General features: G+C 64.7%; 99 protein-coding genes, 2 tRNA genes, 3 pseudogenes and 1 riboswitch (1 of these 105 running past the window's edge). Of the genes and pseudogenes, 60 read left to right on the top strand and 44 right to left on the bottom strand.

Features of this window, described 5'->3' with window-relative positions; translation table 11 throughout:
* From ABE960_RS04730 to ABE960_RS04710, 5 genes and pseudogenes are all read left to right on the top strand, one after another.
* Positions 1-1,137 carry the 3' portion of a tripartite tricarboxylate transporter permease gene (locus ABE960_RS04730; protein WP_349761087.1) on the top strand. It extends 402 nt beyond the left edge of the window, so the window shows 1,137 of its 1,539 coding nt (coding positions 403-1,539); its start codon lies off the left edge, out of view; its stop codon occupies positions 1,135-1,137.
* A complete protein-coding gene (locus tag ABE960_RS04725; RefSeq protein ID WP_349761086.1) occupies positions 1,134-1,589 on the top strand; it encodes a tripartite tricarboxylate transporter TctB family protein in 456 nt (151 codons plus the stop codon). The genes ABE960_RS04730 and ABE960_RS04725 overlap by 4 nt, the downstream gene beginning before the upstream one ends.
* A gap of 9 nt (positions 1,590-1,598) precedes the next feature.
* On the top strand, positions 1,599-2,765 hold the full coding sequence (locus tag ABE960_RS04720) for a mandelate racemase/muconate lactonizing enzyme family protein (RefSeq protein ID WP_349761085.1): 1,167 nt from the start codon (positions 1,599-1,601) through the stop codon (positions 2,763-2,765).
* A gap of 81 nt (positions 2,766-2,846) precedes the next feature.
* A complete protein-coding gene (locus tag ABE960_RS04715) occupies positions 2,847-3,206 on the top strand; it encodes a DUF1428 domain-containing protein (protein ID WP_349761084.1) in 360 nt (119 codons plus the stop codon).
* A 139-nt stretch (positions 3,207-3,345) separates the two neighbouring features.
* Positions 3,346-3,666, top strand: a pseudogene (locus tag ABE960_RS04710) (transposase); the annotation flags it as partial.
* A gap of 218 nt (positions 3,667-3,884) precedes the next feature.
* Here ABE960_RS04710 and ABE960_RS04705 read toward each other — a convergent pair.
* Positions 3,885-4,814 carry a homocysteine S-methyltransferase family protein gene (locus ABE960_RS04705; RefSeq protein WP_349761083.1) on the bottom strand — a complete coding sequence of 310 codons (930 nt, stop codon included), beginning with the start codon at positions 4,812-4,814 and terminating at the stop codon, positions 3,885-3,887.
* 162 nt (positions 4,815-4,976) lie between these two features.
* A complete protein-coding gene (locus tag ABE960_RS04700) occupies positions 4,977-5,555 on the bottom strand; it encodes a putative antibiotic biosynthesis monooxygenase (RefSeq protein ID WP_349761082.1) in 579 nt (192 codons plus the stop codon).
* Positions 5,556-6,134: 579 nt separating this feature from the next.
* On the opposite strand from ABE960_RS04700, the gene ABE960_RS04695 reads away from it, so the two are divergent.
* From ABE960_RS04695 to ABE960_RS04645, 12 genes and pseudogenes are all read left to right on the top strand, one after another.
* Positions 6,135-7,160 (top strand): TRAP transporter substrate-binding protein, encoded by a 1,026-nt coding sequence (locus ABE960_RS04695; RefSeq protein WP_349761081.1) that lies wholly within the window; start codon positions 6,135-6,137, stop codon positions 7,158-7,160.
* Positions 7,161-7,399: 239 nt separating this feature from the next.
* Positions 7,400-7,948, top strand: coding sequence for a TRAP transporter small permease subunit (locus ABE960_RS04690; RefSeq protein WP_349761080.1), 549 nt, complete (start codon positions 7,400-7,402; stop codon positions 7,946-7,948).
* Complete coding sequence (locus ABE960_RS04685) at positions 7,938-9,260, top strand: TRAP transporter large permease (RefSeq protein ID WP_349761079.1); 1,323 nt, start codon at positions 7,938-7,940, stop codon at positions 9,258-9,260. Before ABE960_RS04690 ends, ABE960_RS04685 begins: the two co-directional genes overlap by 11 nt.
* Before the next feature lie 9 nt (positions 9,261-9,269).
* Positions 9,270-9,695, top strand: coding sequence for a universal stress protein (locus ABE960_RS04680; RefSeq protein WP_349761078.1), 426 nt, complete (start codon positions 9,270-9,272; stop codon positions 9,693-9,695).
* Positions 9,696-9,952: 257 nt separating this feature from the next.
* Complete coding sequence (gene mntR / locus ABE960_RS04675) at positions 9,953-10,399, top strand: manganese-binding transcriptional regulator MntR (RefSeq protein ID WP_349761077.1); 447 nt, start codon at positions 9,953-9,955, stop codon at positions 10,397-10,399.
* Positions 10,400-10,597: 198 nt separating this feature from the next.
* Complete coding sequence (locus tag ABE960_RS04670; RefSeq protein ID WP_349761076.1) at positions 10,598-11,572, top strand: metal ABC transporter solute-binding protein, Zn/Mn family; 975 nt, start codon at positions 10,598-10,600, stop codon at positions 11,570-11,572.
* Between the two features lie 69 nt (positions 11,573-11,641).
* Positions 11,642-12,442, top strand: a complete 801-nt coding sequence (locus ABE960_RS04665; protein WP_349761075.1) for a metal ABC transporter ATP-binding protein — start codon at positions 11,642-11,644, stop codon at positions 12,440-12,442.
* Positions 12,439-13,584, top strand: a complete 1,146-nt coding sequence (locus tag ABE960_RS04660; RefSeq protein WP_349761074.1) for a metal ABC transporter permease — start codon at positions 12,439-12,441, stop codon at positions 13,582-13,584. Before ABE960_RS04665 ends, ABE960_RS04660 begins: the two co-directional genes overlap by 4 nt.
* The gene (locus ABE960_RS04655; RefSeq protein WP_349761073.1) at positions 13,584-14,723 is read left to right on the top strand and encodes a metal ABC transporter permease; all 1,140 of its coding nucleotides are present in this window, start codon (positions 13,584-13,586) and stop codon (positions 14,721-14,723) included. Before ABE960_RS04660 ends, ABE960_RS04655 begins: the two co-directional genes overlap by 1 nt.
* Before the next feature lie 260 nt (positions 14,724-14,983).
* On the top strand, positions 14,984-16,108 hold the full coding sequence (locus ABE960_RS04650) for a sensor domain-containing protein (RefSeq protein ID WP_349761072.1): 1,125 nt from the start codon (positions 14,984-14,986) through the stop codon (positions 16,106-16,108).
* A gap of 75 nt (positions 16,109-16,183) precedes the next feature.
* Positions 16,184-16,399, top strand: a pseudogene (locus tag ABE960_RS14845) (EAL domain-containing protein); the annotation flags it as partial.
* Positions 16,390-16,920, top strand: a complete 531-nt coding sequence (locus ABE960_RS04645; protein ID WP_432765336.1) for an EAL domain-containing protein — start codon at positions 16,390-16,392, stop codon at positions 16,918-16,920. The pseudogene ABE960_RS14845 and the gene ABE960_RS04645, both read left to right, overlap by 10 nt.
* Before the next feature lie 19 nt (positions 16,921-16,939).
* On the opposite strand, the gene ABE960_RS04640 is transcribed toward ABE960_RS04645, so the two are convergent.
* Both ABE960_RS04640 and ABE960_RS04635 read right to left on the bottom strand, forming a co-directional pair.
* Positions 16,940-20,254: an AAA family ATPase gene (locus tag ABE960_RS04640; protein ID WP_349761071.1), complete on the bottom strand. Its 3,315-nt coding sequence runs from the start codon at positions 20,252-20,254 to the stop codon at positions 16,940-16,942.
* Positions 20,251-21,519: an exonuclease SbcCD subunit D gene (locus ABE960_RS04635; protein WP_349761070.1), complete on the bottom strand. Its 1,269-nt coding sequence runs from the start codon at positions 21,517-21,519 to the stop codon at positions 20,251-20,253. Before ABE960_RS04635 ends, ABE960_RS04640 begins: the two co-directional genes overlap by 4 nt.
* Positions 21,520-21,594: 75 nt before the next feature.
* Here ABE960_RS04635 and ABE960_RS04630 point away from each other — a divergent pair, with 75 nt between their 5' ends.
* Positions 21,595-21,729 (top strand): hypothetical protein, encoded by a 135-nt coding sequence (locus ABE960_RS04630; RefSeq protein ID WP_349761069.1) that lies wholly within the window; start codon positions 21,595-21,597, stop codon positions 21,727-21,729.
* Positions 21,726-22,277 (top strand): DUF1415 domain-containing protein, encoded by a 552-nt coding sequence (locus tag ABE960_RS04625; RefSeq protein WP_349761068.1) that lies wholly within the window; start codon positions 21,726-21,728, stop codon positions 22,275-22,277. Before ABE960_RS04630 ends, ABE960_RS04625 begins: the two co-directional genes overlap by 4 nt.
* Positions 22,278-22,305: 28 nt before the next feature.
* Here the strand turns inward: ABE960_RS04625 and ABE960_RS04620 are convergent, their stop codons facing one another.
* A complete protein-coding gene (locus ABE960_RS04620; protein ID WP_349761067.1) occupies positions 22,306-23,205 on the bottom strand; it encodes an aldo/keto reductase in 900 nt (299 codons plus the stop codon).
* A 153-nt stretch (positions 23,206-23,358) separates the two neighbouring features.
* Here ABE960_RS04620 and ABE960_RS04615 point away from each other — a divergent pair, with 153 nt between their 5' ends.
* Positions 23,359-23,790 (top strand): OsmC family protein, encoded by a 432-nt coding sequence (locus ABE960_RS04615; protein WP_349761066.1) that lies wholly within the window; start codon positions 23,359-23,361, stop codon positions 23,788-23,790.
* A 485-nt stretch (positions 23,791-24,275) separates the two neighbouring features.
* A complete protein-coding gene (amt, locus tag ABE960_RS04610; RefSeq protein ID WP_349761065.1) occupies positions 24,276-27,626 on the top strand; it encodes an ammonium transporter in 3,351 nt (1,116 codons plus the stop codon).
* On the opposite strand, the gene ABE960_RS04605 is transcribed toward amt, so the two are convergent.
* Together ABE960_RS04605 and ABE960_RS04600 are read right to left on the bottom strand one after the other, a co-directional pair.
* The gene (locus tag ABE960_RS04605) at positions 27,623-28,309 is read right to left on the bottom strand and encodes a gamma-glutamyl-gamma-aminobutyrate hydrolase family protein (protein WP_349761064.1); all 687 of its coding nucleotides are present in this window, start codon (positions 28,307-28,309) and stop codon (positions 27,623-27,625) included. The two genes, amt and ABE960_RS04605, sit on opposite strands and share 4 nt — an antisense overlap.
* On the bottom strand, positions 28,306-29,301 hold the full coding sequence (locus ABE960_RS04600; protein ID WP_349761063.1) for an amidoligase family protein: 996 nt from the start codon (positions 29,299-29,301) through the stop codon (positions 28,306-28,308). The genes ABE960_RS04605 and ABE960_RS04600 overlap by 4 nt, the downstream gene beginning before the upstream one ends.
* 117 nt (positions 29,302-29,418) lie before the next feature.
* On the opposite strand from ABE960_RS04600, the gene ABE960_RS04595 reads away from it, so the two are divergent.
* Positions 29,419-31,722, top strand: a complete 2,304-nt coding sequence (locus tag ABE960_RS04595) for a mechanosensitive ion channel family protein (protein ID WP_349761062.1) — start codon at positions 29,419-29,421, stop codon at positions 31,720-31,722.
* A gap of 6 nt (positions 31,723-31,728) precedes the next feature.
* Complete coding sequence (locus tag ABE960_RS04590; protein ID WP_349761061.1) at positions 31,729-33,195, top strand: hypothetical protein; 1,467 nt, start codon at positions 31,729-31,731, stop codon at positions 33,193-33,195.
* 53 nt (positions 33,196-33,248) lie between these two features.
* Here the strand turns inward: ABE960_RS04590 and cdd are convergent, their stop codons facing one another.
* The 6 genes from cdd to ABE960_RS04560 all read right to left on the bottom strand — a co-directional run bounded on the left by cdd (position 33,249) and on the right by ABE960_RS04560 (position 39,206).
* A complete protein-coding gene (cdd, locus tag ABE960_RS04585) occupies positions 33,249-33,701 on the bottom strand; it encodes a cytidine deaminase (protein ID WP_349761060.1) in 453 nt (150 codons plus the stop codon).
* The gene (gene deoD / locus ABE960_RS04580) at positions 33,698-34,432 is read right to left on the bottom strand and encodes a purine-nucleoside phosphorylase (RefSeq protein WP_349761059.1); all 735 of its coding nucleotides are present in this window, start codon (positions 34,430-34,432) and stop codon (positions 33,698-33,700) included. Before deoD ends, cdd begins: the two co-directional genes overlap by 4 nt.
* Complete coding sequence (locus ABE960_RS04575) at positions 34,432-35,736, bottom strand: phosphopentomutase (RefSeq protein WP_349761058.1); 1,305 nt, start codon at positions 35,734-35,736, stop codon at positions 34,432-34,434. Before ABE960_RS04575 ends, deoD begins: the two co-directional genes overlap by 1 nt.
* Complete coding sequence (deoA, locus tag ABE960_RS04570; protein ID WP_349761057.1) at positions 35,733-37,088, bottom strand: thymidine phosphorylase; 1,356 nt, start codon at positions 37,086-37,088, stop codon at positions 35,733-35,735. The genes ABE960_RS04575 and deoA overlap by 4 nt, the downstream gene beginning before the upstream one ends.
* Positions 37,088-37,864, bottom strand: coding sequence for a deoxyribose-phosphate aldolase (gene deoC, locus ABE960_RS04565; RefSeq protein WP_349761056.1), 777 nt, complete (start codon positions 37,862-37,864; stop codon positions 37,088-37,090). Before deoC ends, deoA begins: the two co-directional genes overlap by 1 nt.
* A 70-nt stretch (positions 37,865-37,934) precedes the next feature.
* Complete coding sequence (locus ABE960_RS04560; RefSeq protein ID WP_349761055.1) at positions 37,935-39,206, bottom strand: NupC/NupG family nucleoside CNT transporter; 1,272 nt, start codon at positions 39,204-39,206, stop codon at positions 37,935-37,937.
* Positions 39,207-39,387: 181 nt separating this feature from the next.
* On the opposite strand from ABE960_RS04560, the gene ABE960_RS04555 reads away from it, so the two are divergent.
* Both ABE960_RS04555 and ABE960_RS04550 read left to right on the top strand, forming a co-directional pair.
* The gene (locus tag ABE960_RS04555; RefSeq protein ID WP_349761054.1) at positions 39,388-40,164 is read left to right on the top strand and encodes a DeoR/GlpR family DNA-binding transcription regulator; all 777 of its coding nucleotides are present in this window, start codon (positions 39,388-39,390) and stop codon (positions 40,162-40,164) included.
* 118 nt (positions 40,165-40,282) lie between these two features.
* Complete coding sequence (locus ABE960_RS04550) at positions 40,283-40,966, top strand: CBS domain-containing protein (RefSeq protein ID WP_349761053.1); 684 nt, start codon at positions 40,283-40,285, stop codon at positions 40,964-40,966.
* A 99-nt stretch (positions 40,967-41,065) separates the two neighbouring features.
* On the opposite strand, the gene ABE960_RS04545 is transcribed toward ABE960_RS04550, so the two are convergent.
* The 5 genes from ABE960_RS04545 to ABE960_RS04525 all read right to left on the bottom strand — a co-directional run bounded on the left by ABE960_RS04545 (position 41,066) and on the right by ABE960_RS04525 (position 46,528).
* Positions 41,066-42,199 (bottom strand): aminotransferase class V-fold PLP-dependent enzyme, encoded by a 1,134-nt coding sequence (locus tag ABE960_RS04545; protein ID WP_349761052.1) that lies wholly within the window; start codon positions 42,197-42,199, stop codon positions 41,066-41,068.
* Positions 42,200-42,346: 147 nt separating this feature from the next.
* The gene (locus ABE960_RS04540; protein ID WP_349761051.1) at positions 42,347-42,721 is read right to left on the bottom strand and encodes a Lin0512 family protein; all 375 of its coding nucleotides are present in this window, start codon (positions 42,719-42,721) and stop codon (positions 42,347-42,349) included.
* Positions 42,714-43,067, bottom strand: coding sequence for a Lin0512 family protein (locus ABE960_RS04535; RefSeq protein WP_349761050.1), 354 nt, complete (start codon positions 43,065-43,067; stop codon positions 42,714-42,716). The genes ABE960_RS04540 and ABE960_RS04535 overlap by 8 nt, the downstream gene beginning before the upstream one ends.
* Before the next feature lie 94 nt (positions 43,068-43,161).
* The gene (pta, locus tag ABE960_RS04530; RefSeq protein ID WP_349761049.1) at positions 43,162-45,339 is read right to left on the bottom strand and encodes a phosphate acetyltransferase; all 2,178 of its coding nucleotides are present in this window, start codon (positions 45,337-45,339) and stop codon (positions 43,162-43,164) included.
* Complete coding sequence (locus ABE960_RS04525) at positions 45,326-46,528, bottom strand: acetate/propionate family kinase (RefSeq protein ID WP_349761048.1); 1,203 nt, start codon at positions 46,526-46,528, stop codon at positions 45,326-45,328. The genes pta and ABE960_RS04525 overlap by 14 nt, the downstream gene beginning before the upstream one ends.
* 270 nt (positions 46,529-46,798) lie before the next feature.
* On the opposite strand from ABE960_RS04525, the gene ABE960_RS04520 reads away from it, so the two are divergent.
* Positions 46,799-47,302 carry an outer membrane beta-barrel protein gene (locus ABE960_RS04520; protein ID WP_349761047.1) on the top strand — a complete coding sequence of 168 codons (504 nt, stop codon included), beginning with the start codon at positions 46,799-46,801 and terminating at the stop codon, positions 47,300-47,302.
* Positions 47,303-47,406: 104 nt separating this feature from the next.
* Here the strand turns inward: ABE960_RS04520 and tenA are convergent, their stop codons facing one another.
* From tenA to ABE960_RS04495, 5 genes are all read right to left on the bottom strand, one after another.
* Entirely contained in the window at positions 47,407-48,075 is a 669-nt protein-coding gene (gene tenA / locus ABE960_RS04515; protein ID WP_349761046.1) for a thiaminase II, read from the bottom strand.
* A gap of 69 nt (positions 48,076-48,144) precedes the next feature.
* Positions 48,145-48,267, bottom strand: a riboswitch (TPP riboswitch).
* Between the two features lie 150 nt (positions 48,268-48,417).
* On the bottom strand, positions 48,418-51,807 hold the full coding sequence (locus ABE960_RS04510) for a hypothetical protein (RefSeq protein WP_349761045.1): 3,390 nt from the start codon (positions 51,805-51,807) through the stop codon (positions 48,418-48,420).
* Positions 51,808-51,868: 61 nt separating this feature from the next.
* Positions 51,869-52,798, bottom strand: a complete 930-nt coding sequence (locus ABE960_RS04505) for a lysophospholipid acyltransferase family protein (protein WP_349761044.1) — start codon at positions 52,796-52,798, stop codon at positions 51,869-51,871.
* A 3-nt stretch (positions 52,799-52,801) separates the two neighbouring features.
* Positions 52,802-53,185 (bottom strand): DUF4870 family protein, encoded by a 384-nt coding sequence (locus ABE960_RS04500; protein ID WP_349761043.1) that lies wholly within the window; start codon positions 53,183-53,185, stop codon positions 52,802-52,804.
* Positions 53,186-53,285: 100 nt separating this feature from the next.
* A complete protein-coding gene (locus ABE960_RS04495) occupies positions 53,286-53,678 on the bottom strand; it encodes a VOC family protein (protein WP_349761042.1) in 393 nt (130 codons plus the stop codon).
* Between the two features lie 72 nt (positions 53,679-53,750).
* Between ABE960_RS04495 and ABE960_RS04490 the strand changes: the two genes are divergently transcribed.
* From ABE960_RS04490 to ABE960_RS04465, 6 genes are all read left to right on the top strand, one after another.
* A complete protein-coding gene (locus tag ABE960_RS04490; RefSeq protein WP_349761041.1) occupies positions 53,751-54,389 on the top strand; it encodes a class I SAM-dependent methyltransferase in 639 nt (212 codons plus the stop codon).
* A gap of 226 nt (positions 54,390-54,615) precedes the next feature.
* The gene (locus ABE960_RS04485) at positions 54,616-56,028 is read left to right on the top strand and encodes an MFS transporter (RefSeq protein ID WP_349761040.1); all 1,413 of its coding nucleotides are present in this window, start codon (positions 54,616-54,618) and stop codon (positions 56,026-56,028) included.
* A gap of 143 nt (positions 56,029-56,171) precedes the next feature.
* Positions 56,172-57,989, top strand: a complete 1,818-nt coding sequence (locus tag ABE960_RS04480) for an acyl-CoA dehydrogenase (protein WP_349761039.1) — start codon at positions 56,172-56,174, stop codon at positions 57,987-57,989.
* Between the two features lie 75 nt (positions 57,990-58,064).
* Complete coding sequence (locus tag ABE960_RS04475; protein ID WP_349761038.1) at positions 58,065-59,696, top strand: acyl-CoA synthetase; 1,632 nt, start codon at positions 58,065-58,067, stop codon at positions 59,694-59,696.
* A gap of 88 nt (positions 59,697-59,784) precedes the next feature.
* Positions 59,785-60,633, top strand: a complete 849-nt coding sequence (locus tag ABE960_RS04470) for a 3-hydroxybutyryl-CoA dehydrogenase (protein ID WP_349761037.1) — start codon at positions 59,785-59,787, stop codon at positions 60,631-60,633.
* Between the two features lie 135 nt (positions 60,634-60,768).
* Positions 60,769-61,542: an enoyl-CoA hydratase-related protein gene (locus ABE960_RS04465; protein WP_349761036.1), complete on the top strand. Its 774-nt coding sequence runs from the start codon at positions 60,769-60,771 to the stop codon at positions 61,540-61,542.
* 125 nt (positions 61,543-61,667) lie between these two features.
* On the opposite strand, the pseudogene ABE960_RS04460 reads toward ABE960_RS04465, so the two are convergent.
* Positions 61,668-61,805 (bottom strand): annotated as a pseudogene (locus tag ABE960_RS04460) (DMT family transporter); the annotation flags it as partial.
* A gap of 358 nt (positions 61,806-62,163) precedes the next feature.
* Between ABE960_RS04460 and ABE960_RS04455 the strand changes: the two are divergent.
* The 7 genes from ABE960_RS04455 to ABE960_RS04425 all read left to right on the top strand — a co-directional run bounded on the left by ABE960_RS04455 (position 62,164) and on the right by ABE960_RS04425 (position 66,847).
* Positions 62,164-62,499, top strand: coding sequence for a hypothetical protein (locus tag ABE960_RS04455; protein WP_349761035.1), 336 nt, complete (start codon positions 62,164-62,166; stop codon positions 62,497-62,499).
* Positions 62,466-63,092 (top strand): GGDEF domain-containing protein, encoded by a 627-nt coding sequence (locus ABE960_RS04450; protein WP_349761034.1) that lies wholly within the window; start codon positions 62,466-62,468, stop codon positions 63,090-63,092. Before ABE960_RS04455 ends, ABE960_RS04450 begins: the two co-directional genes overlap by 34 nt.
* A 127-nt stretch (positions 63,093-63,219) precedes the next feature.
* Positions 63,220-63,657: a DUF3465 domain-containing protein gene (locus ABE960_RS04445; RefSeq protein WP_349761033.1), complete on the top strand. Its 438-nt coding sequence runs from the start codon at positions 63,220-63,222 to the stop codon at positions 63,655-63,657.
* A gap of 127 nt (positions 63,658-63,784) precedes the next feature.
* Entirely contained in the window at positions 63,785-64,123 is a 339-nt protein-coding gene (locus tag ABE960_RS04440; protein WP_349761032.1) for a hypothetical protein, read from the top strand.
* A gap of 9 nt (positions 64,124-64,132) precedes the next feature.
* A complete protein-coding gene (locus ABE960_RS04435) occupies positions 64,133-64,978 on the top strand; it encodes an MOSC domain-containing protein (protein ID WP_349761031.1) in 846 nt (281 codons plus the stop codon).
* A 227-nt stretch (positions 64,979-65,205) separates the two neighbouring features.
* A complete protein-coding gene (locus tag ABE960_RS04430) occupies positions 65,206-66,009 on the top strand; it encodes a methyltransferase domain-containing protein (RefSeq protein WP_349761030.1) in 804 nt (267 codons plus the stop codon).
* Positions 66,010-66,073: 64 nt separating this feature from the next.
* Positions 66,074-66,847 carry an ADP-ribosylglycohydrolase family protein gene (locus tag ABE960_RS04425; protein WP_349761029.1) on the top strand — a complete coding sequence of 258 codons (774 nt, stop codon included), beginning with the start codon at positions 66,074-66,076 and terminating at the stop codon, positions 66,845-66,847.
* 275 nt (positions 66,848-67,122) lie between these two features.
* On the opposite strand, the gene ABE960_RS04420 is transcribed toward ABE960_RS04425, so the two are convergent.
* Entirely contained in the window at positions 67,123-67,329 is a 207-nt protein-coding gene (locus tag ABE960_RS04420; RefSeq protein WP_432765335.1) for a transposase, read from the bottom strand.
* 482 nt (positions 67,330-67,811) lie between these two features.
* Here ABE960_RS04420 and ABE960_RS04415 point away from each other — a divergent pair, with 482 nt between their 5' ends.
* Positions 67,812-68,291, top strand: coding sequence for an MgtC/SapB family protein (locus ABE960_RS04415; protein WP_349761028.1), 480 nt, complete (start codon positions 67,812-67,814; stop codon positions 68,289-68,291).
* A gap of 342 nt (positions 68,292-68,633) precedes the next feature.
* Here the strand turns inward: ABE960_RS04415 and ABE960_RS04410 are convergent, their stop codons facing one another.
* On the bottom strand, positions 68,634-68,972 hold the full coding sequence (locus ABE960_RS04410) for a hypothetical protein (RefSeq protein ID WP_349761027.1): 339 nt from the start codon (positions 68,970-68,972) through the stop codon (positions 68,634-68,636).
* Positions 68,973-69,156: 184 nt separating this feature from the next.
* Positions 69,157-69,606 (bottom strand): YHS domain-containing (seleno)protein, encoded by a 450-nt coding sequence (locus ABE960_RS04405; RefSeq protein WP_349761026.1) that lies wholly within the window; start codon positions 69,604-69,606, stop codon positions 69,157-69,159.
* A gap of 194 nt (positions 69,607-69,800) precedes the next feature.
* Here ABE960_RS04405 and ABE960_RS04400 point away from each other — a divergent pair, with 194 nt between their 5' ends.
* The gene (locus ABE960_RS04400; protein ID WP_349761025.1) at positions 69,801-70,241 is read left to right on the top strand and encodes a YtoQ family protein; all 441 of its coding nucleotides are present in this window, start codon (positions 69,801-69,803) and stop codon (positions 70,239-70,241) included.
* 118 nt (positions 70,242-70,359) lie between these two features.
* Positions 70,360-71,334, top strand: a complete 975-nt coding sequence (locus ABE960_RS04395; protein WP_349761024.1) for an alpha/beta hydrolase — start codon at positions 70,360-70,362, stop codon at positions 71,332-71,334.
* Positions 71,335-71,419: 85 nt separating this feature from the next.
* Here ABE960_RS04395 and ABE960_RS04390 read toward each other — a convergent pair whose 3' ends face one another.
* The 5 genes from ABE960_RS04390 to ABE960_RS04370 all read right to left on the bottom strand — a co-directional run bounded on the left by ABE960_RS04390 (position 71,420) and on the right by ABE960_RS04370 (position 75,920).
* Entirely contained in the window at positions 71,420-72,235 is an 816-nt protein-coding gene (locus ABE960_RS04390; RefSeq protein ID WP_349761023.1) for a M15 family metallopeptidase, read from the bottom strand.
* Between the two features lie 158 nt (positions 72,236-72,393).
* Positions 72,394-73,032: a response regulator transcription factor gene (locus tag ABE960_RS04385; RefSeq protein ID WP_349761022.1), complete on the bottom strand. Its 639-nt coding sequence runs from the start codon at positions 73,030-73,032 to the stop codon at positions 72,394-72,396.
* A gap of 31 nt (positions 73,033-73,063) precedes the next feature.
* A complete protein-coding gene (locus ABE960_RS04380; RefSeq protein ID WP_349761021.1) occupies positions 73,064-74,638 on the bottom strand; it encodes a PAS domain-containing sensor histidine kinase in 1,575 nt (524 codons plus the stop codon).
* Positions 74,638-75,303 carry a 2OG-Fe(II) oxygenase gene (locus tag ABE960_RS04375; RefSeq protein ID WP_349761020.1) on the bottom strand — a complete coding sequence of 222 codons (666 nt, stop codon included), beginning with the start codon at positions 75,301-75,303 and terminating at the stop codon, positions 74,638-74,640. Before ABE960_RS04375 ends, ABE960_RS04380 begins: the two co-directional genes overlap by 1 nt.
* Positions 75,300-75,920, bottom strand: coding sequence for a CoA pyrophosphatase (locus ABE960_RS04370; protein WP_349761019.1), 621 nt, complete (start codon positions 75,918-75,920; stop codon positions 75,300-75,302). The genes ABE960_RS04375 and ABE960_RS04370 overlap by 4 nt, the downstream gene beginning before the upstream one ends.
* Positions 75,921-76,023: 103 nt before the next feature.
* On the opposite strand from ABE960_RS04370, the gene ABE960_RS04365 reads away from it, so the two are divergent.
* Positions 76,024-76,581: an NUDIX hydrolase gene (locus ABE960_RS04365; RefSeq protein WP_349761018.1), complete on the top strand. Its 558-nt coding sequence runs from the start codon at positions 76,024-76,026 to the stop codon at positions 76,579-76,581.
* Between the two features lie 23 nt (positions 76,582-76,604).
* Here the strand turns inward: ABE960_RS04365 and ABE960_RS04360 are convergent, their stop codons facing one another.
* Positions 76,605-77,360: an SDR family NAD(P)-dependent oxidoreductase gene (locus tag ABE960_RS04360; protein WP_349761017.1), complete on the bottom strand. Its 756-nt coding sequence runs from the start codon at positions 77,358-77,360 to the stop codon at positions 76,605-76,607.
* Positions 77,361-77,471: 111 nt separating this feature from the next.
* Positions 77,472-77,783, bottom strand: coding sequence for a YqfO family protein (locus ABE960_RS04355; RefSeq protein WP_349761016.1), 312 nt, complete (start codon positions 77,781-77,783; stop codon positions 77,472-77,474).
* A 253-nt stretch (positions 77,784-78,036) separates the two neighbouring features.
* On the opposite strand from ABE960_RS04355, the gene ABE960_RS04350 reads away from it, so the two are divergent.
* Both ABE960_RS04350 and ABE960_RS04345 read left to right on the top strand, forming a co-directional pair.
* A complete protein-coding gene (locus ABE960_RS04350; RefSeq protein WP_432765334.1) occupies positions 78,037-78,546 on the top strand; it encodes a fasciclin domain-containing protein in 510 nt (169 codons plus the stop codon).
* Positions 78,547-78,747: 201 nt separating this feature from the next.
* Positions 78,748-79,590, top strand: a complete 843-nt coding sequence (locus ABE960_RS04345; protein ID WP_349761015.1) for a fructosamine kinase family protein — start codon at positions 78,748-78,750, stop codon at positions 79,588-79,590.
* A 15-nt stretch (positions 79,591-79,605) separates the two neighbouring features.
* Here ABE960_RS04345 and cynS read toward each other — a convergent pair whose 3' ends face one another.
* Genes cynS through ABE960_RS04325 form a run of 4 tightly spaced genes read right to left on the bottom strand, consistent with a single transcriptional unit; the run spans position 79,606 to position 83,253 of the window.
* Positions 79,606-80,046 (bottom strand): cyanase, encoded by a 441-nt coding sequence (gene cynS, locus ABE960_RS04340; protein ID WP_349761014.1) that lies wholly within the window; start codon positions 80,044-80,046, stop codon positions 79,606-79,608.
* Positions 80,039-80,977 carry a nitrate ABC transporter ATP-binding protein gene (locus tag ABE960_RS04335; RefSeq protein ID WP_349761013.1) on the bottom strand — a complete coding sequence of 313 codons (939 nt, stop codon included), beginning with the start codon at positions 80,975-80,977 and terminating at the stop codon, positions 80,039-80,041. The genes cynS and ABE960_RS04335 overlap by 8 nt, the downstream gene beginning before the upstream one ends.
* Positions 80,978-80,981: 4 nt before the next feature.
* Positions 80,982-81,839 (bottom strand): nitrate ABC transporter permease, encoded by an 858-nt coding sequence (gene ntrB, locus ABE960_RS04330; RefSeq protein ID WP_349761012.1) that lies wholly within the window; start codon positions 81,837-81,839, stop codon positions 80,982-80,984.
* Position 81,840: 1 nt separating this feature from the next.
* Positions 81,841-83,253, bottom strand: coding sequence for a CmpA/NrtA family ABC transporter substrate-binding protein (locus tag ABE960_RS04325; RefSeq protein WP_349761011.1), 1,413 nt, complete (start codon positions 83,251-83,253; stop codon positions 81,841-81,843).
* Positions 83,254-83,538: 285 nt separating this feature from the next.
* Between ABE960_RS04325 and ABE960_RS04320 the strand changes: the two genes are divergently transcribed.
* Positions 83,539-85,443, top strand: a complete 1,905-nt coding sequence (locus ABE960_RS04320) for a sigma 54-interacting transcriptional regulator (RefSeq protein ID WP_349761010.1) — start codon at positions 83,539-83,541, stop codon at positions 85,441-85,443.
* A 782-nt stretch (positions 85,444-86,225) separates the two neighbouring features.
* Here the strand turns inward: ABE960_RS04320 and ABE960_RS04315 are convergent.
* On the bottom strand, positions 86,226-87,158 hold the full coding sequence (locus tag ABE960_RS04315) for an alpha/beta fold hydrolase (protein ID WP_349761009.1): 933 nt from the start codon (positions 87,156-87,158) through the stop codon (positions 86,226-86,228).
* Between the two features lie 206 nt (positions 87,159-87,364).
* Between ABE960_RS04315 and ABE960_RS04310 the strand changes: the two genes are divergently transcribed.
* The 7 genes from ABE960_RS04310 to ABE960_RS04280 all read left to right on the top strand — a co-directional run bounded on the left by ABE960_RS04310 (position 87,365) and on the right by ABE960_RS04280 (position 103,122).
* Complete coding sequence (locus ABE960_RS04310) at positions 87,365-88,804, top strand: TolC family outer membrane protein (protein ID WP_349761008.1); 1,440 nt, start codon at positions 87,365-87,367, stop codon at positions 88,802-88,804.
* A gap of 70 nt (positions 88,805-88,874) precedes the next feature.
* On the top strand, positions 88,875-89,975 hold the full coding sequence (locus ABE960_RS04305) for an efflux RND transporter periplasmic adaptor subunit (protein ID WP_349761007.1): 1,101 nt from the start codon (positions 88,875-88,877) through the stop codon (positions 89,973-89,975).
* On the top strand, positions 89,975-93,007 hold the full coding sequence (locus tag ABE960_RS04300) for an efflux RND transporter permease subunit (protein ID WP_349761006.1): 3,033 nt from the start codon (positions 89,975-89,977) through the stop codon (positions 93,005-93,007). Before ABE960_RS04305 ends, ABE960_RS04300 begins: the two co-directional genes overlap by 1 nt.
* 453 nt (positions 93,008-93,460) lie before the next feature.
* Positions 93,461-95,260 carry a type I secretion system permease/ATPase gene (locus ABE960_RS04295; protein ID WP_349761005.1) on the top strand — a complete coding sequence of 600 codons (1,800 nt, stop codon included), beginning with the start codon at positions 93,461-93,463 and terminating at the stop codon, positions 95,258-95,260.
* Positions 95,244-96,614 carry an HlyD family type I secretion periplasmic adaptor subunit gene (locus ABE960_RS04290; RefSeq protein WP_349761004.1) on the top strand — a complete coding sequence of 457 codons (1,371 nt, stop codon included), beginning with the start codon at positions 95,244-95,246 and terminating at the stop codon, positions 96,612-96,614. The genes ABE960_RS04295 and ABE960_RS04290 overlap by 17 nt, the downstream gene beginning before the upstream one ends.
* 61 nt (positions 96,615-96,675) lie before the next feature.
* Positions 96,676-97,344: a helix-turn-helix transcriptional regulator gene (locus tag ABE960_RS04285; RefSeq protein ID WP_349761003.1), complete on the top strand. Its 669-nt coding sequence runs from the start codon at positions 96,676-96,678 to the stop codon at positions 97,342-97,344.
* Positions 97,345-98,088: 744 nt separating this feature from the next.
* The gene (locus ABE960_RS04280) at positions 98,089-103,122 is read left to right on the top strand and encodes a DUF5801 repeats-in-toxin domain-containing protein (RefSeq protein WP_349761002.1); all 5,034 of its coding nucleotides are present in this window, start codon (positions 98,089-98,091) and stop codon (positions 103,120-103,122) included.
* A gap of 51 nt (positions 103,123-103,173) precedes the next feature.
* Here ABE960_RS04280 and ABE960_RS04275 read toward each other — a convergent pair whose 3' ends face one another.
* Positions 103,174-103,794, bottom strand: a complete 621-nt coding sequence (locus tag ABE960_RS04275) for a TetR family transcriptional regulator (RefSeq protein ID WP_349761001.1) — start codon at positions 103,792-103,794, stop codon at positions 103,174-103,176.
* A gap of 148 nt (positions 103,795-103,942) precedes the next feature.
* On the opposite strand from ABE960_RS04275, the gene ABE960_RS04270 reads away from it, so the two are divergent.
* A complete protein-coding gene (locus ABE960_RS04270) occupies positions 103,943-104,974 on the top strand; it encodes a succinylglutamate desuccinylase/aspartoacylase family protein (RefSeq protein ID WP_349761000.1) in 1,032 nt (343 codons plus the stop codon).
* 117 nt (positions 104,975-105,091) lie between these two features.
* On the opposite strand, the gene dusA is transcribed toward ABE960_RS04270, so the two are convergent.
* Positions 105,092-106,087: a tRNA dihydrouridine(20/20a) synthase DusA gene (dusA, locus tag ABE960_RS04265; RefSeq protein WP_349761387.1), complete on the bottom strand. Its 996-nt coding sequence runs from the start codon at positions 106,085-106,087 to the stop codon at positions 105,092-105,094.
* A 183-nt stretch (positions 106,088-106,270) separates the two neighbouring features.
* Here dusA and ABE960_RS04260 point away from each other — a divergent pair, with 183 nt between their 5' ends.
* Positions 106,271-106,933: an SOS response-associated peptidase gene (locus tag ABE960_RS04260; protein WP_349760999.1), complete on the top strand. Its 663-nt coding sequence runs from the start codon at positions 106,271-106,273 to the stop codon at positions 106,931-106,933.
* 91 nt (positions 106,934-107,024) lie between these two features.
* Here ABE960_RS04260 and ABE960_RS04255 read toward each other — a convergent pair whose 3' ends face one another.
* Positions 107,025-107,228 (bottom strand): cold-shock protein, encoded by a 204-nt coding sequence (locus ABE960_RS04255; RefSeq protein ID WP_071945093.1) that lies wholly within the window; start codon positions 107,226-107,228, stop codon positions 107,025-107,027.
* 379 nt (positions 107,229-107,607) lie between these two features.
* Here ABE960_RS04255 and ABE960_RS04250 point away from each other — a divergent pair, with 379 nt between their 5' ends.
* Entirely contained in the window at positions 107,608-107,931 is a 324-nt protein-coding gene (locus tag ABE960_RS04250) for a TraR/DksA family transcriptional regulator (RefSeq protein ID WP_349760998.1), read from the top strand.
* A gap of 91 nt (positions 107,932-108,022) precedes the next feature.
* Positions 108,023-108,607 carry a hypothetical protein gene (locus ABE960_RS04245; RefSeq protein ID WP_349760997.1) on the top strand — a complete coding sequence of 195 codons (585 nt, stop codon included), beginning with the start codon at positions 108,023-108,025 and terminating at the stop codon, positions 108,605-108,607.
* A 4-nt stretch (positions 108,608-108,611) separates the two neighbouring features.
* Here the strand turns inward: ABE960_RS04245 and ABE960_RS04240 are convergent, their stop codons facing one another.
* Together ABE960_RS04240 and ABE960_RS04235 are read right to left on the bottom strand one after the other, a co-directional pair.
* A complete protein-coding gene (locus ABE960_RS04240; RefSeq protein WP_349760996.1) occupies positions 108,612-109,199 on the bottom strand; it encodes a helix-turn-helix domain-containing protein in 588 nt (195 codons plus the stop codon).
* A 134-nt stretch (positions 109,200-109,333) separates the two neighbouring features.
* Entirely contained in the window at positions 109,334-110,074 is a 741-nt protein-coding gene (locus ABE960_RS04235) for an SDR family NAD(P)-dependent oxidoreductase (protein ID WP_349760995.1), read from the bottom strand.
* Between the two features lie 159 nt (positions 110,075-110,233).
* Here ABE960_RS04235 and gltX point away from each other — a divergent pair, with 159 nt between their 5' ends.
* The 3 genes from gltX (at position 110,234) to ABE960_RS04220 (ending at position 111,948) form a co-directional block, all read left to right on the top strand.
* Positions 110,234-111,715 (top strand): glutamate--tRNA ligase, encoded by a 1,482-nt coding sequence (gltX, locus tag ABE960_RS04230; RefSeq protein WP_349760994.1) that lies wholly within the window; start codon positions 110,234-110,236, stop codon positions 111,713-111,715.
* 57 nt (positions 111,716-111,772) lie between these two features.
* A tRNA-Ala gene (locus ABE960_RS04225) sits at positions 111,773-111,848 on the top strand.
* A gap of 24 nt (positions 111,849-111,872) precedes the next feature.
* Positions 111,873-111,948, top strand: a tRNA-Glu gene (locus ABE960_RS04220).
* Positions 111,949-112,398: the final 450 nt, after the last annotated feature.

The raw sequence follows: 112,398 nt of genomic DNA, 5'->3' as shown, positions 1-112,398 counted from the left end.
TGGGCCGTGGCCTTCGGCCCCTCGGAGATGTTCTGGGTCGCGATGCTCGGCCTGACACTGGTGGCGAGCCTGTCCAGTGGCTCTTTGCTCAAGGGCATGATCGGGGGCTGTATCGGCATGCTGCTGAGCACCATCGGGGTATCCCCGGTGGGTGGGGAAACGCGATTCACCTTCGGTTTTCCCGCCATGCAGGGGGGGATCGAACTGATCGTGGCCCTGATCGGGCTGTTCGTGATTCCCGAACTGCTGAGCATGGCCGCCGAGGGGCGCAGCAATATCACCGAAAGCGGGGAGTTCGGCAAGTCCAAGGTCGGCATCCGCCAGGTCGCGCGCCATATCCTGGGCAAACCCGTCAATCTCATCCGTTCCTGCCTGATCGGCCAGATCATTGCCATCATCCCGGGGGCAGGGGGCAACGTGACCAGTCTGGTGGCCTACAACGAGGCGAGGCGGTTCTCGAAGGATCCCAAGAGTTTCGGCAAGGGCAATATCGATGGCGTGGTGGCCTCCGAGTCGAGCAACAACGTCATGGTCGCTGGCAGCATGATCCCGCTGCTGACCCTGGGCATTCCCGGTGCGCCGCCGGATGCCATCATTCTCGGCGTGCTGCTGATGCATGGCCTGCGGCCGGGGCTCGATCTCTTCACCGAGTCCGGCGTACTGACCAATGGCTTCATCCTCTCCATGGGCATGGCGGCCCTGATGCTGCTTCCCGTAGGGCTTCTCGGCGCTCGTCTCATCCACAAGGTGGTGATCAAGACCCCTTACCACTTCATGGTACCGGCCATCGCCATGGTGACCATCCTTGGCACCTTTGCCCTGCGTAACAGCCTGCTGGACGTCGGCATCATGATGATGATGGGCATCGTGGGATATTTCCTGCGCCTCATCGGCATCCATGCGGCGCCCATCGTCCTCGGGCTGATCCTCGGGGGAATCGCCGAACAGGGCTATGTGCAGACGATGCTGGCGGCCGTGGTCGATCCGATTCCCTGGCTGCGCCTGGTCAGCAACCCTCTGTCGAAGGTACTGGCCGCGCTGGTGCTTCTGGGGGCCGCCACGGCGATGTTACCGGCCTGGCTGGAGCGCAGTGGTCGGCTCGACAAGGGCTCGCCGAGTCAGGGAGATGACTCATGATCCTGCGTGTGAATACCGACATGGCGGCGGGGGGCTTCGGCCTTAGCTTCGCGGCCCTGCTGTGGCTGGGGGGGACGGATATCGGCCGACTCAGCATCCTCTTTCCCCGAGCCATTCTGGTGATTCTGGTCGCCTTCTCTCTCTTGCTGTTCGTCAAGGGATTCTTCAGGCCGGGGCAGCGTTCCATCGAGATATCGGGCAGCCCGTGGCGGCTGCTGGTCCTTATCCTTCTCCTGCTGGCCTGGTGGTTCGCCATCGGCAAGGTGGGATTCGTGGTGTCGAGCTTCCTGACCATGCTCTTCATCACCTGGTTCCTGGCCAGGGTCGAAGGGCCAGTCTCCTTGAAGCGCCTGCTGCTGTGGACCCCGATCATCGCCGTCATGGTGGGCGGCTTCTACTCCATCTTCACCCAAGTCCTCAATGTCCGCCTGCCCTCAGGCCTGCTGTTCTAGGAAACCATGATGAGAATCACTGACATTCGAGAAGCGCGCGTTTCCATCGCCTCCGACATCGCCAACGCCTACATCTCCTTCTCGAAGATGGATGTCTCGGTGCTGGCCATCTATACCGATGCCAGGATCGATGGTCGCCAGGTGGTGGGCTACGGCTTCAATTCCAATGGCCGCTATGCCCAGAGCGGCCTGCTGCGCGAGCGCTTCCTGCCGCGCCTCAGGGAGGCCGACGCCGCCGACCTGCTCGACGATAGCGGGGCTAACCTCGACCCCTTCAAGGTCTGGTCGGTGCTGATGGCCAACGAGAAGCCCGGTGGCCACGGCGAGCGCAGCGTGGCGGTGGGCATCATCGACATGGCGATCTGGGACATCGTCGCGAAGGTGGAGAACAAGCCCCTGGCGCAACTGCTGGCCGAACGCCACGGCGACGGCAAGCCGGATGCTCGGGTCCCGGTCTATGCGGCGGGCGGCTACTACTACCCGGGCAAGCAGATCAGCGCCTTGCAGGAGGAAATGCGCGAGTACCTCGGCATGGGTTACACCTGCACCAAGATGAAGATCGGCGGAGTGCCTCTGGCCGAGGATCTCGAGCGCGTCGAGGCCGCCATCGACATCGTGGGGGACGCGGGGCGCCTGGCGGTGGATGCCAATGGCCGATTCGACCTGCGCACAGCGCTGGCCTTCGCCGATGGCCTGGCTCCCTATGGCGTGCGCTGGTACGAAGAGGCGGGCGACCCACTGGACTTTGCCCTTCAGCAGCAACTGAGCGAGCACTATTCACCACCCATGGCCACCGGCGAGAACCTCTTCTCCCATCAGGACGCGCGCAATCTGCTGCGCCATGGCGGCATGCGGCCCGACCGCGACATCCTGCAGATGGACCCGGTGCTCGGCTACGGCCTGGTGGAGTACCTGCGCATGCTCGAGGTGTTGAACCAGCATGGCTGGTCACCGCGTCAATGCATTCCCCATGGTGGTCACCAGTTTGCCCTCAACATCGCCGCCGGACTCAAGCTGGGGGGCAACGAGTCCTATCCCCATGTCTTCGCCCCCTTTGGTGGCTTCGCCGATTCCACGCCGGTGGAGGAGGGCCTGGTCGCGCTTCCCGATATGCCGGGAATTGGCTTCGAGGACAAGCGCGAGCTGATGGCGGTATTCAAGCAGCATCTTCACTGAGAGACCTGACCTGCGTCAGTGGCGAACCCCGGCTGCGTGACTCACGCTTGAGTCAGGTATCGAATTCGGGAGTAGCCCGTCATGAACTATATCGACGTCTTCGTTCTGCCGGTTCCCCTGGACCGGCTGGACGAATATCTGTGTTTGACTCGCCACGCCGGCGAGATCTGGAAGGAATACGGCGCCCTGGAGTATGTAGAGTGCGTGGGGGATGACATCAGGCCGGGAGAGCAGACCTCCTTTCCCATTAGCGTCAAGCTCGAACCGGGTGAGACGGTCGTCTTCGCCTGGATACGCTATGCCTCGCGCAAGGACCGCGACCGTATCCTGGCCCAGGTGCTGGAGGATTCTCGTTTCGTTGACATGATGGATCATGCTGACCTGCCCTTCGACGGCAAGCGGCTGTTCTGGAGCGGATTCATGGAACGAGTTCGGCTTTAGGCGCGAGGTCCTATTTGTTACAGCACTTGCGCAGCATATTGAAGATAATGCCTGGTAAGTCGCTCAAGTACGTTCCTGAAGTGGTCCAATTGGAGCGAACACCCCGCTAAGCCTCATGATGGAGGCAATGGAGGTGTTCATGATCAAGAAGACTCGACGTCGGTTTTTCGATGAATTCAAAGCGGATGCAGTGAGCCTGGCGATCGATCAGGGGTGTTCCGTATCCGAGGCTGCTCGGCGCCTGTAAGTGGAATGTAGCGTTTTGGACCGCTGGTGCCACAAGCACCGTCAACAGGGGCTCCGGCACCCCGCGCCGGCAAACGAACGATCGCGACGTCGAGATCAAGAAGCTTCGCGAAGAAGTTCGTAAGCTTTAGACTGAAAAGGATATTCTAAAAAAGGCGGCCTTCTTCGCCAAAGAGTCGAGCTGAGATACCAGTTCATCGAGTCGGATAAGGCCAGCCAGATCGGCCGCGCCAGGTCCAGGTTCGAGTCACGAGAAACGGTGGGAAAGCCCACCAGACGTTCGAGTAGCTTGGCGGCGGTCATGGCGTGCTCCTCTCGGGGTCAGTAAGACCATCACGGCTGCCGAACGGGTCGCAGCCGGCGACGGAGGCGCGACCGCGAGGCGCCATCGTTCATGCAGAGAGGAAGCGCGGCGGCCAGATCACGTGATCTTCACGTATCTTCAGGCTCCAATGAGGACACCAGGCGGTATCCCCTTGCGGTCAACCGCTTGGCCAGGGCGGCAATATGCGCCGGGCTGACCTCGCAGCAGCCGCCCACGATGGTCGCGCCCCTCTCGACCCACCCACAGGCGTGCTCGGCATAGCCGTCGGGATCCAGATCCGTGCGCGACGCCAGCGCATCCACCGTGCCGCCGGGCAGGAGGGGGGCTACGGACGCGAAGGCGTTGGCGTATCCGCCTAACGGCACACCGAGGCCTGCAAGCTCATCAATGGCGGTGGTTATCGCCTCAGGTACCGCACAGTTGACCAGCACCGCGTCGGCCCCGGCCGCTACCACCGCTCTGGCCGCCTCGGCCAGCGGCTCGCCTGAACGTAGACGCGTGCCGTCGTGGTCAGCCACCGTGAAGGCGACCCATACCGGGAGGTTGCTCTCCACGGCCGCGAGGGTGGCGGCACGTGCCTCGCGGATCAGGGACATGGTCTCGCAGAGGAACAGATCGACGCCCTCGGCCTGGACCTGCACCAGACGGCGATAGTCGCGCAGGCAGGTGGCGTCTTCCGGCACGACCTCATGGTGGTAGCTCGCGACCAAGGGGGGCAGGCAGCCCGCAATGCGCACCGCCTTGCCGCTCTCCTCGCGCGCCTGGCGAGCGGCGTTCAACGCGGCGGCATGGAGCGCCTCGAACATTCCGGGGTCGCCATCGCGCTCGAGGCGCTGGGGTGTCGCGCTGTAGTTGTTGGTGGTGATGACCCGGGCGCCGGCGTCGATGAAGTCGCGGTGGACGGCGGCGACGAGATTCGGTTCGTCCAGCATGATCTGAGCGGACCACAGTGGGGTGACAGGGCGACTGCTGCGCCTCCTGAGTTCCTGTCCCATTCCCCCGTCCAGTAGCACCACCTGGTGTTCGTCAGCGCTCATCGGGTCACCATCCTTCGTTGAAATGCCTGTTGCCTCGCCAGTCGTGGTTCGGGATGACGACCCTAGTCGTTAATGATGGCCTGCTCAAGGAAACGTTGCCACCAGAGGGAGGACAAGCGGATGCGCTGCTGAGGAATGCACACCTGGGGCACTGAGGAGACGTCATGCATCTCGCTGGTGCAGGCACCGGCCCAGATGCGCCAGCGGGGACACCTGACCACGCAACCACGGCCCCAGCAGGCGCATGGAGAGCGGGATGAACAGGAACACCATCACCGGGGTGAGCATCAGGGTGCTGATCAGTACTCGGGGCAGCAGGGGCAGCGGGGCGAGGGCAACGCCGAACAGCGCCTGAAACATCAGCGATACCGGGAAGAAGGCCAGCCAGATGGCGATCGCCTGTTTCCAGCGCGGCGGCGTCTGGCCGGTGGCGTCCTGAAACCAGCCTTCAAGCCCGGTAGCGCGGTGCTCCTGGGGCGCCTCGAAGAGCCCTTCGCCTCGGGCCAGCCAGGCCCGGCGTGAGGCGGAGTGTTCCCAGACGGCCAGGGTATCGGCGTCGCGGAAGCGGAAGATGATCTGATACTCGTCCTCGCCGGGAGGCGGGGCGAGCACGCCTGAGCCCAGGTAGCCGGCAAAATCGCTGGCCAGCTCGCGGCCCTCTTCCAGCCAGGTGGTGAAGTCGCGGTAACGACCGCGGGACACGCGGCGCGCCACCATCAGGGTGACGGGATCGGATGACATCGTGCATCTCCTCATTCACTCGGTGCCCGGGTAGGGCGCCGATATCACTTGGGCCGGGTAGGCCCTGGTGAATCTATAGGCAATAAGCATACCATCTGATGCCAAAATGGAGGTGTATAGCCTGACAATGCCCGAAGAAACAGTGTTTCAGCCCATTCGAGGAGTGGGGTAATGTTCTGTCGATAATGTTCTGTCGATTTAGGACCGGGTACATGGGCACCACCGACACTGAGACAGCCTTGGAGGCGGGCTTGATGGTAGAGGGATCTTGCAAGATATCAGGCGATTGCTGGTCCACTTCGTCATGCATCATGAATGCACTAAGACACGAGATTGGCACACCCTATGCATGAATCGACCCGGGTATTCCGAAACCCGGCAGGCTGAATTCTTGACGAATATTGGCTTGCTCAGGTTCAGCGACAGATAGCATTTCACTGACCGCTAAGATCACTTCGTTTTCACGACATTGTGCAGTCAATCAGAGCTTTCATGGTGATTCCTTATGGCAAGTGAGGTCTTTTATCCCTAAGGTTGATGGCTTGCGCGCATAAAAAGGCACCTGTGAGGAGAAAATCGATGTTGAATAATTTCAGTAAATTTAAGAATAGGTTGTCCACATCAGCGCTAGGACTGGGACTGGCGCTTAGCGTCGTAGCCTCTGATGTGGCGGCGGCTGAGTACAATTGGCGTTTCAGCAACCTTTACAGCCGGGGCACCGCTTTTGGCGAGCTTTACGAAAATCTGGGCGAGAACATCGAGCAGCTCTCTGATGGCCGGATCAAGGTACAGGTCCTGTATTCGGGCGAAGGGGTCGGCACCACCGGCCTGCTGGGCGCAGTAAAATCTGGTCTGATCACCATGGGCGCCCCATTCCAGTCGATGCACGCTGGTGAGCTGCCGGCCGGGGTCGTCGAAATCGGCCTGCCCGGCGGTACCGCTGATACCGACGAGCTTAATAGTCTCTTCCACGAAAAGGGCTGGGGCGAGGTTCTGGAGGAGGCCTACGGCTCCCAGGGCATGGTATGGCTCGAGCCTTACATCCAGCCGCCGGTGTACATCCTGACCAAGAATCCGATCGAATCGGTGGAAGATTTCGAGGGCCTGAAGATCCGCGCTCCCGGTGCCTACGGCAAGTTCCTGCGTAACCTGGGCGCCTCCCCGGTGTCAATGGCCTGGAGCGAGATCTACACCAGCCTGGCCACCGGCGTCATCGACGGTTCCATCGGCAGCAACATGATCGATCACCGCGACGGTAACCATGTTGAAGTCGCCAAGTACATGTATCCCCTGCCCCTGGCCGGCGCTCAGGTACTGCCGATCGTCGTGAATCGCAGCGACTGGAACAAGCTGCCCGATGACCTCAAGGCAGCCGTGCGCAAGGCCACCGAGATCCATGCCGAGGAGCAGCTGACCAAGTCCAAGCAGTGGGAAAGCGAGGCTCTGGAAGATATGAAAGCCAATGGACTGGAGTGGAGCCCGGAGCCAAGCGACGCGGACAAGCAGGCCTGGGCTGATGCCGGCGCTACTCTGCGCGAAGAGTACGCAGAACAGGGCAAATACAGCAAGCAGCTGATCGAAATCCTGAATTCCACCGATTACTGATCATTCAAAAGGCACTTTGCCTGTTGAATTATCGCTCTTGAAAGCGGGCGGAGTTTTGCAAAATCCGCCTGCTGTCAAGAGTTAGTATCGGGCCTTCTGCCGATGGAGATGCATAGATGCATCACTTTATTTAGCCGGTAGCTATTGCCAGCTTGATAGACCTGAGGAAATGAAAAGGCCAGGAGGAGGCGGAAAGTACACAGTGCTTTCCGCCTTTTACATGATTCAGGAGATCCCTTATGTTCCATACCTTTCTTAGGGGGCTATGCCACAGCATTGATTTCATTGTCATGCTGACCGGCAAGGCAGCGTCCTACCTAATGCCGGTATTGGCCGGCATCGTCGCCTTTGAAGTGTTCTCTCGCTATGTGCTCGGAAGCCCCACCATTTGGGCCTATGACCTGTCTCTGTTTTTGTTCGGCTACATCACTGCGCTTGGCGGCGCTTATGCCCAGCAGAAACGAGCACACATCAACGTAGATATTCTCTATCTGAAGGTCTCGCCCAAGGCCAAGAGCGTCTTTAACATCATCGGCTTCGCCCTGGGCATCTTCTTCCTGATCATTATCGTGAAGGTAAGCACGGGCAAGTTATTGGAAGCCCTGGAATTCGATTATCGTCGCGAAAGCGAGTGGGCGCCGCCCATGTATCACTTCTGGGTAATGATGATCGTCGCCTGTTCGCTCTTTATTTCTCAACTTGTGCGCGACACATTGAACGATATTTATTATCTGTTGACGGGAATTCCGCTGCTGAAACAAAAAGAGGGGACCCATCATGGGCATTGAATTGCTGACCGGGGTGCTGCTGCTGTGCATCCTGACCTTCTTCGCCCTGGGAGCCCCTGTAGGCCTCGCGCTGGGCGGAATCGCCATGGGCATTGGCTACATGACCTGGGGAGATGGCATCTTCAACGTCATCCCAACGACACTGGAATCGACCTTTTTCAGTTTTATCCTGTTAGCTATCCCTCTCTATATTTACATGGGCCAATTGCTGACAAAGTCCGGGATCGGCGATGCCATGTTTAACGCCAGCCAGCTTTTGATCGGCCGGGTGCGTGGTTCGCTGGCCATCAGCGTTATCGGGGTTTGCTCGATGATCGGTGCCATGGTCGGCATCATCGGTGCCGGTATCATGACCTCCGGCAGTATCGCGCTTCGCCCGATGCTGGATCGAGGCTACAACAGGCGCCTCGCGCTGGGTGTCATCATGGCGGGCGGAGGCCTGGGCATCCTGATTCCCCCCAGCATCCCCATGATCATGTTTGCCGCCGCAACCCAGAACTCGGTCGGGCGCATGTTTCTGGGCGCGATGATGCCGGCTCTGCTGACGATCGTGCTACTGATCACTTACGTGGTAATCAGCTGTTGGCTCAATCCGAACCGAGCTCCACTGGACAAGGAAAATACCGACGAGCCGCCTCGCACGCCGAAGCAGAAATTCGTCATCCTGCGTGATGGCCTGTCCGCTCTGCTGCTGATCTTCGTCGTGCTGGGCAGCATTATTACTGGCATTGCCACCCCGACCGAGTCAGGCGCCATCGGCGTGGTGGGTGCCATCGTGCTGGCGATCATGTTCAAGCGTTTCAGGCCGGCCATGTTCCAGTCCGCCGGATTCCAGACCGCCACCCTGGTCAGCGTGGCCATGTGGATCATCTTCGGCGCCTCGGTTTTCAGCAACTTCCATCTGCTGATGGGGGTTCAGAGTATGGTGGCCGATCTCGCCAACGGTCTGAACCTACCGCCGATCATGATCATCATCCTGTTTCAGCTGATCATGCTGCTGTTGGGATTCATCATTGACGAGTTCATCATCGTATTGATGTGTGCCCCACTGTTTACTCCGATCGCAGTTTCCTTGGGCTATGACCCTATCTGGTTCGGGGTGCTGATGATTCTCAACATATTGATCGCTGTGCAGACACCGCCATATGGCTTCGCTCTGTTCTACCTGAAAGGGATCGCTCCACCTGACGTGGGAATGGGGGAGATTTACCGCTCAGTCACGCCATTTATCGCAGTGAATCTGGTCGTGCTTATCCTTTGCATGATCTTTCCAGAGATCGTGCTTTGGCTGCCCAACAAAGTGATGAGCTGAGGTGATTCCATGTTCAATCAAATCCTGATACCTGTCGACCTCACCCACAAAGAGCATCTCGAGCGGCTTCGGCAAGCCGCGCAGCTGCTGATCGATGGCGTAGGCAGTGTCACCCTGCTTTACGTGGATCCGATCATGGTTCACAGGGACGCTTTAATGATGGAGCTAGAGGAAAGCCAATTCGACGAACACAGGCAAGAGGCGCAGGCTCAACTGCAGAGCCTTTCCGAGTCGCTTCAGCTGGAAAACGTCACCATGAACGTTGTCACCCGCGAGGGCGTCGCCCACGATCAGATACTCGAATACGCCTCGGAGATAAGTGCCGACGCCATTCTGATGATGGCCAGCCAGCCAGGGGTCTCCAGCTACTTTATCGGCTCAACAGCCGAGCGCGTGGTCCGACACGCCGATTGCTCAGTGTTTGTTATCCGCTAGCATGAAGAGATGAGCACTGCTTGATGTGTCAGGAGGCGCCCTGTTCGCCCTCGCAGTGCTGATCACCTACGGCCCGCCTTCCCGACCATGGTTAGGCGGGCTTTCTTTTAACATGGTGGAGGTGAATACCCCCCGGGAGGACGAGCCTGCGCAGCGGCAGGGCGCCGCCAAAATTGCAATCCTGGTGCCGCAATGCATGATGGGGCCAAGCCCCTCCCTTATCCTTCCAGCTTTCTATCCATTCAGGTCAGGATCCGATGACATCAGCGCTTCAGCACCGCCATGGGCGACTCATCGAGCCGGATAGCCACGTGCAGGGCTTTCGCAAGGCGCGCGATGCGCGGCGCACCGAGCTGGCGGAAGACTACGTCGAGCTGATTTCGGACCTGATCGCCGATAGCGGCGAGGCCAGGCAGATCGATATCGCACGTCGCCTCGGCGTCGCCCAGCCCACCGTGGCCAAGATGCTCAAGCGCCTGGCGGAGGAGGGTCTGATCATCAAGCGGCCCTACCGGGGAATCTTCATGACCGAGGCGGGGGAACGCCTCGCCGCCGAGAGCCGGCGGCGACACCACCTCGTCGAGGCCTGCCTGCGCAAGCTGGGGGTCAGCGCCGAGACCGCTCGCCTCGATGCCGAGGGCATTGAGCATCACGTCAGTGGCGAGACCCTGGCCGCCCTCGAGCGTTTTCTCGACGACGGCTGAGCCCCTGCCGAGAGATCACACCTCGTGCGGCGAAAGGCGATCGCTAAGCGCCGATCCGCTCCGCTCGACGCCCGACAGGACGCCATCACGCTGAAGCCACCGAGAGCGGGGTGGGATCGAGAGGAGAAGTGTGCTCTCCTGTCGTATAGCAAAGGCTATATTGATGAGCATCGTGGTCACGTTTATGGGGAAGTGCATATGAAACGCTGGAAGGTAACGCTGGGTATGCTGGTGCCGCTGGCGCTGGGCGGTCAGACGATGGCGGCAGAGCCGCCGCTGACCACCGTGACCACCATCGGCATGATCGCCGACGTGGCCGCCCAGGTGGGCGGCGAGTGCGCCGACGTCTCGGCCATCATGGGGCCCGGGGTCGATCCCCACCTCTACCAGGCCAGCGCCCGGGACGTGGCGACCCTGCAGCAGGCCGAGCAGATCTTCTACTCTGGCTATTCCCTGGAGGGCCAGCTCGGCGAGGTGCTGGCGCGCTTCTCCGACATCACGCCAACGGTGGCGGTGGCGCCGTCCTCCATCGACACGGCAAGCCTGATCACCGTGCAGGACGTCTACGGCATCGACCCGCACCTGTGGATGGACGTCTCGCTGTGGGCCCGGATCATTCCCACCCTCGCCGACGCCTTCATTGCGGCGCGCCCCGAGTGCGAGGCCGCCATCCGCGCCAACGCCGATGCTTATGACACCCAGCTCGAGGCCCTGCACGGCTGGATCGAGGCGAGCATCGCGACGATCCCCGAGGCGCAGCGCATCCTGGTCACCGCCCACGACGCCTTCAACTACTACGGCCGCGCCTACGGCATCGAGGTGGCGGGCATTCAGGGCATCAGCACCGAGACCGAGACCGGGGTGGCGGATATCCGCCGCATGACCCAGGTGGTGATCGAACGTGAGGTTCCCGCCGTGTTCATCGAGAGCACCATCAATCCGCGCACCGTCCAGGCGGTGATCGATGCCGCCCGCGACCAGGGTCATGCCGTGGAGATCGGCGGCCAGCTCTACTCCGATGCCATGGGCGAGGCGGGCACCGCCGGCGGCACCTACATCGGCATGCTTCATGCCAATACCCGGCACATCGTCGAGGCCCTCGGCGGCGAGCCAGCCCCGCTGCCCGCGCCCCTCGAGACATGGGTCGAGCGCTGGGAGATCCCCACCAGCTGACCGCCAGCTGCCGACGAGCCCCCTCGTCCTGACCGCCACCCTAGAGCCGCCATCCCGCGGGAGAGCCCCATGTCGACGACGCTACACGAACCGGATCTGGCCCTGCACGTCGAGGACCTCACCGTCAGCTACCATAGCAAGCCGGTGCTGTGGGACATCGACTTCGACGTACCGCCCGGGGTGATGGCCGCCATCATCGGCCCCAACGGCGCCGGCAAGAGCACCCTGATCAAGAGCGTGCTGGGGCTGGTGCCCGCGGTGGCGGGGCACGTCACCCTGCACGGCCGTCCCTACAAGGCGCAGCGCCGCCGGGTCGGCTACGTGCCGCAGCGCTCCAGCGTCGACTGGGATTTCCCCACCACTGCGCTGGACGTTGTCACCATGGGGCTCTACGGCCGGCTGGGCTGGCTGCGTCGGCCCGGACGCCGCGAGCGCGACGAGGCGATGGCGGCGCTGGAGCTGGTCGGCATGGCCGACTTCGCAAGGCGCCAGATCAGCCAGCTCTCCGGCGGCCAGCAGCAGCGGGTGTTCCTGGCCCGAGCGCTTGTGCAGAAGGCCGACGTCTACTTCCTCGACGAGCCCATGGCCGGGGTCGACGCCACCACCGAGCGCGCCATCGTCGACATCCTTCGCCGCCTGCGCGACGAGGGCAAGACGGTGATCGTGGTGCACCACGACCTGCAGACGGTGCGCAGCTACTTCGACTGGCTGCTGATCCTCAACGTGCGTGTCATCGCCCAGGGGCCGGTCGCCGAGGTCTACACCGCCGATCACCTGCGCCAGGCCTACGGCGGCCAGATTGCGCTGCTCGACCAGGATACCTTCCTCTCCGAGGAGGCGGCCGCAGAGGCCGCGGTGCGGGCCGGATGAGCGTCGTCGAGCTGCTCTCCGACTACACCATCCAGAACGTCGTCGCCGGGGCGGCCCTGCTGGGGCTCGTCAGCGGGGTGCTGGGCAGTTTCGCGGTGCTGCGCCAGCAAAGCCTGCTCGGCGACACCATGTCCCATGCGGCACTGCCCGGGGTCTGCCTGGGCTTCATCATCGCCGGCACCCGGGATATCGGCAGCATCCTGCTCGGGGCGCTGGCCACCGGCGCGCTGGCCGCCCTGGTGATGCTGCTGCTGACGCGCATGAGCCGTCTAAAGACCGACGCGGGCCTCGGCATCACCCTGAGCGTCTTCTTCGCCATGGGGGTGGTGCTGCTGACCCATATTCAGGGCATGAACAACGCCTCCCAGGGCGGGCTCGACGCCTTCCTGTTCGGCCAGGCGGCGGCGACCCTGCGCTCCGACCTGTGGATCATGGGCGGCATCACCGCCGTGGCGCTGGCGCTGGTGGCGGCGCTATGGAAGGAGTTCAAGCTGGTCTCCTTCGACCCAGAGTTCGCCACCTCCCTGGGCATGCCGGTGGCCTGGCTCGAGGTGCTGCTCACGGTGATGGTGGCGCTGGCCGTGGTGGTCGGGCTGCAGATGGTCGGTGTGGTGCTGATGGCGGCGATGATCATCGCCCCGGCGGTGGCCGCCCGCCAGTGGAGCCGCCGCCTCGAGGACATGGTGCTGCTGGCCGCGCTGATCGGCGTGGTCAGCGGCATCTTCGGCGCGCTGCTCAGTGCGCTCTCCCGCGGGCTCGCCACCGGGCCGCTGATCATCCTCAGCGTATCCAGCGTGGTGCTGGTGTCGATGACCCTGGCGCCGGAGCGCGGCTTCCTGTGGGAGGCGTTCCGGCGCATGCGCGCGCGGCATCGGCTGCGCCACCAGCAGGTGCTGACCACCCTCTACCGGCTCGCCGCGCATCACGCCGACCCGATCTATCGCACCGAGCAGGGCATGCTCGATACCTATCACGGCCTGCGCACCCGTGCGGTGCTGCGCCAGTTGGAGCGCCGCGGCCTGGCCGAATGGCGCGACACGCCCCCTGACGAGCCGGGGCCGCCCCGGCGCTGGGTGCTGACCCCGGCGGGCATCACTGAAGCCGAGCGGGTACTTGAATCCCTCGGCCGGGAGAATGCCTGATGCTCACCGCCCTGCTCGACAACGTGGCCCTGCAGATCATGCTGGTGGGCGCCCTGGTAGGCATCGCCTCCACGCTGGTGGGCACCTTCCTGGTGCTGCGCGGCACCAGCATGCTCTCCGACGCCATCGGCCACTCCATCGTCTTCGGCATCGTCATCGTCTGGCTGATCACCCACCAGCAGAGCGGTCCCGTACAGATCCTCGGCGCCGCCCTGGCGGGCGTGCTCACGGTGTTTCTCACCGAACTGCTGGTCAGTACCCGGCGCGTCAAGAAGGACGCCGCCATCGGCCTGGTATTCCCGGTGCTGTTTTCGATCGGCGTGCTGCTGCTCAACCTCTATGCCCGGGACGTGCACATCGACACCCACACCGTGCTGCTCGGCGAGATCGGCTTCGTGTGGCTCGACACCGTGACCCTCGGTGGCTACCGGGTGCCGCGCTCGCTGCTCTCCATGGGCGCCATGACGCTGCTCAACGGCGCCTTCGTGGTGCTGTTCTACAAGGAGCTCAAGCTGGCCACCTTCGACGAGGCCTTGGCACGGGCACTGGGGCTGGCGCCGGGCTTGCTCTTCTACGGCCTGCTGCTGCTGACCAGCGGCACCGCCGTGGCGGCCTTCGACGCGGTGGGCGCGGTGCTCTTCGTCGCCTTCGTGATCGTGCCGGCCTCGACGGCCTTCCTGCTGACCGACCGGCTGTGGCTGATGTTCCTCTACGGCATCGCGGTCTCCATTGCCTCGAGCGTCAGCGGCTATGCCGTGGCGGTGGCCTGGAACGTCTCGATCGGCGGCATGATGGCGGTGATGACCGGTGTCTTCCTGATGCTGGCCTTCCTCGCCGGGCCGCGCTACGGCCTGGTCGCCCAGCTGCTGCGCCGCCGCGGCCAACGCCGTCACAACGAGATCCGCACCCTCGCCGTGCACCTCTACAACCATGAAGGCGGACCTGAGCAGGGCGAGGAGAACGTCATCCGCGCACTGGGTGAGCACCTGCGCTGGGACGCCGCCAAGGCCGCCCAGGTGGTGCAACGCAGCAGCGACCAGCGGTTGGTCGTTCGCGAGGGGGAAGCCCTGCGCCTCACCTCGCAAGGGCGCGAGATGGCTCGGGAAATCTTCGACCCCAGCGGCCGCCGCTCCTCCTGAAGCCCCTTCGCCCTTGCAGGAGCGCTGCGTGCAGCGCGAAGCCAGATGAAGCCTGCCCTTGTGGGAGCGCTGCTGGCAGCGCGGCGGCCGCATGCGGGCTAGGGTGGTAGCTGTCGTCTATGTTGAAAGGCGCCGTGCGAAGCCAGTGATTCGGCTGCAGCCAGTGACTCAGGGTTTCCCCCCATGCCTCGTTAGCCTATGCTAAAGGCACTGGTTAGATACGCGTTCTGGCCTGAATTCGCTCCGTAACGGAAAAAACGATGAGCTGGAACATGACGAACTCTAATCAGGGCGTCGGTGGTGTGGCCCGTGATGCAGCCTACAACGCGCTGATCCTTCGCACCTCAATGGCATTCATCAACCTGCCGCTGGACCAGATGGATAGTGCCATCCACCAGGCACTGGCCGACATAGGGTCCTTCTTTGATGTGGACCGGGTCTATATATTTGCCTACGACTTTTCGCGACATCAGGCAACTAACACCTACGAGTGGTGCGCCCCCGGCATTTCTGCCCACATAGACCAGTTGCAGGCGGTTGACCTACATGAAATCTCGTCTTTCTGGGAGCCGCATGCTCAGGGCGAATCCGTACTGATAGCGGATGTGCCGGCACTGGAATCGGGCCCGCTAAAAGATATTCTATCCCCACAGAATATTAAAAGCCTCTTGAGCATTCCCCTCATGGATGGTGAAACCTGCGTTGGTTTCGTTGGATTTGATGCGGTAAAGAAACAGATTCAATACGGTGAATATGAAATACAAATGCTAAAGTTGTTCGCCGTGTTGCTGGTTAACATGCAGCTGAGAAGAAATACTGCCGATGCACTGCAGAAAAAATCAAAGGAATTGGCGAGCATTAATCATGAGCTTGAGAGGCTTGCTCATTTTGACACCATAACCCAGTTACCCAACCGCAATCTGTTGGCAGATCGTCTGCAGCTGAGTATGCAGCAAGCCGAGCGACGCCAGCTGATGATTGCTATTGTCTATGTGGATCTGGATGGCTTCAAGGCCATTAATGATCAATATGGCCACGACATAGGGGATCAGTTGCTTGCCGAGATAGCTGACCAGATGCAAAAAGACTTGCGCGAGGGTGACACTCTGGCGCGCCTGGGTGGAGACGAGTTTGTGGCAGTGTTGGTCGACCTGCCTGACAAGGTCTCCGTTGGCCCCATTATTTCCCGATTGTTGATCGCCGCCAGCAGCATTGTAGACATCAATAAGCTTCAGTTGCAGGTGTCTGCCAGTGCCGGCTTGACGTTTTATCCCCAGGCGCAGCCTATTAATGCCGACCAGTTGCTGCGCCAGGCTGACCAGGCCATGTACCAGGCGAAAATGGCCGGGCGGAATCAATATAGTCTGTTTGACTCCGCGCGGTAAAACGTCGTGAAAGAAAGAACAGACCTGATCAACGAAGTGCGCAACGCGTTAAATAACGATTAATTTCGGCTTTACTATCAGTCCAAGATCAGCATGAGAACGGGCGAGGTGATTGGCGCCGAAGCGCTGGTTCGTTGGCAGCATCCGCAAAACGGCCTATTGTTGCCGGTAACCTTTCTGCCTTCTCTGCAGGATGACCCGCTATCGATTGACGTGGATGACTGGGTTTTGACACAAGCCGTCAAGCCGTCAAGCAGGCTGAGCAATGGCAGCAGGCGGGGGTGTCATTGACAATAGGCGTCAATCTCACTGCCATGCAGATCCAGCAACCGAATTTCATTGAAAAGCTTCGCTCTCGACTGGGTCAGTTGCCCGCCGGCAGTATTGAACTGGATATCATTGAAAGCAGCGCCTTGGATGATATCCAGCATGTGTCCGACATCATTACCATCTGCAAGGCGCTCGTCGTCAGGGTGGCACTAGATGATGTCGGCACGGGATATTCGTCTCTCATCCATCTTCTCCGACTACCTGCGCAAGTGCTCAAGATCGATCGTAGTTTTGTGAGCGACATGCTGGTAAGTGTTGATGACCTTGCCATGTTGAGGGCGATTATCGCTTTGGAAGGTGCCTTTCGATGCGAAGTGGTTGCAGAGGGTGTCGAGACTCAGGCACAGGGCGAGTGTCTCCTGGACCTTGGATGTGACCTGGCGCAAGGCTTTGGAATTGCTCGGCCCATGCCAGCCGAGTCGATTCCTCAATGGGTCAACTCCTGGCAACCACCTCAGAGTTGGTTGGGCAGAAAACGCTAGCATGAGCATTTCTCCGGCGTTACTGGCTCACCAGCCTCGCTCGGCTGGTGCCGTTGCCCAGCGGCTCCACCTGGATCTGCACCGGGATGCGCTCGTGCATCTCCTGCACGTGGGAGATCACCCCCACCCGGCGGCCCAGCGCCTGCAGGCCGTCCAGTGCCTCCATGGCCAGCGCCAGGGACTGCGGGTCGAGGCTGCCGAAGCCCTCGTCGATGAACAGTGACTCGATGGTGAGCTCGCCGGACGCCATGGAGGCGAGCCCCAAGGCGAGGGCCAGGGAGACCAGGAATGTCTCGCCGCCGGAGAGGGAGTGCACCGAGCGGCGCTCGTCCCCCATGTCGTTATCCACCACCAGCAGTCCCAGCTCGCTGCCGCCGCGCACCAGTCGGTAGCGGCGGCTGAGGCCGGTGAGGTGGGCGTTGGCGTGCTCCAGCAACTGCTCCAGATTGTAGGCCTGGGCGATGCGCCGGAAGGCCTTGCCATCGGCGGAGCCGATCAGCTCACTGATCTGGCCCCAGCGGCGGAACTCGGTCTGGGCGGCATCCAGCTCTGCCTGTCCGGTCTTGCGGCGCTCGCGCCTGCGGTCGTCATCGCTCAGGGCGAAGGCGGCGCTGTCGCGGGCTCTCTGGGCCTCGTCCAGGCGGGGGGTCAGCTCGGCCCGGGCATCAACCAGGGTCTCCCCACGCCGGCGCAGCTCGTCGGCCACGGCATCACCCAGCAACGCCTCGTCGCTCTTCCCCTCGCCCGTCACGTCGGAGATTCCCTGGTCGCGGCGGTGGCGCAGCAGGGCGTCGCGCCGTTCGACCAGGGTGGCGGCGCCGCGCTGGCGAGCCTGGTCTGCTGACTCGATCCGTTGCTCCTCTTTTCGGGCGTTGTCCTCAGGCTGCTCCAGTAGCCGCGTCAGGATGGCATCACTCAGCTCGGGGTGCGCCCGGCGCCATTCGGCCAGCTCGCCGGCCAGGGTCTTCTGCTCCTTGTTCCGCTGTTCGAGCCGGGCGGCCTCATGCTCCGCTTTCTGGGCGAGCCTCTGGTGCTCTCGCTGGGCATCGTGGAGCCGCGCCAGGGCGCTGTCTCGCGCCTGGCGGGCGCTCTCCTGGCGCGTGTCGAGCTGCTGCTGCCAGGCGTCCGGTGAGGCGTACTCGCCGAGCAGGGCGGCCACCCGGCGGGCGAGCTCTTCTCGGTTGTCTCGCAGGGGCGGAAGGCGTTCGTCGAGGTCGCGGATCTCCCGGGTGATCTCGTCGTGGCGTGCCTCGAGGCGAGCCAGCGACACGCGGCCTTCCTGCAACGCCTGCTCCAGCGGGGCCAGCTCGGCCTCGGCCCGGGCCAGTTCATCCAGGCGTTGCCGCTGTTCCCGACGCGCCGTGTCGCTGGAGGTTCGCTGGGTCTGAAGCCAGCTTTCCTTTTCCGGGGCAGTAATGGCGGCGAGCTCTTCCTGCAGGGGGTGCACCTCCAGGGCCTCGCGGGCGTTATCCCGTTGCCGCTCGGCCTCTTCCAGGTCCTGCCGGTGACGGGTGAGGGCAGCCTCCACGGCGCGATACTCGCCCAGCAGTTCATCGCGCTGCTGCAGGGCCGCGTCACGACCCTGCTGGGCCTCGCCGAGCTGGTGCCTTTCTTCCTCCTCCTGGGCGGCGAGCTGGGCGGCCTCGGGAGTGGTGGGGGGCTGCTGGCGCCAGGGGTGGTCGAGGCCGCCGCATACCGGGCAGGGCTCGCCTTCCCGGAGGGCCTCACGCAGCCGCTCCACGCTCTCGCTGCGCACGGCGCGGCTGCGCTCGATCAGCGCGGAGACGCTATCGAGGTGGGCCTGGGCCCTGTCCAGGCGCTGGCGTGCGGTCTGCCCCTCGGCAAGCAGCCTATCCCGGCCGGCCTGGTCGTCGGTGACCTGGCGGGCCAGTCGGTGCCGGGCCTGTTCGGCGCGGCCGAGTTCCTGCCAGTGGCTTGCCAGCTCGTTCAGGGCCAGGTGGCGATGGGCAGCCTGGTCGTGGTCTCGCTGGGCGGCCTGGCGAGCGTCCTCGAGGCGTGAGTGAGCGCCAACCAACCGCTCGAGGGTCGACTTCCAGTCGTCGCGTTGCCTTTCTCGGGCTTGTTGGGCCTCACTGGCCTCGTGTCGCTCGCGGGCGAGGGCGTCGGTCTGGGTCTGCTGCCGGGTGCGGGTGGCCTTCAGGTCGACGAGCTGCTTCTCCAGGGTGGCGAGGCGCTGGGTCTCGTCGCGGGCCTCGCGCAGGGCGGGCTCGGCCTGTCGGCGTGCATCACCGGTGGCGCTCAGCGCCTGCTCGGCCTGGTCCCTGGCGGTATCGGCCGCCTGCTGCTCGGCGCTGGCGGCCTCCCGTGCCTTCATGGTCTCGGCGTGGGTCTCCTCCAGGGTCGCTATCTCGCCGGGCAGTTCGGCCTGGCGGGTGAGGGCGTGGCGCCGCGGGGTAATCAGCCGGCGCCACTCACGGTCCGTCCTCAGGTGACCGAGCGCTTGCCACTCATCCTCGGCCGCCTGTTGCTGCGTCAGGCCCTGGCGATAGGCGGCGTTCAGGCGGGCATCGTCATCGTGCCAGCGCTGCTGGGCGTTGAGCGACTCTGCCTGGGCCTGCAGGTGAGTGAGTGCTTGCTGGGTGGCCTCGGCGTCCCGTTCCAGCTCGAGGCGGGCCTCGGGTTCGGCGGGCAGGTCGTCGGAGAGCTTCGCCTCCAGGGCGTCCACGACCTTCTTCGCCTCGCTGGCGCGGCGGTAAGCGGCCATGGATATCCAGGAGTACTCGGCGGTGCCGGTGAGGCGCTCGAGCAGGTCGCTTCGTTCGTTGTCGTCGGCCTGGAGGAAGGCGGAAAACTCGCTCTGGGCCAGCAGCACGGCGCGGGTGAACTGGTCGAAGGTGAGTCCGAGGCGTTCCGGCAGCAGGCGGTCGAACTCGCGCTTCTGGGTGGTGAGCAGGCGGTCGTCGTCGAGGTCACGAAGCGACTGTTCGGCCTTCTGCAGCTTGCCACCGACCTTCTCCCTGGCGCGGCGCACCGACCAGCGGGCGCGGTAGCGCCGCCCGTCACGGCCCAGGAAGTCCACCTCGGCGAAGCCGGCGGCGGTGCCGCGGCGCAGCAGGGTGCGCGGGTCATTGGTGGTCAGTGACGAGTCCGCGGTGTCGTCGATCTGGCTGTCGCGGTTGGGCGCCTGACGCAGCCGCGGGGTGCTGCCGTAGAGTGCCAGGCACAGGGCATCGAGCAGGGTGCTCTTGCCGGCCCCGGTGGGGCCGGTGATGGCGAAGAGCCCGGCATCGCGCAGCGGTGCCTCGGTGAAGTCGAGCTCGAGCGGACCGGGCAGGGAGGCGAGGTTCTCCAGGCGTAGGGCGAGGATCTTCATGGGTGGGCTTCCCCGGCATGGGTATCCTCGTCATCCAGCACGTCCTGGCGCAGCCGGTCGAAGTCGGCGAGCACATCGTCGCCCGGTGGCTGGCCCCAGCGGCCCTCCCAGGTGCGCTCGAAGAGCTTGCGCGGCCCCAGGGTCTCCAGGTCGACCCGCGCCGCGGCCTCCTCGTCCTCGACCCGAGGCAGGCGCCGTTCCAGTCGCAGCAGGCGCAACGCCTTGCCGGCCAGCGCCGCCTCCACCCGGGCGCGCAGGTCGGGAACCGGGGCGTCGAGTTCGACGCGCACCTCCAGCCAGGGCCAGCGTTCCCGAGGTAGGGCGGGATCGTCGTCCAGCGCCTCGAGCCTGGCCAGCACCTCATCGAGGGGAGCGGGGCCGGTGCGCTGCATGGCCACGGGGCGAGGCACGGGGATGGCCTCCGTATTCGCCAGCGTTTCGCCATCGATCGCGACCTCCACCACCTGGTGGGCGTAGTCGACCTCGCTGAAGTCCAGCGGCAGGGGGCTGCCGCTGTAGCGGATGCGCGCCTCGCCGACCTGCTGGGCGCGATGAAGGTGGCCGAGCGCCACGTAGGCGATCTCCGGCGGGAAGAGGGCGGCGGAGATCGATTCCTCGCCGCCGATCACGATGGGCCGCTCGCTGGCCTCGGAAACGGCCGCGCCATGCAGGTGGGCGTGACTCATGGCCACCAGAGCCTGGCCGGGCTCGCGTCGGCGGCGAGCCGCGGCGACCAGCTGCTCATGGACGCGGCTGATGCCGGTGACATAGTCGTTGGCCTCCTCATCATCCTCGATGGCGATGGCGTTTCCGGTGACCTCGGCGGGGCGCAGGAAGGGCAGCGCCAGGCACCAGGCGCGGGTCTCGCCATCCTGGTCGGTGAGCGGCACCAGCAGGCGCTCGGCGTCGAGTTCGCCGTCGTCCAGCCAGCGGACTCGGCCCAGGGCGTGGGTGCGCAGCCGGCGCATCAACGGCGCCGGCAGTTCGATGCGGTTGCCGCTGTCGTGGTTGCCGGCGATCAGCACGATATCGAGGCTGGGTAGCCGCTCGTGGGCAGAGACGATGAAGTCATAGAGCAGCGTCTGGGCCTGCAGCGAGGGATTGACCACGTCGAAGAGGTCGCCGGCCACCAGCAGGGCGTCGGCCTGGCGCTCCACCAGAATGTCGAGCAGCCAGGCGAGGAAGGCGCGGTGCTCGGCGTGGCGCTCCTGGCCATGAAAGCTCTGGCCCAGGTGCCAGTCGGCGGTATGGATCAGTGTCAGCATTAGGTCCCCGGTGGTCCGTCACTCGGCAAAAACCCTAGTCTAACCCGAGCGACGCCGACGAATCAGGGAGCCTCGATGCCCATTTCCCCCCTGCACGACTGGGACCTCGCCCCGATGGATGCCATCTCCCTGCAGAAGCGCCTGGCCGGGCGGGTGAGCTATACTGCCGCTCCTTTCTTTCGCTACGTTCCCTGCCCGAGGCGTCCATGACTGTATCCCCCGATCCCCTCGCCGCCGCCCGTGCCTGGGTGGAGACCTTCGTGGTCGCCCGCGACGTCTGTCCCTTTGCCGGCCGTGAGGTGTCCCGCGGCAGCGTCCGCTACGTGGCGGTGTCGGCCAGCGACCGCGAGGCGGCATTGCTTTCGCTGTTCGACGAGTGTCGCCATCTGGAGGCGACGCCCGAGGTGGAGACCACCCTGCTGGTGCTCACCGAGGGGCTCGAGGCGTTCGATGACTACCTGGATCTGCTTGAGATCGCCGAGGCACTGCTGGCGGATCAGGGCTACGAGGGTACCTTCCAGCTGGCGAGCTTCCATCCAGACTACGTCTTCGCGGACGCCGAGCCGGAGGATCCCGCCAATTTCACCAACCGTTCGCCCTGGCCGATGTGGCATCTGCTGCGAGAAGCGGGGCTGGAGCGGGCCTTGTCCCACCACCCGGACCCTGAGGGCATCCCCGCGCGCAACATCGACGCGATGCGCGAGCTGGGTCACGCCACCCTGGCCCATGAACTCGCCGAACTAAAGGGCTCCGCCTAGACGAAGGGCTCCTGGACAAGGGCTCCGCCTAGACGATATCCAGGTGCGGCTTGCGGCTAGGTGCCGGGAAGGCGGCGTCGAGCCGGGCGAGGCTCTCTTCATCCAGCTGGACCTCAAGGGCGGCGGCGTTCTGCTCAACGTGCTCGAGGCCGGTGGCCTTGGGGATGGCGATCACGTCACGAGTGGCGACTCCGTCCCGGCCCTTCACGGGTCGGATCGCCCAGGCCAGCATCAGCTGGGGGGGCGTGATGCTCAGGTCCGCGGCGATCTGCTGCACCTCGGGGTGGCCGAGCAGGTCGTGGCGCAGGCCGCCGGCCTGGGCCAGGGGGCAGTAGGCCATGGTGGGGATGCCATGCTCGCGCTGCCAGGGCAGCAGCGAATGCTCGATGCCCCGCGAGCCCAGGTGATAGAGCACCTGGTTGACCGCGCAGGCAGAGCCCCCGGGCAGGGCATGCAGCGTAGCCATCTCGTCCACATCGAAGTTGGAGACCCCGAAGCGGCGGATCTTGCCCGCTTCGCGCAGCCGCTCGAAGGCCTCCAGGGTCTCTTCCTGAGGGATGCTACCGGGCCAGTGCAGGAGGTAGAGATCAAGGTGGTCGGTGCGAAGGCGTTTGAGGCTCGCCTCGCAGGCGGCGATGGCGCTTTTTCGCCCGGCGTTCCAGGGGTAGATCTTGGAGACGAGGAAGGCGCGGTCGCGTCGACCCACCAGTGCCTCGCCCACCACCTCCTCGGCGCCGCCGTCGCCGTACATCTCCGCGGTATCGATCAGCGACAGGCCGAGGTCCAGGCCATGCTGCAGGGCGCGCACTTCATCACCACGCGGCGCCAGCCCCTCACCCATGTACCAGGTTCCCTGGCCGATGGAGGGCAGGTCCTGGGCGGCTTCCCGGTCATTTGCGGGAAGTCGCACGGTGGCTGGCGTCGGCATGGCATATCTCTCGTTCTGTTTTCTAGAAATAATTTTCATTCATTCTGTTCGCTGTCCTTCTTAGATGCAATCCACCTTGTGCCACAAGGGCAACCGCTCCATGGTGTATGGTGTGGATATTATAGTTCACCCAGACAACGATAAGGAGTTGACATGAGCATCAAGAAATCCGGTAGCGCCGTCTGGCAGGGCGGTCTCAAGGACGGAAAGGGAACGGTGTCCACCCAGAGCGGCGTGGTCCAGGATGCTCCCTACAGCTTTGCCAAGCGCTTCGAGGACGAAGTGGGTTCCAATCCCGAGGAACTGATCGGTGCCGCCCACGCCAGCTGCTACTCCATGGCCCTGTCGATGATCCTTGGTGAGGCGGGCCTGACGGCCGACCGCATCGCCACCGAGGCGAAGGTTGCCCTGGAACAGGTCGACGGCGGGTTCGCCATCACCTCGATCCACCTCGATACCGTGGCGACGATCCCGGGTGCCGATGATGCGGCCTTCCAGGATGCCGCCAACAAGGCCAAGGAGGGTTGCCCCGTCTCCAAGCTGTTCAACGCCGAGATCAGCCTTTCGGCGAAGCTGGAAGGTTGATGCCCGCTGCACGGGATCAGGTGCAGAACGCCAGGCACAGAAAGCCAAGTGAAACAACCAGTGATAGCCAGCGGAGCTAGCGACGAATGAGCAGTCGCTGGACCCTGGTCGCAAGACGGCCATCCCGGTTCACCGGGATGGCCGTCGTCCTTTGGGCGTTGAAGATCATCACCTGCTCGGGGAGGGAGTCCTGTTACAGACAGGTTTCCATAATGGTATAGTCCCCTGGCATGCGCGCAGTTGGCACGGTTTTTGCTTGATATAAGCATGCGAGAAATCCGTCATTGGCGCCGCAGCGCGGCCAAGGCGGATAACAGATGCTCGAGTTTGCCCCTGCACACGCGTTTCTCATCCTGACAAGGCACCGGCGCACTATTTCGGTGTTTCAATGCTCGCCGCTCTTGTCGTTTTCTGGCGGAGTGGCTAGCCCTTTGGCCGAATTCTGGCTATGAAAGTGCATCACCGAGCATGGGGAGTGCATGCATATGGATGTATCGCTACTGGATATGCTGTGGGTGCTCTGGGGGGCGCTGCTGGTCTTTATCATGCAGGCAGGCTTCCTGTGTCTCGAGTCGGGTGTCACTCGCGGCAAGAACGCCATCAACGTGGCGATGAAGAACCTTGCCGATTTTACCGTGACCGTGGCCGCCTTCTGGCTGCTTGGCTTCGGCCTGATGTTTGGCGACAGCATCGCCGGGCTGGTCGGCGGTTCGCAGTTCCTGCCGCGGCTGGCGGTCGGGGAAGATGCCTGGCTTGCCTGTTTCTTCCTGTTCCAGGCGATGTTCTGCGCCACCGCCACCACCATCGTCTCCGGTGCGGTGGCAGAGCGCATGCCGTTTCTTACCTACTTGCTGATCACGTTATTGGTCGGCGTACTCGTTTACCCAGTGTTCGGCCATTGGGCCTGGGCCAGCGCGTTTGGCGAGAACCCCGGCTGGCTCGAAGCGCGTGGCTTTGTTGACTTCGCCGGTTCGACGGTGGTTCACAGCCTGGGCGGTTGGGTGGCGCTGTTCGCCGTGTTGCGGATCGGGCCGCGCCAGGGGCGCTTCGTCTATGGCCAGCCGTTCAAGCCGGTCCCTGCCAACAATCTACCGCTGGCGATGCTCGGTGTTTTGCTGCTGTTTCTCGGTTGGTTCGGCTTCAATGGCGGTAGCACCCTGACGCTAGACTCGCGGGTTCCCGGTGTTCTGGTGAATACCTTGATGGGCGGAGTGGGCGGTGTGCTGTCGGGCATGCTGGCAGGGTGGCGGTTGCGCGGCTATGCCGAGGTGGCCTACGTCATGAACGGTGCCATCGCCGGTTTGGTGTCGATCACCGCTGGCGCTGATGCGCTGACAGCCGGGCAGTCGCTGTTGATCGGTTCCGTCGGCGGTGTATTGATGGTCATCAGCAGCGAGTTACTGCTGCGCTGGCGTATCGACGACGCCGTGGGGGCAATTCCTGCCCATCTGGTGGCTGGAATCTGGGGCACTCTGGCGGTCGGCCTGCTGGGCGATCTCGAGTTGCTGGGTACCGGCCTGTCACGCTGGCAGCAGGTCGAGGCGCAGCTCCTGGGAATCGCCGCCTGCGCTCTGTGGGGCGGCGGCATGGCCTGGCTGCTGCTGACGCTGACCGGACGGCTGATGGCGTTGCGGGTATCGCTCGAGGCGGAAGAAATGGGGCTTAACGTCGCCGAGCACGGTGCTCGCAACGAGCTCTTCGAGCTGCTGGGAGCGATGCGCCGACATGAACGCAACGGCAACGTGCAAGGTCGCGTCGCCGCCGACCCGTTCACCGACGTGGGCGAGATTGCGGCCAGCTACAATCGCGTCTTGGAGGCGCTGGAAAAAGCGATGGCGCGAACCCAGGTACTGGTGCACAACCTGCGTGACGGGCTGGTGACATGGCGCGCCGACGGTACCCTGACCAGCCTGAATCTTGGTGCGGAGAAGCTATTCGGGGTCAGTTCCGATGACATCGTTGGCCAACCGCTCGAACAGCTGATTGATGGTAAGCCGCCGAAACCTGGCGAGTGGCGTGAGCTCAGCGTCAACGACCCCGTGCGGGGAGCTCGTTACCTGGAGTTGCAGTTCAGCGAGGGGGCGGCAGACTCGGAATCCGAGTTCGCGGCACTGGTGCGCGACGTCACCGAGCGTCGGAGCTTCCAGGAGGAGCTGCATCGTGAGCGCGACCTTGCCCAGGTCACGCTGGCCTCGATAGGTGATGGGGTGATTACCACCGACGAAGGGGGGCTGATCACCTTCATCAATCACGAAGCCCAGCGCCTGACCGGCTGGGACCACCAGGAGGCCCTCGGCCAGCCGATCGGCAAGGTGTACCAATTGGTCGACGAGCTGACCGGCGAGGCGGTCGCCAACCCGGCGCGCAGTGTTCTCAGCGGCAGCAAGGCTGTCGCCGCATCGGTCTCGCACATGCTGCTGGTGCGAAATGGCGATCCCTGCCCGGTGCAGGACTCTGCGGCCCCCATCCGCGCCCGCAATGGCTACATCATCGGTGCCGTACTGGTCTCCCACGACGTCTCGGTGACCCGCGATCTATCGCGCGAACTCAATCATCAAGCCAATCACGATGCGCTCACCGGGATGGCCAACCGACGCTGTTTCGAGTCGGCGTTGAGTGAACTGGTCGAACGCGAAGACGGCCAGCACGTACTTTGCTATCTCGATCTTGATCAGTTCAAGGTGGTCAATGATACCTGCGGACATATGGCCGGCGACGAATTGCTGCGTCAGGTCGGCACACTGCTGCGCGGGCATCTGCGAACGTCGGATATGGTCGCCCGGCTGGGTGGCGACGAGTTTGGCATCGTCTACTACGATTGCCCGCTGGAAAAGGCTCAGGCGCTTGCCGAAAGCCTGCGCGAGGCGATCGATGACTTCCGCTTCGCCTGGGAGGGCAGGACCTTCTCGATCGGTGTGAGCATCGGCCTGGTCGGCATCTCGGACGCATTTACACTTAGCGATGTGCTGAGTGCCGCCGATGCCGCGTGCTATGCGGCCAAGGAGGCGGGGCGCAATCGTATTCATGTCTATCAGGCGGACGACAGCTTGCTGATGGAGCGTCATGGCGAGCTGCAATGGGTGCCGCGGCTGCAGGCGGCGCTTGACGAGGATCGGCTGCGCTTGTTCGCCCAGTCGATCGTCGCTGTTGGCCGCCCGGGCGAGTTGTGTCATCACGAGATACTGGTGCGCATTCAGGAAGGCGATCGGCTGATCACTCCTGGCACCTTCATGCCTGCTGCCGAGCGCTACAATCTGATGCCGCGGATTGATCGTTGGGTGGTCAGCAATGTGCTGGCGTGGTTGTCCGACAGCCACCACAGCCATGAAGACCGTGGTTTCTGGGCCGTCAATCTGTCCGGGGCGTCGCTGTCCGATGAGCGCTTCTGCGAGGAATTGGTCGAGCGAGTCGCCACGGCGGCGCTACCGGCGGGTACGCTGTGCTTCGAGATCACCGAGAGTACGGCTATCGCCCAACTTTCGCGGGCCACCGAGCTTATCAAACGGCTGAAGGGGCTGGGCTGCAAGTTTGCGCTCGACGACTTCGGCGCGGGGCTGTCGTCGTTCGGCTATCTCAAGCAGTTGCCGGTGGATTTTCTCAAGATCGATGGGTGCTTCATACGCGACATCGACAGCGATCCCATCGACCGGGTGATGGTCGAGTCGATCAATACCGTTGGCCACACCCTGGGCCTGGAGACCATCGCCGAATTCGTCGAGAGCGAGGCGATCATGAGCCAACTCGAGCGGTTGGGGGTGGATTACGCCCAGGGTTACCTATTCGACCGACCCTTCCCTCTTGAGGCGCTGGGCGAGGTGAAGTTGATGCCCCGCTAGGGCGATGAGGTGCCTTGGCGGGCGGCATCCACCAGGGCACGAATCAGGCGCTGCTGGGGGCGGTTGAAGATCAACCACTCGGGGTGCCACTGCACGCCGATCAGGAAGTCGTGATCGCGGGACTCGATTCCCTGCACCAGGCCGTCGCGATCCCGGGCGACGATCTCGATGCCTTTCCCCGTCTTCTGAACGGCCTGGTGATGCAGGCTGTTGATGCGACACCAGGTGACCTTGAGGATGCTATAGAGCTGGCTGTCGGCGACGATGTCCACGGTCTTGCGTGGCAACACGGTGCGTCGGCGCTTGAGCCCTTCATGGGTGGTGTAGATGTCCGGATCCAGGGTGCCGCCCTGGTAGATGTTGATCAGCTGGGCCCCCCGGCATATCCCCAGCACCGGCTTGCCCAGCGGGATGAAATACTCCAGCAGTTCCAGTTCCAGTTCGTCGCGCTGGGGATCCACGCGCACGTCCAGGCGTACCTCGTCGTCGTAGAGGTGGGCCTGGATGTCGTCGCCGCCACCGATGATCAGGCCATCCAGATGCTCGGGGAAGGCGCGCGAGGGCGACAGTCGACGAGGCCGGCCGCCATGGCGCCAGACGGCGAACCAGTCGAACCACCAGGCGATCCGGCTCTTGGCATCGGACGTGGTGATGCCGATCAGCGGGCGTGGCTTGCGGCTCATCGGTCAGACACCCAGCGGCGCAGGCGGCTCAGCAGCCGGCGAGGTGCCGAGGGCCGGTGGCGGGCGAGGTACTGGGCGCTGCGTTCGGCCAGGGTCTCCGGGGTGGAGGCCAGTCGCTCGACCTCGAGCCAGCGATTCCACTCCGTCACGGCACCCCAGCCAGGCTCGGAGAGCTGGGCATTGGGCAGTCGGTAATGGAAGGTCGGCCGAGCCTTGACCAGGCGGTTATGGAAGAGCTCATGGGGAAAGTCGGGCTTGAGGTGGGCGAACAGCGGCAGCATGTCCAGCTCGCGATTGCGTGTCGGATTGTCTTCCAGATAGTCGCCGATCAGGGTCTCCAGGTCCGGGGCATAGCCCGGGTCCAGCACCTTGATGGCATAGGCCCTGGGGAAGGGGTTGGCGTGGGGCAGCACCTCCCGGGTGATGTCCACATGGATCTGCTCGCGCAGCCAGGCGGCATTCAGCAGGTAGGCGCGCAGATAGGCCAGCAGGCTCTCGACCTCAAGGCTCGGGGCCTCGGGGTTGAGATGCAGGCCGAAGCCATAGAGCAGGCTGGCGTCGGTGCCTTTGGCCCCGTGGCGGCGCAGGGCCTCGAAGAGGGCATCGAGTTCCTCCAGTTCGTCCCAGGGCACCGGGGGGCAGACGATCTCGGTGGGCACCAGGCCCGTCACCATGTCGCCGATCAGCTCTCGGGTCCGGGCGTGGAAGTCCTGACGCATGCGCTCCCACTCGCTGTCGATGGCGGCCTCAGCATCCACCATATCCTTGTCGGGATGGGCGTACTGGGTGTCCAGCTCGATGCCGAAGTCTCCCCAGCGGGCCCCGGTGACCTTGAGGCGGTGGGGGCTCAGTACCACGAGCTGGCCGCCGAACAGCTCCTGCACCAGTTCGGCTGTCTTGCGGGGAGGCAGGCCGGCGAACTCGATCTCGACCCCGATATGGCGCGTCTCGCCCTTGGCATTACGGGGTTCGGGTGGCGGTTGCGGCGTCATGACGGCATCCTGTAGGGCATGTTGTCGGCAGCCTAACATACTGCCTCGAGAATCACGGATGCGGCCCGCGCCGCATTGATGCACTAGGGAGAGGTAATGTTGCCTGTGGCGAACCGGATGTTCGTTGTCTTTCGTGGCCTGCTGGTCTGGCTGCTGCTGTCGGTGCTGCTGCTCCCGGCGGTGTCGTCGGCCCAGACCGTGCTGCCACTGGCCGGCCTGACCCCCAGTGGCGAGAAGTCGGTGCCTCACGACCCCGAGGCCTTCCAGGCATCGCTGGACGAGGTGATCTCCACCCTCGAGAATGCCGAGCAGCGCCAGGCGCTGCTCGAGACCCTTCGCCAGCTTCAGCAGGTCCATGATCCGGCCGCCGAGGAGGCCGGGTTCACCCGTCCACAGGGGCTGCTCGGTGCCCTGGCGGAGACCATCGCACAGATCGGTGAGCAGGCCGATTCCGGCCAGTCACCGTTGGACGAGTGGCAGCGCCAGCTGCAGCAGGGCTGGAGCGATCTGGTCGACCTGGTGGTCCGGACCGGCAATGCCGAGATGCTGCAATTCGTCATCGAATTCGCCGTGCTGCTGGCGATCTGGGCGGGATTGCTGGTGATCCTGATTGCCCTGGGGCGGCAGTTGGCCAAGCGTCGAGGATGGCCGCTGGACCTGCCTCGTGAGCCCTGGGGCTGGCTGCTTATGGTGCACTTCCTGCGCCGGATGCTGCCCTGGGCCCTGGCCTTCCTGCTGGTGCTGGGCATCGCCCAGCTGGTGCCTTTGAGCAGCGGGCGTACTGCCACCCTGGTGATCGCCTATGTGGCACTGTGCGGTCGCACCTTGGCGGTGGTCGTGGAGACGGTGATCTCTTTCTTCACCAGCGGCCACCGCTTCACGGCCGTGCAGATCCTGCAGCAGCAGGGCCTTCGCACCCTGTTCATCATCGGGGCCCTGATCGCGCTGGGTGATGCCTTCAACTCCGCGCGGCTCTCGGGCATCATCGGCACCGATCTGGCGAGCCTCATGTCGATGCTGTCCAACATGCTGGCGGCGATGATCAGCGGGCGCTTCATCATCCGTTTCAAGCGTCCCATCAAGCACCTGATCCGCAATCGCCCCTATGCCCTGCGCCGTGTGAAAGGCAGCACCTCCGAGGTGGTCCGGTTGGTCGGCGGGCTGTGGCACGTGCCGGCCATGCTGCTGGTGGGCGGCTCCCTGCTGGCCATCTTCGTCACCGTCGGCGATGTGGGCACGGCGCTGGCCCGCTCGATCATCTCGGCGTCGCTGCTGGTGCTGACCCTGGTCATAACCGGCCTGATCCGCCGCCACGGGCAGCGCCGCGACAAGCTCGGCCGGATGAGCGACTATCGCCGCCGCCTGGAACGCTTCGGTTACGCCCTGTCCCATGTGCTCGCCTGGATCGCCTTCGCCGAACTCTCGTTGCAGGTATGGGGCGCCTCCCTGATCGGCATCGGCCAGCATGGGGTGGCCAGCGTTCGCATCGGGCAGGCTCTGCTGGCCATCGGCTTCACCGTGCTGCTGGCCTGGCTGATCTGGATCTTCGCCGATACCGCCATCCAGCACGCGCTGACCAGCCCGGCCCGTGCCCGGGGGCGGCGCGTCAACCTGGCCCGGGCCCAGACGATCACGCCGATGATCCGCAACATCATCTTCGCCACCATCGTGATCATCGCCACCATCGTCGGTCTGGCGAACATCGGGGTGAACGTCACGCCGCTGCTGGCCGGTGCCGGGGTGATCGGCCTGGCCATCGGTTTCGGCGCCCAGACCCTGGTGCAGGACCTGATCACCGGCATCTTCATCCTCATCGAGGATTCCCTGGCGGTGGACGACTTCGTCAAGATCAACGGCCACATAGGCACCGTCGAGGGGCTGACCCTGCGCACCGTGCGGCTGCGCGACCTGGACGCCATCGTGCACATCATCACCTTCAGCCGCATCGAGTCCATCCACAACATGTCTCGCCAGTTCGGTATCGCGCTGATGAGGATCCGCATCCCCTTCGACATGAAGATCGATGACGCGACCACGCTGATCCAGGAGACGGCTCTGGAGCTGCGCCAGGATGCAATGATGCGACATCACATCTGGTCACCGCTGGAGATGCAGGGCATCGACAGCTTCGAGGACGGCTGTGCCATCCTGCGGATGCGCTTTCGCACCGCTCCGGAGATGCAGTGGGATGTGGCACGCGCCTTCAACCTGCTGCTCAAGCAGCGCATGGAAGTCCAGTCCATGGACCTCGGCATGCCTCGGCTCAGTGTCTTCATGGAGGGGCAGGGCGGCGGTCGCCTGGACGGCACCGGCGAGGGAGCCGAGGACCGCGATGCCAGCGGTCGCCGACCCGGCGAGGCGGGAGCCGCCGACCCGGGTGGGGACACCAGCGCCCGGGGCGCCGCCCCGGACCCCGGGTAGCCGCCCGTGGCGACCCATCAGGTCACGGTCGAACGCCGGGACAGCCTGCATCTCAAGGTCTCCCGCGTGCTGCGCGAAGAGAGCTCCCACCGGCTGGATGTCTATCTGTTCGTGCCGTCCGAGATCGGCCTCAATGCCCACGTGCTGTCGGAGGATGCGTTCTATCACGGCGCCATCCATGTCAAGCGCACCTATTACAGCGACCGCCACCGCCTGCCACTGGTGATGAGCCGCCTGGCGGGCAAGCGGCTCGATACCGACCAGTACCGCCTGGGGCTGAGCCTCTATGCCTACCAGTACGTTGTGGCCCTGGAGCGCTCAACTCAGGCGCTGCTCGATCAGGCGCGGCTGGCGCGCAAGGCCGAGAAACGGGGCACTGAAAAGGTCGAGAAACCGGAGCAGGCCCCCGGGGCGGGCAAGCCGGAGGACGCGAAGGAGGAGACCGGCCGGCTGCGCGACCAGCTCGAGGAGACTCTCGACCTGGCTCGAGGCATCCTGCGCCGCCTGCGCCGTCAGGAGCCGACCGACGAGAGCCTGCACCGCTATTACGCCAATATCGACAACTACCTGTCCTGGTTCACTGAGCAGCAGCTGCTGGCGCTGATCGCCCATCTGCCGCGGGGCAACGACTACCGGCAGATCCGCACGCGACTGCTGGGGGTCTGCCATGACGAGGACGAGCACCGCCGGGCTCGACATTACAACTCCGAGCGGGTAACCCGGGATCCCACTCGGATGTCCAACAAGATGCGCCTGCTGCGTCGGCTGATCGAATATCCCGTGACCCTCAAGCAGCGCAACCAGGAGCTGGGCGGAGGTGAGGAGAAGGCGGTCAAGGGACTGGCCACGGCGGTGGTGATGGTCTTCGTCACGCTGGGGCTGCTGGAGGCCCGCGCGGTGCTGGGGGACATCACTGCGCTCTTCGTGCTGAGCCTGGCGGTGCTCTATGCGCTGCGCGAGGTATTCAAGGACGATCTGCGCATCACCCTGTGGCGCTGGCTGCGGCGGGGGCGCCCGAAGTGGCGTCGCCAGTACCTGGATGCCCACAGCAATGCCGTGTTGGGGCGACAGCTGGAGTGGTTCGACTACCAGCGTTATTCCGGCCTCGACGAGGATATCCGCCGGGTACGCAAGCGCAACATGGCCCAGCGCGAGGAGATAGTGCTGCACTATCGGTCGAGTTCGCGGATGTCGCCGACCCGCTTCCTCAGTGGCTATGACCGCACCCGCGAGACGCTGACCCTGAATCTGTCCCCGCTGGCGCGATTGATGGACAAGGGGGACCATCATGTCTATCGGCTCGAGGAAAAGGGGCAGGTGGTGCGCGAGCCGGTGGAGAAGCGTCACCTGATCAATCTGGTGATCCGCGAGGTGGAGGGAGACGGGACGCCGTTGCTGCAGCGTTGGAAGATCGTCATGAGCCGCTCGAAGATCGTCGATGTGGAGCTGGTGCACGAGGAGGAGACCGACTGAGACGGGCCTGCCGCTCGGCTCAGTCGAGAGGTGGGCGGGCTGATTCTTACGGGCTAAGTCTTGCGGGTCCGGTCGTTGAGGTCCAGGTTCTCGGGACCGAAGGAATCCGGCAGCAGTGCCTCCATGTCGTAGTCGCGCAGCAGTTGGCCATGGGCGTCGACCACGCGGATGCGCGTCGTGGCGGTGGCGAACTCGCGGATGCGCTGGCGGCAGTCGCCGCAGGGCGTGCAGAGGTGCTCGCCCGGGCCGATCACGTAGACCTCGCGCAGTTCCCGCTCGCCGGCGCTGGCCATGGCGGCGATGGCCGAGGCCTCGGCGCAGAGCCCCTTGTAATGGGCCACCTCGACGTTGGCGCCGCTGTAGCGGGTGCCGCTCTCGCTGATCACCATCGCGCCGACCGGATGATGCGAGTAGGGGGCATAGGCGTTGTCGCGGGCTGCGATCAACTCCGCCACGATGACCTTGTCGAGGGCCGGGTCGGGGGTGTGGTCGTTGGTCTGTGTCATCGACTCATCTCCCGGCTCTCGTCATCCCGCAGCACGCTGTCCAGGGCGATCACCATCATCTCGTCGAAGGTGCTCTGTCGGTCGCTGCTGGAGAGGGAATCCCCCTTCAGGATGTGGTCCGACACCGTGCAGATGGTGGCGGCCCGGGCGCCGAACTCCGCGGCCACCCCATAGAGACCGGCGGCTTCCATCTCCACGCCGACGATGCCGTAACGCTTGAGCAGCTCGGCCGTCTCTTGGCGCGGATCGTAGAAGAGGTCAGCCGAGAAGAGGTTGCCTACCTTCACCGGCACGCCCAGAGCCGCGGCGGCGTCCACCGCATGGCGGGTCAGCTCGAAATCGGCGGTGGCAGCGAAGTCCATGCCGGCGAACCGCGTCCGGTTGACGCCGGAGTCGGTGCAGGCGCCCAGGCCGATCACCACGTCACGCACCCCCACGTCGTCGCGCACCGCACCGCATGAGCCAACGCGGATCAGCCGCTCGACACCATACTCGGTGATCAGCTCCTTGGCATAGATGGACACCGACGGAATGCCCATGCCGTGGCCCATCACCGAGATCGGCCGGCCACGGTAGCGGCCGGTGTAGCCGGACATGCTGCGCACCGTGTTCACCTGGCGGACCTCGTCGAGGAAGGTCTCGGCGATGTAGGTGGCGCGCAGCGGGTCGCCGGGCATCAGCACGGTATCGGCGAAGTCGCCGTGCTCGGCGTTGATATGGGGCGTTGCCATCAGTGGTCTCCTGTCTCGGCGGGGCGTAGGAAGCTCATGCCGTCGTCCATGGGTGGCAGGCCGAGGTGGACCGCCAGGCTCTGGCCGATATCGGCGAAGGTAGTTCGCGCACCCAGCGAGCCGGCGGAGAGCCTGCCTCCCAGGGCCAGCACCGGGATCTGCTCGCGGGTGTGGTCGGTGCCGGCCCAGGTGGGGTCGCAGCCGTGGTCGGCGGTGAGGATCAGCAGGTCGTCGTCGCGAAGTCTGGCGAGCACTTCCGGCAGGCGGGCGTCGAAGTGTTCCAGCGCGGCCGCATAGCCCGGCACGTCCCGTCGGTGGCCATGGACCATGTCGAAGTCGACGAAGTTGGTCATGATCAGGCGGCGACCGCCGGCATCCATCATGGCCGACAGCGTGGCGTCCATCAGGGCGTCATGGCCGCTCGCCTTGACCGTGCGCGAGATGCCGCAGTGGGCATAGATGTCGGCGATCTTGCCGATGGCCACCACCGTGCCGCCGTCGTCATGCAGCCGTTGCAGCACCGTGGGGGCTGGCGGCTCGACGCTGTAGTCGCGGCGATTGGCGGTGCGGGCGAAGGTCGTCGCGTTCTTTCCGGCCCCTTTCTCACCAACCCCTTTCTCACCAACCCCTTTCTCACCAACAAAGGGACGTGCGATCACCCGACCGATGTTGTAGGGCTCGAGCAGCCGCCTGGCGATCTCGCAGACTTGGTAGAGACGCTCCAGGCCGAAGGTCTCCTCGTGGGCGGCGATCTGGAACACCGAATCCGCCGAGGTGTAGACGATGGGCTTGCCGCTCTCGACATGCGCCTCGCCGAGCCGCGCGATGATCTCGGTGCCCGAAGCGTGGCAGTTGCCGATCACGCCGGGCAGCCCGGCCTCCTGCACCAGGGCGTCGAGGAGTGCGTCGGGGAAGCTCTGCTCCCGTTCCGGGAAATAGCCCCAGTCGAAGCGCACCGGCACGCCGGCGATCTCCCAGTGGCCGGACGGGGTGTCCTTGCCGGAGGAGAGCTCCCGGGCATGGCCGTAGGCGCCGACCACCTCGGCCGGCACCTCGACGCCCTCGGCCCAGTCGCCGGTGCTCTCGCGGTGGGCATGGAAGAGCCCGAGTCGGGCCAGGTTCGGCAGCGCCAGCGGGCCCCGACGGCCCGGGCCGTCAGGGCCCGCTGGCATGTCGGCCTCCCCGCGGGCGCAGGCGGCGGCGATGTGACCCAGGGTATCGGCCCCGGCATCGCCGAAGCGCTCGGCGTCCGGGGTCGCCCCGATGCCGAAGGAGTCGAGGACCAGCACGATGGCGCGGCTCATGGGACCTCCCGACGGATCACGTCGTGAATCAGTGGTGAGAATGCGGCGGGCTCGTCGCCCACCCGAATGGCCGCGCGCAGTCGGCGCTCGGCCCGGTCGGCGTCGGCCTCGCTCGCGGCATGCACGAGCGCCAGGGGGCGCTCACCGTCGACGGTCTCGTCAAGCGATGCGATCCGCGATAGCCCGACGGCGGGGTCGATAGCCGTGCCCGGGGAACGGCGCCCTCCGCCGAGGGCCACCACGGCCAGGCCCAGCTCGCGTGTGTCCATGGCCTGCACCCGCCCGGGGCGTTCGGCATGCACGGCGCGCACGACCGAAGCCTCCGGCAGGTGGTCGGCGGGGCGCTCGAGCAGGTCGGCCGGGCCGCCAAGCCCCGCCACCATGCGGGAGAAGCGCTCGGCGGCCGCCCCCGAGGCCAGCGTCTCGTCGAGGCGTGCGAGGGCGGCATCGCGAGTCCCGGCAAGCCTGCCGGCCACCAGCAGCTCGGCGGCCAGGCCCCGGGTCACCTCGAGCAGCCGACCGTGGCCCTTCTCGCCGGTCAGCAGGTGGATCGCCTCGTGCACCTCGAGGGCATTGCCGGCGCAGGGGGCCAGGGGCTGGCTCATGTCGGTGACCATGGCCGTGGTCGGGGTGCCGGCGCGGCTCGCCACCTCGGCGATCGTTTCCGCCAGTTCCCGGGACGCCTCTGCCGTGGGCATGAAGGCGCCATTGCCGGTCTTGACGTCCATCACCAGGGCATCGAGACCGCAGGCGAGCTTCTTGCCCAGTATCGAGCTGACGATCAGCGGCAGCGACTCCACCGTGGCGGTGACATCTCGCACCGCATAGAGGCGACGGTCGGCCGGGGCCAGGTCCGCGGTCTGGCCGATGATCGCCACGCCTACCTCACGGACCAGGCGGCGAAAGGTGGCGGTATCTGGGCTCACCGAATAGCCGGGGATCGCCTCCAGCTTGTCCAGGGTGCCGCCGGTGTGGCCGAGGCCCCGCCCGGAGACCATCGGGACATGGCCGCCGCAGGCGGCGACCCAGGGCCCTAGCACCAGCGAGACCAGGTCGCCGACGCCGCCGGTGGAATGCTTGTCGAGCACCGGCCCCGGGAGGTCGAGGCCTGACCAGTCGAGCACCTCGCCGGAGTCGCGTATGGCTTCTGTCAGCGCCACGGTCTCGTCGGCGTCCATCCCCTTGAGGAACACGGCCATGGCGAGCGCCCCCACCTGGGCATCGGACAGGCTGCCGTCACTGATGCCGGCGACCAGCTCATTGATCGCCTCGCGGCCGAGCGCTCGCCCGTCGCGCTTCGCCCGGATCAGCTCCTGGGGTAGCGACGGAGAGGGGAGGGCAGGCTCACGCATCAGTAGCCTCCGGTCTTCCCGGCGCCGCCGATGTCGACCTGAAGGGTCTCGAGCAGGTTGTCGAGCAGCCCCGAGGCGCCGAAACGGAAGTGGGCCGGGGTGACCCATGTCACGCCCATCAGGCGTTCGGCGAGTTGCAGGTAGGCCAGGGCGTCCTCGACGGTGCGCACGCCCCCCGCCGCCTTGAAGCCGGCGTCGCGGCCGCTGGCACGGATCACGGTCAACATGATCTCGGCGGCTTCCAGGGTCGCATTGACCGCCACCTTGCCGGTGGAGGTCTTGAGGAAGTCGGCGCCGCCCTCGAGGGCCAGTTCGCTGGCCCGGCGAATCAGCGCCGGGTCCTTCAGCTCGCCGGTTTCCAGGATGACCTTTAGCACGGCGTCTCCGGCGGCCTGGTGGCAGGCGGCGACCAGTTCGCGACCGGTCTCCTCGTCGCCGGCCAGCAGGGCGCGCCATGGGAAGACCACGTCAACCTCGTCGGCGCCTGCGGCCGCGGCGCTGCGGGTCGCCCGGGCGGCGGCCATGATGTCGTCACCGCCCTGTGGGAAGTTGGTGACCGTTGCTACCTTGACGATGCCCTCGAGGCCATGGGCCTTCAAGGCGCGTCGTGCGGTGACCACGAAGTCCGGGTAGACGCAGACGGCCGCCGGTGTACCGGCGGGTGTCTTCGCCCGCTGGCAGAGGGCCTCTGTGGTGGCGTCGGTGTCGTCGTCGTTGAGGCTGGTGAGGTCCATCAGCGCCAGGGCCTGGCGTGCGGCCTGTTGCAGTTCGGTCATGGGGTGGACTCCGGTGAAAGCGTGTGGCGAGGCGGCCGACCTCCCGCCGAGCGGGAGGTCGGCGTCGGCGTCATGACGAGGCCAGGGCCAGGAAGAAGCCGGCGAGAGAGGCCGACATCAGGTTCGAGAGCGTGCCGGCCAGTACCGCCTTGAGGCCGAAGCGCGCGATCTCGTGGCGGCGGCTGGGTGCGATGCTGCCCAGACCCCCGAGCAGGATGGCGATGGAGGAGAGGTTGGCGAAACCGCACAGGGCAAAGGAGAGGATCGCCATGGTGTGCGGTGTCATCATCTGTCCGGTGGAGGCCACCAGCTGTTCGCCATCGAGGTACGGTGCCAGGTTGATGTAGGCCACGAACTCGTTGACCACCAGCTTCTGGCCGATGAAGGAGCCGGCGAGTGTCGCCTCCTCCCAGGGTACGCCGAGCAGGAAGGCCAGTGGCGAGAAGAGCCAGCCGAGGATCATTTCCAGGCTCAGCGACTCCATGCCGAACCACCCGCCGATGCCGCCGAGCATGCCGTTGATCAGGGCGATCAGGCCGATGAAGGCGAGCAGCATGGCGCCCACGTTGGCGGCGAGCTTGAGGCCCGAGGTGGCCCCGGCGGCGGCGGCATCCAGCACGTTGCTCGGGTGGTCTTCCGCCTCATCGAGGCGCTCTTCCGCTTCCGCGACGCTGTCCTCGGGTTCCTGGGTCTCGGGCATGATCAGCTTGGCGAACAGCAGCCCGCCGGGTGCCGCCATGAAGGAGGCCGCCACCAGATATTCCATGGGGATGCCCAGCGCGGCGTAGCCGGCAAGCACGGAGCCTGCCACCGAGGCCAGGCCGCCGCACATCACCGCGAAGAGCTGTGACGGGGTCATGTGGGCGATGAAGGGCCTCACCACCAGCGGCGCCTCGGTCTGTCCGACGAAGATGTTGGCGGTGGCCGATAGCGACTCGGTGCGCGAGGTGCCCAGTGCCTTCTGGAGGGCCCCGCCGAGCAGGCGGATCACCCACTGCATGATGCCCAGGTAGTAGAGCACGGCGATCAGCGAGGAGAAGAAGATGATGACCGGCAGTACCTTGATGGCAAACACGAAGCCGACGGCCTCCGCGTCGGCCAGGCCGCCGAACAGGAAGTCGATGCCGTCGTTGGCATACAGGACCACCTGGCTGACGCCGTCGGAGATGGTCTGCAGCACCGTCTGGCCGACGGGTACATAGAGCACGAAGGCGCCGATACCGGCCTGGATGGCGAAGGCACCCAGCACGGTGCGGAGTCGAATGGCGCGGCGGTCATGGGAGAACAGGAGGGCGATGGCGATCAGCGTCACCATGCCGACCAGGCTCATGAAGAGGGTCATGGTTACCTACCTGATGGGGCTGGCCTGGGGGTGCAGGCATCCGGGTGAATGTGAAGCGTGAATGTGAAGCGAAGGCGCGAAGTGAAAACTATCACATTCAGTGTTATTTTTTTAACATTTATCGGTCATCGTGCGCCGTAACCGAGGCGCTGGAATCGATCCGTCAGGAGAGTCGCAGGACATGAATGAACGCAGTGCCCTACGCCTGGCCCGACTGAGTGACGCCCTGTCCCGCGGCGGGAGCCTGCGCCTGCATGATGCCGCGGAGCTGTGTGGTGTCTCGGCGATGACCATCCGCCGGGACCTGGCCGGTTCCGAGAGCGGGCTGCAACTGATGGGGGGCCACCTGGTGCGCGGCGACGACCCCCGCTACGCACCGGTCTACGACCTGGCCGCCCAGCAGGATCGCCATGCCGAGGCCAAGCGCCGGCTATGCGAGGTGGCGGCCGCCCGCATCGAGCCCGGTGACACCCTGTTCATCGACTGTGGCACGACCCTCATGCCGCTCGCCGTCGGTCTCCCGCATCACCAGTCCCTCACCGTGGTGACCTATGCCCTCAATGTGGCCGATGCGGTGAGCGTCATCCCGGGGGTGCGCCTGATCCTGCTGGGCGGGGTCTATCATGGCTCGTCGCGTTCCTTCGCCGACGAGGAGGTGGGCGTGGCCGTCCGGCGCCTGGGCATCAACAAGGCCTTCCTCTCCGCCGCGGGTGTGCACGAACGCAAGGGCCTGACCTGCTTCCACTTTCACGAGGTGGCCCCCAAGCAGGCGGCCATCGCCACCGCGGCCCGGCGCCTGCTGGTGGTGGATGAGAGCAAGCTGGGCGCCATCCGCCCGGTGCGTTTCGCCGGGCTCGATGAGATCGACGAGATCATCACCAACGGAGGGGGTGGCGGAGAGGGCGTTGACACCGGGATGCCGGGAGCAGTGGAAGACCGACACGATGCTGGCCGCTGAAGCCCTTATGACGTCTGAAACCTGTCCGGTATCAAGGCAGGGCGCGGAATGGGTTGCTAACTTGAAAGGCGAAGGACAGCGAACAACGCGACTGCCTATCGTCTGGAGAACACGTCTCATGCAAGCCGCAGATGTCATGACCCCCAATGTGATAACCGTTACCCCTGACAGTGACGTCAGCGAGATCGCCAGCCTGCTGCTGGAACACGGCATCAGCGCCGTACCCGTGGTCGATCCCGATGGCAAGGTCCTCGGCATCGTCAGCGAGGGAGACCTGATGGCCCGGATCGAGGACGATTCCGGCCAGCGCAAGTCCTGGTGGCTGAAGCTCTTCAGCGGTGGCGGCAACCCTGTTGACTATGTGAAGACCCACGGCCGCAAGGCTAGCGAGATCATGACCGGGAACCCCCTCACCATCGGCGAGGACGAGCCCCTTCATCGCATCGCCTCGCTGCTGGAGAAGCGCCGCATCAAGCGGGTGCCGGTGGTGCGCGACGGCAGACTGGTGGGCATCGTCAGCCGCTCCAACCTGCTGCGCGGCTTCTCGGTGAGCCGTCTTGAGGCCGGTGGCGGCGATGACCGGGAGATCCGCGATGCCATTCTCAAGGAGGTGGACGAGAACACCGGTGTGATGGCCGATCGTCTCAACGTCATCGTGGCCGATGGCAAGGTGCAGCTCTGGGGCCTGGTGGAAAACAAGGAGCAGAAACAGGCCGCGCAGGTCGCCGCGGAGAACGTCGCCGGCGTCAAGGAGATCGAGAATAACCTGGGCTTCCTGCCCCGGGGCGTAACCGGGATCTGAGCTTCTCGAACCGGTGGCGTCGATCTCGAGTGCAACGAACGACAGCGGGGCGGCCGAATGGCCGCCCCGCTGTCATTTGGCTCCTGGCGCCATGGCCGGTTATTCGGCGCTTTCCACCTGAGGCAGGGCCGACTCCAGGCTCTCCAGGGTGCGCTCCGGGTGATGGAGCTTGTCGAGGCCGAACAGGCCGATACGGAAGGAGCGGAAGGTCTCGCCCTCGTCGCACATCAGCGGCACGCCGGCGGCCACCTGGACACCGGCCTCGAGGAACTTGCCGACGATGCCCTCGTCCTCGGTGTAGCAGACCACCACGCCCGGCGCCTCGAAGCCCGGCGCCGCGACACTCTTGTAGCCGTGCTTGGCGAGCATTTCGCGTACCCGGCGACCCACCTCGCGCTGCTCTTCACATACCTTGTCGAAGCCGTATTCAGCGGTCTCTCGCATCACGTCGCGCAGCTGGCGCAGGCCCTCGGTGGGCAGGGTGGCGTGATAGGCGTGCCCCCCGGCCTCGTAGGCCTCCATGATGGACAGCCACTTCTTCAGGTCGCAGGCGAAACTGCTGCTGGTGGTTTCCTCGATGATCTCCCGGGCCTGGCGAGAGAGCATGACCATGCCGCAGCAGGGGCTGGCACTCCAGCCCTTCTGCGGGGCGCTGACCAGCACGTCGACGCCGATGTCCTGCATGTCGATCCACAGGGTGCCGGAAGCGATGCAGTCGACCACGAAGAGCCCACCCTCCTCGTGAATGGCATCGGCGACCTTCTGCAGGTAGTCGTCCGGCAGCAGCATGCCCGAGGAGGTCTCGACGTGGGGCGCGAAGACGATATCCGGCTGCTGCTGGTGGATCGCCTCGACCACTTCCTCGATGGGGGGTGGGGCGAAGGGGGAGGTCGGATCGTCCTCGTTCAGCCGGCGGGCCTTGAGCACGTTGACGTCGGATGGGATCTTGCCCATCTCGAGTATCTGGCTCCAGCGGTAGCTGAACCAGCCGTTGCGGATCACCAGGCAGCGACGGTCCTTGGCGAACTGGCGTGCCACGGCCTCCATGCCGAAGGTACCGCTGCCGGGGACGATCACCGTCGAATGGGCGCGGTAGACCTCCTTCAGCGTGGCGGATACGTCTCGCATCACGCCCTGGAAGCTCTTGGACATGTGGTTCAGTGCGCGATCGGTGTAGACCACCGAGTACTCGAGCATTCCATCGGGGTCGACATCGGGTAGCAGTCCGGCCATTGCGGTCTCCCTGTTGTGGTGCGGGCCATTGCGTATGGACCAGAGCATATTCGCAATCCGGCGCTCAGGCCAGCCGATAGGGGCCTGGTGGCGTGCGTCGGCGGCCTGAGCAGGAGGCCTACGATCCTGTGGCGGGAGTTGGGCGTTTCAGACGGCAGGCTCGCTCAACCGCCAGGCTCCGTCCTCGATGGGCAGGAAGGCGCTGATGGCCGCCGAAGCCACGACGTGGGTAGTGTCGTTGTCCGGGTCATGCACGTTCAGCCCGCCGTGCACCACCTTGACCTCCGGTCGTCCGCGGGGCAGCTCAGCCGCCACCGCCTCGGCGTCGACTCGATCCGGATCCTGTACGCCGATGGTGACCTGCACGCGCATTTCCCGATTGTCATAGCCCAGCGACTTGAACATCACGATGGATGAGTGGTGCAGGGCATCCTGCACGGCGCGGCAGGCGGCCTTCGTGTAGTCCTCGCCGTAGAGGTCGTTGCCAGTCCCCATTTCCAGGATGATGCGTCGTTCAGTCATGGTGTCGTTCCATGTCGAAGGAGACGATGACTGCGGCATTGGCAATCACGGTGGTGCCGCTTCCGTCGGGTTGGGTGACGTCCAGCCCGCCCTTGACCAGCCTGACCGAGGGCTGGCCGTACGGGAAGATACCCAGCAGGGCCGCCGGGTCGACGGCGGCGGGATCCTGAACCCCGATCTCGGCGTCGATCAGCATGGCCTCCTTGGGAAAACCGAAGGCATCGGCGACATTGAGCGAGTGGTGCCACAGGGCATCGCGGATCGCCCTTGCCGCGGCCTCGGTATAGTCACGGCTGCGGATCGACGTGCCCATGCCGAACTGGGTCACCATGCGGGTCTTGTCCATGTGCATCTCCTCTGTGTCGGCGCGTGGCGTTGTATCGCCCCCTGATGTCGAGCCTCGACTGGAGCCATTGAGGTGGGTCAGCAGGGAGGAGACCTCAGGAATCCCGGCCGGCCTGGATGGCGGTCAGGGCGATGGTGTAGACGATGTCGTCGACCAGCGCTCCCCGCGAGAGGTCGTTCACCGGTTTGTTGAGACCCTGCAGCATGGGCCCGACGCTGACCACCCCGGCACTGCGCTGGACCGCCTTGTAGGTGGTGTTGCCGGTGTTGAGGTCGGGAAACACGAAGACCGTGGCGCGCCCCGCCACCGGCGAGTCGGGTGCCTTCTGGCGGCCCACGCTCTCGATGGCCGCGGCGTCATACTGCAGCGGTCCGTCGATGCACAGAGAAGGCTCGCGCTCCCGGGCGATGCGCGTGGCCTTGCGCACCTTCTCCACGTCGGCCCCGCTGCCGGATTCCCCGGTGGAGTAGCTGATCATCGCCACTCGGGGTTCGATGCCGAAGGCCGCGGCGGAGCGGGCGCTCTGTATGGCGATCTCGGCCAAGGCCTCGGCGTCTGGATCGGGAATCACCGCGCAGTCGCCGTAGACCACCACCTGATCGGGCAGCAGCATGAAGAAGATCGACGACACCTGCCGGTAGCCGGGAGCCGTCCTGATCAGCTGGAAGGCAGGACGTATGGTGTTGGAGGTGGTGTGGATCGCCCCCGACACCAGGCCGTCCACCGCGCCCTCGGCCAGCATCATCGTGCCCAGCACCACCGTGTCCTGGAGCTGGTCCGCGGCGGTCAGGGCATTGAGCTTGCCGGGACGACGCTTGACCATCGGCTTGACGTAGGAGAGGCGGAGCTCGGCCGGATCGAGAATCTCGAGATCCTCGGGCAATTCGAGGCCGCGCTGCCGGGCCACCGCCTCGACCTCCTCGCGCCTGGCCAACAGCACGCAGCGGGCGATGCCCCGCTGCTGGCAGATCACCGCGGCTTCCACGGTGCGCGGCTCGCTGCCCTCGGGCAGCACGATGCGCTTGCTCTCCTGCTGGGCCAGCCTGACCAGCCGGTGGCGGAAGGCGGCCGGCGAGAGCCGGCTCGGGTAGCCGAGGCTGAGGTTCTCCTTGAGCCATTGCAGGTCGAGGTGGCCGGCCACGAAGCGGGTCACCTGCTCGGCCCGCTCCGGGTCGTCGATGGGAATGTCGTTGGCCATGCGGTCCAGCTGCTGGGCCGTGGCGAAGCTGTCGGAGTCCACGGCCAGTATCGGCAGGCCGCTCGCCAGCGCCGGACGACAGAACTCGATCATCGCGTCGTCGGGAAGTTCTCCGTGTGTCAGCAGCACGCCCGCCAGCGGCACCCCGTTCATGGTTGCAAGCGACGCGGCGAGCAGGATGTCAGCCCGATCCCCGGAGGTGACCAGCAGGCGGCCGGGGCGGAACATGTGCAGGGCATGGGAGGCGCTGCGGGCGCACAGGCTGGTGCCCATCACCCGACGACTGTCGGCCTCACCCCGGTGAAGGATGCGTGCCTCCAGGGCCCTGGCGACATCCAGTACCCGCGGCGCGGAGAGGAGTGTATGCCAGGGCACGGCACCGATCAGGTGGAAACGATCGCCGTCCAGCGCCGGAAGGAAACGGCGCAGGCTCGTGGTCCACTCTTCCATGCGCTGGGCGGTGAGCATCGGCGCCGCCAGCGACGTGGAGCCCTCAGCGTCTGGCAGGGGGCGCAGGCGCATCAGGATGCAGCCGAGCGTTCGCGGGGAATCGACGCCCTCGAATGCCTGGGCGTGAATGTCGAGCCGCTCTGCCAGGTCGCGGGGATCGCTCAGGTCGCCATCGGCCACGAGGATGGTGCGCGCATTCAGCGCATGGGCCAGCTCTACGTTGAGCCGGGTCGCGTAGCTGCTGTGTTGGCTGGGTGCCAGTCCCTCTATCACCACCAGCTCGGGGGCGTCGCCCGCCTCGGGCATGACGACCCGGGCATGGCGGTCAACGGCTTCCTCCATCAGATCGTCGACGCGATCCTCGCGCAGCAGGTGCTCGAGCCGTGCCTGGGGCAGCGGCTCGGGAGGTGAAAGGTTCAGGGTACTGGTGGCCAGGGCGCAGGAGTGATCGGGGCCGTTGCCATTGAGCTCGTCCTGACGGAAAGGCTTGAGGAAGCCGGCCTTCAGCCCGATGGTGTCCAGGGCGCGGATCAGCCCCAGGCAGGCGGAGGTCAGGCCAACGCCACTGTCGGTGGGCACCAGCAGCACGTTGCGGGGATCGGGACGGCGGTCACTCGGGGGCATGGGTAGCCTCTTGTTCCAGCAGCTGGCGGGTTTCCTCGGCGATGCGCCCCTCCTCGTCGGTGGGGATGACCCACAGCTCGGGAATCCGGCCGCCCACGTCGAGATCGATGCGGCCCTCGCGGCCGCCCACGGTTCGGGCGTTGGCGATGGCGTCCAGCCTAAGGCCGAAGTGTGGCAGCAGCTTGACCACCCTGGCGCGCACGTCGCTGTCATTCTCGCCGATGCCGCCGGTAAAGACGATGCCATCCAGGCGGGGCAGGGCACAGGAGAGTCCCGCCAGCGATTTGGCCAGGCGATAGCAGAACACCTCGATGGCCAGCAGCGCACCCGCGTGGTGCTCGGCGGCTGCCTGGTGCAGGCGGCGCATGTCATTGGAGAGCCCGGAGAGACCCAGCAGGCCACTCTCCTTGTTGAGCAGGGTGTCGATGCGCTCGATCGACCAGCCCAACTGGCGCGCCAGGTGGGCGTGCAGGCCGGGGTCGACGTCGCCGCTGCGGGTACCCATCACCAGCCCCTCCAGGGGGGTCAGTCCCATGCTGGTGTCGACGCTCTCCCCGTGCCAGACCGCACAGGTTGAGCAGCCGTTGCCCAGGTGCGCGATGAGCCAGCCACCATGGCTTCGGTCACTCAGGCCATCGACCCGTGCGCTCACGAAGGCGTGGCTGCTGCCATGGAAGCCGTAGCGGCGGATGCCGTGACGGCGATAGAGCGGTTCCGGCAGGGCGTAGCGGTAGGCGTGAGGGGGCAGGGTCTGGTGGAAGGCGGTATCGAAGACCGCCACCTGGGGCAGGTCGGGGAACAATGCGAGGGTGGCCGCCAGGCCCGACAGGTTGGCCGGGTTGTGAAGCGGCGCCAGGGCCACGGTGGCCTCGATGGCTCGCTTCACGGCGGCGTCGATGCGAGTGGCCCGGGTGAATCGCTCACCGCCGTGGACGATGCGATGCCCCACCGCCACGGGCTGCTGCCCCTCGAGAGTCTCGAGGATGGTCGCCATGGCCTCGGCGTGCTCGGCGCCGTGGAGTGGTCGCGAGAACCCGCGTCCCTCGCTGTCGATCCCCGTGAGGCGGGCATCCACGCTGCCCAGGCGCTCGGCTAGGCCGGCCAGGCGGGGCTGGTCGGGCGAGGCGGGCACCAGGGCATACTTGATCGACGAGGAGCCGCAGTTGATTACCAGTACCGGGTCGTTCATGGGCATCCCGTCGGATTGGCGTGCTCGGGGCGAGCGGTCACGTCGCACAGGACAGACAATGCGACGCCTGAGCATGTCGAATCTAGCATGTTGCGGTGCAGGGTTCAGGGATTCGGTGCCCCAGGGGCCTGCGGCGCGGACGCGCCTGCCTTGTAGTGAGCGGCCAGTCGCTGCCATTGATTCGAGCGACAGAATATCTTGCGCCCTGATCAATGCTGTACCAGAATGATCGTGTGTATGGAAACACTGTTTTTTAACTGGAGGTGTGTCATGAAGACCATCACGATCTCTGCCGTATCCGCCGCCCTGCTTCTGGCTGGCGCCACCGCCCATGCTCAGGGCAGCCCGATGAACTACCAGCCGAGTCCCTACCTCGGCGCCGATGCCATGTTCTGGGAGCTCGACCCGGATGTCGGTGGCAGCGTCGACAGCACCGGCCTGCGCCTGCGGGGTGGCGTGGCGTTCAACGACTACTTCGCCCTGGAAGGCCATCTCGGTACCGGTGGATCCGACGAGGGCGTCGAGTTGGACTACCTGGCCGGCGCCTATGCCAAGGGCATCCTGCCCATCGTGCCGACCTTCCGGCTCTACGGCCTGGTCGGCTTCACCGAGGTGGATTTCGATCTCTCTGACGAGAGCGACTTCTCCTACGGGGGCGGTGCCGAGTTCGACGTGGCCCCCAACCTCGCCGTGAGTGCCGACTACATGCGCTACCTGGACGAGTCGAACTACACCTTCGATGCCGCCAGTCTCGGGATGACGTTCCGCTTCTGATCCCTGTGACGGGCATCATGCGAATCGCCCCCGCCGCTAGCTGACTAGCGGCGGGGGCGATCTTCGTTGTGTGGTCGTGGCCCGGGACGACAACGGGGGCTTGCTCAGAGGCTCCGGTCCAGCCCCATCTGCCAGAAGTCGATCTCGAGCCGGGTGGCGTCGCGGAACACCACGCAGAGTTCGGCAAAGCGGCGTGGCGTCACGTCCGCCAGACGCGCATCCAGCCAGGCGCGCTCGTCGGCCATGGCCTGCTGGAAGTCTACGCTCTCGTACATGGCTATCCAGGCGTCATGGGGGTTGGCCTTGCCGCGAACGGTAGCGGCCTGGGCATCGAGCCAGCCCGCGATCTCGCCGTAGCCGATCAGGCAGGGGGCGAGGGCCACGTGCAGATCCAGCAGGTCGCCGCGATGGCCGGTGTCCAGCACGTAGCGCGTATAGGCGAGCGTCGCGCGTGCCTCGGGCAGGCGGGCCAGTTCCTCCTCCGATATGCCCCACTCGCGGCAGTAGTCCACGTGCAGACCGAGCTCGACGTCGAGGATAGTCTTGAGGCCCGCGAAGGCGTGGCGGAGCTCGTCGAGATCACGGCTCTTGTAGGCGGCCAGGGCATAGGCCCGGGCGAAGTGGATCAGGAAGAGGTAGTCCTGCTGCAGGTAGTGGCGAAAGGCGCCCTCCTCGAGGGTGGCGTCGCCCAGTCGACGGACGAACTCATGCTCGATGTAGGCGCGCCAGTCGTCCTGGCAGGCCGCGGTGAGGTCGTCGAATCGGTAGCCCATCTTGCCTCCGGTCAGGGGGGCGATCCGGCAGCAGGGCGGGAGAGGGTGGCCAGGGAGGGGACAACGAAGCACTGGTCACCGCTTGATTCCTACGCCGGTACCAGCCGGATCAGGTTCCACGGGACCAGCGCTGCGTTCGTCTGCGAACCTGCGCCATCTCAGCCGGATTCACCGGCACCCCGTCAAGCGATGCGGCCAGTCTAGCAGGCTGGCCGTCCCTTGCCAGCCCGCCCGCGGCCGGCTACTGCCGGATGGCTTCCAGCTCGAGGATCCGCTTCACGTCGTCGCCGACCAGGCCGTTGTCGACCCCGTGGGTCATCCCGTCCCTTGGTTGGTGGCGCGTCATTCCGGCTCGGTGTCCAGCATTTCGACCCACTCCATCCGGTCGGGAAGTGTCAGCTCGCTGGCGGGGCGACCGCTCTCATACCATTCGCGGACGTTGCGCAGCTGCCATCGACGGCGATCGCCGTCAAGCTCGATGCCCAGCCGCAAGGGTCCGTAGCGGGCGAGGGCGCGGCCCGCCAGGTGGGGGTCGCGCAGGGCGACGTTGGCCAGCAGCTCCAGGCGACTGCCGCCCTGCACCGCCAGGTCCTCCAGGCGGAGGGTGTCGTCGTCGAACATCACGCGCACCTTGCCGCGCACCTCGCCGAGCGTCAGCCTTTCACGCAGCCAGCTCCGTTCCCGGGACGAGTCGACAAACAGGTTGACCAGCAGGCCGCTGTCGCGCATGGCCAGGTCGAGCCGGGCGTCGAGCGCCAGCGGTGCCACCCAACGCATGTGCCCCTCGGGGACCTCGAGGCGCGCCCACCAGCCTCGGGTCAGGCCGCCGCTGGCGTTCTCCAGGCGCACGTCGCTCATGCGAAGTTCCGAGCCGGAGACGTCGAAGCGCAGCGTGTCCAGGTCGCCATCGGAAAGGCGAGTCTCCAGCGCCAGGCTGCCCTCCAGAATCTGCTCGTCGAAGGCGAGGCGGGCGTCGGCGGCGTTCAGCTCAAGGCTGCCCTCGGCCATTAGTCCCTCGAGCCTCAGATGGGTGGCCATCGTCGCCTGGCCCGACAGGAAGGCGATGCCCGCATCCTTCGGGAGGTAGTCATTGAAGGCGACGAGGTCTGGTATCGCCACATCGGGCATGTCGATGCGCGTGCTGAGTGCCTCCAGGCCCCCGCTCGGGTTCAGCCGCTGCGCCACGCTGCGGATCTCCAGCAGGCGGCCGTCGATCAGCGTGTCGCTTCCCTCCTGGCGGCGCAGGCCGAAGCGCGGCAGGGAGAGCTTCAACTGCGCGCCGGGGTCGGTGGCCTCCAGCACCAGCGAGCCGTCGCCGAAGGCCTCGTAGTGCAGGAAGCGAACGGCGAGCCTGTCGGAGTCCACGCGAAGCTGGCTGTCGGGCATCACCTCGCCGTTCGCGAGATCGAGGTCGAGGGTCAGGCGTCCGCCACCCTGGACGGCCAGGCCATGCTCGTCGGGCAGAAAGGCATTGAGGAAGCCGAGACGGTCGAGCTGGCCATCCAACTGCAGGGTGCCGGCCATAGGGCGGCGTGGCGCCTCCCGGCCGGGCCAGTCGAAGCCGCCCTCGAGCCTCGCCCTGGGTAGCACCAGCAGGGTGTGAAGCGGCTCCCCGCGACTCGACGAGGCGGTCAGTTCCAGCCGGCTGCCGGACAGGTCGACCCGCTGGCGGTCGGGAACGATCTCGCCCAGCTCCAGGGTCACGTCCAGTTCGCCCAGGAAGTCTTCTTCCAGCAGGCGACCCCGTATCTCGTCGCCTGCCAGGGTGATGCGCCCTCGGCCTCGGTCGTCCTCCAGCATGATGCGCCCGCTGCTGTCGGCCCATCCGGCCTCCAGCCGCAGCGGCACCGCCTCCGGCAGGTAGGCGTTGAGCACCGCCACATCGGGAATGCGCGCGCCATGCCACTCCACCGTCATTGAGCGGGAACCCGGGAGCTTCGGTCGTGCACTCGCCGTACCGGTGAGGGAAAGCTGCTCGGCCTGGAGGAGTTCACGGCCATCCGCGAGGCGAGTGAGGGCCACCTCGTCGAAGATCAGCTCGACGTCGGCCTGCGGGTCTGGGCCATCGGGCCGCAGGGCGAGGTGCGCCCGACCATCGCCGCGGGCATGGACACCGAGGAAGCGCGCCTCGAGCTCCTCGGAGCGTACCTCCACCTGGCTGCCCGCCAGCGGCTGCCCATCCCGGATGTGCAAGGTCCCGGCGAGCCGGCCGCCGCCTTCCAGGGCCAGTCCGACATCGCCGAATCGTTCGGCCAGCAGGGGGGCGAGCAAAGGGGCGAGCATGCCGAGATGGGCAACCCTGCCGCGCAGTTCCACATCCGCTGACCAGGGGATGGCGCCGTCGAGCGGGGGCGTGTCACCGCGTGTTCGCCAGGCCAGCGGCGACTGGAACCGTGCCGTGGGCAGTTGCAGCTGGGTAGTGAGCGGCTGCGCCTCGCCCGGGGCGGCGGCGTCGAGGTCGAGTCGCGTGCCGGAGATGTCCACCATGCCGTGTTCGACGTCGAGCTCGGCAATCGGCAGGTGCAGGCCGAGGCGTCCTCGCAGCGGCTGCTCGCCGAGGCGAAGGGCCAGTGCCTCGCCGGACAGGTCGAATCCCCCGCTCAGGCGCTCGCCATCGTAGTTAAGCTCGCCCTGCAGCCGTGCCACACCGCCCTCCAGGGTCAATGGCAGCTCGGCAGGGAGATAGTGGTCGAGAGCGGCAATGTCGCCCACCTCGGTGTTCCGCCATTGCAGCCGGGCCCGAACATCACGCGCCTCGTGACGCTGGTCGGAGGGCGCTTCCAGGCGCAGGGCGGGTGCGGTGAGGTCGAGCTGAAAGCCGTCGCCGCGCAGCAGGGGCGCAGACGCGGGGGAAGCGGCGACATCGGCCATCTCGATGTCGTCAAGCTCGACGGCGAGGCGGGCGCGATCTGCCATCTCGGCCTCCACCGAGCCGGCTCCATCGATATGGTAGCTCGCCCCCCCCTCCAGCCAGTGGCTCTCGTCGAGGCGCACGCTCAACTGCGGGGAGTCGAGGCGCAGGCGGCTGCCCGGCTGTACCTCGCCGGCCTCGATCACGACCTCGCCTTTCAGGTCGCCGCGGCCACCGACTTCCAGCCAGCCGAGCGAGGCGAGGTAGGGGTTGAAGACGGTGTAGGCATCGCTGCGTCCGGCCAGGGCGACGGTGCCGGAGACGAAGCGTCCCGCCTCGTTGCCGGCGGTTTCGGCCAGTGCCAGCGGGGCGAGGGCCAGGTTGGCCTCCAGGGTGACGCCCTCCACCAGCCGCATGTCGTCCTTCAGCACGGCGCCGTTGTCCAGCGTCAGCTTCACTTCCTTCGCGGCGAGCATGCCGGCGCCCCAGTCGAAGCCTGCCAGGTGAAGGCTGCCGCTACCCTGCAGGCGGTACGCATCCAGGCTGGCGTGGCGGATGCCCTCGGCATCGAGTCGTCGAAGTCGGAACTCACCGCCGAGCAGCGGGGCCAGGGAGAAGTCCAGTGTGGCGGTCTCTGCCTTCAGCGCATAGCGGTGCTCGGCGGCCGTGCCGGCAAGGCTGAGCCTGGTCACCCGCATGTGTCCGGGAAAGGCCGTCCAGGCCCGCTCCCATTCCAGCGTGACGTGCGGGGCGCGGTCGAGCTGGTGGCGTCCCCAGTCGCTGTTGAGCAGGGTGTTGGCGGTGACGAGGTAGAGAGGATAGAGGGCCGCCAGGAAGAGGGCGAGCCAGGCCAGCGTCCTGAGCGGCGTGGAGCGAATCATGGAAGGCGCTTGCGTGCTGGGGGCATGGGGCCACCTTCAAGTCGAACGGCAACGGCCACGTTCAATAGAGCCGGAAGCGCCGGTGCTCTGGGTGCGCCTCGGCCTCCTGGGGGGTCTTGCGGTAGCGCTTGTACTCCCACTGGTACTGGGCCGGGTCCAGGGCAATGGCGGACTCCACGCTGGCGTTGACGCCGGTGGCCGAGGTGACCTCGTCGGCGGCATAGACCCGCTCGTCGGCGGCCAGGAAGTGGAGGGCGAAGCCCTTGCCGGGCAGTCGCAGGGCCACGCCGGTGACGACCCGCGCCTCGGTGCGGGCCACCAGCTTGGGGAGCAGGGTGGCGGTGTAGGCGAGCCGGCTGAAGAAGGGTGCGAAGACGCCGCTGCCCCAGTCCGGTTCCTGGTCGGGGAGGATGCCCACGGCTTCGGAGCGCTTCAGCGCCTTGAGCAGGGCGGCCACGCCGCGGGGGTTGGTCGGCACCAGCTGCGCGCCGCGTCGCTCCCGGCCCTGGCGGATGATCGGGTCCAGTGGGGCAAGCTTGGGGGGTTCGTACATCGCGGTGAAGGGAAAGTGGCCGGAGAGCCAGAAGTTCAGCACCTCCCAGTTGCCGAAGTGCGGGGCCAGCACGATGACGCCACGACCCTCGGCCCTGGCCCCGTCGAGCAGTTCGCGGCCGTGTACCTCGACGATCGATCCTTCGACCCGCTCGGGGTCGCCCATCCAGGCGAAGCCCAGTTCCAGCATGGTGGCGGTGGAGTGGGTCAGGCTCTGCCGGGCCAGTTGGCGACGATCGGCGTCGCCTCGCGTGGGGTAGACCTCGGCCAGGTTGGTACGGGTGACGAAGCGTTCCCGTCGACTGAAGCGCTCCACCAGCGGGCCGACCAGGCGTGCCAGCCGCCACAGGGTCGCCAGGCGACGACCCGAGAGGCATCGCCACAGGGTGGCGATGGCGCGGGCCTGGAGGGCAAGGAAGCGGGACTCACCGTCGGACATGGATCACACCCACCAGGTGTCCACGTTGTCCGGCGCGCGTTTCTCGTTCAGCGCCTTGAGCCCCTTCACACAGCGGATCACCAGCCAGACCACGGCGGCCAGCCAGGTCAGGAAGCCGATCAGTACCAGGGTGAGCAGGCCGGACACGCCGAAGAACAGCAGGGCCAGCCAGAAGGTGCGGATCTGGTAGCGGTAGTGCTCGTCGATCCACACTGGCCCCTTGCCGCGGTAGACGTAGGCGATCACCACGGCCACCAGTGAGGTCAGGCCGCCCGTGACCATGCCTGCCAGGTGCAGCACATATACCACGATGGGAATCGTCGTGTCGGGGGCGTGCCCGTGTTCGGCGACGACCCGGTCGTCGTCTTGATACAGGTTGTCGTTCATGGCTCTTCCCTGAAGGTCGATAGGCTGGCCCCAATGATACCGCTCGACGCCGACAATGCCACCGGGGCTCGGTCGGTCTGGGTCTCAGTCTGTCGGGGGCTCAGTCGGTCTGGAACTTAATGGGCCGGCTGATCTCCAGCAGGTTGCCGTCCGGGTCACGCAGGTAGAGCGATTCGATCTGGCCAGTGGCGCCCTGGCGGGGCACCGGGCCGAGCTCCACCTCCACGTCCAGTGCCTCCAGATGGCGCTGGACCTCGTCCAGGGGCAGCAGGCTGCGCAAGCAGAGGTCCAGGCTGCCTGGCGTGGGCGTGGCTGCCCGGGGAGTCACGTCGGTGGCGGTCCAGTGCAGGCGCAGGGCGATGTCGCCCAGCATCAGGTCGACGCGTTCCCGGTCGCGATAGCGGACCTCGAGCCCCAGGACACGGGAGTAGAAGTCCACGGCGCGGGAAATGTCGGTCACGGTGATGACCAGGTGGTCCAGACCTGACAGCATTCGGGTCTCCTTGCGGGGTTCTGGAGATAGCAGGGGAATTCTGGGGGAGCCTGTTCTGGCACAGAGGATACGATGATGCTGACCTGTCCGCTATGCACGTCGACCGATACCACGCACTTCCACTGCGATCACCGGCGCGACTATCAGCGGTGCCGGTGCTGCGCGCTGGTCTTCGTTCCACCGGCGCAGCGCCTCGATGCTGCGGCGGAGCGAGCGGTCTATGACCAGCACGTGAATTCCCCCGACGACGCCGGTTATCGGCGCTTTCTTTCTCGCCTCTTCGACCCACTGCAGCGCCGGCTTGCCCCGGGAGCGCGAGGGCTCGACTTCGGGGCAGGGCCGGGGCCGACCCTCTCGGTGATGTTCGAGGAGGCGGGTCATCCGATGGCCATCTACGACCCCTTTTACGCGCCGGACGCCTCGGTGCTCGACCGTCGCTATGCGTTCATCACGGCCACCGAGGTGGCGGAGCATCTCTTCGAGCCCGGCCGGGAACTCGCGCGGCTGGCTTCCCTGCTCGAGCCAGGCGGCTGGCTGGGGCTGATGACCAAGCGGGTGGCCGGTCCTGAGGCCTTCGCCGGCTGGCACTACATCCTCGACCCCACCCATGTGTGCTTCTTCAGCGAGGCAAGCCTGGAATGGCTCGCCGGGCATCTGGACATGCGCGTCGAGTTTCCCGCGGCGGACGTGGCCCTGCTGCAGCGTCGTTAGCGGTGTCCCGGCCGGGGGCGTGCCAGGCTTAATCGGACATCTCGCGGCCCACCTGACGGTCTTGCTGGGCCGGCACGAGGAGCTCTGGAAAACGTTTGACTCCCCGTCTGCCGAGGGTATGATTTCTTGTATTAGGAATCGCTCAACGGCCCACCGTTAGGCGTTCTCCGGCACCTTCTGCCACCCTTCCTGTTACCCCTACCCACCTGCTGCTGTGAGGCCCTTCATGTCGCGGCAACTGCTGGCCATGGCCCTGGCTCCTCTTCTGGGGCTCTTCATCCTGGGGATCGGTAACGGTTTCCTTGCCACCGTGATCACTCTGCGCCTGGATGCCGCCGGCGAGTCGGCGGTGGTGATCGGCTGGGTCTCTTCCGCCTACTTCATCGGCCTGGCGCTGGGCGCCATGCTCAACGACCGGCTGCTGCTGCGCATCGGGCATATCCGCGCCTACGGCAGTTTCGCCTCGCTGGTGGCAGTCACCGTGCTGCTGCAGGGCCTGGTGGCCGAGCCCTGGGCCTGGTTCGCCCTGCGCCTGATCGGCGGCTGGGCCACGGTGGGCGTGTATCTCGTCATCGAGAGCTGGCTGCTGGCCTCCGGCGATGCCCGGGTACGCGGCCGCCTGCTGGCCCTCTACATGATTTCGCTCTATGCCGCCGGCGTGCTCGGCCAGCTGTTGCTGGGTGTCACCGAGGCCATGGGTGGGCCCGCCTCCTTCATGGTGATCGGCCTGCTGGCCTCGCTGTCGGTGCTGCCCATGGCGATGATCCCGCGGGTCTCGCCACTGATCGAGAAGGCCGAGCCGCTCTCGCCGCTGCGTCTGGTCACCCTGACCCCTACCGGGGTCATGGGCAGCTTCGGCTCGGGGCTGATGGTGGCGGCGGTCTACTCCCTGCTGCCGCTCTACCTGCAGCGCACCGGCCTGCCGGTGGAGCGGATCGGCCAGATGATGGCGGTGGTGGTTCTCGGCGCCATGCTGCTGCAGTACCCGGTGGGGCGCTGGTCGGATCGCCACGACCGCCAGCTGGTGCTGATCCTGATCGGTGCCTTCTGCACCCTGATTTCGGCGGCCGTCCTGTGGCTGCCGATCAACCAGTGGATCCTGGCCGGCCTGCTGTTCCTCCTCGGGGGCGGCGTCTTCTCGCTCTATCCGGTGGCGGTGGGCCATGCCGCCGACCGGGCGCCGGCCGGTGCCCTGGTCCGCATGAGCCAGGGCCTGTTGCTGATCAATGCCATCGGCTCGGCCATCAGTCCGCCGTTGATCTCCCCGGTGCTCGCCCTGCTGGGCGATGCCGGCCTGTTCTGGGCCTTCGGTACCATCGGAATATTGCTGGTGGCCTTCTTCTCTTGGCGGCGCAGAGTGCGTCCGGCGCCGGTACCGGTGGCGCCGTTCTCCGCCTCCACTCCGATGTCCTCGGTGGGCGCCGAGCTCTCCGTGACCGAGGAATGGGTACAGGGTGCCCGGGAGCACGAGCACATGGAGGATCTCTCCGGCGCCGTATCTGAGGTCGAGGTGGCCGAGCCGCTGGTGGGCCCTCCGCCACCCGACCAGTCCCATGTCGTCTACTATGATGACGAGCTAGAACCCGATGAGGAGCCGACGTCCGACGAGTCGCCCCAGTCGGGTCCTGCGCGCTCCTGACGCCCTGTCGGCGAGGAGCCCTCCGACCACGAGCCCGCTGTCCGGACGCGGGCTCGTGCGTCTCCGGGATCGACCTTGGAATAATGGTTAACGGAAAGTAGGGAATCTACTATCGGCGCTACCATTTTTCCCCGAGGTGATCCATGACCCCCTACGCCGCCCCCGTCCGCGACTTCCGCTTCGTGCTGGAGGAAGTGCTGGAACACGGCTCCCTGGCCCTGCCCGGCTTCGAGGAGGCCAGCCCCGACCTGGTCGAGGCGGTGCTGGAGGAGGCGGCGAAGCTCGCGGGGGACGTCTGGGCTCCCCTCAATGCCAGCGGCGACCGCCAGGGCTGCACCCTGCGCCAGGACGGGTCGGTGAATGTGCCCGAAGGCTTTATCGAGGCCTACCAGGCCTACGCCGAAGGCGGTTGGAACGGTATCGGCGTTGGTGAGGCGCTGGGTGGCCAGGGCCTGCCCGAGGTGGTGGCAAGCTCGGTTCAGGAGATGCTCCACGGCGCCAACATGGCCCTCGGGCTCTGCCCGATGCTCACGGCCGGGGCGATCGAGGCGCTGGCCCACCACGGCAGCGATGCGCAGAAGGCCACCTATCTGCCGAAGCTGGTCGAGGGCACCTGGACCGGCACCATGAACCTCACCGAGCCCCAGGCCGGCTCCGACCTCTCCAAGGTGCGAACCCGCGGCGTACCCCAGGAGGACGGCAGCTATCGGCTCTTCGGCCAGAAGATCTACATCACCTGGGGCGAGCACGACGCCGCTGAGAACATCATCCACCTGGTATTGGCGCGCACCCCCGATGCCCCCGAGGGCAACAAGGGGATCTCGCTGTTCCTGGTGCCGAAGTACCTGGTGATTGATGACGACGGCTCGCTCGGCGAGCGCAATGACGTCACCTGTGCCTCCATCGAGCACAAGCTGGGCATCCACGGTTCACCCACCTGCACCCTGAGCTTCGGCGAGAACGAGGGCGCCATCGGCTATCTGGTAGGCGAGGAGGGGCGTGGCCTCAACCACATGTTCACCATGATGAACGAGGCGCGCCACAAGGTCGGCGTGCAGGGCATCGGCGTGGCCGAGCGGGCCTGCCAGCAGGCCTTCGCCTTCGCCCTGGACCGGGTGCAGGGCAAAAGCCCCAGGAGCCGCGGCGGGCGCGAGTGCACCATCAGCGACCACCTGGACGTGCGGCGCATGCTGCTCTCCATGCGCGCCCGCACCGATGCCCTGCGCGCGCTGGCCCTCTTCTGCGCCGCCCAGCTCGATGTGGCCCGCCACGCCGCCGATGAGAGCGAGCGCGAGGCCGCCCAGGCCAAGGTCGACGTGCTGATCCCTGTGGTCAAGGCCTTCTCCACCGACCAGGCCGTGGAGATCGCCTCTCTCGGCGTCCAGGTGCATGGCGGCATGGGCTTCATCGAGGAGACCGGCGCCGCCCAGTTGCTGCGCGACGCCCGGATCGCCCCCATCTACGAGGGCACCAACGGCATCCAGGCCCTCGACCTGGCCGGCCGCAAGCTGCAACGTGACGGCGGGGCGGCCCTGGCCGGGCTGATCGACGACGTGGAGGGAACCGCCCGGCTGCTCAGTGAGACCCCAGAGCTGGCGGCCCTCGGCGAGGCGCTCGCCGCCGGCGCTGCCGACCTCACCGCTGTCATGGCCATCCTGCTGGAGCAGGGCAGTGACCCGGAGCGCGGCCCGGATGCCATCCAGGCCTACGCCACGCCTTTCCTTAGCCTGGCCGGCCATGTGCTCTGCGCCTGGCAGATGGGGCGTGCGGCGCTGGCGGCCAACACCGCCCAGCAGACCGGCAGTCGGCCGGACCCCGGACGGCCTGATCCCTTCTATGCTGCCAAGTTGCAGAGCGCCGATTTCGTCATTCGCCAGTGGTTGCCCGTGGGTCGCGCCCAGAGAGCGGTGATCGAGGCCGGCATGGCCAGCCTCGCCGCCTTCGAGCCCGGCTCTTTATGAGCAGTGACCAGTGACCTTGCCTGCCGCCGACCCGCGTGCCGGCGGTGACCCTTCAGGACATTCGTGGAGCCCATCATGACCCAGAGCATCTTCGAGCAGGGCCTGCCCCAGACGCCGGCCAACCACGTGGCACTCTCGCCGCTGACCTTCATCGAGCGCAGCGCCTCGGTCTACCCGGACTACCCGGCGGTGGTGCACGGTGAGATCCGCCGCACCTGGGCCGAGACCTGGCAGCGCTGCCGGCGCCTCGCCTCGGCGCTGGAGAAACACGGCATCCTGCCCGGCCAGGCCGTGGCGGCCATGCTGCCCAACGTGCCGGCCATGTTCGAGGCCCACTTCGGCGTGCCGCTGGCGGGCTGCGTGCTCAACACCCTGAACATCCGCCTGGACGCCGAGGCCATCGCCTACATGCTCGAGCACGGCGAGGCGAAGGCGGTTCTGGTCGACCCCGAGTTCGCGGGGGTGATCGAGGCCGCGGTGGAGAGGCTCGACCACAAGCCGCTGCTGATCGACGTGGACGATGCGCTCTTCGAGGGCTCGGCGCGACGCATCGGCGAACTGGAGTACGAGGCCCTGCTGGCCGAGGGCGATCCGGAGTACGCCTACACGCTTCCGAAGGACGAATGGCAGGCGATCTCGCTGAACTACACCTCCGGCACCACCGGCAAGCCCAAGGGCGTGGTCTACCACCACCGTGGCGCCTACCTGAATGCGGTGAGCAACATCCTCGAGTGGGCCATGCCCCACCATCCCGTCTACCTGTGGACCCTGCCGATGTTCCACTGCAACGGCTGGTGTTTCCCCTGGACCATCGCCGCCCGGGCCGGCGTAAGCGTCTGCCTGCGCCGGGTCGACCCGAAGCGGATCATGGACCTGATCGTCGATGAGGGGGTGAGCCACTTCAGCGGTGCGCCCATCGTGCTCAACGGCCTCGTCAACCTGCCCGACGAGCAGAAGCGCGACTTCGATCATCCGGTGAAGGTCACCACCGCCGGCGCGGCGCCACCCGCCTCGGTGATCGCCGGGGTCGAACAGCTCGGCATCGAGGTGACCCACGTCTACGGCCTGACCGAGGTCTACGGCCCGGTGACCGTGTGCGCCTGGCGCGAGGCCTGGGACGAACTGCCCCTGGAACAGCGGGCCAGGATCAAGGCCCGCCAGGGCGTGCGCTACCACATGCTCGAGGCGCTCTGTGTGGCCGACCCGGTCACCCTGGAGCCGGTGCCCAAGGACGGCGAGACCATCGGTGAGATCCTGATGCGCGGCAACAACGTCATGAAGGGCTATCTCAAGAATGAGTCTGCCACCGAACAGGCCCTCGATGGGGGCTGGTACCATACCGGCGACCTGGCGGTCTGGCATCCGGACGGCTACCTGGAGATCAAGGACCGATCCAAGGACATCATCATCTCCGGCGGCGAGAACATTTCCACCATCGAGGTGGAAGACGCCATCTACTCGCATCCGGCGGTGGAAGAGGCCGCGGTGGTGGCCAAGCCCGATGAGAAGTGGGGCGAGACGCCCTGCGCCTTCGTCAAGCTGAAGGTGGGCTACGGGGAGGTCACCGAGCAGGAGATCATCGAGCATTGCCGCGAGCACCTGGCCCGCTTCAAGGTGCCCAAGAACGTGATCTTCACAGAGCTGCCCAAGACCTCCACCGGCAAGATCCAGAAATTCGTGCTGCGCGAAGAAGCCAGGAATCAGTAGGTTTTAGAATCAAAAGCTTTCAGAATCAATAGCTATCAGAATCAAAAGCTTTCAGCATCAACAGGTCAACAGGACCAGGAGACAGGTAATGAGCCAACAACCGATCGGCGTGGTCGGCGCCGGCACCATGGGCCAGGGCATCGCCCAGGTGCTGGTAACCAGCGGTTTCGACGTCAAGCTCTACGACGTGGCGGACGAGCAGTTGGGCCGCGCCAGGGCAGCCATCGACAAGGGGCTCACCAAGCTGGTGGCCAAGGAAAAACTCGCCGAGGGCGACCGCGACGCGGCCCTGGCGCGTCTGGACACCACCACTGCGCTTGACGCGCTGCGAGACTGCGAGGTGATCATCGAGGCGGCGCCCGAGCAGCCGGCGCTCAAGGAAAAGCTGTTTCAGGACCTGAGCCGCATCACCCACGACGCGATACTCGCCTCCAACACCTCCTCGCTGTCGCTGACGCGCCTGGCGGCCGTCTGCGAGCGCCCCGAGCGGGTGGTGGGCATGCACTTCTTCAACCCGGTGCCGGTGCTCAAGCTGGTCGAGGTGATTCGTGCCGAGCAGACCAGTGATGCCACCGTGGCGCGCATCGAGGCCCTGGCCGAATCGCTCGGCAAGACCGCCGTGCCGGTGGGAGACTCCCCGGGATTCGCCGTGAATCGCCTGCTGGTGCCGATGATCAACGAGGCGGCCTTCCTGGTGCAGGAGGGCGCGGCCACCCCCGAGGCCATCGACCAGGCCATGAAGCTGGGTGCCGCCCACCCCCTGGGGCCGCTGGCGCTGGCCGACCTGATCGGCCTGGACGTCTGTCTGGCGATCATGGAGGTGCTTCAGGAGGGCTTCGGCGATCCCAAGTACCGGCCCTGCCCGCTGCTCAAGCGCATGGTCGCCGCCGGCTACCTGGGGAGGAAGAGTGGGCGCGGGTTCCACGTCTACAACTGACCCCCTCATCGACCTGTCCCCGGCGCCCCCTTCGTCGCGGGTGACCAGCCCCGACAAAAGAGGGGATTGCCGCCCAACCAAGCGTTCGCTAGGGTTGGGCGGTCTTTATCGAACAACAACGCCAGGAGCTTCCCCATGAGCGAGACATTGATCGAGGTCGCCGACAACGCCGGCATCGTGCGCCTGACCATCACACGCCCCAAGGCGCTGAATGCCCTGAACAGCGCCGTGCTGACCGAACTGGACGCCGTGCTTTCCGACCTGGAGCAGCGCAAAGACCTGCGCGCCGTGCTGATCACCGGGGCCGGCGAGAAGTCCTTCGTCGCCGGCGCCGACATCGCCGAGATGCGCGACAAGACTCCCGAGCAGGCCCGAGCCTTCGCCGGCCAGGCGCTGAAGACCATCAAGCGGCTGGAGACCCTGCCGGTACCGGTGGTCGCCCTGGTCAACGGCTTCTGCCTCGGCGGCGGCTGCGAGCTGGCCCTGGCCTGCGACTGGGCGGTGGCAAGCGACAACGCCATCTTCGGCCAGCCCGAGGTACTGCTCGGCGTGATCCCCGGCTTCGGCGGCACCCAGCGCCTGCCGCGCCGCGTTGGTCCGGCCATGGCCATCGACCTGGTGACCACCGGTCGCAAGATCGATGCCAACGAGGCCCTGCGCATCGGCCTGGTCAACCGCGTGATGCCCCAGGCAGAGCTCGAGGCCTACGCTGAGGAGCTCACCAAGCAACTCAGTGGCAACGGCCCCGAGGCGGTGCGTGGCGCCAAGCAGGCAGTGCATGACGGCCTGGACCAGGACCTGGACAGCGCCCTGGCGCTGGAAACCAGCCTGTTCGCGCTGTGTTTCGCCGGCGAGGAGCAGACCGAGGGCATGAGCGCCTTCGTCGAGAAGCGCAAGCCGAACTTCTGACGCCTTGCTTGCCTGAAAGTGAAAGGACGGCCGTGGCGTAAACGTCACGGCCATCTTGCATCGTGATGTACGTTGCGCTGTTCGTGTCCGCGGTTGGTCCAGGCCAGGCCGCTGATCGGTTCCGTTGGCCAGAGCATCAGCCCCGCAATGAGCAGGATCAGCGGAACGGGCCCGAACTCGGGAACCGCCACCCGCATGAAGATGAACGACATTCCCCACAGCGTGGAGAGCAGGATCAGGCGCAAGGTATCGGCCGCTGACATTCGGCGTCCTTTGTGTCACGGGAAGAGAGGGCCACGGGGAAGGTGGCACGGAAAACCGGGATCGGGAAACAAGAGGTTACGGGTGTTACGTGGCAAGAGGAAGCTGCGCTGCCATCTAGCGTGAACCGGTGAACATTGGTGTGATGACTGGTAGTGGTATCCATATCGGGTAAGCTGAAAGTCAGCATGTCTGGCACCAGAAGGTCACCGAGACGATGCGGCACGAGGCAGACGACCCGCAGAAACGTCCATATCAGAACCCGAAGAAAACATTGCGAAAACCGTGCTGTCGGTATGTTGATCCAATAATAAAGCGTGAGGTATATCCGTTGATATGCATAATATATGGATCCGATAAATGAATGATTCATTTGATTTCTTGAAATCAGTGCTTGACACCATCACTGAGCATGTCGTTGTAATAGATGTCGAGGGAGATATCTCATTTGTAAACAAGAGCTGGATCTCTTTTGGTGAAAATAACGCATGCTTGATCGATGGGGCATGGAGAGGTGTCAATTATCTTGAGGAGTGTGATAAAGCGGCTGCCATGGGGGATGAATATGGCCTCAAGGCAGGGAAAGGAATCAGGTCAGTTATCAAGAACGACGAAGAAGAATATTATTTCGAGTATCCCTGCCATAGTCCAGAAGAGAATCGGTGGTTCATGATGCGCGTCACACCCTTTCTTTGAAGGGGAATGATTATTTCGTGATTTCTCACCAGAATATTACGGAAAGAAAGCTGGCCGAAAATGAAGTTGAGAAACTGTCTCGCCTTGACGGTCTTACCGGAATCGCCAATCGTCGATCTTTTGATGAATTTCTGGAAAGCGAATGGAAGCGCTGCAAACGTCTTCGCATACCCATATCACTGGCCTTGCTTGATCTTGATCATTTCAAGTTATTGAATGACACCTACGGACATCAAGCCGGAGACGAATGCCTCAAGTCAATCGGAAGGGTGTTGGAAAAATATAGCGGAAGGCCGAGTGATATATGTGCCCGATACGGAGGCGAGGAATTTGCAATAGTGTATGGGAACACGAATCTTGATCAAGCGAAAATGATAGCCAGTAAGGTGCTTGATGAAATACGTTCCTTGAATATTCCCAATGAAAAAGCGCCAACATCTCCTACGCTCACTGCAAGTATAGGGCTGGCAGAAATGCATCCATCCAGTGAGAATGATGAGAGTCAATTGGTCAAAATGTCCGATGATGCCCTTTATCAGGCGAAAGAAAGTGGCCGGGATAAAGTTTCCATCCACTTGGATTCATCTGAATAACAATGCGCCACAGGGGCGCGGAAAAACATGAACGCCCTTCAAGCAGAGCCTTTTAATGAGAGCCCTGGCTGGCCGACATGATAGCCACGTCATGGGGTATACAGCCTGATCACTGTTAAGTTGATGTATGAAAAAGATAATCTTTCTGATTGTGTTGGTGGTGTTAGGTTATGGTGTCGTCCAGGAGAGGGGCGGCATTTCTATACCCGGCATGTCTACCGGGAGTCCTGGTACTGACAGCACTATTCAAGAAGCATATGAAAACAGGCAAAGTAACCTTCAGGTTCAGGGTTCAGGCGTTGTGGAGAAGGTCTTGCCTGATGACCTTGAAGGCTCACGACACCAGAGATTTATATTGAGGATGGAATCTGGTCAGACGCTGTTGGTAGCCCATAATATCGACTTGGCACCTAGGATTGCCGGCTTGAAAGCCGGTGATAACGTTGAATTTTATGGTGAGTATGAGTGGAATTCGAAAGGCGGAATCATCCACTGGACACATCACGATCCCGATAATCGCCACGTTGGTGGCTGGTTGAAGCGCAACGGGAAAACGTATCAGTAGCAAGCGCCATCTAGCGACAAGTTTTCTTAGCCATCTGGCCGCTGCCGTGTTCCCTGATGTCGCAGGCTGATGGATTTTGTGATCCTTCTGGTAAACTCGCCGCACGAGTGTGGCTTACGGAGAGACGATGGAAACAGACTTTAGTGAATTCGAACAGAATATGCGCCGCGAGATCGAGGACTTCATGAGTCCCGAGAATGGCGGCGCGAACCGCAGCACGCCCGGGGCCGCCAGCCCCGTTACCGAAACGGCTCACAAGGCTCCGCGCAGCAAGTCTGCCGGCGCGCCGAGAACCGGCCACCTGGTCAAGCTGGCGGTTCGCACCAAGCCCCTGGAGATGGACTCCGTCTTCGAGCATCTTTCTACCAGTATCTCCAAGGTCGAGGCCCAGCTCGAGGCCGAGAAGGCCGCCAGGGAGGCGGGCTACCCGATCATCGGCTACGTGATCGAGACCCAGCGGCTGTAAGGTCTTCCCATGAACATCACCCAGCTCAATGTCTATCCCGTGAAGTCGCTGCGCGGCATTTCCCTGGACCGCGCCGAGCTGACCGAGCGCGGCCTGGCCCATGACCGCCAGTGGATGGTGGTCGACGACATCGGCCGTTTCGTCACCCAGCGCCAGTTGCCCCGCATGGCACAGATCGCCGTGCGCTTGACCGACGAGTCACTGGTGCTGGAGCATCCCGAGGCCACGCCGCTGCACGTCCCGCTTGGCCGCGAGGACCAGCCCCGGCTGCCGGTCCACGTCTGGGACGACCAGTGCCAGGCGCTGGACGAGGGCGCGGAGGCGGCCGAGTGGCTCGGGGCCGTGCTGGGTGACTTCAAGGGCAGTGGGCTGCGGCTGGTGCGCTTCGCCCCGGACCAGCGTCGCGCCGTCGAGACCCAGTTCCTGACGCCCGGCGAGCAGGCCCACACAGCCTTCGCCGATGGCTACCCCTACCTGATGGTCTCCGAGGCCTCGCTCGCCGAGGTCAACCGGGTGCTTGAGGCCAAGGGGCTCGCCCCGGTGCCCATGGAACGCTTCCGGCCCAGCATCGTGGTGGACGCCGCCGAGCCCTTCGCCGAGGACGGCTGGGGCGAGCTGGTCCTCCAGGAAGGCGCGGTCCGGCTGGGCCTGCGCAAGCCCTGCCAGCGCTGCAAGATCACCACCGTCGACCAGGCGACCGGCGAGATCGCCGTGCCCGGCGAGCCGCTGGGCACCCTGGTGCAGATGAACACCCGCCTGGCGTCCGGCGGCTACTTCGGCCAGAACGCCATCCTTCTGGCGGGCGAGGGCAGGTCGATCGCCGTCGGCGAGCCGGCGGCGTCTACCCCGCGCTGACCCGCCGGGCCGCGGCACGTTTCCTTGATCGGGGTCGGACTATACTTCGGAAAACGGGCGGGGGAGCGGGGCGCCGTCCGGCGTCGCTCGACGTGCCCCTCACACTCGTACCGGGCCCGTTCCTTACCGTGCTCCCGGGTGATCCTCCTCCCTCATGCGTCGTCGCTCCCGTCGTCGTCGTGCCGCAGGGGGCACCCGAGGATGATCGACGGCAGAAGAGGTGCGTGATGAACGACGATCAGATGACTCAGGAGATCGAGGCGGCTCGTGCCTACGAGGCGCTCTTCGTGCCCTCGCTGTTCCGGCAGTGGCCCTCGCGGCTGCTCGACAATGCGCGGGTCGCGAGCGGGGATCGTGTCCTCGACGTGGCCTGCGGCACGGGGGTGCTAGCCCGCGAGGCGTTGCCCCGGGTCGCGCCCTCCGGCGTGGTGGTCGGCCTGGACGCGATGGCAGGCATGCTCGAGGTGGCGCGCGAGCTCTCGCCGGAGGTCGTCTGGCGCCAGGGGGACGCACAGCAGCTGCCCTTCGAGGCAGAGGCGTTCGATGCGGTGCTGAGCCAGTTCGGCCTCATGTTCTTCCCGGACAAGCCGGCGGCGCTGCGAGAGATGCATCGCGTGCTGGTGCCGACGGGGCGACTGGCGGTGGCCGTGTTCGACGGCCTGGAGCACAACGCCACCTTCGCCCGCGAAGTGGCCTTGCTGGAGCGGATCGCAGGGGAGGCCGCGGCCGAGGCGCTGCGGTCCCCCTTCGTCCTCGGCGACACGGAAGCGTTGGCGCGCATGGCCCGCGAGGCGGGCATGGAAGCGGTCGAGGTGACTACCCTGACGGGGACGGCCGACTTCCCCGGCATCGGCGACCTGCTCGAGGCGGACCTGCGCGTCTGGCTGCCGTTCATGGGGGTGAGCCTCGATGAGGCCACCATCCAGGAAGTGCTCGCCCAGGCCCGGGAGGAATTGGCCGATGTCATCGACCCGCGCGGCCACGCGGTGTTCGAGTTATCGGTCCACCTGCTGATCGGCCGCCGCGGCTGAGGGCCGGCGTCTGGACGACGCGTCCCCGCCGGAGACTCGAGGAACCGCAAGACGGAGGTGACACATGCTGGGAGCCATCGCTGGCGACATCATCGGCTCGGTCCATGAAGCGGCGGGCACCAAGACCCGCGACTTCCCGCTGTTCACGCCCGAGAGCACCTTCACCGACGATACCGTGCTGAGCGTGGCGGTGGCCGAGGTGCTGCTCGAGGGAGGCGACTTCGCCGAGGCCTTCCACGACTACTACCATCGCTACCCGGATGCGGGCTTCGGCGGGCATTTCCGCGAGTGGGCGATGAGCGACGACCGTCGCCCCTACCACAGCCTCGGCAATGGCTCGGCCATGCGGGTCAGCCCCGTGGGGTTCGCCGCCGATTCCCTGAACGAGGCGCTGACGCTTGCAGAGCGCAGCGCCGAGGTCACCCATGACCACCCCGAGGGCATCCGCGGTGCCCAGGCCGTGGCCGCCGTCATCTTACTGGCCCGACACGACGCCTCGCGGCTCGAGATCCTCACCGAGATCGAGGCGCTCTTCGATTACGACCTCTCGCCGTGCCTGGAAGACATCCGCCCCGGCTACCGCTTCGACGTGACCTGCCGGGGCTCGGTGCCCCAGGCCATCATCGCCTTCCTGGAGGCGGACGGCGTCGAGGAGGCCATCCGCAACGCCGTCTCACTGGGCGGCGATGCCGACACCCTGGCCTGCATGGCGGGCGGCATGGCGGAAGCCTTCCATGGCGGCGTGCCGACCCCGATCGCCAAGCAGGCCCTGAAAAGACTCACCCCCGAGCTGCGGGCGGTCGTCGAGGCCTTCCGGGCGCGCCACGGCCTCGACTGAGCCCAACCAACCATTTGCACCACACCCCTACGAACTTTTCATCAGACTCCGGTTATACAACCCGAAGACATCTTTGCTAACGTTAGGTGATTCGATGTTCGCAGGGATGGCGACTGAGGGCTGATTCAGTTCACCGGTAGGCGCCAATGTTGGATCATGAAGCCCCATACCCGCTTAGGGTGTGGGGTTTGTTGTTGGCTGTGGCCTGACGACGTGCTTTTGATACGCAATTTCGATGGCCTCCAGAATCTGAGGGCACTCGTGGAGCAGAGTGTTCAAGCAGCAAGTTCAAGCAGGGGCTGCCTCCAACTGCCGTAGTCGTTTGTCCCAGATACCTTCATGCCTCCGCACTTGGCCTTCCAGCGATAGATGGTCTGCTCGGTCACGCCGTACTGCCGGGCCAGCTCGGCTATACACACGCCACGTTTATTGGTCTTGAGGATGGTGATGATATGCTCTGCGGCATGGAGGATACTCTTCAACGCGAGATCTCCTGCTATCTGGGTAAATGTAGCGGAAATCTCACATTGCCGGTGGGCCGGTTTCTGGCGAGAAAGTCAGTTTTCAGTAAAAATCGGGCGCTTTTGGAAAATGCAGGTGTTATTATCCAAAAGGGCTATAATATGATCTTGCCCTTCTGGCCGGCTCGCCAGTATTGGGAAGTTACGTAGTTGTGATACGAGTCTTGATATTTTTCCTTTAAGTCAGGCATCTACGGCGGTTAATGATTGTAGTGGTGCCAATGCTGCAAACGTGTTTGCCTAAGATCAGTAACTTACGCTCGTATCTGTGGAAGTTCGGGCGCTGGAAGCACATTGATTTTCCAAAAGCTTCAACTGACGCTACTAATACTTTGTCTTCAAAAATGACAAGATAATGTTTAAAGAATAAAGAATAAAGAATAAAGAATAAAGAATAAAGAATAAAGAATAAAGGATGAGTCACGGTTCATAGGGATAAATATATGGATTTCATCGGAAATATTGTAGCATCTGAGTTTTCGGATTTTAATGATTTGGGTGAGTTTGTAGTTGTTGTGATTAGATTGTTACTCGCTGCCCTCTTGGGTGGCCTGCTTGGGCTCGAGCGAGAACAGCGTGGAAAGGCTGCTGGAATACGCACCCATATGTTGGTTTGCATGGGGGCTGCACTATTTATTTTTATCCCGCAGCAAGCGGGTATCTCGGATTCGGAGATGAGTCGTGTCATTCAGGGTGTGATTGCCGGCATCGGCTTTCTTTGTGCGGGAAGCATCATCATTGGCAAAGATAACCAAGGTGCTACAGGGCTTACCACGGCGGCTGGCATTTGGTTCACGGCCGCCATAGGAATAGCCGTTGGTTTGGGGCGTGAGCAAACCGCTGTACTGTGTACGGCTTTGGCTTGGATGGTACTATATGTAATGCCTTTCTTTATTAGCCTAATTCGTAAAAAAATTCCATAACCCGGAAACCCAAACATTAAATCATTATCAGAGCATCGGTGTAATATCTGACCAATTAGGTGAATGCGCTCTCTACACCTACAGTCATGTGACGCTCGTGCCTCGCGCTGGTGATCACAGGTCCTTCGTCACATCGTATCAGCATTTTTCGAATGTCCGCTTCTGGCCGATTGCCGTCTTTCCCCCCGCGCTGATATCTGAGTACCTGCGAAACCGACACCTTGTCATATTGCTTGACGGTCAGGGGGCTACCCGCCACCTCACCGAGTCGACGAACCCGCCAACACACAAAAGGGCCCGCGATTAATCGCGGGCCCTTTTCGTTGGGGTGGCGGGGGCGTCCTACTCGGCGCCGGCCGCCGTCTGGAAGTTCGCCCAGGCGTGGTGATAGAGCACACCCGCGTAGCCGTTGCGCTGCATGACCTTGAGGATCTTCGCTGGATTGTTGTCTTCCAGGGCCTTGTGCAATTTCGCCCGCTGCTCGTTATCGAGGTCTTCGTACCAGTGGAAGGGGTCGCCCTGAGCGTTGCCATCCTCGGCCTTGCGCATCAGGTCAATCTCGATGCGCCCGCCATGGCGATACAGGATGTCGTAGCCCTCCTGCAGTTCGATCATGGGCACATCGCTCGGCCTCTCGAGGCCTTCCAGCACGTTGTAGTAGTAATAGCTCAGCGGTTGCATTTGGCTCCTCCGGGGGTTGGCCATCGATCCATCCCTAGCGTGCTCTCCTGCTTCAATCCTGCCCTAGCCATGGCGAAGAGCTCAACTGAAAAATGCACAGTCTCCGTGAGCCCGCTCCCCCGGGGCGCGGGCCGCTTTCGACCCCCTTTCTGCCTGCCTGGCGAAGGCGTTCCGTCACGCGGGATCACTTCTCGAAGATGTCCGGCCAGTGCTCGTCGGCTGCCTCGATGAAGCCGGGAATGTCGCGCTCCCAGCGCCACTGGATGAAGCGGCTGTAGTTCAGGTAGAGCTTGTCGTCGACGATCTTCCACGCCTCGGGAATGGTCGAGGCGGCGTCGCCTCGGGCCGCCGCCCAGGCGCACCAGCCCCCGTACTGCGGGGCATAGGCCTCGGGGTCCGCCTGGAAGCGGTCGCGATGCTCGGCCGAGGCGAACTGCCAGGTGGCATCGCCCCACTCCAGTTGATAGTCGGGCGAGCCCGCCACCGGCTGGCCTTCGGTGAAGTAGGCCACCGGGTCTGTGCCGCCGATGGCCAGGCCATCGCGCGTGAAGATGCGCCCCTCGGCGGCCGCCCCCAGCGACCAGGCCAGGCCGACCACCAGGGCGACGGCCCTCCACCAATGCGTGCGTTTCATGATCTGCCTCCTCTCGACCCAGCGTCTCGACCCTATGGTCACAGGGCTCTGTCGGGAAACGGCCTTCGGCCTTACAGGCGCCATGGCCAGTCCTCAGGGACGCGAGAGGGCGCTTGCATTAAATGGAATGCATTTCCAGATGTTGCCCTTCTGGGCTACCATGGTCGCTCGATTCCCCTGTCCTGGAGCCCTCCATGAGCTATTACGTCTACCTCTCCGGCGAGATCCACACCGACTGGCGCGACGAGATCCAGCGCGGCGCCGAGGCCGCCGGCCTCGACATCGTCTTCACCTCGCCGGTCACCGACCATGCGGCCAGCGATGCCGCCGGCGACCACCTGGGCGAGGAAAGCAACTCCTTCTGGCGCGACCACAAGTCGTCAAAGGTGAATGCCATTCGCACCAAGACCCTGATCGAGCAGAGCGATCTCGTGGTGGTGCGCTTCGGCGACCAGTACAAGCAGTGGAATGCCGCCTTCGATGCCGGCTACTGCGCCGCGCTGGGCAAGCCCTATGTCACCCTGCATGGCGAGGCGATCATCCACCCGCTGAAGGAGGTCGATGCGTCGGCCATGGCCTGGGCCACCACTACCGATCAGGTGGTCGAGATCCTGCGCTACGTGCTCAAGGCCTGAGGCCGGGAAACCCTCGCATGCGGTTGGCCGGGTAGGCTACCTGGCCGAGCGCGGGTGCTGTGCTAGCTTGAAGGGACATGGCAGTCTCTCTCCCGCTCGCCCCGCGAGGTGACCCTTCATGCTGTTCATCACCAACCGTTTCCCCACCCAGAGCATCCGCACCCGGGTGGATCGCCCCTTCAACTTCGATCTCAAGAACAACGCGGCCAGCAACTCCGTCTACTACTGCGAGGAGGTCGGGGAGGGGCATTACGAAGAGGTCGGCAGCAAGGCCTTCCTGCGTCGCCTCAAGGAGGCCAATGCTCGGCAGGTGCTGATCTACATCCATGGCTTCGCCAACCTGCCCGAGGACGTGCTCGCCGCGACCCGTGAGTTCCAGGCCCTCTGCGATGCCGCTGACCCCGGCGAGGTGCTGGTGGTGCCGCTGATCTGGCCGTGCGACAACGACCTGGGCATCGTCAAGGACTACTGGGACGACCAGGAGTCGGCCGACCTGAGCGCCTTCTCGTTCGCCCGGGTGCTGCAGCGCTTCCTGGACTGGCGCGAGGGCGACCAGTTCGAGTCGGACCCCACGCCCTGCCTCAAGCGCATCAACGTGCTGGCCCATTCCATGGGCAACCGGGTGCTGAGGGAGACACTGAGGCTGTGGCGCAAGTACTATCTGCCGGGCGGCGTGCCGCTGCTGTTTCGCAACACCTTCCTGATCGCCGCGGATATCGTCAACGAGTCGCTGGAGGAGGGGCACTCCGGCGAGCCCATCACCCACGCCTCGCGAAACGTCACGGTCTACTTCGCCTCCGATGACCTGGCCCTGCGCGCCAGCAAGGCCTCGAACCTGCGCAACCGCATCGCCTCACGGCGCCTCGGCCACTCCGGCCCGGAGGACATGTCGAAGGTGGCGCGCAATGTCTTCGCCGTGGACTGCGACGACGTCAATACCCGCTACGACTTCCCCAAGGGGCACTCCTACTTCCGCTCGGGCGATGTCTATGGCGAGCCTGGCGTGGTGTTCCTGCACCTGTTCGCCTCCTTGCGCAGTGGACGCGTCTTCCCCGAGGACGAGACGCGCCGCATGACCATCCTGCGTGAGTGAGACCCTGATCTAGCCCCCGGCCTGGCCCCGGGTCGAGCCCCGGGGCGAGCTTCTGGACAGGATCGGTCGCTGAGAGTTCGGTCGCTCAGGGCTTGGCCGCCTGCACGTGCATCCAGTCGAAGTTGCGCGTGCGGCCGAGGCTGACCCAGCCCTCTTCCTCCCAGATTTTCCACCAGGTGTCGTATTCCGGCCGGGCCATGCGGGCCCGGTCGCGACCCCACTTGAGCTTGTTGTGGGAGGGATCCCAGTCGATGGCGATGCCCCAGGCATGGGTCGACCAGGAGGTGCCGCCACGCTTGCGCCGCTTGTTGTAGCAGCCGCCGTAGCGATGAAGGCCCATCTCCCTGAGCCGCTCAGGGCCGTAGTGATCGTTCACTCGCGTGAGTATCCTTGCGAGGCTGTCGGCCACCATCTCGTGACAGCCGATCCCGCTCGGATGGGTGCCGAGGTCCCAGGCGAGGGAGAGCTGCCAGGGGCAGGGGACCACCACCATCGGTGGCTTGCGGGTCGGTGAGCCCAGCGCCTGCTTGAGGTCCGCCTCCCGATACCAGCCGTTGGGGTTGGCATCCAGCGGTTCCTGGTCACGCCAGGGGGCGGGTGGCTTGCCGGTCTCCTGGATGGTGGCCAGCACCTCGGTGGCATATTCGGTCTGGGGCCCCCACAGGCCGTCGATGGGGCCGACCTCGACCTTGCTCAGGCGGCAGGCGATCTGCAGGCAGGCGACGGCGCGGCGCTTGTCGCTCCAGGCGTCGGCCCCCTTCGGCAGCCCCTCTGGTTGGGCCTCTAGGGCTGCCTTCATCGCGGCGAGGGTCTTCGGGCCGCGAAGGCCGTCGATCTTGCCCCGGTAGTTGCCGCTCTCCTTGAGGAACCGCTGAAGGGTCCTGACGTGTGTCCTGTTCATGGTTGTCATCCTCCTGACGCAGGCATCATGGCTGCAGCCATCGAGGCCGCGGCTTCCCCTTGCAGTCTAGAGGCTTGGCAGTACACCGCCAGGCGCCCGGAGCACGGGGCGATCAGGGGAGGGCAATCAGGGATAGTAGCGATCAGGGATAGGACTGATCAGGAAGAGCGGGGCTCGTCCGGCAGGGGGGTAACCAGCCCCAGCGCTGCACACAGCCTCACCAACTGGGCCAGGTTGGCGGCGCCCAGGGACTTCATGGCGCGCAGGCGGTAGACCTCCACCGTCTTGGCGCTGACATCCAGGTGCCCTGCGATCTCGCGGCTGGTCATGCCCTCGGCGACATGCACCAGAATCTGGCGCTCCTTGGGCCGCAGGCCGGCGTAGCGTTCGCGAAGCGCCTCGAGCCGCTCCTGCGACTGGCGGCGGAGGCGGTGCTGGGCCAGGACCTGCTGGACGGTGTCGATCAGCTGCTGGTGGTTGAAGGGTTTCTCGATGAAGTCGAAGGCGCCGGCCTTGAGTGCCTGAACCGCCATGGGCACGTCGCCATGGCCGGTCATGAAGATCACCGGCAGGTCAACGTCGCGTTCGAGCAGCCGCTGCTGCACCTGCAGGCCGGAGAGGCCGGGCATGCGCACGTCGAGCAGGATGGCCTCGAGACGCGAGGGGAGGTCGGCGAGGAAGGCCTCGCCGTCGCCGTAGGCGACGGTAGCAAGGCCCACCGAGTCCAGCAGCCAGGTCAGCGAATCGCGCAGGGCCTGGTCATCATCGACCACGGCGATACAGGGCTTGTTTGGCACGCGCCCCTCCGAATGGGGTTGACGGTGGCACTCAGCGGGCCGCTTGCAGCGGCCCGGGCTCGGCGAGAAGTGTACCGGCAAAGGTGGCGCCGCCGGAACCGCTGGCCGGTGCCAGTACCAGGCGACCGCCCATGGCCTCCATCAGCGAATGGCTGATGGCGAGTCCCATGCCCAGGCCCTCGGGGCGACCCGAGTGGAAGGGCGCGAAGATCTGCGCGCGTGCCGCCTCCGGCACGCCGGGGCCCTGGTCGCTGACGGTGAAGCCGACCTCCCGCGGGCCCGTGCGCCGGGCGCGGATCACCACCCGTTTGGCACCGGGATGGTCGCGTCCCGCCTCCAGCGCATTGAGCAGCAGGTTGACCAGCACCTGCTCCAGGGCTACCGGGTCGGCCTGCACCCGGGGCAGGGCCTCGGGCAACTCGTGCTCGAGTGCCACTCCGGCCTGCTGGAACTGCCATTCGCAGAGGCGGCAGGCGGCGTCCACCACTTCGAGCAGCGCCACCGGCCGCGGCCGGATCTGGCCCTTGCGCACGAAGGTGCGGATGTGTCGGAGCCGGTCGGCGAGGCGCTGGACCTGATCGCTGATTCGTTCGAGGGGCAGGGCCAGGTCGCCGGCGGGACGGGCCGGGTCGGCCTCCAGTTGCATCAGCGCGCCGCTGGCGTAGTTGGCGATGGCGCACAGCGGCTGGTTCAACTCGTGGGCGATGTTGGAGGCGAGCTCCCCGGTGGTGGCCAGGCGGTTGGCGTGGGCGATCTGCTCCTGATGGCGGCGTTCCTGGGCCTCGGCGGTCTTGCGCAGGCCAATGTCGCGGTTGATCAGCGAGAGGTGGTCGGGCTCGGAGGCGGGGGCATGGTGGGCCAGCACCACGCTGAGCACCGGCACGGGGCCACGGGGGCCGAGCATCGCCAGCTCACCGCTCCAGGAGCCGTAGCGTGCCACGGCGGGCAATACGATCTCGCGCAGCACGGCCAGAGATTCGGGCGTATAGGCATGTTCGAGGTGCACCTCGTCGCCGTCCCGGCGATCTTTCGAAGGGCGGGCCAGCAGGCGGCGGGCGGCCTCGTTGGAGGTGAAGATGCGCTCTTCACCGTCGATGAACAGCACGTAGTCGGTGGTCGATTCCACGACCCTGGCCAGGCGTTCGCGGTTGGCCTCGGCGTGGATGCGCCGTCCCACGTCACGGGAGACACAGAGGATGTCGAGCAGCTCGCCGGTGTCGGGGTCACGACGGGTACGGCTGGTGGTCTCGAACCAGACGTAATGGCCGTCCCTGGCCCGGAAGCGGTAGGTCTGCTGGTAGAAGCCGTCGTGATAGTAGACCCGCGGCGACTTGTTGAGCAGGTCATCGAGGTCCGCGGGATGGAAGAGGTCGTAGGCACAGACGCCGACCAGCTCCTCCGGGGCATAGCCGAGCAGGTCTCGGGCCGCCGTCGAGGCGTACAGGAAGGTGCCGTCCCGGGCGTGTCGGGAAATCAGGTCGGTGGTGCTGTCGGCCAGCCAGCGGTAGTGGCGCTTCTCCTCTTCGAGGGTCGCGTTTCGCGCCTCCAGCTCGGCGATGCGCGCCTGGAGCCGCTCGCGTTCCGGTGTCCCCGCGTCGCCTGCCATCAGCGCGCCGGGTCCACCAGGCCGCCCAGCGAGGCGTTGCGCCGGAACCAGCCGGCGATGCTGGCCCGCGGCAGACGGGTGGGCAGCACTTCGTGGGGCACGCTGTCTGAGAGGAAGCAGGCGAAGGTGCCAGCCTGAGGGCGCACCCGGGCCACTTCCCGTTCCGGGTCGTCGGCGGCGAAGATCACCATCTCACCGCCGCCGTCGTCGGGCCAGTCGGGATTGAGGTAACCCACGGTGGAGACCACGCGGTTGGCGCGGCCGCGAAAACTGTCGAGGTGGCGCCGGTAGAAGGCGCCGGGCGGGTAGTGGGCGAAGTGCGCCTCGTACTCGAAGAGGCCGAGGAACAGCGCCTGGTTGAGCTCCTGCTGCAGTTCGCCCATGGCCTCGAGGTACCGGCGCCTGGCCTGGCTCTCGCGGTCCAGCCAGCGAATGGCATCGCCGCGGATGTCCCGGCGCAGGGCATGTTCCTGGCCACGGCCGATGCCGGCGGCCTCCAGGGCCTCGTGGTCGGCCATGGCACCAAGCTCCTGGTAAAGTTCGGCGCAAAGCTCGGCGGGTATGAAGTCCTCGCCGACGTACCAGCCGTTCTCCACCAGGGCATCGACCAGCTCGGCAAGGCGCTCGCGGGGCAGGGCGGTGGCGAAGGCGTCACTCTGCATCATGGACGGGTGACTCCGCGCTCGGGAAGATAGAGCAGTTCCCCCGGCGGGCGCTTGAAGAGGCTGATCGGCATCTCGAACCCCTCCGCGAGCAGCTCCACCAGCATCATGGCCGAGAGCCCCCAGATCACGTGGCCGTCGGTACTGTAGCTGGGCACATAGTAGTCACGGCCGTCCACCCGGATCACGTCGGTATGGGTGCGCTGGTCCTCCAGGAAGTGCGACAGCGGGACCTCGAAGATGGCATCGAGTTCGCCGGGATCGGCGGTGAGCGGCAGGTCGGGCGGGATCAGCCCCACCCAGGGCGTGACCCGCAGGCCATGCAGCGAGATCACATCCGACAGCCGGCCGAGCAGCTCCACGCGCTCCGGGGGCAGGGCAATCTCCTCATGGGACTCGCGCAGGGCCGTGGCCAGCAGGTCGGCGTCCTGGGGTTCGCGCTTGCCGCCGGGAAAGGCCACCTGGCCGCTGTGGGTGTTGAGGTGGCCGGCGCGTCGGGTGAACAGCAGGGTCGGTTCGGGCCGGTCGACGATGGGCAGCAGCACCGCCGCCTCGGGCATGCGCAGCCTGACTCGGCGCGGCCGATGTGCTTGCAGGCGTTCACGAAGGTTATCTAACATGGGGCTTCCATCGGGTTTGATTCCTTCTACTCGGCCGCCATGAGCGGCGTCAAGCCTTGACCGGGCGGCCGTCATGCCGCCCTCCGGCCTGCCAGGGAGCGCCATGAACTTCTGCAGTCACTGTGGCCATACCGTGCGCTTCGTGATTCCAGCCGGGGACGATCGTCCTCGCTACTGTTGCGAGGAGTGCGGGACCATTCACTACCAGAATCCGCGTATCGTCGCCGGCACCCTGCCGGTGAGTGGCAGCCGGGTACTGCTGTGCCGTCGCGCCATCTCCCCGCGCAAGGGGTTCTGGACCCTGCCGGCGGGCTACATGGAGAACGCCGAGACCACCGTCGATGCGGCGGTCCGCGAGACGTGGGAGGAGGCCTGTGCCGAGGTCGAGATCCACGGACTCTATACCCTCATCAACCTGCCTCACATCAACCAGGTCTACATGATATTCCGTGCCGACCTGAGCGGCGGATTCGCGGCCGGCCCCGAAAGCCTGGAGGTGGCGCTGTTCGAGGAGCACGAGATCCCCTGGGACGAGCTCGCCTTTCCGACCATCGAGCGCACCCTGCGGCACTTCTACGATGACCGGCGGGAGGACGCCTTCCCCCTGCACGTCAGCGACATCACCCCCGAGGACCGCGAACGCTACTTTGGCAGCGCCTGAACGAGGGGTAGCGCCTGACCCCCTTAATCCCGGTCGATGGTGAAGGGCGACCAGGTCTGGCGCGTCGGCATCACTTCCAGCCGGTTGATGTTGATATGCGCGGGCAGCGTCGCCACGTGGAAGATCTGCTCGGCGATGTCCTCGGCCTCCAGCGGCGTGGTGCCGCGGTATAGATCATCCGAGGCGGCTTGGTCGCCCTTGGTGCGCACCAGGGTAAACTCGGTCTCGGCCATCCCCGGCGAGATATCGGTGACCCTGACCCCGGTGCCCTTTAGGTCGCAGCGCAGGTTGTAGCCGAACTGCTCGACGAAGGCCTTGGTGGCGCCATAGACGTGGCCGCCGGGATAGGGCCAGCTGCCGGCCACCGAGCCGATGTTGATGATGCTCGCCCCGCTGCCCGTCGCGATCAGCAGCGGCAGCATGGCATGGGTGACGTTGACCAGGCCGGTGACGTTGGTGTCGATCATGGTGTGCCAGTCGGCCAGGTCGACCTGCTGGGCCGGCTGGGGTGCGAGCGCCAGGCCGGCGTTGTTGACCAGGCAGGTCACCTCGCGGAAGGCCTCGGGCAGCTCATCGACGGCGCGGGCCACCGCCTCGGCATCTCGTACGTCCAGGGTGAGGGTCAGCACCTCCACGCTGTCGCCGAGTTCCTTCTTCAGTGCCTCCAGCCGCTCGCTGCGGCGACCGGTGAGGATCAGCGACCAGTCATCGGCGGCGAAGCGGCGGGCGGCGGCGCGACCGAAGCCGGAGGTGGCGCCGGTGATCATGGCGATGGGCATGAGGGAATTCCTCCTGATCGGAAATGAGATGTCGAACCCCGCATCATAGGCCGAGCGGCGGTCCGTCTCCAGCCGTGCGGCATGGAGACCTGCCCCCAGGCCTGGCGGGGTTCACCAGGTCTCCAGCCGCCAGACGTCATAGGCTGGCTCCTCGTAGGGATGGGCCGCCTTGAGGGCGGCCAACGCCTCGCGGATCAGCGCATCCTCGCAGACCAGCTCCACCTTCAACTCCTCGACCCTTTCCAGGTCGCCTACCCGGCCGATGTGCGGATCGGCGCCTGACAGTGGGCGGAACTGCCCGGTCCCCGGGGTCTGGAAACAGCATGCCTCGTAGTCGCCGATGCGACCGGCCCCGGTGGCGAAGACGGCGTCCTTGACAGCCTCGGCGTCCTCCACGGGCACGAAGAAGGCCAACTTGTACATGGGTTCTATTCCTCTAGTTCGTTCGTTTCGTCTCCGTTGTGCCATATCGCGGCGGTCGCGTCAGCATCGCCTGCCAGGGCCGCCATCGAGCCATTTATGGATACTGAAAAAAATACTTGTCCAATACCTATACACAGTTTATATTCTGTACAGGTTGAGGCGAAGAGCCCACCGCCCTGAGAGTCACGAATCCCCCCAGGCGCGACATGCTCGGGAAATTCCAAAAGAAATTTCACAAGAGGTACGTCTGATCATGAAGACCTTCACCAAATCCGCTGCTCAGCTGTTAACTGCCGGTATGGTTGGCTTGTTCATCGTGGGTTGTGCCCAGGCCGATTACCATGGCATGAAAGAGAAGGATATCGTTGATACCGCCGTCGAGGCTGGCCAGTTCAATACTCTGGTGGCTGCGGTGCAGGCCGCCGACCTGGTCGATACCCTGAAGAGTGAAGGTCCCTTCACCGTCTTCGCGCCCACCGACGAGGCCTTCGCCGCACTGCCGGATGGCACCGTCGAGGATCTGTTGAAGCCCGAGAACCTGGCTACCCTGCAGGCCGTGCTGACCTACCACGTCGTGCCGGGCAAGATCATGGCCGCCGATGCCATGGCCGCCGACAGTGCCACTACCGTGCAGGGTCAGGACATCACCATCACCACCATGGACGGCAGCGTGATGATCGATGATGCCACCGTGATCTCGGCCGACATCGGGGCGAGCAACGGCGTCATCCACGTGATCGACACCGTACTGCTGCCCGAGTGATGCCGGGCCCCTCAGGGCCCATCCTCATTGGTTGAATGACTGTTGTTCAGGAATGTTCGTTTCAAATGTCCCTTGCGGCCGCCTTCGGGCGGCCTTTTTTTTCGCTGTATTTGTCAGACGGGGTCAGATCGACGGGCTTTGACAGCGCCGTCGTCACTGGCGACCCTCGGGGGATTCGCAACGGGGGAGGACATGACACCCATGGAACGGTCAATGCAGCGACTGCTGGCCTCGGCCGGCCTCACTCCCCGGGGAGAGCCTCGGCCGCTGGGCGGAGGCGACATCGCCGAGGTCCATCGCCTGGCGACCGATCAGGGCGAGGTGGTGATCAAGCGCGATGCCCCCGAACGACTGGCCGGCGAGGCAGATGGCCTGCGGGCGCTGCGAGAGGCCGGCACCCGGCTGGTCATCCCTGAGGTGCTGGCCGAGGGCGACGGCTGGCTGATGTTGGAGTGGCTGCAGAGTGGGCGCTCAATCGGGGATGAGGCGAGCCTGGGAGAGGGGCTTCGGGCCCTGCATGCCTGCGTCGGCGACGCCCATGGCTGGCCGCGCGACAACGCCTGTGGCCACACACCCCAGCCAAACGCACCGCTTGCCGACGGTCGTGCCTTCCAGCGCGAGCGTCGCCTGCTGCCGCTCGCCGAGGCCTGCCAGCAGCGGGGGTGGATGGGGAGCGCTCTGCGCCATCGCCTGGAGGCCGTCGCCCACGGGCTCGAGGCCTGGCTGCCGGACGCCCCGGGGAGCCTCGTCCATGGGGACCTGTGGTCGGGCAACGTGCTCTTCACGACCCAGGGACCGGCGATCATAGACCCGGCGGTCTATCGCCACTACCCGGAGGTGGATCTGGCCATGCTGACGCTGTTCGGCTCACCCGGTGAGGCCTTCTTCGAGGCTTACTGGAACGGAAGCGCCCCGGCCGACTGGCCGAGGCGCGAAGCCCTGTTCCAACTCTATCCGCTGCTGAATCATCTGCTGATGTTCGGAAGCGGCTACCGGGGCGCCGTGGAGCGCATGATCGGCAGGCTGGAGAATGAGCCTGGGTGAGTTACCAGGCGTGAGTTACCAGGCCTTGTAGGGCAGGAACTTGCCATTGAGGGTCAGCAGGACACGATCGCCTTTCGGGTCCTCGATCTTGTCGACCTCCATCGAGAAATCGATGGCACTCATGATCCCATCCCCGAACTTCTCCTGGATCACGTCCTTCAGGGTGTCTCCGTAGACGCCTACCACCTCATAGAGGCGATAGATCAGCGGGTCCTGGGGAATCGCCTCGTCCCAGGCCTTGGTGGGGAAGGCCTCCAGGGCGGTGGCGACCTCCGGCTCGGCTTCCAGTACCTTGCAGATCTTCTTGGCAACGTCCGGTGTGGCGCTGTTCATGCCGTAACAGGCCGACGCCACCCAGACCGGTGACATGCCGATGCTCTTGCCGATCTCTTCCCAGGTCAGTTTCTTGCGGGCCTTGGCGGCGAGCAGGGTGTGGCGCATCTCGAGCTTATCCATGATGGGTCTCCTTGGGATTGAAGTTCACCAGTTTGCTGCTGGCAGGGTCGCCCTCGTCGGGCGTCGAGGAATCCGAATCAGCCTCGACAGGGTTGACCTTCTGGGGATAGGACAGCCCACGCCCGTCGATATCGGCGGTACGCAATGTGCTTGACCGATTCACCAGGAAGTCGATCAGGTAATTGCGGATCTTGTAGTAATTGGGGTTCTTGACGACTTCGGCGCGGCTGCGCGGCCGGGGCAGGTCGATCTCCACAGCCTCGGCGATGCGAGCCTCGGGCCCGTTGGTCATCAACAGGATGCGGTCGGCCAGCAGGATGGCCTCGTCGACATCATGGGTGATCATGAACACCGTCTGGCGGTCACGCCCCCAGATCTTGATCAGTTCGTCCTGGATCACACCGCGGGTCAGGGCATCTAGCGCCCCGAAGGGTTCGTCGAGCAGCAGCAGCTTGGGCTTGGTGGCAAAGGTGCGCGCGATACTGACGCGCTGGCGCATGCCGCCCGAGAGCTGGGATGGCTTGCGGTCGATGACTTCATCGAGGCCGACCATGCTCAGATACTCCCGGCTGTGCTCGTCCACCTTGGCCTTGCTCCAGTCCTTCCAGCGCGCGCGCACGCCGAACTTGACGTTCTCCAGGGCAGTGAGCCAGGGCAGCAGGCTGTAGTTCTGGAAGACCACCCCGCGCTCGAGCCCGGGACCCTTCACCTCATGGCCTTCCATGATCAGGCCGCCATCGGTGAACTGGTCGAGGCCGGCGAGGGCATTGAGGATGGTCGACTTGCCGCATCCAGAGTGGCCGATGATGCACACGAACTCGCCCTTCTCGAGATTGAAGTTGACGTTCTCGAAGACGGTCAGGTCGTCCTGGCCACGTCCCTGGGGAAAGCGTTTGCTGGCCTGTTGGACTTGAACGAAATGTTGACTCATGGGGTTACTCCTCGTAAGTCACCAGGCGCGAGACGAAGGCCAGGCACATGTCGAGCAGCATGCCGACCACCCCGATCATCAGGATCGAGAAGATCACGCTGGTCAGGTCCAGGTTGTTCCACTCGTTCCAGACGTAGTAGCCGATGCCGGTGCCGCCGACGAGCATCTCTGCGGCGACGATCACCAGCCAGGCGATACCGATCGAGATGCGCATGCCGGTGAGAATGGTCGGTGCCGCGGCGGGCAGGATGACCTGGAAGGCGGTCTTCAAGGGCGACAGCTGATGGGTGCGGGCGACATTGACCCAGTCCTCACGCACCCCGGCCACGCCGAAGGCGGTGTTGATCAGCATCGGCCATATCGAGCAGATGAAGATCACGAAGATCGCCGACGCCTCGGAGTCACGAATGATGAAGAGCGCCAGGGGCATCCAGGCCAGGGGCGAGATCGGTTTCAGCACCTGGATGAAGGGGTTCAGCGCCCGATACATCAGCGGCGACATGCCGATCAAGAAGCCCACCGGGATGGCGACGGCCGCCGCCAGCAGGTAGCCGGCGAGTACCCGGTAGAGAGAGTATCCCAGCTGGATGCCGATGCCCTTGTCGTTGGGTCCGGCGTCGTAGAAGGGATTGGACAGCTCCTCCCAGGCGCGCTCGATGACGTCCGAGGGCGGGGGCACCCGGGCGGTGTCCTCGACGCCGCCCATCAGCTTCTCGTACTCGGTCATCTCGACGCTGTTGTCAGCGCTGGGGACCTGATTGAGACCCTCCCAGAGGCCCAGCCCGACGACCAGCAACACCAGGGCGACCAGCGCCGCCCTCATGTTGAGACTGAGATTCCACTCGGTGGTCGTACGATCCATATCAACCCCTCCCGATGGCGAAGCTCTTCACATAGGCTTCGGGCTGGGTGTAGTCGAAGGTCTTGCCCATGATCTCGTAGTTGCGGCTGGCCTGTTCGGGGGCGTCGTAGCCCAACTCCTTCATGACCTTCCTGGCATCGCTGGCCAGGTAGACCTGCTCGGCGATCTGCTGGTAGTTGACGTCGCCCTCGATGTAGCCCCAGCGCTTCATCTGGGTGAGTATCCACACTGCCATCGAGTGCCAGGGGAAGGGGTCGAAGTCGATGCGGTCCGGCACCTGCTGGACCCCGCCAAGGCCGTCGGCGTAGGTCCCGGTCAATACCTGCTCGATGACCGTCACCGGCTGGTTCAGGTAGTTGGTCGGGGCAATCGCGGAGGCGATTTCCTTGCGGTTCTCATGCTTCGACGAGTACTGGGTCGCATCGATGATGGAGCGCAGCAGGGCGCCATAGGTGTTGGGGTTCTCGGTGGCGAACGCCTGGCTCGTGGCGAAGGCGCAGCACGGATGGCCTTCCCAGATTTCCTTGGTCAGCAGGTGGATGAAGCCGATACGCTCGTAGACGGCGCGCTGGTTGAAGGGGTCGGGCGACAGGAAGCCATCGATGTTGCCGGCCCGCAGGTTGGCGACCATCTCGGGGGGCGGAATCACTCGGATCTGAATGTCCTGATCGGGATCGAGCCCGTGCTCGGCCACGTAGTAGCGCAGCAGGAAGTTGTGCATCGAGTATTCGAAAGGCACCCCGAAGATGAAGCCCTTCCACTGCTTGGGATCGCGCTTGTCCTTGTGGTCATTGTGCAGCACGATCGCCTGGCCATTGATGTTCTCGACGGCCGGCATGATGTAGGGCTCAGGGGTCGAACCCGCACCCATGGTCATGGCTAGCGGCATCGGGGTCAGCATGTGGGCCGCGTCATACTCGCGGTTCAATGACTTGTCGCGGGCCACGGCCCAGCCTGCGGTCTTGATCACCGAGACATCCAGGCCATAGCGCTCATAGAAGCCCATCGGGTGCGCCATGATGATCGGGGTCGCACAGGTGATCGGCACGAAGCCGACGTTGAGCTTGGACTTCTCCAGCGGCCCCATGTCCTCCTTTACCGCCGCCTTGATGGCATCCATGGGCAGGAAGCTCGCCAGGGCGGCGGCCGCGGTGCCGCCACCGACCAGTTTCATGAACTGGCGGCGATGCATGTCGCTGTGGCCGAAGATGCCGCGCACCAGCGTGCTCTCCACGACACGATCGAGCATCGCTTCGTTGTCCGGCAGGGCTTCCTGCTCGGTCTTGGCATGGGCCGTATGTGCATGGTCGTGGTGGCCGGAGGTGGCCTGACAATCATGACAGTCGCACGAGCGACCATGGATCAGCGATTGGCGATGGTCGAAGGGGTTACCCAGGCTGTTGTGATCTTTCATGTTGTAGTTCACCTCACTGGATCATGGGGGAGGGGAGCCGCTTCATTGGCGGTCTGTTCGAAGGCCCAGCGTCTCGACTGGACACCGAATAAAGTTGCGAACGCCGTGCCAAATCACTTGAATGCGAATAAAAGGAATATCCGTCAATGGGTTGATGGTTGGCATGTGCAGGCCAGCCCACCTCTTATGCGTGACGATATCTCGTAATTTACGAACCTTCGTGACTATAAATGACGAGATTTCGAGTCTGTCGTGGTCCTGGTGTGTTAAAAAGAGATCACTGCCATGCGAGCCGACCCCATGCCCCTTTCCGACCAGGCCTTCCAGGCCGCTCCGCAAGCCATGCTGATCGTCGATCCCTTCGAGGACCGGCTGTTGAAGGTCAACCTTGCCGCCGAGACGCTGATGGGGGGCGATGCGGATCAGCTCAACGCACGCCCGTTCAGCCATTTTCTGAGTGCCTCCCTGCCGCTCTGGGTGACTTTCAGCGATGAAGCCCTGACGCGTCCGCCGGCCTGGTCGGATGACCTGGTGTTGCTTGACCTGGGCCGTCAGCCGCATCGGATCGAGATCTTCGCGGTGCCGTTGGCCGAGGGGTCTCGACTGCTGCTGACCCTGGTCGAGCGTGACAAGGTCGAACGCCGTCGGTCCCAGGCCGATCTGAGTCGCCAGCATCGAAGCGGGAAGGTCGGTTGGCAGCGCATAGAGCAGGTCTTCGAGCGCATCGAACGCCAGAATCAGCTCATCCTGGGGGCGGCGGGGGAGGGCATCTATGGGCTTGATGCCGAAGGCAAGACCACCTTTGTCAATCCTGCCGCCGAGCGCATCCTCGGCTGGAGCAGTAGCGACATGGTGGGTCACGATGCCCATCGGCTGTTTCATCACACGCGCATCGATGGCAGTGAGTTCCCCGTGCAGCAGTGCCTGATTCACGCCTCGTTCAGCGACGGTCAGGTCCATCGCGTCGATGACGAGGTGTTCTGGCACAAGAATGGCGAGCCGGTGCCGGTCGAATACACCAGTACGCCCATCTTCGAGATGGGGCGTCTGGTCGGCGCCGTGGTGCTGTTTCGCGACATCAGTGAGCGAAAGCAAGGCGAACAGCGACTGCGTGACGCCCTGGCGGAGGTGGGCTCGCTCAAGCGGCGCCTGGAGCTCGAGAACAAGTACCTGCAGGAGGAGATTACCGCCGAGCTCAATCACAGCGAGATCGTCGGCGAGAGCCCGGCGGTGGCACAGCTGATTCGTCAGATCGCCCTGGTGGCGCCCACCGATGCCAACGTGCTGATCAATGGTGAGTCCGGCACCGGCAAGGAGCTGATCGCCCGCGCTATCCATGCCGACAGCTCGCGGGGCGATCGCCCGATGATTCGGGTCAACTGTGCGGCGATTCCCCGTGACCTGTTCGAAAGTGAGTTCTTCGGGCATGTGAAGGGGGCCTTCACCGGGGCGACCAGCGACCGGTTGGGGCGTTTCGAGCTGGCCGATGGCGGCACCCTGTTCCTGGATGAGGTGGGGGAAATTCCCCTGGAGTTGCAGGGCAAGCTGTTACGGGTGCTGCAGGATCAGCAGTTCGAACGGGTCGGCGAGGTCCATACCCGGAAGGTCAATGTGCGCGTGATGGCCGCGACCAATCGCGACTTGCATGAGATGGTGGCCGCCGGCACCTTCCGCGAGGATCTCTATTTCCGCCTCAATGTGTTTCCGATCGCCTCGGTCCCCCTGCGTGAGCGCATCGAGGACGTGCCCCTGCTGGCACAGCACTTCCTGAAACGTGCCTGTCAGAAATTCAACAAGCCCGGAGAGCGCATCCCGCTTGCGCAGCTGGAGGTGCTCAAGCGCTATCGATGGCCGGGTAATATCCGCGAGTTGGAGAACATCATCGAACGACAGGTCATCGTCTCTCAGGACCGGCGGCTGATCTTCGATGATCTGTTGTCGGCCGAGCCAGGGCCGGGAGCTCGGACGTCGCTCCCCACGGTCACGCAGCGGGCGCCGTTGCCCGAGCAGGAACTCTCCCGTCGCCAGCGCGACAATGTCGTCACGGCACTGATGCAGAGCGCAGGCAAGGTATCGGGGGCAGGGGGGGCAGCGGAGCTGCTGGGGGTCAAGCCGACGACGCTGTTCTCACGACTTCGCAAATGGGGCATCGAGCCCGCCGACTTCAAGGCTCGCGACAGGACCAGCTGAGGCCGCGGGGCCGATGATCATCGACCCCGCGGTGGACGGGCATTCCGAGGCTGTTCGCCGTGGTGACGACGATAGCCTCAGGGCTATCGACTCCCGTCGGTGCGTCGACTGTCCGTAGAGAGCGGGTTCTGTCCCGAACTGGCGACAGGCTTGGAGTTACGAAGCCGTCGGCCACCACGGCGAGGCGTAAGATCTACCTGTTCGATGAATTCCATATCATCCCAGTCCGTTCCGTTGAGGCCCCGGGCCTTTTTATCGGGCCGCCGACCCCGACCCCCAAAGGTCCTGTCCCTCTCGCCTTCCCCGCCCTCGGGGCGGACCTCGGCGCTGAGCGGGCGCATGGGCATCAAGCCTGTCATGGCGGTGATGAGGAGGAGGCCGCCTGCCAGCCTGAACAATCGACGTCGTTCCGGGTTCGGAGTTACCGGAGGTTCGTCGGGGTGAACCGCGGGTGCAGGATAGATGACGTCCGCTACGGGCATACGGGCAGTTTGGTCCATTATTATTTCCCCTTCACTGGGTTTTTTTCGACCGCCGACGCCGGAGGGCCCAGAGTCGCGCACGAAAGTGCGTGCTAGAAGCGTGCCATCCATCAGGCCCTGGTTGAAAAGAAGTAGAAGTACATTGTGTTGAGAAAATCGACCGATCGTTCGTTTTTCTCAAAAGGCGAGAAAAACCCTGGAAAATGCACGAATTCATGCAAGGAGAGGCGCTCCGTGCGTCATGTGAGTGCATCAGACCCCGAGGGGATTCGAGCCCGAAGGCCCGTCTTCGCTGGCTCTCTAGCTGTGATCTCTCGGGCGGTTGTCCAGGCGGCCCAGCAGGCGCTGCCACAAGGAGGACATGCCGCTTCGGGCACGTGTGATCGGGTGGGGTCCGGCCGACCCGGCCAGGAACTCGGCAATCGGTGCGACCTGGTCGACCCGGTCGAGCATGGGGGCGTGGCCACAGCCGGGCACTTCGTGGGTCACCAGGCCGGGCTGCGCCTCGGCCATGCGTGTCACGCTCTCGGCCTTGAGCAGCGGCGATTGCCGGCCTCGGACGACCATCAGCGGGCAGCGGATTGCGGCCCAGTCGGCCCAGGTGTCCCGGGGGGTGTCATGGACGAATTGCTCGCCGATGCGGGGATCGTAGTGGTAGGTCCAGCTGCCGTCGGGCAGGCGACGGGCACTGCCCAGGGCGAGGCGACGCCAGGCGTCGTCACCCTCGATGCCGAAGCCCTTGTAGTGGCGCCGTAGCTCGGCCTCCAGGTCGCCGAAGCGGGTGAAGCGATGGGGCACGCCGAAGTAGCCGGCCAGATCCGCCAGACCCTCGGGGTCGAGTTCCGGGCCCACGTCGTTGAGCACCAGCCGCTCGATGCGCGCCGCGCTCTCCGGCTCGGCGGCCAGGAGCATGCCGATCAATCCGCCCATGGAGGTGCCCACCCAGGGAACCCGCTCGAGGCCGAAGTGATCGAGCAGCGCCAGTGCTACGCTCATGTAGTTAGCGTAGAGGTAGTCGTGGGCGGGGTAGAGCGACCAGCTCGACAGGCCGCGTCCCGGGGTGTCCGGGGCGAGCACTCGCCACTCGGGTCCCAACTCGCGGGCGAAGTCGGCGAAGTCGCCGCCGTGGCGGGCCAGGCCATGCCAGGCGATCACGGTGCGCGGTGCCTCGGGATGCCAGATCCTGACGGCGACCTCCAGCTCTCTCACCCTGACGAGTTCCAGAGCATCCATGGGCGTTCTCCCTCAGTGGGCCAGGCCGTAGCGGACCGAGCTCTAATGGACCGAGCTTTAACGGCCCACGCCGCGAGGGAGCATAGCGGATTTTTCCGGACAAGGGCCAGGATCCACCATCGCCTGTCAGCTTGGCGGTGGACTAAAGCAGTACACATGCGACAATGTATGTAAATTTTCTTCTTCCAGAAACCGAGGATCTACCGATGATGTGTTCCCGTCCCCTTCGTCGCACCGGCGCGCGGTTTGCCCGCCTCACCCTGCTGCCGGCGCTGGTCGCCTCGGCCTTCGCCTCACCCCTGCAGGCGGCTGATCTCCTGACCATCGCCAGCGATGCCATGGACAGCAACGCCGAGCTTGCCGCGGCCCGGTCACAGACGAGCAGCGTCGGGGCGGGGCGGGACGTGCAGCAGAGCGACCTGCTGCCACAGGTCGACCTCACGGGCAACCTGACCCACAACCGCCAGTACGAGAGCCAGTCGAGCGGTTTCCAGACCGCGGATGACAGCTACACCGGCGCCAGCCTGACACTGGAGGCCACTCAGGCGCTCTTCGATGCGCGAAACAGCCGCGAGGTGGAGCAGACTGAGCGCGAGATCGACCAGCAACTCTACCGGCTGGCTGCCACCGAGCAGCAGGTGCTGATCAATGTCTCCTCGGCCTACTTCGAGATCCTGCGTGCCCATGAGGTGCTCGAGGCCCGGCGCGCCCAGGAGCGGGCCATCGGTCGCCAGCTGGAGCAGGCCCGGGAGCAGTTCGAGGTGGGGCTGATCGCCATCACCGAGGTCGAGGAGGCCCAGGCGGCGTTCGACCAGGCGCGTGCCGAGCGCATCACGGCACAGAGCAACCTGCAGGTCAGCTTCGAGGCCCTGGAGCGCCTGACCGGCCAGCGATATTCCAGCATCGATTCGCTGGGGGACGAGATCCCCATTGCGCCTCCCACCCCCGGCGATCGCGATCATTGGGTGGAGATGGCCATGGAGAACAATCCCCTGGTACTGGCCAGCCAGGCCGCGGTCGAGGTCTCGCGCGGTAGCGTCGACATCGCCCGTGCGGGTCGCCAGCCCACGGTCAACGCCTTCGCCAACTACAACTATGCCGACGATGACCGGGAAGCGATCGAGGGCCACAACTCGTCAAGCCAGGTCGGCCTGCAGGCGAGTCTGCCGCTTTATACCGGGGGGCGGACCTCGGCCAGCATCCGCCAGAACACCTACCTGCTGGAGGCCAGCCAATATGAATTCGAGGCCCAGCGCCGCGACACCATCCAGCAGGTCCGCTCGTTCTATACCCAGGTCAGCAACGACGTCTCCACCGTGGAGGCCCGTGCCCAGGCCATCGTATCCAATCAGAGTGCCCTGGACGCCACCCGCGCCGGCTACGAGGTGGGAACCCGCAACATCGTCGATGTGCTCAACGCCGAGCAGAACCTCTACAACGCCATCGCCGAGCACGCCAGCGCCCGCTATGACTACGTGATCAACCTGCTCACCCTGCGCCAGCAGTCGGGCAGCCTGGATGTTCCGGCGGTGAAGGAGGTGAATGCCTGGCTGGACGGCGGCAGTGTCTCCTTCATCCTGCCCGAGGAGGCCGAGTCGAGCGATGCGGCCATGGAGATCGGCGAGCCGCCTCAGCCCGTGCGCTGATGCTCTTCGACGCGTTGCCTTTCCCCTTCATGACTTGCTTGACCGGACACGGATTGACAGGACCTGAACCATGCGTATTGCTTCACGCTTTTTAATTGTCATCATATTCCTCGGCGTGGTGCTGGGAGGCATCTTTGGCTACAAGTTTTACCAGTTCGGCCAGATGCAGGAGCAGATGTCCCAGCCCCAGCCGCCTGCCCAGATTTCCGCCATCGAGGCCAGTACCCAGAACTGGACACCTGCCTTCAAGGCAGTGGGCAGTATCGAAGCCGTGAACGGTATCGAGGTAGCCAATGAAGTGTCCGGTATCATCCAGGAGATTAATTTCGACTCCGGCGATACCGTCCAGCAGGGCGACGTACTTGTCCGCCTGAACGCGGACATCGATGAAGCTGCCCTGAGCACTCGGCGGGCCGAAGCCCGGTTGTCGGAACAGGAGTTCCGACGCATATCCGACCTGCTTCCGAAGCGTGCCGTGTCCCAGTCCCAGTACGACGAAGCCAAGGCGAATCTCGACGCGGCCAGGGCCCGGGTAAACGAAGCCGAGGCGCAACTGAGCAAGAAGGTCATCCGGGCGCCGTTCGATGGCACGCTAGGTATCCGCATGGTGGATCAGGGCGAATATGTTGCGACCGGAACCCCGATTGTGGAAATCAACATGCTGGATCCGATCTACGTCGACTACACCGTGTCGGAAAAAGACCTGACGAATGTGGCGACGGGCTACTCGGTGGCGGTGACGGTGGCGGCGATTCCGGACCAGACCTTTGAAGGCAATGTCAGCGCCATCAACACATCGATCAACCCCGAAACCCGCACGGTGCGCATTCGCGCCACCCTGGACAACCCTGAAAATCGCCTGCGGCCAGGCATGTTCGCGACCATCCAGACACGTCAGCCAAAGGATAATGAGGTGATCACGTTGCCGCGCATGGCGATCTCCTACAACACCTATGGCGACTATGTGTTCGTGGTTGAAGAAAACGATAACGGCGCTCTGGTGGTTAACCGCCGCAGCATCACCACCGGTGAAACCCGTGACACGCAGGCGGCGGTGCTGTCTGGCCTGAAGGCGGGTGAAACCGTGGTTGCCAAGGGGCTGCTTCGTCTGCGGGCCGGCCAGCAGGTCGAGATACAGACAGACGAGCAACCGCAGGAGGCAACCGAGTAATGCGATTCACCGACATCTTTATACGCCGGCCGGTGCTCGCGACGGTGATCAGCTTGCTCATACTCCTGTTGGGTGTAAGAGCGGCGATGGAAATGGAAATCCGCCAGTATCCCCAGCTGGAAAGCACCACCGTGACCGTTACCACGGCGTATCCGGGTGCCAGCTCGGATCTGATCAAGGGCTTCATCACCACCCCCTTGCAGCAGGCCATCGCCGAAGCCAGCGGTATCGATTACCTGACATCCACCAGCACCCAGGGCACCTCGACCATCAAGGCCGAGATGGAGTTGAACTACGACGCCAATGCGGCGCTCGCCGAGATCCAGGCCAAGGTGGCCAGTCAGCGTAACGTTCTGCCCAGCGAAGCCCAGGACCCCGTCATCACCTCCACGACCGGCGACTCCACGGCGCTGATGTACATTGCCTTCTACAGTGAGGAGCTGGATGTTCCGCAGATCACCGATTACCTGACCCGTGTGGTACAACCCCAGTTGCAGGCCATTGCCGGCGTTGGCAAGGCCGGTCTTCTGGGGCGCACCTTCGCGCTGCGGGTATGGCTGGATCCGGAGCGCCTGGCGGCCGTCGACATGACGCCTCAGGACGTGATAGCCAAGCTGCGCGCCAACAACTACCAGGCCGCTGTCGGCAACACCAAGGGTGCCTATACCGAAATCAGCATGACGAGCAACACGGACGTTGCCGATCCAGACAACTTCCGCAACCTTGTGGTCAAGCAGTTTGAAGGCACTCAGATCCGTCTGCAGGATATTGCGCGGGTCGAACTGGGGTCTCAGACCTACGACCAACTGGCCCTGTATAAAGGTCAGCCGGCCACCTATGCGGCGATTGAACTGGCACCGGGAGCTAACCCGTTAACCGTGGCGGGGCTGGTGAAGGCGGAGCTGCCCGAGATCGAAAGCCAGCTGCCGTCGGGTCTGAATGCGCGACTGGCGTACGATGCATCGGATTTCATCGAAGATTCCATCAAGGAAGTGATCAAGACCCTGCTGGAAGCCTTGGTCATCGTGCTCGTCGTGGTGTTCCTCTGTCTGGGCTCCGTGCGGGCAGCGTTGGTGCCCTCGGTGGCGGTGCCTCTGTCGCTGATTGGTGGCGCCTTCGTCATGTTGTTGTTCGGTTTCTCGCTGAACCTGCTGACGTTGCTGTCCATGGTGTTGGCCATCGGGCTGGTGGTCGACGACGCCATCATTGTGGTGGAGAACGTCCACCGGCACATCGAGAAAGGGGAAACGCGTTTCCAGGCTGCCATCAACGGTGCTCGTGAAATGGCGGTGCCCATCATCGCCATGACGACCACCCTGGTGGCGGTGTATGCGCCGATCGGTTTCATGGGCGGGCTCGTCGGTTCCCTGTTCACCGAATTCGCCTTTACCCTGGCCGGTGCCGTGTTGATTTCGGGTATCGTTGCCTTGACCCTGTCTCCCATGCTGTCGGGCAAGGTGCTCAAGCCCCACGGCAATCCCGGCCGGTTCGAGCAGCTGGTGGAGGTCACGTTCAACGGTCTCGCCAGTGGTTACAAGTCGGCCTTGCGATCGCTGATGCAGACCAAATCGGTGGTGGTGTTCTTTGCGATGGTGGTGCTGGGCTCCATCTACTTCATGGTGACGATGAGCCAGAACGAACTGGCGCCCACCGAGGATCAGGGCATTCTCTTCTTCCAGGGACAAGGGCCGCAGACCTCGACATTGAACTACCTCCAGGAGGGAGGCGCCGAAATCCAGCAACGCATGTCGGCGCTGCCGGGCTACCAGGAAGACTTCATGATCATCGGCATTACCAGCCCGAACGCGGTGTTCGGCGGTTTCAAGATGGCCCCCTGGAGCAAACGGGAGGTATCCCAGTTTGAGGTCCAATCCCAACTGAATGCCGAGCTGAGCAAGGTTACCGGTTTGCAAACCGCCGTGTTCCCTAGCCCGTCGCTGCCGGGCTCGGGTGGCGGCTTGCCGTTTCAGTTCGTGATTGCCACGGGGGGCAGTTACGAGCAGATGAACCAGGTGGCGGATGAGTTGCTGGGCAAGGCCATGGGCAGTGGCAACTTCATGTTCCTGCAGAAGTCCATCAACTTCGACCGACCCGTGATCCGTATCAATGTGGATCGGGATCGTGTGGCGGACCTGGGATTGTCCATGCAGGACATCGGCCAGACCCTGTCGAGCATGCTGGGTGGTGGTTACATCAACCGCTTCAATATGGAAGGGCGGTCGTATCAGGTCATTCCCCAGGTTGATCAACAATTTCGCCTGGACGAACAGAAGCTGAACGAATACCAGATCCGCACCGACAGCGGTGATCTGGTTCCGCTGGGCAGTGTGGTGAGCTTCACCCGCGATGTGGAACCTTCCAGCCGAACCCAGTTCAACCAGCTGAACTCCCTGACGCTGCAGGGGGTCGTCAAACCCGGCGTCGCCCTGGGTACCGCCATGGATTACATGGAGAAAACGGCCACCGAGGTGTTCCCTCAGGGCTACAGCTACGACTACACCGGCCAGACCCGGCAGCAGGCGACCCAGGGTAACGCCTTGATGGTGACGTTCTTACTGTCGCTGATCGTCATCTACCTGGTGCTAGCGGCCCAGTTCGAAAGCTGGCAAGATCCGTTCATCATTCTGATCTCGGTGCCCATGTCGGTGGCCGGCGCCATGGCATTCATCATGCTTGGCTTTGCCTCCATGAACATCTACACCCAGGTGGGGTTGATCACCCTGATCGGCGTGGTCTCCAAGAACGGTATCCTGATCGTCGAATTCGCCAATCAGTTGCAGAAGCACAATGGACTCAACAAGGTCGATGCCGTGATTGAAGCCGCCTCTATCAGGCTTCGTCCGATCATCATGACCTCTGCGGCCTTGATCGCCGCCATGGTGCCGCTGCTGGTCGCTATCGGCCCCGGGGCGGAAAGCCGCTTTGCCATCGGCCTGACCATCAGCACCGGGCTGGGCATTGGCACCCTGTTTACCATCTTCGTGCTGCCGGCGTTCTATATCCTGCTCGGTCGTGAACACCAGGCATCATAGGACGCTGGATAGGAGCAGGCACTGGGCCGGGAATGATACGACTCGGCGAACAGCGGAATCGCGGCCTCACCCGGCGGGTGGGGTTCGCATCAGGGCCAGCTGGGTGTCCACCAGGGTCGTGCCGCGCTCGAGGATCGAGAGCTGCTGGTGGTTTGCGCAGCCAGTCAGGGAAGTGGCCGGTGAGTATGCAGTGCAGCAGACGGGGGCCAACGTCCGGGGAGATGCCGGAGGCGCCTGGCCGACTGGAAGCGGCCACCTGAACCGCCGTATATCGAACACTGTTGACGGTGGTCTGGTTGCTTCTCGTTGCTTCTCGTTGCTTCTCGTTGCTTCTCGTTGCTGAAAGTTTCTGGATCAGTCGCCGAGATACGTCTAGCTTGAAATCAAGCTGTCTGGTTTAGGGTACATATGGTCTGATGCCACTCGAGCCTAGGCTCGCCCCGGTGAACTCCAATGAACGTCAAAGGGGAAAAAACGGACCTGCAAGGGGCCGTTCGTCTCTGTCGTCAAGCCTTCACTTCAGTGGGCTTCTTCAGCCTGTTCATCAACTTGCTGATGCTGGTCCCCGCTATCTACATGCTCCAGGTCTACGATCGGGTCCTCTCGACACAGAGCCCCGATACCCTGCTGATGCTGACCCTGGTCGTGTTGTTCCTGTTCGCCATCATGGGGTTGCTCGAGTTGATTCGCTCCCGGATCCTGGTGCGCATCGGCAACCGGCTCGATACCCTGCTCAACGGCCGGCTCTACCGTGCGATGTTCCACCGCAGCCTGATCAGTGACGGCAGCGGCTCGGCCCAGCCCCTCGACGATCTCGCCAACCTGCGTCAGTTCCTCTCCGGCAACGGCCTGGTGGCGCTGTTCGATACCCCCTGGGTGCCGATCTACCTGGCGGTGCTGTTCCTGTTCCACCCCTGGCTGGGGCTGTTTGCCACCGCCTCTGGCCTGGTGTTGCTGGCGCTGGCGGTAGCCAGCGAGAAGGCCACTCAGCCGCTGCTGGCACAGGCCCATGGCGAGAAGATCAAGGCCCGCGAACAGGTGGTGTCCAACCTGCGCAATGCCGAGGTGCTGCATGCCATGGGCATGCTGCCGGGCATCATGGCGCGCTGGTCGCAGCGCCATCACCGTTATATGGCCGGCATGTCCCAGGCCAATGACCGCAGCGGTACGCTCGGCAACCTCTCCAAGGTGCTGCGCCTGCTCGCCCAGTCGCTGATCCTGGGTCTGGGCGCCTGGTTGGTGCTGCGCGGCGAACTTACTCCGGGCATGATGATCGCCGGATCCATCATCATGGGGCGGGCGCTGGCCCCCATCGACCGCGTGATCGGCTCCTGGAAGAGCGTCGTCTCGGCACGGGGCGCTTACGAGCGCCTCGACACCTTGCTCAGGAAGACACCCGACGAGCAGGAGCGCATGTCGCTGCCGGCCCCGCGTGGCGAGATAGTGGTGGAGGGTGTGGCCGCGGCGCCCCCCGGCAGCCGCACGCCCACCCTGGGCGGCATTGAACTGGCGGTAGCGCCTGGGGAACATGTCGGCATCATCGGCCCTAGCGCCGCGGGCAAGTCGACCCTGGCCCGGGTGCTGCTGGGTATCTGGCCGCCCCTGGTTGGCACGGTGCGTCTCGACGGTGCCGACATCACGTTGTGGAATCGCGAAGAGCTCGGCCCCCACGTTGGTTACCTGCCCCAGGACATCGAGCTGTTCGAGGGCAGCGTGGCCGAGAATATTGCCCGCTTCGGTGAGGTGGAGACCGAGGCGGTGGTCAGCGCCGCGCGCAAGGCCGGCGTGCATGAGATGGTGCTGGGGCTTTCCGAGGGCTACGACACACTGATCGGCCCTGGCGGTGCCGGCCTCTCAGGCGGCCAGCGCCAGCGTATCGCCCTGGCTCGGGCGCTCTATGGCCGACCGGTGGTGGTGGTGCTCGATGAGCCCAATGCCAGCCTCGATGATCGCGGAGAATATGCCCTGCGCGCGGCGATCGCTACGCTCAAGCGCGAAGGGGTGACGCTGTTCGTGATCAGCCACCGTACCCACCTGTTGAAGGGAATGGACAAGCTGCTGATGCTGCGTGACGGGCGGATCCAGCTGTTCGCCCCGACTGCGGAGGTGCTGGCAAGCCTCGCTGGCAAGGCGGCAGTTGCCCAGAGTGCCGGGCAGGCGGCGCGAACAGGGATGACGGCGGTGGTCGCCGGTCAGTCCGGCGCGGCGAAGCCCTCTGCTGCAGGAGACAACGACAATGAACAGACTGCTTGACTTCGACGAGCATCGGAAGGTGGCGCCCGGCCCCCCGGCCATCCTGGAGGGCGAATATGCGCTGCAGGTGCCGGTCAACAGCCGCCGCTATCAGCGCCTGGGACTACTGGTGCTGCTGCTGGCGCTGGGCGGTTTCAGTGGCTGGGCCTTCACTGCCAACCTGGCCGTGGCCGTGGTTGCTCCCGGTCATGTAACCGTGGAGTCTTTCCGCCGTTCCGTGCAGCACCTGGAAGGCGGCGTGGTACGCGAGATCCTGGTCGAGGATGGTGACCTTGTCGAGGCGGGGCAGCCGCTGGTGGTGATCGATGACACTCGGGCGCGAGCCCAGTTGCAGATCGTGCGCAACCAGTACCTGGTGGGCAAGGCCACCGAGCTGCGCCTGCTTGCCGAGCAGCGCGGCGATGACGCGCTGGCCTTTCCTGCGGAGCTGCTCGGCAGCGACCTGTCCAGAGTCCGCGAGATGCTCGCCGTGCAGCAGGCCCTGTTCGTGGCCCGTCGCCAGTCGCTGCATGGCACCCTCGAGGCCCTCGACGAGCAAGCCATCCAACTGAATCAGCAGATTCAAGGACTCGAGGAAATGGTTCGCTTCGGTGAGCAGGAACTGGCCTCGCTGCGGGTAGAGGCCAATGACCTGCGTGGCCTGTTCAAGAAGGGCATGGTCAGCAATCAGCGGTTGCGCGAGGTGGAGCGTGACCTCCTGGCGCTATCCCGCGAGGTCGCCAGCTACCGCTCCGATATCGCCCGCCTCGGCTCCCAGGTCAGCGAGAGCCGCATGCAGCGGGAGATCCGCCTGCAGGAATTCTATCGCGATGTGGGGGAAGAGCTTCGCCAGGCCCAGGTCAGCGTCACCGAGGCCGAGGAACGCATCAATGCCCTGGCCGATCAGGTGGCGCGCACTACCCTCACCGCCCCGGTGGCAGGCATCGTGGTGGAGCGCCGGGTGCACTCGGTTGGCGATGTGGTGCGCCCCGGCGACCCGCTGCTGGATATCGTGCCAGCCGATGGGCGTTTCCTGGTCGAGGCCCGGGTGGTGGATCGCGATATCAACCGCCTGCACCCCGGCCAGCTGGCGGAGATCCGCTTCACCGCCTTCAACCAGCGCAGTACCGACATCATTGCCGCGGAGGTGGTCTTCGTCAGCGCCGACAGTCAGCTGGACGAAGCCACAGGCGTCCGCTTCTATCGGGTGCGGCTACGCGTGCTCGACAATGAACGCGACAAGGTCAACGAGCAGATGCAACTGCTGGCCGGCATGCCCGCCGAGGTGATGATTCACACCGGCGAGCGCACCTTCGCCAGCTACATCACCAAGCCTGTCCAGGACATCCTGGCGCGTGCCATTCGGGAGGGCTGAGCATGATGACACCTTTCGCTGCATCACAAAGCTGCCTGGCACTGCCCGTCGGGGGAGAGACATGGTAGGGGATGCCCCCCTGATTCAGCTGGTGACCGAGTTGAACGCTCCGGCCCAGCTATTCGGCGACTTCCTTCACCAGCAGTTGGACTGCAAGGTGGTCCTGCTCTCACCGCAAGCCACGCTCAAGCCGAGGGAGGGCTGCCATCTACTGGTTCTGCTGGATGTCGATCATCTCGATGATGCAGCCCTGCACGAATGGCAGCGACAGGCCGGTGATCTGTCTGAGATTACACTGGCTGCCTTCAACCTTCGTGACGAGCGCCATGCCGTCGAGCTGCTTGCCAGCCTGAACCTCTTTGGTGTCTTCTATCGCAGCGACAGCCTGGCGCTGATCTGCAAGGGGCTGAGGCTCATGCTGACCAAGAGACAGCCCTGGATGACGCGGTCACTGATGGCTCGGCTGCTCGACAACTACCGGCACCACCAGATCGATATCTATCGTCCCACCTGCGGGCTTACCAGGCGTGAATTGGAGATACTCAGCCTGCTCGGGTCCGGGGCTTCCAACAGGGAGATCGCCGACCTGCTATTCGTCAGTGAACATACCGTCAAGTCACACCTCTACAATGTCTTCCGCAAGATCGATGTGCACAGTCGGAGTCAGGCGATCCACTGGGCTCATCTCCACCTGGGTACTCCCCCCCTCTTAAAACGCCGCAAATCCTAGTAACGCACGGCCTTTTCTCCTGCTATTTCATGACTCTCGCGTCTTTGACCGATGCGCTGCACGCTTTCGAAAGTGAAATATATCAGCCTTTTCAGGCCCCCTCGGATAAACAAGCGTATGGCGAGAGTATCCGACACGTTGTATCCCCTTTGAATTAAATATCTCATACGTCGGGAATTAAGTTATCTCACGCTAAGGCGTGTGATTTCTATGGGCTTTCTAAAGTGAAATATATCAGCCTTTTCAGGCCTCCTCGGATAAACCAGCGTATGGCGAGAGTATCCGACACGATGTATCCCCTTTGAATTAAATATCTCATACGTCGGGAATTAGGTTATCTCACGCTAAGTCGTGTGATTTCTATGGGCTTTTTCTAGCGATGCTGACAGCAGATAATTGATTCCCTTTGTTCATGTAATTCATCAATAAAATCGCGATTATTTGGCTAATTGTTGTTTGAGGGTTCGGCTTTCTTGGCTCCCTGCTGGCGAACACCTTGCGCGTCCTTCTGGAGGCATTGGACGAAACTCCCATCCAGTAGCGGCGCCAGGGCGATCCATGCCGTCAAGCCGATTACCGGCGTGCTGGCAAGGGCCGTCAGGGAAGAATGAGGGGCCGTCTCGAGAGGGGAAGATGCCCCCTTACGACGTTGCCGGACCTCGGAGTGGGTCAGATCAATGAAAAAAATCGAATCTCGCAGGGAGCATTCACATCCAGGGATCGGGAAATTCGCGGAGGTGTGTCATGTCAGATCATACAGTGAATATCACTAGTCCCATCGCGGTCGACGAAACTCCTGATGTGCAGGACACGCCGCTGAAGGACGAGATCGACGTCGTCGATGGACTTGGAATTCCGATTCTTTCCGACCTCTATACCACCTGGGGAACACCCGAGAACCTCGCCTACAAGGCGAATATGATTGAGACCCCACAGGGGGTCACGACCCTCCGCTGGGCGGTGAACGAGGCTGGAGGCGACGTCGTTAACGTCGACAGTGGCATGAAGGCACTCGACCCCGTATCGAATAGCTACGAAACGGTCATTCTCAACTACGCCCCGGGCGATGACAATATCCTCATCGGGACGACAGAGACAGGCGAAAATGTCGCTTTCATCGCGGTGATCGTGGAAGCCGCGGACGGTCTATCCGCCGACGTCTATCTCCTGGATTACCTGCCGAAGGAGCATAGTCTGGGCGGGGAGAACCACGATGACGTCTTCACGCTGGACAGCCTCTGGGTCCATGTCAGCGTGGATCAGAGCGTCGATTTCGACTTCGACGGCGCCCCCTCGGGGAACAACGTTTTCATGGCGTTCGGCGACCCCACTGTCCCCTATGACCCCAGTAATCCTGATGACCCTGATAGGGTTTCGATCGTGGTCACCGGCCGTACCGTGGGCGAGGAAGTCAACAGCAGCCATGCCGGGAGCGAACCCACGTCGCTGGCCGCCAATAGCAACAACATCAACGCCGGCGAGGGGCTGGCCATCACCTATGTGAAAGGCATGGTGGGAGACTTTCTGGTCCCCAACCTGAGCGGGCCCGAGGCGAGCGACCCCAACAACATCCAGTTCGACACGCTGCAGACGGCCACGCAAGCCTCGGTGACCATCGTCAAGGTGGGGCCCAGCGACACGACTGCGACGGTGCGTCTCACCGCGCTTTCAACTGAAAAGGAATTGGGCAGCGATTTTATTCCGGGTATCGGCATTCTAGGCGACCCCGGGGATAATGATACGGAGATCCCGATTACCGCGGTCTGGGTCAATGACACTTTATTGACTCCAGTAGATTACACGTATGACGGCAACACCGTGGTGATCACGGGAATCATCAACAATGATGTCATCACCTTCGAGACCACCCTCGACCACAACCGATTCCTTGTGGCCAACGGCGGGACGGGCAACGCCAGATTTAACGTCGGCGACGTGGCCATCGAAGACATCGATGTCCAGACCGACGCGGATCCCGTCACCCTCGAGTTCTACGATGACGGGCCGAAGATCGACCTGGCGCTCGGGGAGGGCGAGCTGCAGACCGACGACGGAGCGCTCCCGGGCGGCAATGCCGGCGGCACCACGACCGACATCGAAGGGCTGGGCAGCCTGTTCACGGTGGTGGCGGCCGGGACCGGGACCGGTGCGGATGACGCCGGCGACGGCGACGACATCGTCTACACGCTCGAGCTGGGCGCCAACACCAGCCCCGGGCTGGTCGATACCGCCACGGGGAACCTGGTCTTCCTGTTCGAGGAGAGCGGCGACATCGTCGGGCGCGAAGGCACCAACGCCACCGACGCGGAGACCGGTGACGAGGTGTTCCGCCTCGCGGTGGACGGCGGCACCGGCGCGGTGACGCTGACCCAGAGCCGCGCGGTCGAGCACGACACCGCCGATACGGCTGACTACCCGACCGACACCACCGGGCTCGGGGGGGCTGACGCGGTGTACCTGCGCGGCACGATCAGCGATGACGAGAGCGCGGCCGACACCGCCACCGACGCCATCGACATCTCCGGCAAGATCTCCTTCACCGACGACGGGCCGAAGATCGACCTGGCGCTCGGGGAGGGCGAGCTGCAGACCGACGACGGAGCGCTCCCGGGCGGCAATGCCGGCGGCACCACGACCGACATCGAAGGGCTGGGCAGCCTGTTCACGGTGGTGGCGGCCGGGACCGGGACCGGTGCGGATGACGCCGGCGACGGCGACGACATCGTCTACACGCTCGAGCTGGGCGCCAACACCAGCCCCGGGCTGGTCGATACCGCCACGGGGAACCTGGTCTTCCTGTTCGAGGAGAGCGGCGACATCGTCGGGCGCGAGGGCACCGACGCCACCGACGCGGCGACCGGTGAGGAGGTGATCCGCCTCGCGGTGGACGACAGCACCGGCGCGGTGACGCTGACCCAGAGCCGGGCGGTCGTGCACAGCACCCCCGACACCTCGGGCTATGCCACCGACATCACCGGGCTCGGGGGAGCGGACGCGGTGTATCTGCGTGGTACCATCAGCGATGACGAGACCAACGCCGACACCGCCACCGACGCCATCGACATCTCGGAGAAGATCTTCTTCACCGACGACGGGCCGAAGATCGACCTGGCGCTCGGGGAGGGCGAGCTGCAGACCGACGACGGCGACCTGGCGGGCGGTAACACCGGCGACGGCACCGGCACCGACAGCGATACCCAGGGCCTGGGTGACCTGTTCACGGTGGAGGCGTCCGGGACCGGGACCGGTGCGGATGACGCCGGCGACGGCGACGACATCGTCTACACGCTCGAGCTGGGCGCCAACACCAGCCCCGGGCTGGTCGATACCGCCACGGGGAACACGGTCTTCCTGTTCGACGAGAGCGGCGACATCGTCGGGCGCGAGGGTACCGACGCCACCGACGCGGCGACCGGTGAGGAGGTGATCCGCCTCGCGGTGGACGACAGCACCGGCGCGGTGACGCTGACCCAGAGCCGGGCGGTCGTGCACAGCACCCCCGACACCTCGGGCTATGCTACCGACATCACCGGGCTCGGGGGAGCGGACGCGGTGTATCTGCGTGGTACCATCAGCGATGACGAGACCAACGCCGACACCGCTACCGACGCCATCGACATCTCGGAGAAGATCTTCTTCACCGACGACGGGCCGAAGATCGACCTGGAGCTCGGCACGGAGACGCTGCAAACCGACGACGGCGACCTGGCGGGCGGTAACACCGGCGACGGCACCGGCACCGACAGCGATACCCAGGGCCTGGGTGACCTGTTCACGGTGGTGGCGGCCGGGACCGGGACCGGTGCGGATGACGCCGGCGACGGCGACGACATCGTCTACACGCTCGAGCTGGGCGCCAACACCAGCCCCGGGCTGGTCGATACCGCCACGGGGAACACGGTCTTCCTGTTCGACGAGAGCGGCGACATCGTCGGGCGCGAGGGCACCGACGCCACCGACGCGGCGACCGGTGAGGAGGTGATCCGCCTCGCGGTGGACGACAGCACCGGCGCGGTGACGCTGACCCAGAGCCGGGCGGTCGTGCACAGCACCCCCGACACCTCGGGCTATGCCACCGACATCACCGGGCTCGGGGGAGCGGACGCGGTGTATCTGCGTGGTACCATCAGCGATGACGAGACCAACGCCGACACCGCCACCGACGCCATCGACATCTCGGAGAAGATCTTCTTCACCGACGACGGGCCGAAGATCGACCTGGCGCTCGGGGAGGGCGAGCTGCAGACCGACGACGGAGCGCTCCCGGGCGGCAATGCCGGCGGCACCACGACCGACATCGAAGGGCTGGGCAGCCTGTTCACGGTGGAGGCGTCCGGGACCGGGACCGGGGCGGATGACGCCGGCGACGGCGACGACATCGCCTACACGCTCGAGTTGGGCGCCAACGCCGCGGCGGTCACGCTGGTCGACACGGCGACCGGGAACACGGTCTTCCTGTTCGAGGAGAGCGGCGACATCGTCGGGCGCGAAGGCACCAACGCCATCGACGCGGAGACCGGTAACGAGGTGTTCCGCCTCGCGGTGGACGGCGGCACCGGCGCGGTCACGCTGACCCAGAGCCGCGCGGTCGAGCACTACACGATCAACACGGCATCGCCCTACAATGGCGACAAGACCGGGCTCGGCGTGACCGACGCGATCCGGCTCGTGGGTACGATCAGCGACGACGAGACCGCGGCCGACACCGCGACCGACTTCATCGACATCTCGGAGAAGATCTTGTTCACCGATGACGGCCCGGCGATCACAGGACTCGATGATACCGAGATTCTGCAGTTCTTCGCTGGAGAGTCGGATAGCGACGCGGGGTTCCTCAGCTATGGCGCCGATGGTGAGAGGGACTTCGTGATCACCGGCTTCGACTTCACTCCCTTGGGCGAGACGAGCCTTGGGACTATATCCGGCAGCCTGTCTCCCGATGGCACGGTGTTGACCCTGAGCAGTGATCTGATTGTGGAAGGCGGTGGCCAATTCGGCGACTTCTTCCAGATCACCCTCGATGGGTCGGGCACCGGCAGCTATACGGCGCAGGTGCTCCAGGATAAGCCGATCCTCGAATTGGCGCTGATCGAGGATACGACCACACCCGGTGGCCCCGTGGAGCATATCGACCTGCCGGAGGGTGATCCGATCGTGACGCTGGATGGGTTCCTCTTCACCGATCCGAATGACACGTCAGACTTGATGACGACCTACGAGGATGGCGACAAGGACCTCAGCAGAGATCCATCTCTCACCGCTCAGGAGCTAGCCGCAGACGACATCAATATCAGCAACAAGGGGGGCGCGCTGAAGGATCAGCAGTTCGATGCAGGCGAGGGACTGGCGCTTCTCTTTAACGACGGAGTCGCCGGCGTCAGGTTCATCGTTGATGGGGGGACGGGGTCCCCTGGCTCAATGCTCACGATCAAGATGGCGGGGTATGATGAGTCGGGCAATCCTGTGAGAGACAAGGATGGTAATTTCGTGACTGAAGTTACCTTCCCACTGCCGAAGGGCAATGCCCTCCAGGAGGTTGTGTTCGAGGCCGAGGAGGGGGAGGAAATCTCTCAACTCATTCTCATCCATGACGCCACGGACAACGGCTTCCGTATCCCGGAGATCTATGCCTTCACGTTCGCCGATATCCCGGACATCGAGGGAACGGTTACCGTCGAGGCGACGGACGGCGACTTCGATGAGGCAGCCGATACCTTTGCCTTCTTCATCGACGGCGATGGTAGTGAAGCGATCGACCCGGGAATTGTCATCGCATAGCGATGGCGGTGTAAACCCGCAAGGCGGCGGCCACCCGGCCGCCGCTTTCTTTTACACGGCGGCATCCTCTCGGGCCAGCAGGGCCAGCTGGGTGTCCACCAGGGTCGTGCCGTGCTCGCGAAGCGAGTAGGCCTCGGTGTCGCGCAGCCAGTCGTGGAACAGGCCGCTGAGTATTGCCTGGAGCAGGCGGGTGGCGATCAGGGGGGAGATGCCGGCCCTGAGATGTCCGGCGTCATGGGCCGCGGTGAAGTAGTCCTGCAGGGCCTCGACGCAGTCGATGACCATCTCGTCCAGCATGGTGTTGGGGTCGATGTCGCTGAAGAATTCGCAGCGATACACCAGGATGGCGTGAACCCGCCTGTTGCGCGGCTGCTCCAGGCGCATGAAGCCCTGCTGGCAGCCCAGACGGATGGCCTCCAGCGGCGAGGCGTCGGCGGCATTGGTCTCGTCGACCAGCTCCTGGAACGGCATGCGTACCCGGTCGAGCATGGCCCGGAAGAGGTCGGCCTTGTTGTGGAAGTGCCAGTAGACGGCGCCGCGGGTCACACCGGCATGGCGGGCGATCTGCTCAAGCGAGGTGCGGGCGACGCCTCTCTCGAAGAACACTTCCTCGGCGGCATCGAGCAGGGCCTCGCGGGTGGCTTCGGCGTCGGCCTTGGTACGTCTGACCATGACGACGGGCTCTCCAGCGATGACAGGATGGGACCATTCTACGCGAGTGCACGTGTCCGGGCGATGGGGCGGCGGGCTCGTCTTCCACGGGCCATTGGCGTATAAGGAAGGCAAGGAAAACACCGTCTTGTGACGCAAGGATCGCACCATGGCCCGTTCCCACTTCGAGCTCGCCGGTACCCGCGTCGCCCCGGGCTCGCGTATCCAGATCGATGTGCCCGTGGCGCGTCTGTATACCCATGCGCCCCTCTATATTCCCCTGGAGGTAGTGCATGGCCGACAGTCGGGTCCGGTGCTGCTGGTCTGCGGCGGCATCCACGGCGACGAGATCAACGGCGTGGAGATCGTGCGCCGCCTGCTGCGCTCCAAGCAGCTCCAGGGGCTGCGCGGGACCCTGATCGGGGTGCCCATCGTCAACGTCTTCGGCTTCGTGCAGCACAGCCGCTACCTGCCGGACCGTCGCGACCTCAACCGCTGCTTCCCGGGCAGCGAGTCGGGCTCCCTGGGGGGGCGGGTGGCGGCGCTGTTCCGCGAACAGATCGTCGACCAGGCCAGCCACATCATCGACCTGCACACCGGGGCGATCCACCGCACCAACCTGCCGCAGATCCGCGCCCAGATCACCCCCGGCGGCGAGACCGAGCGCATGGCCAACGCCTTCGGGGCGCCGGTGATCCTCAATGCCGACCTGCGCGAGGGCAGCCTGCGCCACTATGCCCAGAACCGTGGCATCCCGGTGCTCACCTACGAGGCGGGGGAGGCGCTGCGCTTCGACCAGTGGGCGATCACCCCGGGGGTGCGCGGCGTGCTGCGGGTGATGCGCCGGCTCGGCATGCTGACCGGCGAGCATCGCCGCCGCCCGGCCCCGTCGGCGGAGATCGCCAACGGGTCGAGCTGGGCGCGGGCGCCCATCGACGGCATCCTGAGGCCCAAGGTGCGGCTCGGCGCACGGGTGGCCAAGGGCGAGTTGCTGGGGCGGGTGGCGGACCCCTTCGGCAACGCCGAGGGGGAGGTGCGTGCCGTCGCCGACGGCATCGTTATCGGCATGAGCCGGCTGCCGCTGGCCAACGAGGGCGAGGCGCTCTTCCACATCGCCCGCTTCGATGCCATCGAGGAGGCCGAGAGCGCCATCGAGGACTTCCACTCCAGCCTCGAGCCGCCCACCGACTCGCTCTACTGACCCTGTCGCCTGACACCTGAGCCATACGACAACGGCGCCGTTCGCTCGGCGCCGTTTCGCGTTCTGGAGGGTGTCTCGCGCGGGCAGGGGCATGCCGCAGGACACTCCATGCCAAGGCTAGGCCACGGCGGCGGGCTCGCGTTCGGCCACCAGGCCCAGGGCGTCGTCGAAGACCTGCAGGCCGGCGCCCTCGAGGTGGGCGTTCTCGGAGAGGTGGCGGCGGAACTTGCGACCGCCCGGCTGGCCCTGGAAGAGGCCCAGCAGGTGGCGTGTGAGGTGGTTGAGCTTCGCGCCCTCGTCGAGGCGACGGGCGATGTAGGGGCGCAGGGCGCGGGCCGCCGCATGCCGGCTCTCGGCCGGGCCCGGCTCGCCATAGAGCGCGGCATCCACGCCAGCCAGGAGCCAGGGGTTCTGGTAGGCCTCGCGGCCGACCATCACGCTGTCGACACGCTCGAGCTGCTCACGGCACTCGTCGAGGGTCTTGATGCCGCCGTTGATGCCGATGTGAAGCTCGGGGTGGCCCGCCTTGAGGCGATGCACACGCGGGTAGTTGAGCGGCGGCACGTCGCGGTTCTCCTTGGGGGAGAGCCCCTCGAGCCATGCCTTGCGGGCGTGCACGATGAAGGTGTCGCAGCCGGCGTCGGCCACCGTGGCGATGAAGCGTTCGAGGTCGGCATCCTCGTCCTGGTCGTCGATGCCGATGCGGCACTTGACCGTGACCGGGATCGACACCGCCTCGCGCATGGCACGCACTGCCGCCGCCACCTTCTCCGGATGGCCCATCAGGCAGGCGCCGATCAGGTTGTTCTGCACACGGTCACTCGGGCAGCCGACGTTGAGGTTGACCTCGTCATAGCCCCAGGCCTCGGCGATCGCGGCGCACTCGGCGAGCTCGCCGGCATCGCTGCCGCCCAGCTGCAGGGCGAGCGGATGCTCGACCGCCTCATGGCCGAGGAATCGGCTGCGCGGGCTGCCGTGCAGGATGGCGCCGGTGGTCACCATCTCGGTATAGAGCAGCACGCGGCGGGTCAGGGTCCGGGCGAACGCGCGGTAGTCGCGGGTCGTCCAGTCCATCATCGGGGCCACTGAAAAGGTGCGGTCGAGCGGTTGCATCGGCATCACGGGGTATCGGTCGGGAAGGCGCATATTCTACCAGCCCTGGTCACTTTCTGCCCAATCCGTGATCACCCCATACAAGCGCTCCCTCTGGCGTCAATCGGGTGGTGATGGCATGCCCCGTTTTTCGTGAATGCCTGCAGGTCTACAGTGATGGTAGATAACAATGTTAGGTGATGTATGTGCGGCCGCTTCGCTCTCTATAGCTCTTACCCCAAACTCTCCCAGTCCCTGCGCCTGCCGCTTGAGGAGGCCGGGGAAATAGCGCCGCGCTACAACGTGGCGCCGGGCACCGGGATCACGGTGGTGCGCCACCCTGGCGATGATGCGCCGCTAGTGATGGATGAGGCGTGGTGGGGTTATCGGCCGCACTGGGCGAGGGAGAAGGCGCCGGAGCCGATCAATGCCACCGTCGAGAAGGTGGCCACCTCGAATTACTTCCGCGGGGCCTTCGCCCATCACCGCTGCCTGGTGCCGGCCGACGGCTGGTACGAGTGGCTGACGGTGGACGGCAGGAAGCAGCCGCATTTCCTGTGTCGGGAGGATCGCGAGCCGCTCTGGCTGGCGGGAATCTGGAGCGAGCGGGCAGATGGGAAGCCGGGCTGCGCGATCCTCACCGAGCCGGCCCGCGGTGTGGCGAGCGAGATCCACGACCGCATGCCGCTGGTGCTGGACGAGAAGAGCCTGGAACCCTGGCTCGATCCGCATCTGACCGAGCGGGAGACGATTCGCGGGGCGGTGCATCACCTGGCGGCGGGGCGGCTCACCCACTGGCCGGTGAGCACGCGGGTCAACCGGGCCGGCAACGAGGGCGCGGATCTGCTGGAGCCGACCCCGGAATAGGACGACCGGACACGCAGAAACACCAAGGCCCGCATCAGCGGGCCTTGGTGCTCGTAGCCTTGCGGCTAGATAGGGTCTGTCTGATCGACGATCAGATGGCTTCGATGTTGGAAGCCTGCAGGCCTTTCTTGCCCTGAACCACGTCGAAAGAGACTTGCTGGCCGTCCTGGAGGGACTTGAAGCCATCAGCCTTGATTTCGGAGAAGTGGGCAAAGAGGTCATCGCCGCCGTCGGTCGGGGTGATGAAGCCAAAGCCTTTTGCGTCGTTGAACCACTTAACTGTGCCAGTAGCCATGTAATGACTCCTTTCTTTCATTGGCGCAATGCGCCGGATACGAAGTTACCGGGTGTAGCCCCGAGTGCTAGTGGGTAAAACAAGGGGATATAACCAGACAACCGAAAGGATTCGACTACTACTGACAATATGCATCTTGCTAACCAACTGACGCACATATTGTCATGGATACCGGTCGGCGTCAAGACCTTGTGGGGTTTCCGGGGCAGGGCGCTGCGGCTGCGCGAGACATCGTGCATCGCTGCGGCTCCTGGTCGGCCCTGGCCGCGGCCTGCCCTTTGCTTGATCGCCATCACCGTGGGGAAAGGCGCGATGTGCTATCTACTAGAAGCAGGGCAGTGCCTTTTCGGTGCTGTCCGCAATGACAGGAGGCAGAGTCATGGTGGATCGGAGGAAGGAACTGGAAGGGCTGCGCGATGAGCTGATCGAACGTTTCGATCGCTACAAGGCCCACAAGGAGCAGAAGGGCGGTCCGCTGGACAAGGACATGGAGGACCAGTCCATCGAGGTAGTGAACGACGAGGTCATCGAGGCCCTGCAACAGGAGGCGGAGAACGAGCTGCGCCAGGTCATGCATGCGCTGAAGCGGATCGACGCGGGGGAGGGCGATGACTGCGAGCGGTGCGGCGAGCCCATCGATGGCCGCCGCCTGGTGGCGCTGCCCTACACCACGCTCTGCCGCGACTGTGCGGACCTGGGCTGAACGAAACTGGTATGAACCGACTCGGGATGGGCGTACCCGCCATGACCGGGAATGATAGTCTGGCCTCTCATGGACAGGGCGGGAGACATGCATGACAGCGTGGGTTCGAGTGATCTTGGCGGGCATGGTGCTGGTGTGGCTGGCGGGCTGCGGCGGCAGCGAGGAGCCGGCCAGCGACCCGACCCCGGTGGCCGAGATGGCGGAGGAGTCGCCGGAGCCTGATACGGAGGAGGCGACCGAGGTGCCCCCCTTCGACGAGGTGGTGACGATCGATGTCGCGTCGCGGCTGGGGCAGGACCGGCGCCTGACGGTGGAAGGTGAGACCAACCTGCCCGATGACACGCGGTTGCAGGTGCTGGTGGAGCGAGAGCTCAGCGGGGTGCGATGGCGGGAGCGCGTTTCGGTGGCCCAGGGCGGCTTCGTGGCCGGCCCCTTCGGCCCCGGCAGCGGGTTGCCCGATGGCGGCTATCTCGTCACGGTCGATGTGCAGGAGGGAAGCGTCCAACCTGCCTCAGTGCGTGACAGGCTGGGCAAGGAGAACGAGCATCTCCAGGGCCCCCTGGTGGAGCAGTCGCGCCATGGCCTGGGGCAGGTGGCCAGCCGCAGCCAGCGTTTCCTTGTGGGCAGCGAGACACGCCGAACCCTCGACCATGTCGAGGTGATGGAAGTGGAGTAGTGACTCAGAGCGGCTGGACGCGCCAGTGGCCCACCAGCTTGCCGATCAGCCGGAAAGCGGGCGTGTAGGGGAGGAGCTCTTCACTACCCTCGCGCTGGAAGACCAGCTCCCCGGTGGCACCCTGGGAGACTCGGCGGATGGTCAGGACGCCGTCATCCTCGATGAGGTAGAGCCCGGGCTGGCGGAAGATGTCGCTGGGCGCGATGGCGACCAGGTCCCCCTCGGCGAGGAAGTCGAACTGCTCGCCGGGGGCCGGAGTCACCAGGAGGCAGGCGGCATCCCAGTTCTGGCCTGGGACCATCTCGACGGGCAGCTCGATGACCCGCTGCTTGCCGTCCTCCCAGGGGAGTGGCAGTTGGCTGCGCAGGTAGAGGGGAGGGGCGTGTGATCCTTCATCCTCGAGCAGCCGCGACAGCGGGCAGTTCAGCGCCTGAGCCAGCGCGACCAGGCGCTCGTGACCGATCTGCTTGATGGCACCCGATTCCCAATAGGAGATGGTGACGTCAGATACACCGACCCTGCGGGCCAAGGCCGCCTTGTTGAGCTTGGCCTCCAGCCGAAGTTCCTTGATACGAGGGCCGAGTGTATCCATTGCTTGATCCTGTGGTGCATTTGAGTCAGGCGATCATCGGGGCTCGATGGTAACCGCGCAACGGCGGGGATCAACGGTAATTCATCCTTTCACCGGACGCGTGTGAGGATTGTTTGAATAAAGCAAAGTTTGCCTTACCACGCCACCTGCTCGCCGGCCCAGTCCAGGAAGATGCCGCTGTTCTCGGGGGTGCAGGCCTCCAGCACGTCCAGCAGCCGCTCGGCCACGAAGGCAGGCGTGAACAGCTTGCCCTCGGGAACCCGCGCCTGGAAGGGCGCCGAGAGGGCTGTGTCCGTGGTGCCGGGGTGCAGGCAGGCGATGGCGGCCTGGCGATTGAGGCGGCGAAACTCCACGGCGGCGGTCTTCATCAGCATGTTGTGAGCGGCCTTGCTGGCTCGGTAGGCGTACCAGCCGCCCAGTCGGTTGTCACCGATGGAGCCGACCCGCGCCGAGAGGCTGGCAATGATGGCCGGGTGGCGGCCCTTGAGGCTCGGTTGCAATGCCTTGAGCAGCAGCGCAGGGGTGATGGCATTGACGTGGTAGAGCCGGGCCATGGCCTCGGCGTCGAGCTCATCGAGCTTCTTCTCCGGGCCGATGCCCAGGGCATCGTCGTGAAGCATGCCGATGGCATTGAAGAGCAGGTGCACGGGCGCTTCATCCATGGCCCGGGCGAGAGCCTCCCCGCCTTCCGGCGTGCCCGGGTCCAGGGTGAGGGATTCGACGCGGGGGTCGGGATGCAAGCGGCCGCTGCGGCTAACGGCGATCACCCGGCCGGGGCGGCCGCTTGCGAGCAGGGCCTCCACCACGGCACTGCCGATGCCGCCGGAGGCGCCGGTGACCACGGCGGTGAAGTCGTCGGGGAGTCGTGAGAGCATGACGTGCCTTTGTTCTCCGGGTTTCGGGTGCAGCATGGACCGCAGGGCAGGGGAATGATTCCCGGCCACGGCTGCCCGGTGCTTGCCAGGTGCGTATAATGCGGGCATTCGCCTGCCACGTCAGGGTGGCCCCATTCCATCGACAGGACCAAGGACGACATGACCGTTCGTACTCGTATCGCCCCGTCACCCACCGGCGACCCCCACGTGGGCACCGCCTATATCGCCCTGTTCAACCTCTGCTTCGCCCGCCAGCATGGCGGCCAGTTCATCCTGCGCATCGAGGATACCGACCGGGTGCGGTCGACGGCCGAGTCCGAGCAGATGATCCTCGACTCACTGCGCTGGCTGGGGCTGGAGTGGGACGAGGGCCCCGATGTGGGCGGTCCCCATGGCCCCTATCGCCAGAGCGAACGCGGCGACATCTACGGCGAGTACGCCCAGCAGCTGGTCAAGGCCGGCCATGCCTTCAAGTGCTTCCGCACCAGCGAGGAGCTCGATGAGCTGCGCGAGGCTCGCAAGGCGGCCGGCATGCATCTGGCCTTGAAGCCCGCCGACCTGGCCCTGCCGGACGAGGAGGTCGCCCGCCGAGAGAAGGAAGGATGGCCCTACGTGGTACGCATGGCGGTCCCCGCCACTGGTACCTGCGTGGTCGATGACATGCTGCGTGGCGTCATCGAGGTGGACTGGGCGCAGGTCGATGCCCAGGTGCTGCTCAAGTCGGACGGCATGCCCACCTATCACCTGGCCAACGTGGTCGACGACCACCTGATGGGCATCACCCATGTGCTGAGGGGTGAGGAGTGGATCAACTCTGCGCCCAAGCACCAGTTGCTCTATGAGTACTTCGGCTGGAAGATGCCGGCGCTCTGCCACATGCCGTTGCTGCGCAATCCGGACAAGTCGAAGCTCTCCAAGCGCAAGAATCCGACCTCCATCAACTACTACCGGCGCATGGGTTTCCTGCCTCAGGCGGTGACCAACTACCTGGGGCGCATGGGCTGGTCGATGCCCGATGAGCGAGAGAAGTTCAGCCTCGACGAGATGATGGCTCACTTCGACGTCCAGCGAGTCTCGCTGGGCGGGCCGGTGTTCGACCTCGAGAAGCTGACCTGGCTGAACGGGGTCTACCTGCGCGAGGACCTCGACGACGCGGCCTTCCTCAAGGCGCTGATGGCATGGGCCTTCAACGAAGCGTATGTGGGCCAGATCCTTCCCCAGGTGCGCCCGCGGGTAGAGACCCTTTCCCAGGTGGCCCCCCTGGCCGGGCACTTCTTCTCGGGCCTGCCGGCCATCGAGGAGGGGAGCTTCGATGAGGTGAAGCTCTCCCGCGAGGAGCTGTTGAAGCTGCTGCAGTTCCTGGTGTGGCGCTTCGAGGTCTTGCCGGCCTGGCACAAGGAGGCGCTGCTCGACGAGGTCAAGGCGCTGGCAGCGCACTTCGAGCTTAAGATGAAGGCCTTCCTGGCGCCGGTGTTCATCGCCATTACCGGCTCCTCGTCGAGCACGTCGGTGATGGACGCCATGGCGATCCTCGGGTCCGACATGACTCGGGCGCGCCTGCGCCACGCCATCGAGGTGCTTGGCGGGGTGTCCAAGAAACAGGCCAAGCGCTTCGAGAAGGAATTTCGCGAACTCGCATGATCCCCTGTTGACGAAGACGGGAGTTATCAGTAACCTACGCCCCGTCTTCGAGAGATTGGGGCCTTAGCTCAGCTGGGAGAGCGCAACACTGGCAGTGTTGAGGTCAGCGGTTCGATCCCGCTAGGCTCCACCAAGTCGTCTCGATCGAAGATGCTGCGTCCCATTCGTCTAGTGGTCCAGGACACCGCCCTTTCACGGCGGTAACAGGGGTTCGAACCCCCTATGGGACGCCACCTCCTTCCCTATCCTAATACTTATTCCTGACCAGCCGGATCTTCCGCTTGCCTGGCCTTTTCTGTCGTTGTCATTTCCGTTTCTTGACGAGAGTCATGTTTTTGCCGATATCGGCGTGAAATGAGCTTGACTTGTCCACGGTGCAAGCCTAGCGAGGAAGGCCTGTGCACAGTCACGGCGGAAACCCCCGTTGTTGCTGGCTTTCAAATATATATCTTTAATTTCAATGACTTAAATAGGTCAAAAAATAACCAATTTAAGCTGCCACCGCTGCTCATGGTGATTTTGCGGCGTTTTCGAGAGGTTTTGAACAGGCTTATCCACAGAATGTGTGGAAAAAGAGAGACGCCCTCGCCAAAGGTCATCCGGGGTATAAAGTCAATCTGAATAAATGAGATATCTAGTACTTCTGTGTCGCGGCGTTGCCGAGCCCCGGCGCGGGCGACGAG

This window comes from Halomonas aquatica (assembly GCF_040196335.1).
Classification (GTDB): Bacteria; Pseudomonadota; Gammaproteobacteria; order Pseudomonadales; family Halomonadaceae; genus Halomonas; species Halomonas aquatica.
This window is presented reverse-complemented; position numbering and strand designations above follow the sequence as displayed.

What these genes read in the sequence shown, in the direction of transcription:
- ABE960_RS04270 (WP_349761000.1), top strand. Translation starts at nt 103,943, where the DNA reads ATGGCCCGTTCCCACTTCGAGCTCGCCGGTACCCGCGTCGCCCCGGGC.
- ABE960_RS04240 (WP_349760996.1), bottom strand. Translation starts at nt 109,199, where the DNA reads ATGGATACACTCGGCCCTCGTATCAAGGAACTTCGGCTGGAGGCCAAG.
- ABE960_RS04415 (WP_349761028.1), top strand. Translation starts at nt 67,812, where the DNA reads ATGGATTTCATCGGAAATATTGTAGCATCTGAGTTTTCGGATTTTAAT.
- ABE960_RS04700 (WP_349761082.1), bottom strand. Translation starts at nt 5,555, where the DNA reads ATGTCATCCGATCCCGTCACCCTGATGGTGGCGCGCCGCGTGTCCCGC.
- ABE960_RS04625 (WP_349761068.1), top strand. Translation starts at nt 21,726, where the DNA reads ATGACTGTATCCCCCGATCCCCTCGCCGCCGCCCGTGCCTGGGTGGAG.
- ABE960_RS04720 (WP_349761085.1), top strand. Translation starts at nt 1,599, where the DNA reads ATGAGAATCACTGACATTCGAGAAGCGCGCGTTTCCATCGCCTCCGAC.
- amt (WP_349761065.1), top strand. Translation starts at nt 24,276, where the DNA reads ATGGATGTATCGCTACTGGATATGCTGTGGGTGCTCTGGGGGGCGCTG.
- ABE960_RS04520 (WP_349761047.1), top strand. Translation starts at nt 46,799, where the DNA reads ATGAAGACCATCACGATCTCTGCCGTATCCGCCGCCCTGCTTCTGGCT.
- ABE960_RS04435 (WP_349761031.1), top strand. Translation starts at nt 64,133, where the DNA reads ATGAACATCACCCAGCTCAATGTCTATCCCGTGAAGTCGCTGCGCGGC.
- ABE960_RS04320 (WP_349761010.1), top strand. Translation starts at nt 83,539, where the DNA reads ATGCGAGCCGACCCCATGCCCCTTTCCGACCAGGCCTTCCAGGCCGCT.
- ABE960_RS04400 (WP_349761025.1), top strand. Translation starts at nt 69,801, where the DNA reads ATGAGCTATTACGTCTACCTCTCCGGCGAGATCCACACCGACTGGCGC.
- ABE960_RS04680 (WP_349761078.1), top strand. Translation starts at nt 9,270, where the DNA reads ATGTTCAATCAAATCCTGATACCTGTCGACCTCACCCACAAAGAGCAT.
- cynS (WP_349761014.1), bottom strand. Translation starts at nt 80,046, where the DNA reads ATGGATAAGCTCGAGATGCGCCACACCCTGCTCGCCGCCAAGGCCCGC.
- tenA (WP_349761046.1), bottom strand. Translation starts at nt 48,075, where the DNA reads ATGGGCTACCGATTCGACGACCTCACCGCGGCCTGCCAGGACGACTGG.
- ABE960_RS04635 (WP_349761070.1), bottom strand. Translation starts at nt 21,519, where the DNA reads ATGCTGACACTGATCCATACCGCCGACTGGCACCTGGGCCAGAGCTTT.
- ABE960_RS04310 (WP_349761008.1), top strand. Translation starts at nt 87,365, where the DNA reads ATGATGTGTTCCCGTCCCCTTCGTCGCACCGGCGCGCGGTTTGCCCGC.
- ABE960_RS04430 (WP_349761030.1), top strand. Translation starts at nt 65,206, where the DNA reads ATGAACGACGATCAGATGACTCAGGAGATCGAGGCGGCTCGTGCCTAC.
- ABE960_RS04405 (WP_349761026.1), bottom strand. Translation starts at nt 69,606, where the DNA reads ATGAAACGCACGCATTGGTGGAGGGCCGTCGCCCTGGTGGTCGGCCTG.
- ABE960_RS04550 (WP_349761053.1), top strand. Translation starts at nt 40,283, where the DNA reads ATGCAAGCCGCAGATGTCATGACCCCCAATGTGATAACCGTTACCCCT.
- ABE960_RS04480 (WP_349761039.1), top strand. Translation starts at nt 56,172, where the DNA reads ATGACCCCCTACGCCGCCCCCGTCCGCGACTTCCGCTTCGTGCTGGAG.
- ABE960_RS04490 (WP_349761041.1), top strand. Translation starts at nt 53,751, where the DNA reads ATGATGCTGACCTGTCCGCTATGCACGTCGACCGATACCACGCACTTC.
- mntR (WP_349761077.1), top strand. Translation starts at nt 9,953, where the DNA reads ATGACATCAGCGCTTCAGCACCGCCATGGGCGACTCATCGAGCCGGAT.
- deoD (WP_349761059.1), bottom strand. Translation starts at nt 34,432, where the DNA reads ATGGCAACGCCCCATATCAACGCCGAGCACGGCGACTTCGCCGATACC.
- ABE960_RS04410 (WP_349761027.1), bottom strand. Translation starts at nt 68,972, where the DNA reads ATGCAACCGCTGAGCTATTACTACTACAACGTGCTGGAAGGCCTCGAG.
- ABE960_RS04380 (WP_349761021.1), bottom strand. Translation starts at nt 74,638, where the DNA reads ATGGCAGGCGACGCGGGGACACCGGAACGCGAGCGGCTCCAGGCGCGC.
- ABE960_RS04280 (WP_349761002.1), top strand. Translation starts at nt 98,089, where the DNA reads ATGTCAGATCATACAGTGAATATCACTAGTCCCATCGCGGTCGACGAA.
- ABE960_RS04660 (WP_349761074.1), top strand. Translation starts at nt 12,439, where the DNA reads ATGAGCGTCGTCGAGCTGCTCTCCGACTACACCATCCAGAACGTCGTC.
- ABE960_RS04285 (WP_349761003.1), top strand. Translation starts at nt 96,676, where the DNA reads ATGGTAGGGGATGCCCCCCTGATTCAGCTGGTGACCGAGTTGAACGCT.
- ABE960_RS04300 (WP_349761006.1), top strand. Translation starts at nt 89,975, where the DNA reads ATGCGATTCACCGACATCTTTATACGCCGGCCGGTGCTCGCGACGGTG.
- ABE960_RS04235 (WP_349760995.1), bottom strand. Translation starts at nt 110,074, where the DNA reads ATGCTCTCACGACTCCCCGACGACTTCACCGCCGTGGTCACCGGCGCC.
- ABE960_RS04665 (WP_349761075.1), top strand. Translation starts at nt 11,642, where the DNA reads ATGTCGACGACGCTACACGAACCGGATCTGGCCCTGCACGTCGAGGAC.
- ABE960_RS04605 (WP_349761064.1), bottom strand. Translation starts at nt 28,309, where the DNA reads ATGAGCCGCAAGCCACGCCCGCTGATCGGCATCACCACGTCCGATGCC.
- ABE960_RS04465 (WP_349761036.1), top strand. Translation starts at nt 60,769, where the DNA reads ATGAGCGAGACATTGATCGAGGTCGCCGACAACGCCGGCATCGTGCGC.
- ABE960_RS04535 (WP_349761050.1), bottom strand. Translation starts at nt 43,067, where the DNA reads ATGGACAAGACCCGCATGGTGACCCAGTTCGGCATGGGCACGTCGATC.
- ABE960_RS04630 (WP_349761069.1), top strand. Translation starts at nt 21,595, where the DNA reads ATGCCCATTTCCCCCCTGCACGACTGGGACCTCGCCCCGATGGATGCC.
- deoC (WP_349761056.1), bottom strand. Translation starts at nt 37,864, where the DNA reads ATGACCGAACTGCAACAGGCCGCACGCCAGGCCCTGGCGCTGATGGAC.
- ABE960_RS04655 (WP_349761073.1), top strand. Translation starts at nt 13,584, where the DNA reads ATGCTCACCGCCCTGCTCGACAACGTGGCCCTGCAGATCATGCTGGTG.
- ABE960_RS04620 (WP_349761067.1), bottom strand. Translation starts at nt 23,205, where the DNA reads ATGCCGACGCCAGCCACCGTGCGACTTCCCGCAAATGACCGGGAAGCC.
- dusA (WP_349761387.1), bottom strand. Translation starts at nt 106,087, where the DNA reads ATGCAACCGCTCGACCGCACCTTTTCAGTGGCCCCGATGATGGACTGG.
- ABE960_RS04315 (WP_349761009.1), bottom strand. Translation starts at nt 87,158, where the DNA reads ATGGATGCTCTGGAACTCGTCAGGGTGAGAGAGCTGGAGGTCGCCGTC.
- ABE960_RS04540 (WP_349761051.1), bottom strand. Translation starts at nt 42,721, where the DNA reads ATGACTGAACGACGCATCATCCTGGAAATGGGGACTGGCAACGACCTC.
- ABE960_RS04650 (WP_349761072.1), top strand. Translation starts at nt 14,984, where the DNA reads ATGAGCTGGAACATGACGAACTCTAATCAGGGCGTCGGTGGTGTGGCC.
- ABE960_RS04335 (WP_349761013.1), bottom strand. Translation starts at nt 80,977, where the DNA reads ATGAGTCAACATTTCGTTCAAGTCCAACAGGCCAGCAAACGCTTTCCC.
- ABE960_RS04365 (WP_349761018.1), top strand. Translation starts at nt 76,024, where the DNA reads ATGAACTTCTGCAGTCACTGTGGCCATACCGTGCGCTTCGTGATTCCA.
- gltX (WP_349760994.1), top strand. Translation starts at nt 110,234, where the DNA reads ATGACCGTTCGTACTCGTATCGCCCCGTCACCCACCGGCGACCCCCAC.
- ABE960_RS04600 (WP_349761063.1), bottom strand. Translation starts at nt 29,301, where the DNA reads ATGACGCCGCAACCGCCACCCGAACCCCGTAATGCCAAGGGCGAGACG.
- ABE960_RS04715 (WP_349761084.1), top strand. Translation starts at nt 2,847, where the DNA reads ATGAACTATATCGACGTCTTCGTTCTGCCGGTTCCCCTGGACCGGCTG.
- ABE960_RS04695 (WP_349761081.1), top strand. Translation starts at nt 6,135, where the DNA reads ATGTTGAATAATTTCAGTAAATTTAAGAATAGGTTGTCCACATCAGCG.
- ABE960_RS04495 (WP_349761042.1), bottom strand. Translation starts at nt 53,678, where the DNA reads ATGCTGTCAGGTCTGGACCACCTGGTCATCACCGTGACCGACATTTCC.
- ABE960_RS04445 (WP_349761033.1), top strand. Translation starts at nt 63,220, where the DNA reads ATGAAAAAGATAATCTTTCTGATTGTGTTGGTGGTGTTAGGTTATGGT.
- cdd (WP_349761060.1), bottom strand. Translation starts at nt 33,701, where the DNA reads ATGACACAGACCAACGACCACACCCCCGACCCGGCCCTCGACAAGGTC.
- ABE960_RS04595 (WP_349761062.1), top strand. Translation starts at nt 29,419, where the DNA reads ATGTTCGTTGTCTTTCGTGGCCTGCTGGTCTGGCTGCTGCTGTCGGTG.
- ABE960_RS04325 (WP_349761011.1), bottom strand. Translation starts at nt 83,253, where the DNA reads ATGAAAGATCACAACAGCCTGGGTAACCCCTTCGACCATCGCCAATCG.
- ABE960_RS04250 (WP_349760998.1), top strand. Translation starts at nt 107,608, where the DNA reads ATGGTGGATCGGAGGAAGGAACTGGAAGGGCTGCGCGATGAGCTGATC.
- ntrB (WP_349761012.1), bottom strand. Translation starts at nt 81,839, where the DNA reads ATGGATCGTACGACCACCGAGTGGAATCTCAGTCTCAACATGAGGGCG.
- ABE960_RS04275 (WP_349761001.1), bottom strand. Translation starts at nt 103,794, where the DNA reads ATGGTCAGACGTACCAAGGCCGACGCCGAAGCCACCCGCGAGGCCCTG.
- ABE960_RS04690 (WP_349761080.1), top strand. Translation starts at nt 7,400, where the DNA reads ATGTTCCATACCTTTCTTAGGGGGCTATGCCACAGCATTGATTTCATT.
- ABE960_RS04705 (WP_349761083.1), bottom strand. Translation starts at nt 4,814, where the DNA reads ATGAGCGCTGACGAACACCAGGTGGTGCTACTGGACGGGGGAATGGGA.
- ABE960_RS04615 (WP_349761066.1), top strand. Translation starts at nt 23,359, where the DNA reads ATGAGCATCAAGAAATCCGGTAGCGCCGTCTGGCAGGGCGGTCTCAAG.
- ABE960_RS04255 (WP_071945093.1), bottom strand. Translation starts at nt 107,228, where the DNA reads ATGGCTACTGGCACAGTTAAGTGGTTCAACGACGCAAAAGGCTTTGGC.
- ABE960_RS04305 (WP_349761007.1), top strand. Translation starts at nt 88,875, where the DNA reads ATGCGTATTGCTTCACGCTTTTTAATTGTCATCATATTCCTCGGCGTG.
- ABE960_RS04375 (WP_349761020.1), bottom strand. Translation starts at nt 75,303, where the DNA reads ATGATGCAGAGTGACGCCTTCGCCACCGCCCTGCCCCGCGAGCGCCTT.
- deoA (WP_349761057.1), bottom strand. Translation starts at nt 37,088, where the DNA reads ATGCGTGAGCCTGCCCTCCCCTCTCCGTCGCTACCCCAGGAGCTGATC.
- ABE960_RS04395 (WP_349761024.1), top strand. Translation starts at nt 70,360, where the DNA reads ATGCTGTTCATCACCAACCGTTTCCCCACCCAGAGCATCCGCACCCGG.
- ABE960_RS04500 (WP_349761043.1), bottom strand. Translation starts at nt 53,185, where the DNA reads ATGAACGACAACCTGTATCAAGACGACGACCGGGTCGTCGCCGAACAC.
- ABE960_RS04370 (WP_349761019.1), bottom strand. Translation starts at nt 75,920, where the DNA reads ATGTTAGATAACCTTCGTGAACGCCTGCAAGCACATCGGCCGCGCCGA.
- ABE960_RS04640 (WP_349761071.1), bottom strand. Translation starts at nt 20,254, where the DNA reads ATGAAGATCCTCGCCCTACGCCTGGAGAACCTCGCCTCCCTGCCCGGT.
- ABE960_RS04470 (WP_349761037.1), top strand. Translation starts at nt 59,785, where the DNA reads ATGAGCCAACAACCGATCGGCGTGGTCGGCGCCGGCACCATGGGCCAG.
- ABE960_RS04440 (WP_349761032.1), top strand. Translation starts at nt 63,785, where the DNA reads ATGGAAACAGACTTTAGTGAATTCGAACAGAATATGCGCCGCGAGATC.
- ABE960_RS04555 (WP_349761054.1), top strand. Translation starts at nt 39,388, where the DNA reads ATGAATGAACGCAGTGCCCTACGCCTGGCCCGACTGAGTGACGCCCTG.
- ABE960_RS04670 (WP_349761076.1), top strand. Translation starts at nt 10,598, where the DNA reads ATGAAACGCTGGAAGGTAACGCTGGGTATGCTGGTGCCGCTGGCGCTG.
- ABE960_RS04545 (WP_349761052.1), bottom strand. Translation starts at nt 42,199, where the DNA reads ATGGCCGGACTGCTACCCGATGTCGACCCCGATGGAATGCTCGAGTAC.
- ABE960_RS04245 (WP_349760997.1), top strand. Translation starts at nt 108,023, where the DNA reads ATGACAGCGTGGGTTCGAGTGATCTTGGCGGGCATGGTGCTGGTGTGG.
- ABE960_RS04685 (WP_349761079.1), top strand. Translation starts at nt 7,938, where the DNA reads ATGGGCATTGAATTGCTGACCGGGGTGCTGCTGCTGTGCATCCTGACC.
- ABE960_RS04485 (WP_349761040.1), top strand. Translation starts at nt 54,616, where the DNA reads ATGTCGCGGCAACTGCTGGCCATGGCCCTGGCTCCTCTTCTGGGGCTC.
- ABE960_RS04290 (WP_349761004.1), top strand. Translation starts at nt 95,244, where the DNA reads ATGAACAGACTGCTTGACTTCGACGAGCATCGGAAGGTGGCGCCCGGC.
- ABE960_RS04510 (WP_349761045.1), bottom strand. Translation starts at nt 51,807, where the DNA reads ATGATTCGCTCCACGCCGCTCAGGACGCTGGCCTGGCTCGCCCTCTTC.
- ABE960_RS04390 (WP_349761023.1), bottom strand. Translation starts at nt 72,235, where the DNA reads ATGAACAGGACACACGTCAGGACCCTTCAGCGGTTCCTCAAGGAGAGC.
- pta (WP_349761049.1), bottom strand. Translation starts at nt 45,339, where the DNA reads ATGCCCCCGAGTGACCGCCGTCCCGATCCCCGCAACGTGCTGCTGGTG.
- ABE960_RS04455 (WP_349761035.1), top strand. Translation starts at nt 62,164, where the DNA reads ATGAATGATTCATTTGATTTCTTGAAATCAGTGCTTGACACCATCACT.
- ABE960_RS04295 (WP_349761005.1), top strand. Translation starts at nt 93,461, where the DNA reads ATGAACGTCAAAGGGGAAAAAACGGACCTGCAAGGGGCCGTTCGTCTC.
- ABE960_RS04475 (WP_349761038.1), top strand. Translation starts at nt 58,065, where the DNA reads ATGACCCAGAGCATCTTCGAGCAGGGCCTGCCCCAGACGCCGGCCAAC.
- ABE960_RS04345 (WP_349761015.1), top strand. Translation starts at nt 78,748, where the DNA reads ATGGAACGGTCAATGCAGCGACTGCTGGCCTCGGCCGGCCTCACTCCC.
- ABE960_RS04425 (WP_349761029.1), top strand. Translation starts at nt 66,074, where the DNA reads ATGCTGGGAGCCATCGCTGGCGACATCATCGGCTCGGTCCATGAAGCG.
- ABE960_RS04355 (WP_349761016.1), bottom strand. Translation starts at nt 77,783, where the DNA reads ATGTACAAGTTGGCCTTCTTCGTGCCCGTGGAGGACGCCGAGGCTGTC.
- ABE960_RS04525 (WP_349761048.1), bottom strand. Translation starts at nt 46,528, where the DNA reads ATGAACGACCCGGTACTGGTAATCAACTGCGGCTCCTCGTCGATCAAG.
- ABE960_RS04725 (WP_349761086.1), top strand. Translation starts at nt 1,134, where the DNA reads ATGATCCTGCGTGTGAATACCGACATGGCGGCGGGGGGCTTCGGCCTT.
- ABE960_RS04505 (WP_349761044.1), bottom strand. Translation starts at nt 52,798, where the DNA reads ATGTCCGACGGTGAGTCCCGCTTCCTTGCCCTCCAGGCCCGCGCCATC.
- ABE960_RS04260 (WP_349760999.1), top strand. Translation starts at nt 106,271, where the DNA reads ATGTGCGGCCGCTTCGCTCTCTATAGCTCTTACCCCAAACTCTCCCAG.
- ABE960_RS04360 (WP_349761017.1), bottom strand. Translation starts at nt 77,360, where the DNA reads ATGCCCATCGCCATGATCACCGGCGCCACCTCCGGCTTCGGTCGCGCC.
- ABE960_RS04350 (WP_432765334.1), top strand. Translation starts at nt 78,037, where the DNA reads ATGAAGACCTTCACCAAATCCGCTGCTCAGCTGTTAACTGCCGGTATG.
- ABE960_RS04575 (WP_349761058.1), bottom strand. Translation starts at nt 35,736, where the DNA reads ATGAGCCGCGCCATCGTGCTGGTCCTCGACTCCTTCGGCATCGGGGCG.
- ABE960_RS04560 (WP_349761055.1), bottom strand. Translation starts at nt 39,206, where the DNA reads ATGACCCTCTTCATGAGCCTGGTCGGCATGGTGACGCTGATCGCCATC.